112 protein-coding genes, 1 pseudogene and 2 riboswitches (1 of these 115 running past the window's edge) are annotated in these 115,343 nt (G+C 49.6%); of the genes and pseudogenes, 44 read left to right on the plus strand and 69 right to left on the minus strand.

The features are described 5' to 3' along the window. Positions 1-240: 240 nt before the first annotated feature. The 5 genes and pseudogenes from DP119_RS10210 to DP119_RS10225 form a co-directional block, all read right to left on the minus strand. Positions 241-2,121, minus strand: coding sequence for a copper-translocating P-type ATPase (locus DP119_RS10210; protein ID WP_276308712.1), 1,881 nt, complete (start codon positions 2,119-2,121; stop codon positions 241-243). A gap of 11 nt (positions 2,122-2,132) precedes the next feature. Next, positions 2,133-2,369: a hypothetical protein gene (locus tag DP119_RS16035; RefSeq protein WP_276308713.1), complete on the minus strand. Its 237-nt coding sequence runs from the start codon at positions 2,367-2,369 to the stop codon at positions 2,133-2,135. A gap of 348 nt (positions 2,370-2,717) precedes the next feature. Then, positions 2,718-3,218 (minus strand): annotated as a pseudogene (locus DP119_RS10215) (HAD-IC family P-type ATPase); the annotation flags it as partial. A gap of 333 nt (positions 3,219-3,551) precedes the next feature. After that, positions 3,552-4,256, minus strand: a complete 705-nt coding sequence (locus DP119_RS10220; protein ID WP_112233089.1) for a Crp/Fnr family transcriptional regulator — start codon at positions 4,254-4,256, stop codon at positions 3,552-3,554. Positions 4,257-4,270: 14 nt separating this feature from the next. Further along, complete coding sequence (locus DP119_RS10225) at positions 4,271-4,492, minus strand: heavy-metal-associated domain-containing protein (RefSeq protein ID WP_112233090.1); 222 nt, start codon at positions 4,490-4,492, stop codon at positions 4,271-4,273. Between the two features lie 460 nt (positions 4,493-4,952). Between DP119_RS10225 and DP119_RS10230 the strand changes: the two genes are divergently transcribed. The 3 genes from DP119_RS10230 to DP119_RS10240 are packed head-to-tail and all read left to right on the plus strand — an operon-like array spanning position 4,953 to position 7,324. Next, a complete protein-coding gene (locus DP119_RS10230) occupies positions 4,953-5,096 on the plus strand; it encodes a cytochrome c oxidase subunit 2A (protein ID WP_112233091.1) in 144 nt (47 codons plus the stop codon). Positions 5,097-5,138: 42 nt separating this feature from the next. Further along, positions 5,139-5,606: a cytochrome c oxidase subunit II gene (locus tag DP119_RS10235; protein ID WP_112233092.1), complete on the plus strand. Its 468-nt coding sequence runs from the start codon at positions 5,139-5,141 to the stop codon at positions 5,604-5,606. Between the two features lie 20 nt (positions 5,607-5,626). Beyond that, entirely contained in the window at positions 5,627-7,324 is a 1,698-nt protein-coding gene (locus tag DP119_RS10240) for a cbb3-type cytochrome c oxidase subunit I (protein WP_112233093.1), read from the plus strand. Between the two features lie 86 nt (positions 7,325-7,410). Here DP119_RS10240 and DP119_RS10245 read toward each other — a convergent pair whose 3' ends face one another. From DP119_RS10245 to DP119_RS10255, 3 genes are all read right to left on the minus strand, one after another. Then, a complete protein-coding gene (locus DP119_RS10245; protein WP_112233094.1) occupies positions 7,411-8,895 on the minus strand; it encodes a DASS family sodium-coupled anion symporter in 1,485 nt (494 codons plus the stop codon). Positions 8,896-9,095: 200 nt separating this feature from the next. Beyond that, the gene (locus tag DP119_RS10250; RefSeq protein ID WP_225218478.1) at positions 9,096-9,596 is read right to left on the minus strand and encodes a Dps family protein; all 501 of its coding nucleotides are present in this window, start codon (positions 9,594-9,596) and stop codon (positions 9,096-9,098) included. A gap of 115 nt (positions 9,597-9,711) precedes the next feature. Continuing rightward, complete coding sequence (locus tag DP119_RS10255; protein ID WP_112233095.1) at positions 9,712-11,610, minus strand: heavy metal translocating P-type ATPase; 1,899 nt, start codon at positions 11,608-11,610, stop codon at positions 9,712-9,714. A gap of 249 nt (positions 11,611-11,859) precedes the next feature. On the opposite strand from DP119_RS10255, the gene DP119_RS10260 reads away from it, so the two are divergent. From DP119_RS10260 to DP119_RS10270, 3 genes are all read left to right on the plus strand, one after another. Then, positions 11,860-12,069, plus strand: a complete 210-nt coding sequence (locus DP119_RS10260; RefSeq protein WP_112233096.1) for a heavy-metal-associated domain-containing protein — start codon at positions 11,860-11,862, stop codon at positions 12,067-12,069. A 444-nt stretch (positions 12,070-12,513) separates the two neighbouring features. Then, positions 12,514-12,693, plus strand: a riboswitch (cobalamin riboswitch). Between the two features lie 167 nt (positions 12,694-12,860). Further along, entirely contained in the window at positions 12,861-13,403 is a 543-nt protein-coding gene (locus DP119_RS10265; protein WP_112233097.1) for a hypothetical protein, read from the plus strand. Further along, complete coding sequence (locus DP119_RS10270) at positions 13,400-14,359, plus strand: ABC transporter substrate-binding protein (protein ID WP_112233098.1); 960 nt, start codon at positions 13,400-13,402, stop codon at positions 14,357-14,359. Before DP119_RS10265 ends, DP119_RS10270 begins: the two co-directional genes overlap by 4 nt. A gap of 179 nt (positions 14,360-14,538) precedes the next feature. Here the strand turns inward: DP119_RS10270 and DP119_RS10275 are convergent, their stop codons facing one another. The 3 genes from DP119_RS10275 to DP119_RS10285 are packed head-to-tail and all read right to left on the minus strand — an operon-like array spanning position 14,539 to position 17,012. Then, entirely contained in the window at positions 14,539-14,988 is a 450-nt protein-coding gene (locus DP119_RS10275) for a biotin/lipoyl-containing protein (protein WP_167399214.1), read from the minus strand. Positions 14,989-15,001: 13 nt separating this feature from the next. Continuing rightward, on the minus strand, positions 15,002-16,024 hold the full coding sequence (locus tag DP119_RS10280; protein WP_112233100.1) for an alpha-ketoacid dehydrogenase subunit beta: 1,023 nt from the start codon (positions 16,022-16,024) through the stop codon (positions 15,002-15,004). A 22-nt stretch (positions 16,025-16,046) separates the two neighbouring features. After that, positions 16,047-17,012, minus strand: a complete 966-nt coding sequence (locus DP119_RS10285) for a thiamine pyrophosphate-dependent dehydrogenase E1 component subunit alpha (protein WP_112233304.1) — start codon at positions 17,010-17,012, stop codon at positions 16,047-16,049. A gap of 351 nt (positions 17,013-17,363) precedes the next feature. On the opposite strand from DP119_RS10285, the gene DP119_RS10290 reads away from it, so the two are divergent. From DP119_RS10290 to DP119_RS10300, 3 genes are all read left to right on the plus strand, one after another. After that, a complete protein-coding gene (locus DP119_RS10290; protein WP_112233101.1) occupies positions 17,364-17,843 on the plus strand; it encodes a DUF2975 domain-containing protein in 480 nt (159 codons plus the stop codon). Between the two features lie 9 nt (positions 17,844-17,852). Next, entirely contained in the window at positions 17,853-18,062 is a 210-nt protein-coding gene (locus tag DP119_RS10295; RefSeq protein WP_101189751.1) for a helix-turn-helix domain-containing protein, read from the plus strand. 80 nt (positions 18,063-18,142) lie between these two features. Beyond that, positions 18,143-18,562, plus strand: a complete 420-nt coding sequence (locus DP119_RS10300; RefSeq protein WP_112233102.1) for a hypothetical protein — start codon at positions 18,143-18,145, stop codon at positions 18,560-18,562. A gap of 14 nt (positions 18,563-18,576) precedes the next feature. On the opposite strand, the gene DP119_RS10305 is transcribed toward DP119_RS10300, so the two are convergent. After that, positions 18,577-19,098, minus strand: coding sequence for a DinB family protein (locus tag DP119_RS10305; protein ID WP_112233103.1), 522 nt, complete (start codon positions 19,096-19,098; stop codon positions 18,577-18,579). Between the two features lie 93 nt (positions 19,099-19,191). Next, the gene (locus tag DP119_RS10310) at positions 19,192-19,545 is read right to left on the minus strand and encodes a helix-turn-helix domain-containing protein (RefSeq protein ID WP_101189748.1); all 354 of its coding nucleotides are present in this window, start codon (positions 19,543-19,545) and stop codon (positions 19,192-19,194) included. 212 nt (positions 19,546-19,757) lie between these two features. Here DP119_RS10310 and DP119_RS10315 point away from each other — a divergent pair, with 212 nt between their 5' ends. Next, a complete protein-coding gene (locus DP119_RS10315) occupies positions 19,758-20,423 on the plus strand; it encodes a GIY-YIG nuclease family protein (protein WP_240616415.1) in 666 nt (221 codons plus the stop codon). Positions 20,424-20,490: 67 nt separating this feature from the next. Here the strand turns inward: DP119_RS10315 and DP119_RS10320 are convergent, their stop codons facing one another. Together DP119_RS10320 and DP119_RS10325 are read right to left on the minus strand one after the other, a co-directional pair. Continuing rightward, on the minus strand, positions 20,491-21,135 hold the full coding sequence (locus DP119_RS10320; protein WP_112233105.1) for a DUF1643 domain-containing protein: 645 nt from the start codon (positions 21,133-21,135) through the stop codon (positions 20,491-20,493). A gap of 116 nt (positions 21,136-21,251) precedes the next feature. Continuing rightward, entirely contained in the window at positions 21,252-22,379 is a 1,128-nt protein-coding gene (locus DP119_RS10325) for an NADH-dependent flavin oxidoreductase (protein ID WP_112233106.1), read from the minus strand. A 154-nt stretch (positions 22,380-22,533) separates the two neighbouring features. Here DP119_RS10325 and DP119_RS10330 point away from each other — a divergent pair, with 154 nt between their 5' ends. Next, on the plus strand, positions 22,534-23,562 hold the full coding sequence (locus DP119_RS10330) for an NADP-dependent oxidoreductase (RefSeq protein ID WP_101189745.1): 1,029 nt from the start codon (positions 22,534-22,536) through the stop codon (positions 23,560-23,562). 76 nt (positions 23,563-23,638) lie between these two features. On the opposite strand, the gene DP119_RS10335 is transcribed toward DP119_RS10330, so the two are convergent. The 4 genes from DP119_RS10335 to nadB form a co-directional block, all read right to left on the minus strand. Next, the gene (locus DP119_RS10335) at positions 23,639-24,802 is read right to left on the minus strand and encodes an iron-containing alcohol dehydrogenase (RefSeq protein WP_420812305.1); all 1,164 of its coding nucleotides are present in this window, start codon (positions 24,800-24,802) and stop codon (positions 23,639-23,641) included. 197 nt (positions 24,803-24,999) lie between these two features. Beyond that, a complete protein-coding gene (gene nadA / locus DP119_RS10340) occupies positions 25,000-26,094 on the minus strand; it encodes a quinolinate synthase NadA (RefSeq protein WP_112233108.1) in 1,095 nt (364 codons plus the stop codon). Then, the gene (nadC, locus tag DP119_RS10345; RefSeq protein ID WP_112233109.1) at positions 26,094-26,945 is read right to left on the minus strand and encodes a carboxylating nicotinate-nucleotide diphosphorylase; all 852 of its coding nucleotides are present in this window, start codon (positions 26,943-26,945) and stop codon (positions 26,094-26,096) included. The genes nadA and nadC overlap by 1 nt, the downstream gene beginning before the upstream one ends. Then, entirely contained in the window at positions 26,942-28,501 is a 1,560-nt protein-coding gene (gene nadB, locus DP119_RS10350) for an L-aspartate oxidase (RefSeq protein ID WP_112233110.1), read from the minus strand. The genes nadC and nadB overlap by 4 nt, the downstream gene beginning before the upstream one ends. Positions 28,502-28,599: 98 nt before the next feature. Here nadB and DP119_RS10355 point away from each other — a divergent pair, with 98 nt between their 5' ends. Then, positions 28,600-29,739 (plus strand): IscS subfamily cysteine desulfurase, encoded by a 1,140-nt coding sequence (locus tag DP119_RS10355; RefSeq protein WP_338066448.1) that lies wholly within the window; start codon positions 28,600-28,602, stop codon positions 29,737-29,739. 52 nt (positions 29,740-29,791) lie between these two features. On the opposite strand, the gene DP119_RS10360 is transcribed toward DP119_RS10355, so the two are convergent. Further along, complete coding sequence (locus DP119_RS10360) at positions 29,792-30,484, minus strand: universal stress protein (RefSeq protein ID WP_112233111.1); 693 nt, start codon at positions 30,482-30,484, stop codon at positions 29,792-29,794. A 267-nt stretch (positions 30,485-30,751) separates the two neighbouring features. Between DP119_RS10360 and DP119_RS10365 the strand changes: the two genes are divergently transcribed. The 13 genes from DP119_RS10365 (at position 30,752) to DP119_RS10425 (ending at position 42,651) form a co-directional block, all read left to right on the plus strand. Next, positions 30,752-33,184, plus strand: a complete 2,433-nt coding sequence (locus tag DP119_RS10365; RefSeq protein ID WP_420812302.1) for a Na+/H+ antiporter subunit A — start codon at positions 30,752-30,754, stop codon at positions 33,182-33,184. Further along, complete coding sequence (locus DP119_RS10370) at positions 33,174-33,596, plus strand: Na(+)/H(+) antiporter subunit B (protein ID WP_112233113.1); 423 nt, start codon at positions 33,174-33,176, stop codon at positions 33,594-33,596. The genes DP119_RS10365 and DP119_RS10370 overlap by 11 nt, the downstream gene beginning before the upstream one ends. 3 nt (positions 33,597-33,599) lie before the next feature. Continuing rightward, positions 33,600-33,938: a Na(+)/H(+) antiporter subunit C gene (locus DP119_RS10375; protein WP_101189737.1), complete on the plus strand. Its 339-nt coding sequence runs from the start codon at positions 33,600-33,602 to the stop codon at positions 33,936-33,938. Continuing rightward, a complete protein-coding gene (locus DP119_RS10380; protein ID WP_101189736.1) occupies positions 33,931-35,418 on the plus strand; it encodes a Na+/H+ antiporter subunit D in 1,488 nt (495 codons plus the stop codon). Before DP119_RS10375 ends, DP119_RS10380 begins: the two co-directional genes overlap by 8 nt. Positions 35,419-35,447: 29 nt before the next feature. Then, positions 35,448-35,933 carry a Na+/H+ antiporter subunit E gene (locus tag DP119_RS10385; protein ID WP_101189735.1) on the plus strand — a complete coding sequence of 162 codons (486 nt, stop codon included), beginning with the start codon at positions 35,448-35,450 and terminating at the stop codon, positions 35,931-35,933. Then, the gene (locus DP119_RS10390) at positions 35,930-36,211 is read left to right on the plus strand and encodes a Na(+)/H(+) antiporter subunit F1 (RefSeq protein ID WP_112233114.1); all 282 of its coding nucleotides are present in this window, start codon (positions 35,930-35,932) and stop codon (positions 36,209-36,211) included. The genes DP119_RS10385 and DP119_RS10390 overlap by 4 nt, the downstream gene beginning before the upstream one ends. Further along, complete coding sequence (locus DP119_RS10395; RefSeq protein WP_112233115.1) at positions 36,192-36,569, plus strand: Na+/H+ antiporter subunit G; 378 nt, start codon at positions 36,192-36,194, stop codon at positions 36,567-36,569. The genes DP119_RS10390 and DP119_RS10395 overlap by 20 nt, the downstream gene beginning before the upstream one ends. Before the next feature lie 141 nt (positions 36,570-36,710). Next, positions 36,711-37,085 (plus strand): GntR family transcriptional regulator, encoded by a 375-nt coding sequence (locus DP119_RS10400; RefSeq protein ID WP_112233116.1) that lies wholly within the window; start codon positions 36,711-36,713, stop codon positions 37,083-37,085. Then, on the plus strand, positions 37,085-37,957 hold the full coding sequence (locus tag DP119_RS10405; protein ID WP_112233306.1) for an ATP-binding cassette domain-containing protein: 873 nt from the start codon (positions 37,085-37,087) through the stop codon (positions 37,955-37,957). The genes DP119_RS10400 and DP119_RS10405 overlap by 1 nt, the downstream gene beginning before the upstream one ends. Before the next feature lies 1 nt (position 37,958). Beyond that, complete coding sequence (locus tag DP119_RS10410) at positions 37,959-38,672, plus strand: hypothetical protein (protein WP_101189731.1); 714 nt, start codon at positions 37,959-37,961, stop codon at positions 38,670-38,672. 126 nt (positions 38,673-38,798) lie between these two features. Further along, positions 38,799-40,448, plus strand: a complete 1,650-nt coding sequence (locus tag DP119_RS10415; RefSeq protein WP_112233117.1) for an ATP-binding protein — start codon at positions 38,799-38,801, stop codon at positions 40,446-40,448. Then, positions 40,445-41,155, plus strand: coding sequence for a response regulator (locus DP119_RS10420; protein ID WP_112233118.1), 711 nt, complete (start codon positions 40,445-40,447; stop codon positions 41,153-41,155). The genes DP119_RS10415 and DP119_RS10420 overlap by 4 nt, the downstream gene beginning before the upstream one ends. Before the next feature lie 173 nt (positions 41,156-41,328). Next, positions 41,329-42,651 (plus strand): CitMHS family transporter, encoded by a 1,323-nt coding sequence (locus tag DP119_RS10425; RefSeq protein ID WP_101189728.1) that lies wholly within the window; start codon positions 41,329-41,331, stop codon positions 42,649-42,651. A gap of 52 nt (positions 42,652-42,703) precedes the next feature. Here the strand turns inward: DP119_RS10425 and DP119_RS10430 are convergent, their stop codons facing one another. The 11 genes from DP119_RS10430 to DP119_RS10475 all read right to left on the minus strand — a co-directional run bounded on the left by DP119_RS10430 (position 42,704) and on the right by DP119_RS10475 (position 52,261). Beyond that, complete coding sequence (locus tag DP119_RS10430) at positions 42,704-43,639, minus strand: acetamidase/formamidase family protein (protein WP_112233119.1); 936 nt, start codon at positions 43,637-43,639, stop codon at positions 42,704-42,706. 100 nt (positions 43,640-43,739) lie between these two features. Further along, complete coding sequence (locus tag DP119_RS15845) at positions 43,740-43,892, minus strand: hypothetical protein (RefSeq protein ID WP_167358024.1); 153 nt, start codon at positions 43,890-43,892, stop codon at positions 43,740-43,742. 37 nt (positions 43,893-43,929) lie between these two features. After that, positions 43,930-44,544, minus strand: coding sequence for a DUF998 domain-containing protein (locus tag DP119_RS10435; RefSeq protein WP_167399215.1), 615 nt, complete (start codon positions 44,542-44,544; stop codon positions 43,930-43,932). A 229-nt stretch (positions 44,545-44,773) separates the two neighbouring features. Beyond that, complete coding sequence (locus tag DP119_RS10440; protein ID WP_112233121.1) at positions 44,774-45,850, minus strand: YkvI family membrane protein; 1,077 nt, start codon at positions 45,848-45,850, stop codon at positions 44,774-44,776. Between the two features lie 37 nt (positions 45,851-45,887). Further along, on the minus strand, positions 45,888-47,015 hold the full coding sequence (gene menC / locus DP119_RS10445; protein ID WP_112233122.1) for an o-succinylbenzoate synthase: 1,128 nt from the start codon (positions 47,013-47,015) through the stop codon (positions 45,888-45,890). Beyond that, entirely contained in the window at positions 47,012-47,854 is an 843-nt protein-coding gene (locus DP119_RS10450) for a GNAT family N-acetyltransferase (protein ID WP_240616416.1), read from the minus strand. The genes menC and DP119_RS10450 overlap by 4 nt, the downstream gene beginning before the upstream one ends. A gap of 5 nt (positions 47,855-47,859) precedes the next feature. Next, positions 47,860-48,996 carry a M20 peptidase aminoacylase family protein gene (locus DP119_RS10455; protein ID WP_112233123.1) on the minus strand — a complete coding sequence of 379 codons (1,137 nt, stop codon included), beginning with the start codon at positions 48,994-48,996 and terminating at the stop codon, positions 47,860-47,862. Further along, the gene (locus DP119_RS10460) at positions 48,993-49,910 is read right to left on the minus strand and encodes a MurR/RpiR family transcriptional regulator (protein ID WP_240616417.1); all 918 of its coding nucleotides are present in this window, start codon (positions 49,908-49,910) and stop codon (positions 48,993-48,995) included. Before DP119_RS10460 ends, DP119_RS10455 begins: the two co-directional genes overlap by 4 nt. Before the next feature lie 128 nt (positions 49,911-50,038). Then, a complete protein-coding gene (locus DP119_RS10465; protein ID WP_112233125.1) occupies positions 50,039-50,872 on the minus strand; it encodes an NAD(P)-dependent oxidoreductase in 834 nt (277 codons plus the stop codon). A 68-nt stretch (positions 50,873-50,940) separates the two neighbouring features. Continuing rightward, on the minus strand, positions 50,941-51,777 hold the full coding sequence (locus DP119_RS10470) for a hypothetical protein (RefSeq protein WP_167399216.1): 837 nt from the start codon (positions 51,775-51,777) through the stop codon (positions 50,941-50,943). Further along, a complete protein-coding gene (locus DP119_RS10475) occupies positions 51,743-52,261 on the minus strand; it encodes a GntT/GntP/DsdX family permease (protein WP_112233127.1) in 519 nt (172 codons plus the stop codon). The genes DP119_RS10470 and DP119_RS10475 overlap by 35 nt, the downstream gene beginning before the upstream one ends. 134 nt (positions 52,262-52,395) lie before the next feature. On the opposite strand from DP119_RS10475, the gene DP119_RS10480 reads away from it, so the two are divergent. Beyond that, a complete protein-coding gene (locus DP119_RS10480; protein WP_112233128.1) occupies positions 52,396-53,277 on the plus strand; it encodes a LysR family transcriptional regulator in 882 nt (293 codons plus the stop codon). 66 nt (positions 53,278-53,343) lie between these two features. On the opposite strand, the gene ltaS is transcribed toward DP119_RS10480, so the two are convergent. From ltaS to DP119_RS10495, 3 genes are all read right to left on the minus strand, one after another. Further along, a complete protein-coding gene (ltaS, locus tag DP119_RS10485) occupies positions 53,344-55,281 on the minus strand; it encodes a lipoteichoic acid synthase (protein ID WP_112233129.1) in 1,938 nt (645 codons plus the stop codon). Positions 55,282-55,399: 118 nt separating this feature from the next. Further along, positions 55,400-56,149, minus strand: coding sequence for a hypothetical protein (locus DP119_RS10490; RefSeq protein WP_112233130.1), 750 nt, complete (start codon positions 56,147-56,149; stop codon positions 55,400-55,402). Positions 56,150-56,153: 4 nt separating this feature from the next. Next, a complete protein-coding gene (locus DP119_RS10495; protein WP_112233131.1) occupies positions 56,154-59,918 on the minus strand; it encodes an AAA domain-containing protein in 3,765 nt (1,254 codons plus the stop codon). A 229-nt stretch (positions 59,919-60,147) separates the two neighbouring features. Here DP119_RS10495 and DP119_RS10500 point away from each other — a divergent pair, with 229 nt between their 5' ends. Beyond that, entirely contained in the window at positions 60,148-60,336 is a 189-nt protein-coding gene (locus tag DP119_RS10500) for a hypothetical protein (RefSeq protein WP_112233132.1), read from the plus strand. A 123-nt stretch (positions 60,337-60,459) separates the two neighbouring features. Further along, positions 60,460-61,356 (plus strand): sulfurtransferase, encoded by an 897-nt coding sequence (locus tag DP119_RS10505; RefSeq protein ID WP_112233133.1) that lies wholly within the window; start codon positions 60,460-60,462, stop codon positions 61,354-61,356. A 48-nt stretch (positions 61,357-61,404) separates the two neighbouring features. On the opposite strand, the gene DP119_RS10510 is transcribed toward DP119_RS10505, so the two are convergent. The 3 genes from DP119_RS10510 to DP119_RS10520 all read right to left on the minus strand — a co-directional run bounded on the left by DP119_RS10510 (position 61,405) and on the right by DP119_RS10520 (position 63,462). Continuing rightward, positions 61,405-61,659, minus strand: coding sequence for a hypothetical protein (locus DP119_RS10510; RefSeq protein ID WP_112233134.1), 255 nt, complete (start codon positions 61,657-61,659; stop codon positions 61,405-61,407). Positions 61,660-61,788: 129 nt separating this feature from the next. Beyond that, entirely contained in the window at positions 61,789-62,292 is a 504-nt protein-coding gene (locus DP119_RS10515; protein WP_112233135.1) for a pyridoxamine 5'-phosphate oxidase family protein, read from the minus strand. A 144-nt stretch (positions 62,293-62,436) separates the two neighbouring features. Next, the gene (locus DP119_RS10520; protein ID WP_112233136.1) at positions 62,437-63,462 is read right to left on the minus strand and encodes an NAD-dependent epimerase/dehydratase family protein; all 1,026 of its coding nucleotides are present in this window, start codon (positions 63,460-63,462) and stop codon (positions 62,437-62,439) included. A gap of 382 nt (positions 63,463-63,844) precedes the next feature. Between DP119_RS10520 and DP119_RS10525 the strand changes: the two genes are divergently transcribed. Continuing rightward, positions 63,845-64,315: an SRPBCC family protein gene (locus DP119_RS10525; protein ID WP_112233137.1), complete on the plus strand. Its 471-nt coding sequence runs from the start codon at positions 63,845-63,847 to the stop codon at positions 64,313-64,315. A 9-nt stretch (positions 64,316-64,324) separates the two neighbouring features. On the opposite strand, the gene DP119_RS10530 is transcribed toward DP119_RS10525, so the two are convergent. Both DP119_RS10530 and DP119_RS10535 read right to left on the minus strand, forming a co-directional pair. Next, a complete protein-coding gene (locus DP119_RS10530) occupies positions 64,325-64,594 on the minus strand; it encodes a hypothetical protein (RefSeq protein ID WP_112233138.1) in 270 nt (89 codons plus the stop codon). Between the two features lie 28 nt (positions 64,595-64,622). Then, entirely contained in the window at positions 64,623-65,318 is a 696-nt protein-coding gene (locus DP119_RS10535; RefSeq protein WP_240616418.1) for an MgtC/SapB family protein, read from the minus strand. Positions 65,319-65,659: 341 nt separating this feature from the next. Between DP119_RS10535 and DP119_RS10540 the strand changes: the two genes are divergently transcribed. Next, entirely contained in the window at positions 65,660-66,025 is a 366-nt protein-coding gene (locus tag DP119_RS10540; RefSeq protein WP_112233140.1) for a PH domain-containing protein, read from the plus strand. Positions 66,026-66,149: 124 nt separating this feature from the next. Here the strand turns inward: DP119_RS10540 and DP119_RS10545 are convergent, their stop codons facing one another. From DP119_RS10545 to DP119_RS10595, 11 genes are all read right to left on the minus strand, one after another. Next, complete coding sequence (locus tag DP119_RS10545; RefSeq protein ID WP_112233141.1) at positions 66,150-67,994, minus strand: helix-turn-helix domain-containing protein; 1,845 nt, start codon at positions 67,992-67,994, stop codon at positions 66,150-66,152. A 15-nt stretch (positions 67,995-68,009) separates the two neighbouring features. Further along, on the minus strand, positions 68,010-69,482 hold the full coding sequence (locus DP119_RS10550; protein ID WP_112233142.1) for an aldehyde dehydrogenase: 1,473 nt from the start codon (positions 69,480-69,482) through the stop codon (positions 68,010-68,012). Further along, the gene (locus DP119_RS10555; protein WP_112233143.1) at positions 69,479-69,679 is read right to left on the minus strand and encodes a 4-oxalocrotonate tautomerase; all 201 of its coding nucleotides are present in this window, start codon (positions 69,677-69,679) and stop codon (positions 69,479-69,481) included. The genes DP119_RS10550 and DP119_RS10555 overlap by 4 nt, the downstream gene beginning before the upstream one ends. A gap of 5 nt (positions 69,680-69,684) precedes the next feature. Next, complete coding sequence (locus DP119_RS10560) at positions 69,685-70,479, minus strand: 2-keto-4-pentenoate hydratase (protein ID WP_112233144.1); 795 nt, start codon at positions 70,477-70,479, stop codon at positions 69,685-69,687. Continuing rightward, the gene (locus DP119_RS10565; RefSeq protein ID WP_112233145.1) at positions 70,476-71,270 is read right to left on the minus strand and encodes a 2-keto-4-pentenoate hydratase; all 795 of its coding nucleotides are present in this window, start codon (positions 71,268-71,270) and stop codon (positions 70,476-70,478) included. Before DP119_RS10565 ends, DP119_RS10560 begins: the two co-directional genes overlap by 4 nt. A gap of 58 nt (positions 71,271-71,328) precedes the next feature. Next, on the minus strand, positions 71,329-72,339 hold the full coding sequence (gene dmpG, locus DP119_RS10570) for a 4-hydroxy-2-oxovalerate aldolase (protein ID WP_112233146.1): 1,011 nt from the start codon (positions 72,337-72,339) through the stop codon (positions 71,329-71,331). Further along, positions 72,336-73,247 carry an acetaldehyde dehydrogenase (acetylating) gene (locus DP119_RS10575; RefSeq protein WP_112233147.1) on the minus strand — a complete coding sequence of 304 codons (912 nt, stop codon included), beginning with the start codon at positions 73,245-73,247 and terminating at the stop codon, positions 72,336-72,338. The genes dmpG and DP119_RS10575 overlap by 4 nt, the downstream gene beginning before the upstream one ends. A 12-nt stretch (positions 73,248-73,259) precedes the next feature. After that, positions 73,260-74,264, minus strand: a complete 1,005-nt coding sequence (locus DP119_RS10580) for a catechol 2,3-dioxygenase (RefSeq protein WP_240616419.1) — start codon at positions 74,262-74,264, stop codon at positions 73,260-73,262. An 18-nt stretch (positions 74,265-74,282) separates the two neighbouring features. Beyond that, positions 74,283-74,759 carry a flavin reductase family protein gene (locus DP119_RS10585; protein ID WP_112233148.1) on the minus strand — a complete coding sequence of 159 codons (477 nt, stop codon included), beginning with the start codon at positions 74,757-74,759 and terminating at the stop codon, positions 74,283-74,285. Positions 74,760-74,772: 13 nt separating this feature from the next. Continuing rightward, the gene (locus DP119_RS10590) at positions 74,773-76,272 is read right to left on the minus strand and encodes a 4-hydroxyphenylacetate 3-hydroxylase family protein (protein ID WP_112233149.1); all 1,500 of its coding nucleotides are present in this window, start codon (positions 76,270-76,272) and stop codon (positions 74,773-74,775) included. 244 nt (positions 76,273-76,516) lie between these two features. Next, on the minus strand, positions 76,517-76,945 hold the full coding sequence (locus DP119_RS10595) for a hypothetical protein (protein WP_146747869.1): 429 nt from the start codon (positions 76,943-76,945) through the stop codon (positions 76,517-76,519). A gap of 223 nt (positions 76,946-77,168) precedes the next feature. On the opposite strand from DP119_RS10595, the gene DP119_RS10600 reads away from it, so the two are divergent. The 4 genes from DP119_RS10600 (at position 77,169) to DP119_RS10615 (ending at position 82,305) form a co-directional block, all read left to right on the plus strand. Beyond that, positions 77,169-78,758: an ABC transporter substrate-binding protein gene (locus DP119_RS10600; RefSeq protein WP_112233151.1), complete on the plus strand. Its 1,590-nt coding sequence runs from the start codon at positions 77,169-77,171 to the stop codon at positions 78,756-78,758. A gap of 387 nt (positions 78,759-79,145) precedes the next feature. Next, a complete protein-coding gene (locus DP119_RS10605) occupies positions 79,146-79,469 on the plus strand; it encodes a PadR family transcriptional regulator (RefSeq protein ID WP_058381572.1) in 324 nt (107 codons plus the stop codon). Beyond that, positions 79,462-80,493 (plus strand): DUF4097 family beta strand repeat-containing protein, encoded by a 1,032-nt coding sequence (locus DP119_RS10610; RefSeq protein ID WP_112233152.1) that lies wholly within the window; start codon positions 79,462-79,464, stop codon positions 80,491-80,493. The genes DP119_RS10605 and DP119_RS10610 overlap by 8 nt, the downstream gene beginning before the upstream one ends. A gap of 138 nt (positions 80,494-80,631) precedes the next feature. Continuing rightward, on the plus strand, positions 80,632-82,305 hold the full coding sequence (locus DP119_RS10615; RefSeq protein ID WP_112233153.1) for a DUF2207 domain-containing protein: 1,674 nt from the start codon (positions 80,632-80,634) through the stop codon (positions 82,303-82,305). 216 nt (positions 82,306-82,521) lie between these two features. Here DP119_RS10615 and DP119_RS10620 read toward each other — a convergent pair whose 3' ends face one another. The 5 genes from DP119_RS10620 to nadX form a co-directional block, all read right to left on the minus strand. Continuing rightward, positions 82,522-84,594, minus strand: coding sequence for a GAF domain-containing sensor histidine kinase (locus DP119_RS10620; RefSeq protein WP_112233154.1), 2,073 nt, complete (start codon positions 84,592-84,594; stop codon positions 82,522-82,524). 309 nt (positions 84,595-84,903) lie between these two features. Next, positions 84,904-86,589 carry a peptide ABC transporter substrate-binding protein gene (locus DP119_RS10625; protein WP_240616420.1) on the minus strand — a complete coding sequence of 562 codons (1,686 nt, stop codon included), beginning with the start codon at positions 86,587-86,589 and terminating at the stop codon, positions 84,904-84,906. Positions 86,590-86,764: 175 nt separating this feature from the next. Continuing rightward, positions 86,765-87,445, minus strand: a complete 681-nt coding sequence (locus DP119_RS10630; RefSeq protein ID WP_112233155.1) for a protein kinase family protein — start codon at positions 87,443-87,445, stop codon at positions 86,765-86,767. 105 nt (positions 87,446-87,550) lie between these two features. Continuing rightward, on the minus strand, positions 87,551-88,435 hold the full coding sequence (locus tag DP119_RS10635) for a proline iminopeptidase-family hydrolase (RefSeq protein WP_112233156.1): 885 nt from the start codon (positions 88,433-88,435) through the stop codon (positions 87,551-87,553). Between the two features lie 80 nt (positions 88,436-88,515). Further along, positions 88,516-89,295, minus strand: coding sequence for an aspartate dehydrogenase (gene nadX / locus DP119_RS10640; protein ID WP_112233157.1), 780 nt, complete (start codon positions 89,293-89,295; stop codon positions 88,516-88,518). 150 nt (positions 89,296-89,445) lie between these two features. On the opposite strand from nadX, the gene DP119_RS10645 reads away from it, so the two are divergent. After that, positions 89,446-90,138, plus strand: coding sequence for an AIM24 family protein (locus tag DP119_RS10645; RefSeq protein WP_112233158.1), 693 nt, complete (start codon positions 89,446-89,448; stop codon positions 90,136-90,138). An 85-nt stretch (positions 90,139-90,223) separates the two neighbouring features. Here DP119_RS10645 and DP119_RS10650 read toward each other — a convergent pair whose 3' ends face one another. Further along, entirely contained in the window at positions 90,224-91,225 is a 1,002-nt protein-coding gene (locus DP119_RS10650) for an aldo/keto reductase (protein WP_112233159.1), read from the minus strand. A gap of 254 nt (positions 91,226-91,479) precedes the next feature. Between DP119_RS10650 and arr the strand changes: the two genes are divergently transcribed. Beyond that, positions 91,480-91,896 (plus strand): NAD(+)--rifampin ADP-ribosyltransferase, encoded by a 417-nt coding sequence (gene arr / locus DP119_RS10655; protein WP_112233160.1) that lies wholly within the window; start codon positions 91,480-91,482, stop codon positions 91,894-91,896. Positions 91,897-91,976: 80 nt separating this feature from the next. Here the strand turns inward: arr and DP119_RS10660 are convergent, their stop codons facing one another. The 4 genes from DP119_RS10660 to DP119_RS10675 all read right to left on the minus strand — a co-directional run bounded on the left by DP119_RS10660 (position 91,977) and on the right by DP119_RS10675 (position 93,973). Beyond that, positions 91,977-92,207: a hypothetical protein gene (locus DP119_RS10660; protein ID WP_240616421.1), complete on the minus strand. Its 231-nt coding sequence runs from the start codon at positions 92,205-92,207 to the stop codon at positions 91,977-91,979. A gap of 245 nt (positions 92,208-92,452) precedes the next feature. Next, positions 92,453-93,196, minus strand: coding sequence for an aquaporin (locus tag DP119_RS10665; RefSeq protein WP_112233161.1), 744 nt, complete (start codon positions 93,194-93,196; stop codon positions 92,453-92,455). A gap of 50 nt (positions 93,197-93,246) precedes the next feature. Further along, positions 93,247-93,432: a hypothetical protein gene (locus DP119_RS10670; RefSeq protein ID WP_068872342.1), complete on the minus strand. Its 186-nt coding sequence runs from the start codon at positions 93,430-93,432 to the stop codon at positions 93,247-93,249. 94 nt (positions 93,433-93,526) lie between these two features. After that, positions 93,527-93,973, minus strand: a complete 447-nt coding sequence (locus DP119_RS10675) for an SRPBCC family protein (protein ID WP_068872340.1) — start codon at positions 93,971-93,973, stop codon at positions 93,527-93,529. A 234-nt stretch (positions 93,974-94,207) separates the two neighbouring features. On the opposite strand from DP119_RS10675, the gene DP119_RS10680 reads away from it, so the two are divergent. Both DP119_RS10680 and DP119_RS10685 read left to right on the plus strand, forming a co-directional pair. Beyond that, on the plus strand, positions 94,208-94,672 hold the full coding sequence (locus tag DP119_RS10680; RefSeq protein ID WP_146747870.1) for a histidine kinase: 465 nt from the start codon (positions 94,208-94,210) through the stop codon (positions 94,670-94,672). Between the two features lie 192 nt (positions 94,673-94,864). Continuing rightward, complete coding sequence (locus DP119_RS10685) at positions 94,865-96,064, plus strand: cytochrome P450 family protein (RefSeq protein WP_112233163.1); 1,200 nt, start codon at positions 94,865-94,867, stop codon at positions 96,062-96,064. A 111-nt stretch (positions 96,065-96,175) separates the two neighbouring features. On the opposite strand, the gene DP119_RS10690 is transcribed toward DP119_RS10685, so the two are convergent. After that, the gene (locus DP119_RS10690; RefSeq protein WP_112233164.1) at positions 96,176-97,678 is read right to left on the minus strand and encodes a phytoene desaturase family protein; all 1,503 of its coding nucleotides are present in this window, start codon (positions 97,676-97,678) and stop codon (positions 96,176-96,178) included. A gap of 243 nt (positions 97,679-97,921) precedes the next feature. Between DP119_RS10690 and DP119_RS10695 the strand changes: the two genes are divergently transcribed. Continuing rightward, on the plus strand, positions 97,922-98,515 hold the full coding sequence (locus DP119_RS10695; protein ID WP_112233165.1) for a class I SAM-dependent methyltransferase: 594 nt from the start codon (positions 97,922-97,924) through the stop codon (positions 98,513-98,515). Between the two features lie 250 nt (positions 98,516-98,765). Next, positions 98,766-98,871, plus strand: a riboswitch (SAM riboswitch). A 97-nt stretch (positions 98,872-98,968) separates the two neighbouring features. Beyond that, complete coding sequence (locus DP119_RS10700) at positions 98,969-100,096, plus strand: 5-methyltetrahydropteroyltriglutamate--homocysteine S-methyltransferase (protein ID WP_112233166.1); 1,128 nt, start codon at positions 98,969-98,971, stop codon at positions 100,094-100,096. Between the two features lie 137 nt (positions 100,097-100,233). On the opposite strand, the gene DP119_RS10705 is transcribed toward DP119_RS10700, so the two are convergent. From DP119_RS10705 to DP119_RS10725, 5 genes are all read right to left on the minus strand, one after another. After that, positions 100,234-101,253: a TRAP transporter substrate-binding protein gene (locus tag DP119_RS10705; protein WP_112233167.1), complete on the minus strand. Its 1,020-nt coding sequence runs from the start codon at positions 101,251-101,253 to the stop codon at positions 100,234-100,236. 129 nt (positions 101,254-101,382) lie between these two features. Continuing rightward, positions 101,383-101,931 (minus strand): GbsR/MarR family transcriptional regulator, encoded by a 549-nt coding sequence (locus DP119_RS10710; protein WP_112233168.1) that lies wholly within the window; start codon positions 101,929-101,931, stop codon positions 101,383-101,385. A gap of 42 nt (positions 101,932-101,973) precedes the next feature. Then, complete coding sequence (locus DP119_RS10715; protein ID WP_338066449.1) at positions 101,974-103,140, minus strand: M20 family metallopeptidase; 1,167 nt, start codon at positions 103,138-103,140, stop codon at positions 101,974-101,976. Positions 103,141-103,213: 73 nt separating this feature from the next. Next, on the minus strand, positions 103,214-104,806 hold the full coding sequence (locus DP119_RS10720; RefSeq protein ID WP_112233170.1) for an ABC transporter substrate-binding protein: 1,593 nt from the start codon (positions 104,804-104,806) through the stop codon (positions 103,214-103,216). Positions 104,807-105,315: 509 nt separating this feature from the next. Further along, entirely contained in the window at positions 105,316-106,107 is a 792-nt protein-coding gene (locus DP119_RS10725; protein ID WP_240616422.1) for a plasmid pRiA4b ORF-3 family protein, read from the minus strand. A 448-nt stretch (positions 106,108-106,555) separates the two neighbouring features. On the opposite strand from DP119_RS10725, the gene glcT reads away from it, so the two are divergent. The 3 genes from glcT (at position 106,556) to DP119_RS10740 (ending at position 110,534) form a co-directional block, all read left to right on the plus strand. Then, positions 106,556-107,398 carry a glucose PTS transporter transcription antiterminator GlcT gene (glcT, locus tag DP119_RS10730; RefSeq protein ID WP_112233311.1) on the plus strand — a complete coding sequence of 281 codons (843 nt, stop codon included), beginning with the start codon at positions 106,556-106,558 and terminating at the stop codon, positions 107,396-107,398. A gap of 186 nt (positions 107,399-107,584) precedes the next feature. Further along, positions 107,585-109,642 carry a glucose-specific PTS transporter subunit IIBC gene (ptsG, locus tag DP119_RS10735; protein ID WP_112233171.1) on the plus strand — a complete coding sequence of 686 codons (2,058 nt, stop codon included), beginning with the start codon at positions 107,585-107,587 and terminating at the stop codon, positions 109,640-109,642. A gap of 97 nt (positions 109,643-109,739) precedes the next feature. Continuing rightward, on the plus strand, positions 109,740-110,534 hold the full coding sequence (locus tag DP119_RS10740; RefSeq protein WP_112233172.1) for an endonuclease/exonuclease/phosphatase family protein: 795 nt from the start codon (positions 109,740-109,742) through the stop codon (positions 110,532-110,534). 156 nt (positions 110,535-110,690) lie between these two features. Here the strand turns inward: DP119_RS10740 and DP119_RS10745 are convergent, their stop codons facing one another. Next, positions 110,691-111,629 (minus strand): Gfo/Idh/MocA family protein, encoded by a 939-nt coding sequence (locus DP119_RS10745; protein ID WP_112233173.1) that lies wholly within the window; start codon positions 111,627-111,629, stop codon positions 110,691-110,693. A 346-nt stretch (positions 111,630-111,975) separates the two neighbouring features. On the opposite strand from DP119_RS10745, the gene DP119_RS10750 reads away from it, so the two are divergent. Continuing rightward, positions 111,976-113,412, plus strand: coding sequence for a carbon starvation CstA family protein (locus DP119_RS10750; RefSeq protein ID WP_112233174.1), 1,437 nt, complete (start codon positions 111,976-111,978; stop codon positions 113,410-113,412). A gap of 87 nt (positions 113,413-113,499) precedes the next feature. Here DP119_RS10750 and DP119_RS10755 read toward each other — a convergent pair whose 3' ends face one another. Next, positions 113,500-114,009 carry a DUF1643 domain-containing protein gene (locus DP119_RS10755; protein WP_205853873.1) on the minus strand — a complete coding sequence of 170 codons (510 nt, stop codon included), beginning with the start codon at positions 114,007-114,009 and terminating at the stop codon, positions 113,500-113,502. Positions 114,010-114,019: 10 nt separating this feature from the next. Beyond that, positions 114,020-115,343, minus strand: partial view of a lysozyme inhibitor LprI family protein gene (locus DP119_RS10760; RefSeq protein ID WP_167399217.1) — the 3' portion only. The gene runs 386 nt beyond the window's last position; the window shows 1,324 of its 1,710 coding nt (coding positions 387-1,710); its start codon lies beyond the right edge, outside the window; its stop codon occupies positions 114,020-114,022.

Consider the following 115,343-nt stretch of genomic DNA (forward strand, 5'->3'; position numbering starts at 1 on the left):
TGACGAAAAAACTGGAGAAAAGAGACGCTTTGATTGGCCGCTTTTCTCCATTTTGTGTTCATACAACTTCCGATAAAACACATGATATGTAAACTATAAAACTATACTTAATTATTCAAAGTCTTCAAACCTCTGTTGACTTTAGCTCATTCAAAACGAAGCCCCCAAGGCAAAAGAAAATTCAACTTTTGGGAGGCAACACTTTTCATGTACGACTATTAAACACTATGTTGAACAGATTTAATTCTTTAGTTTTAATGTCATCGCATTGACGGCCACGATAACAGTGGACACGGACATCAGAACCGCTCCTGCTGCAGGAGCCAAGGTAATCCCGATGAAGGCTAAACCCCCTGCAGCTATAGGAATCGCAATAAAATTATAACCGGCTCCCCATACGAGGTTTTGATTCATTTTACTGGTTGTTTTATTAGCCAATTCGATAAAGGATTCTATATCTCCCGGATCCGACTGAGTCAAAATCACATCAGCGGAATCGATGGCGACTTGAGTTCCGGCACCGACTGCTATGCCAACATCTGCAATTGCAAGGGAAGGTGCATCGTTTACACCATCACCGACCATGATGACAGTTTGCTCTTTATTTTTTAATGATTCCACTAACTCATATTTATCTTGTGGGGATTGATTGGCTCTGTATTCAATACCCAGTTCTTCAGCCACCCCTTGTGCCGCCGTTTCATTGTCACCCGTCGCCATAATCGGTTGTATACCGTTACGTTTCAATGCTTGTATCAGCGTTTTACTCGTTTCTTTTAATTCATCGCCTAATGCGACCGTACCGATGGGTTTCCCGTCTTCAATCAGTATGCTTACTGTGGCCCCTTTCGGAATATCCACCGCCACATCTTTTCCAAATGCCTTTTGGCTGATCAATTCGTATTTGCGTCCATTGGCGTTTCCTTCCACGCCGGCACCCGACATGACATCAATCGAATCAAAGCGGACAGGCTGAATCCCTTGTTTCTCAGCGTGATGGACGATCGACTGGGCGATTGGGTGGCTGGATCCGCCTTCAATCCCTGCCATAAGGGCCGCGATTTCAGCTTCGTTATGCTGGCCATCCAGTGTTTCCATGCTCAATACTTTAAATTCCCCTGTAGTTAATGTGCCTGTTTTATCCAGTATCATTACATCTGCCTTGTTTGCCAGTTCCAACGCTTCCCGGTCTTTGACCAACAGCCCGCGGCTTGCTCCCAAACTGGTGCTTCGTGCAATTACTAAAGGAATGGCAAGACCAAGGGCATGCGGACAAGCGATGACTAATGTCGTAACCGTAAACAGAATGGCTGTTTGAATGTCTGAAATATATAGCCATACGACAAAAGCGATGACGGCCGCTGCAATTGCGATATAAAACAGCCAGCCAGCTACTTTTTGAGCCAGATTTTCAGCTCTGGAAGGCTGATCTTGAGCCTGTTTAATCAAGGTTTGAACTTGAGAAATGAAAGACCGGTCGCCTGTTTCCTGTACTTCCAGGTACAAAACCCCTTCTCCGTTTGTAGAACCGCCGATTACTTTGTCTCCAACTCCTTTTACAACAGGCTTAGATTCTCCTGTTAATAAGGCTTCATTGATACGGGAATCTCCTCGTTTGAGGATGCCATCAGCCGGAACGTTTTCGCCAGCCTGAACACGTACAAGATCTCCGACTTTTAAATCGGCTACCGGACGCGTCTCAATGGCATCGTCTTCCACTACTACATGTGCATCTTTCGGCATAAGTTCAGCGAGTGATTGTTGCGCATCTCCTGCGTCTCCCACCGCTTTCATTTCAATCCAGTGGCCAAGGAGCATGATCAGCAGCAAGGAAGCAAATTCAAAGAAAAAGTCCATAACGTGCTCACCTGTCACATAACGTGCCAGCACTGCATAAATGCTATATAAGTAAGAAACGGACAGTCCCAAAGAAATAAGGGCCATCATGCCTGGCGCTTTTTCCTTAAATTCAGCGATTGCCCCTTGATAGAAGGGTTTTCCGCCATAAATCAGCAATATAGTCGCTAACACCGCGACAACAATGTCCGAGTAAGGGAAGGTGAATTGAAAGGGAAGCCGAACGTCCATCATCGGCGATAATAACAAAATGACAATGCCCAAGGGCAGCGACTTCAGAAAATTTCTTTGAAGTTTCCGTGGTGGTGATGTTCATGTCCACTGTGATCATGGCTACTATGATTGTGATGGGCATGATCATCATGAATTTTGGAAGGATTGCTGTCGTTATGAATGCCTTCTTCCACTTGATCTTCATGGTAAGAATGCCCAACATGTTCAGAATGGTCCATCTTATGGTCATCTGCCTGTTCATCGTGATGATGGTGTTGGTCTTTTTCATTTTTAGTCATTAAGTACGCCTCCTTCAAAATAGTTACTTCCTTATGCCATTTATACTTTACTTCCGTTATTAATGACGAGAATAATCTGTCTGTTCAATGACCCCATTATAGCCGTTCTGCCCGTTTTTTGTTTGAACGTTTTAAGGTCCAACTGGAGACGACAATACTGACTTCAAACATAATGAAGAGCAAAATGATAGTTAGAATATCAAACATGAAATTTCGTTAAACTTTTAGTTTCTCTTCGCATTCCTTGAGCCGTCTCCCCCTTGTCTTCATTACTTTGAAAGAAAAAGGCCAAAAGCAATGCACCTTCGCTTTAGGCCTTCCTTTTATGATTTCCTTCTATATATACCTTTACTTTTCCAATTTCACTCGTTGCAGACGAAGCGAGTTCAAAACGACCGACACGGAACTGAAGGCCATTGCGGCCCCGGCAACCCAAGGCGCGAGCAGGCCGATGGCGGCAATCGGGATGCCCACTGTATTGTAAGCGAAAGCCCAGAACAGGTTCTGTTTGATGTTGCGCATCGTTTTGCGGCTCATGATGATTGCATCCGCAATGCTGTTCAAGTCGCCGCGGATCAGTGTAATATCCGCTGCTTCCATCGCCACATCTGTACCCGTGCCGATCGCCATGCCGATATCGGATACGGCCAATGCCGGTGCGTCGTTGATGCCGTCACCGACCATCGCCACTTTCTTGCCTTGCTGCTGCAGTTTCTTCACTTCATCCGCTTTGCCTTCCGGTAGCACTTCCGAAATCACCGCATCGACACCGACTTCTTTGCCGATCGCCTGCGCGGCCCGCTCGTTGTCGCCCGTCATCATGATGACTTTAATGCTCAGCTGATGTAGACTATCTACAGCCTATCTTGAGACGTGTGACTAGATGTTTTGCACATGCAAAACCACCTCCGATTTCAGTGCTTATTTCGAGTGCACCCTTTCGAAGGTTTTTTATATTTGCCTATTACTTCAGGCAGTCTAATCTTTAATGAACTATTTTCAGTTATTTTCGTCCGTCCCACTTACTTCGACAGATATAATGAGAGTCAGAATCGCGGTAACGATAAGAACAAGAGACATAACCAATAACATAGGAATCTCCTCCAAAATGATTTATTATCTTACTTAATTTTGAAATCTTTTCACATTGCACATAGTTACCGTCAAATATCGTACCGATTACTAGATGAGCAGCAAAGCATCCAGGTCCAGTACACGGATTCGGCGCTGGTCTTCCTGCTCGATCCATCCCTCGTCTTCGAACTTGGCAAGTTTCCGGCTGATGGTTTCAGGAGTCGTTCCGAGAAAAGAAGCAAGATCTTTTCTGGACATCGGCAAATGGTACTCCGTTGATTTGTTCTCTTCCACCTGCTGAGCCAGATAAAGCCCAATCCGTGTTTCCACGTCTTCTGTCGCAAAGCTGGTCATCTGGCTTTCCGCCTGGCCAAGCCGGTTGGAAAATTCACTTAGGATTTTCAATGAAATATTTGGATACCGCTGCAGAAATTCCTGAAGATCGCCGCGCTGGATGCTGCAAATGTCGGTCTTTTCCATCGCTTCCGCATAATCATCATGAATCGATTCCTTAAACAAGGCGAGTTCACCGGTGAAATCGCCTGGCTGCAGAATCCGGATCAATTGCTCTTTGCCGTTTTCCGACAGACGGTAAACTTTCACTTTCCCTTGATGGACGATATACAGGGAATCCGAGGCATCGCCGGCACTGTGCAGCAGCTCCCCTTTCTTCAAGGAGATAGAACGCGTCGTTTTGGCGACTTCCTCCATTTCTTCGTTTTGAAGATGATTAAAGATCGGAACGATGGAAACACATAATTGATGTGCTCCCTTGTTTCCTTTTGTATGCCGGCATGCTTCCTGATACTTCATACTTTCCCTCCTAGTTAGGCAACTTTCCTTGAATACACAGAATAACCCAGTTTCACAATCAGTTCTTCGATCTGCTGATCCGAAATTTGCGCTTCATCAAACTCGACTCTTACTTTTCCGGAATGGAACAGAACTTTGCCATCCTTTACACCAGCCTGTCTCCCCAAAGCATTCTCGATTTTTTTGATGCAGGACGGACAACTGAATGGCTCCATTTGAAATACCGCTTTTCTCATATTGCTCTCCTCCTTATATTCATCTTCATTATAAGGGGTGCCTGTTTCTTTAACCTTGATGGCCGTCAAGGATGATAGTAGTTTAAAGAAATTAACCCTTAAAAGGATTAAAAAATAAAATTTAGTGAATAATACAAAAGAGGATATAGTCTAATTAGACTAAAAACTTATACGATATGCAAGCATACCCAAATCATCTATTCGTAAAAGTGAATGAGAAATGTTCCATATTGGTTTTGCATTGACAGGCATCAAGGAATCCAATTTTTTATTCGCGTATACTGTCTTAACAGATTTATTTTCAATATTCCTGCAATTCCATTCTATTGGTATTTTGCGGCATTATCCAATTTTGAGTTTTACTCGAAAAATTTAAGTTGGTTTCATTCCTTAATGAAGCAACTTGAATAGAACTGAAGCTGCTCTCTGCTTCATCCGGAAAAGAAAGGAGGAAATCAAAATGAAGGAAGCTTCCAAAAAGAAAGACCGCGAAGACGCTCAGGAAACTTCATTGCGAGGCACTTTTACTTCCGTTCTGATCATCGCGGTATTCATGCTTGTGTCCTGGTTCAGCGTTTTCTTTTTATTCCTGGAGCGCAACTGAAACGGGGCAACTATTATAGAAATTTGAGAGGAGATTCGACGTATGCATATCCATCGTTATGAAAAACTCTGGCTGATTATCGGTTCACTCATTTTAGCCGTTTTCCTCGGGATTTTAGCATTTCAAACTTTTTTCCTGGAAATGGGGCCGCCGAGCCATGCGGAAATGATCGATCCGCAAACGGTCCGCGAGTCTGAGATTTTTGCGGACACTGAGCTGAAGGAAATCGGCGATAACGAATACGAAATTGCCATTATCGCGGAAATGTTTGCGTTCCAGCCGGGTGATTTGGAAATTCCGGCAGGCGCGACAGTCCATTTCACTTTGGCATCACCTGACGTCACCCACGGCTTTAAAATTACAGACACGAACGTCAATGTCATGGTCGTTCCCGGCCATATTTCGAAAGTCAGCCATACATTCGACGAGCCAGGGGAATACCTGATCCTATGCAATGAATATTGCGGCCTCGGGCACGAGTTCATGGCAAACACCATCACCGTCAAATAAAGAAGAAAGAAGGGGAAGAAATGGCTCACATCAATGAAACACCGATTCTGCATAAAGGGACGGCCGTTAACGAAGATGCCGCTGCCGGCATTACGGGACGGGATATCCGACTATCGGCCGCGAATTTATTCATCGCATTTATTGCATTATTAATCGGCGGATTTGCCGGTCTATTGCAGGGCCTGGTCCGCAGCGGTTTTTTTGAACTCCCTTCGTGGATCAGTTATTATGCACTGCTGACTGCCCACGGCGTCATGTTCATCCTGGTATTAAGTTCTTTTTTCAGCATCGGCTACCTGTATGCCGGAACTTCACGGGTGCTTGGCGGACTGGCCAATAAAACCATCGCTTTCGGATGGGCAGGCTTTGCTCTCATGACAACCGGCACGCTGATCGCTGCGTTTCTTATTGTTACCGGAAACGCCAATGTGCTTTATACGTTTTACACTCCGATGCAGGCTCATCCCTGGTTTTATATCGGGCTTGCGCTTATTGTCGTCGGCATCCTGTTAAATTGCATCGGCATGTTCATCACCTATCAGAGCTGGCGCAAACGAAATCCCGGAAAACTAACGCCGCTTTTCGCCTTTTTCGCAAATGCCGTTTTCGTCCTTTGGGTTTTCGCTTCCCTGTTCATCGCTGTTTTTGTCATAGCGATGGTCATTCCGTGGGCATTCGGATGGGTTGCAACCATTGATCCGATGATGGGCCGCACCTTATTTTGGGCTTTCGGCCATACGCTCGTGAATATTTGGATGCTGACATCCATTTCAGCCTGGTATGTGGCGATGCCAAAAATCATCGGCGGAAAAGTATTCAGTGATTCACTGGCGCGTGTCGCTGTGGTCATTCTTGTGGTGGCCAATGTACCCGGCGGCTTCCACCACCAGATCCTTGATCCGGGCTTGTCCGTCAATGTGAAATTTCTGCACGTGATTCAAACATTCATGATCATTTTCCCTTCCCTCATGACCGCCTTTGCGATGCTCGCCACTATGGAACGGACCGGAAGAGCAAAAGGCGTTACGAGTTTGCTCGGCTGGTGGAAAACGCTGCCTTGGTCTGATGCCCGTTTCTTCGCATTGATTGTCGCCATGTTTGCCTATATCCCAGCGGGGCTCGGCGGAATTATCAACGCCAGCAACCAAATTAACCAGGTTGTCCATAATTCCATCTGGGTCACCGGCCATTTGCATTTAACCGTTGGCACTACGGTCATCCTGACATTTTTTGGGATTTCCTATTGGCTGATCCCTTATTTATCCGGCAGAAAAATGACGCCGACAATCAACCGGTTGGCCGTTGCCCAAACGGTCATTTGGGCGAGCGGCATGCTGCTCATGTCGGGTGCCATGCACATTAACGGGCTGCTCGGAAGCCCCCGCCGGACGGCCAATACGTCCTACAATGGCCACAGCGCCGCTGCGGACTGGGCGATGTACGAAATGTTGATGGCGATGGGCGGAGTGATCCTGGTCGTCGGCATCATTCTGCTGGTTTATATCTGGGCACAGCTCGCCTTTTTCGCGCCAAAAGGAAAGACAGACTTTCCGATCGGAGAAGATTACAGCCCTTCAGATGCATCACCGCTGTTCATGGACCGCTGGTCGATTTGGGTGGCACTGGCGACAGTATCAGTGGCCATTGCTTATATCATCCCGCTGATCGACTTTGCTTCGGGCCATAATCCGGGATCGCCGCCGTTCTTGATGCCTTAGCTCAGCAGAAAAGTTACAGATATAGATAAAAGAGGATGTTCCCAAGTCAGTTCTTCAGCAGACTCGGGGCATCCTCTTTTTCTTTCTTACAATAATCCGATCCATTTCCAGTAGGTCGCGCTGAAAAGCAATATCAGCAAGTAACCGATGATGGTCAGCGGCACACCTGATTTCAAAAAGTCCTTCACTGTGAAAGCCCCTGTTCCGTAGGCCAGCATGTTTTGCGGCGCACTGACCGGAAGCAGGAATCCAAACGAAATGACGAATTGCTGGATTAAGACAAAACCGATTTCATTGCTATCGAGCTGCAGAGTCGTGGCCAAAGCGATAAAGATAGGGATCAACGCAGATGACAAGCTCGTTGCACTCGCAAAACCAAGGTGAATGAGAATATTAAATAAAGAAAGCAAGGCGATCGTCGCAAGAAGCGGCATATTTTCCAATCCCATCGCCCCAAATACTTTATCGGACAACCATTGGGCCGCTTCCGTACTCAACAAAGTGGAGCCGAGCGCAATTCCGACAGCGAAAACGATAATCGTACCCCATGGAATCATTTTTTCTACCGTCTTCCAGTCAAAGACACCCACTTTTGGAGCCAGTAAAATAGCGATTGCTACGATGGTGACCGTTGTTGTATCAAAGGGATGCAAGATTTCTTCTGTCGACCACAAAAGCAATAATGCCAAAGATACGACAATCAACCGGATTTCAGCCGGCTTAAGAGGCCCCAATTCATTCAAGTCTTTCTGAATCAACTCGGTGCCGCCTTCCACTACTTTCGTCTCTGGCTTGATCAGTTTAATCATGACAAAATACAGCACAACCGACATGATGATGGACCATGGCGCCGCATAAAGGAACCAGGCGCTCCATGACACAGTCTCTCCAAACTCATTTTCCATGAAACCAAGCGCTACCAGGTTCTGTGCAGCACCTGTTTTGATGCCGACATTCCAGATGGATACCGATTGGACCGCAGTGATGACCAATAGCGCTGCGAGTCGGCTGTTGACAGGCAATCCGAATGCCGCGACCATACCAAGCAGAATCGGTACGACTGCGCCGGCACGGGCTGTGGCACTCGGCACAAAGAATGCAAGTACAATTGAAACAATGATGGCACCAAAAACGATAGCGCCCGTTTTTGTACCGACTTTCGATAAAATCCACAACGCCAAGCGCTTATGCAAATTCGTCGCTTGCATGGCAGCTGCCAAGAACAAGGCTGCAGCGACAAGCGCCACTGCCGAATTACTGAAACCCGCCAATGCCAGACTGAGTGCATCTCCCGTACCGAGTAGCTCCCCTGGATTTTCGGGATTTGGGGAAAGACCCAACAACAGAGCCATAAGCCCGATAATCATGGCGGCACTGACTGGATACGAAACCGCTTCTGTCATCCATAAAACGACCGCAAATGCTAAAATGGCAAGTGTTCTTTGCCCCACCACTGATAAATCTCCCGGCGTTGGCAATAAAACAATGATAATTAAAATGGCAAAAGCCAAAAAAATATAGACCGGTCTTAAATTGCGTTTCGGTTTTTCTTCCGCTGTTTTTTCCACCATGAAAACCACCCTTTCTTGAAGTATATTCACAACCATTGCTTACCCTGTCGAGATCAGAGTGAGACGGTGATGACTCTTGTTCAGAGCTTCAGATAAATACATTAAAAAAACCATCGTACAATAGAAACGAATGTGTCTCTATCGTATGATGGTTTACTGATTTAGAGAGACTATATTTCTGCAACGCGTTTTATTTTCTCCTACTCTTCATCTTCCCCTTCTAAAGCATCGTTGCCCAGATAAGCCTGCAGCATCCAAATGTTTTTATCGAGGCTGGCTTTGTATCCGGTCAGCATATCCACCGTTACATCGTCTTTCTCTTTCGCCGCAAGATGGATGGCTTTGACTGTTACATCCCGAATGACCCGGTAATCATCCACTAATATGCCAAGCATATCTTGGGAAGAAAGCGGCTCAATATAAGGTGTTTCACTAATAAATGCATGTTCCAGATATTCACCGAGAGTCGAATACGGTTTCTCGCCAATGGCAATCAAGCGTTCTCCGAAAGCATCATAGTATTCGTTGGCTTCGTCATAAAGTTCATTGAATTTCTCATGCAGCGGAAAGAATTCTGGTCCTTTCAAGTACCAATGGAATTGGTGAAGTTTCACGAATAAGACATTTTGATTGGCGATTAAATGATTGACCATAAAAGCTGCAGTTGCATGATGGTGTTCGTGGTTAGTATGTTCAGTCATGATAAGATTCCTCCTAAATGTTTTGGTTTTAACTCCGGATTTTACGCAATAGCTGTAGAAAGGAAAGGGAGAAAGTAGCGGATTCCTCCCTTCTCTTCATTTTCACCTATATTTTTTACACTTGAACGGGTTCCAATTCTTTTTCCCGCTGCTGCATCTGTTTCCGGTTGAAGCCCATCAGTCTCATGGCGTTCAGGATGACGATCAGGACGCTGGCTTCGTGGATGAACATGCCGGACGCCAGATGAACGGAACCCATTAGCACACCGACAAGCAGGACAGCGACGATGCCGACAGCGAAGAATGTATTTTGTTTCATGTTGCGGATGGTCGCTTTGGACAGGGAGTAAGCGTGTGAGAATTGCATCAGCTTATCGGCCATCAGGACGACATCCGCCGTTTCCATCGAAATGTCCGTGCCGCCTTCACCCATCGCGAGTCCGATATCGGCTGTGGCAATCGCCGGCGCATCGTTGACACCGTCCCCTGCCATCGCCACGACATGGCCTTGTTGTTTCAATTGTTTCACGAAAGCCACTTTGTCTTCCGGCAACAGTTCGGCATGGAATTCGTCCAGCCCTAATTTTGTCGCGACGAGTTCCGCTGTGTGCTGGTTGTCGCCCGTCAGCATGACGATGTTCTTGACGCCATTTTTTCTCATTTGAGCGAGTGCGGGAGCCGCGTCTTCGCGAATCTGGTCGGCAATCGAGAAGATGCCGGCGACTTCCCCGTCCACCGCCGCGAAGATCGCTGTGTTTCCGGCTTTCTCGCGATTTACCGCATACGCTTCCACTTCCGCCGGGATGACGATGTTTTGCGTGTTCATGAGCTTGCGGTTCCCGATCGCCAAAACCCGTCCTTCCACTGTAGCCGTTAAACCGTTGCCTTTGATCACGTCGACGGCTTCCGGTTCCTGATCAAGAGCCATGTCACGACTCTTCGCTTCTTTGACGATCGTTTGGCCAAGGTGGTGTTCAGACACCGTTTCCGCCTGTGCCACCAATCGAAGCAAGTCCTGTTCCCCGTGCGAATGAAAGACCTTGATATCCGTCACTTCTGGTCTCCCTTTTGTCAATGTACCGGTTTTGTCAAAGACCAGTGTGTCGACTTTCGCGAAGCGGTCCATCACTTCGCCGCCTTTGACCAGCACGCCATTTTTTGCACCATTGCCGATGCCCGCTACACTCGATACCGGTGCACCGATGATCAACGCCCCTGGGCACGCGATGACGAGAAACGTAATGGCGAGATGAAGATCTCTTGTAAGGGCATAAACCACAACCGACAGGACGACGACTGCGGGGGTATAGATATTGGCGAATTTGTTCAGGAATTTTTCCGTTTTCGATTTCGATTCCTGCGCTTCTTCCACCAGCTCTATGATTTTCGCGAATGTTGTATCATCGCCGACTTTTTCAGCGATGATTTCGATATAGCCCGTGTCCATGACCGTACTGCTGAACACGTTGTCTCCCAATTTTTTGGACGCCGGGACCGATTCCCCTGTGATGGCCGCTTCGTTCAACGACGCTTGCCCCGTGACGATTTTGCCGTCCACCGGCACTTTTCCGCCCGTCCGGATGATGACACGATCCCCTTCGACGACTTCTTCCACCGGCACGGTCACACTGACGCCATCACGGATGATGGTCGCTTCCTGCGGTGCCATATCCACCAGGCTTTTTAGAGAAGAACGTGTTTTTTCCAGTGTGCGGGCTTCCAGATAATCCCCGAACAAGAACAGGAACGTTACGACTGCTGATTCCACGTATTCCCCGATAAAAAGCGCACCGATGACGGCGATTGTTACCAGCATTTCAATACTGAACGCTTTCATCATTAACGCCTGGAACGCTTTGACCGCGATCGGAATCCCGGCAATGACCGTCGCGGTGATCAATGTGAACTGCCGCAGGTCATGGTGACCCGTGAAGTTCAAGACCAGCGCCAGGACCAGTAAGAAACCGGCTAGAAAAGTGATGCTTTTTTTGTGTTTATGAATGAACCCAATCATTTTGTTCCACTCCTCTTTCTTTCGACTGTTATTTTCTTTACACCCTTATCTTAAGTGGTTTCGAGACAGAATAACTTGACCTTCATCAAGCCCTGAAGCTTTTTTGCGTTTTCTTTTTCTGTTTGTTTTCTTTCTTCCATTTCTATAACTACCGCGAAGCTTACTCCGTTCAAAAAATTGATGGCCGTCAAGGAACTGGATGGATGGGCGTCCTATACTTAAGGTAGAAAAAACAAAGGAGAGATTGACATGACCACAGTAAAATTCCAATTGGAACCGCTCACTTGCCCTTCCTGCATCAAAAAAATTGAAGGAAAAGTAGGGAAAATAGATGGTGTCGAGGAAGTGAAAGTGCTGTTCAACTCCAGTAAAGTGAAAGCTGTCTACGACGCGGACAAAGTAGCGCCGGAAGAATTGAGAACAGTCATTGAGAAATTGGGTTATCCGGTAGTTGCTTAACGACGGCTGCCGACAGCTGCAGATTTGATGGCGAAATAAAAAAATACGAGCTCCTTTGGCAAAGGAAGCTCGTATTTTTGTATTTGGCAAAGATATAAAAATGTATTTGCTGAATATTACATATTTATTAAACCTTAGGGCAATTTGCTATTAAAATCCGTTCGTAAAAGTACACTTTTCCGAACGCTCTCAAAACAGCTTAATAAAGCGCAAAAAATGTTCGTAAACATACCAAAACACTTTACGAACGTTCGCTGGTTCTCGATGACTTTTACGAACGTTTTTCAACTCCTAGTGAAATACTGATTATGATCCATTCGCCTATGTACGGAGCCATGCCCAAAGCGGCCTCCACGACAGTTTCTCCATTATTATTCAAGTTTTAAACATTTTCATTCCCCTCTCCTAAACTCATGCCAAAAATGCTACACTGAAACTAAGTAAATAATCATGCAGGGAAAAGGTGCTGATTCGTCAGCGTAACAGGGAATCCGGTGAAAATCCGGAGCTGTTTCCGCAACTGTAAGTGCGTATGAAATAAGAGATGCCACTGGGGAGACCCGGGAAGGCCTTAGAGTAAAGCGATGCACAAGCCAGGAGACCTACCTTTTTCTGAACGTATTTTTGCTCTTCGGAAGATAAGAGGATCTACGGCAACTTTTTCCTATGGACAGCCTTGTGCTGGATATTCGCAATCGTGCCACTCTCTTCGTTGAGAGTGGCTTTTTTTGTCTCTTTTTGAAAGCGATACGTCTGCTGATATTTACGGATTCTATCCAGGAGGTGAACAAATGAAAAAAGACATGCGCTACCTGTGCTACCCGTTCATGCGGGAAAGCGCTTCGACGGTCGATTTCGAGATCCGCACCGATTCCTTGACGACACGGATCGGCGAAGCCATCGCGGTCAACGATGTCCCGCAAATCATCGATGATTTGCGCTGCCTGCAGCCGATGGTTTATCACTTGAACGGCTCGGTGCGCGGGAAACTCGCGATTACCGAACAAGACCTCGCCGAGCTCAGCGACTTGTACGACCGCTACGTGGCGGAAGTGAAAGAGGAAATCGGCCAGTTCGTCCTGCCGCAAGGAACCCACGCTGCGTGCATTCTTCACGTCTGCCGCAGCGAAGCGAAAAAGTCCGTCCGCGCCCTGCACCATGTGATGCTTGAGCGCGAAGTGCCGGAGCATTTGATGGACTATGCCAACCTGCTCGCCAATGTCTTTTTTGTCATGGCCGTGTATGCCAATAAGCAGCACGGCGTCGATGAAATCCCATTCGTCAGCAAATCCTATCCAACAAAACGCATGAAGAAAAAGGAGACTCACTCGTGAAAATCAAATCATTTCTCTTACTCAGCATTCCACTCTCTTTAACACTCGGTGCTTGCCAAGATGATACTGCCGAAGTACCGGCAACAGACGAAACAACAGAAGAAACGCCAACTGAAACTGCAAGCGACGCACCGTACACGGTCACCGATGACCGCGGCGAAGAACTCGAATTCGAGCAAGCGCCTGAAACGATCGTGTCGCTCATCCCGAGCAACACCGAGATCGTCTTTGCACTCGATTCCGGCGATCAATTGGTCGGCGTTACCGACTATGACAACTACCCGGAAGCGGCACAGGACATCGAACGCGTCAGTGATTCCGTGGAATTCAATGCCGAGAAAATCATCCAGCTCGACCCGGATGTCGTTTTGGCTTATTCAACCGGCGAGGCACCGCCTGCCCTTTCCCAACTTGAAGATGCCGACATTCCGGTATTCGTTATCGAATCGGCTACTTCATTCGATGAAGTATACGGCGATATCGAACAAATCGCCTCTGTTCTTGCCAAGGAAGAAAAAGGCGCTGAAGTGATCGAAGGCATCCAAACGCAAATCGAAGATGTCCAAGAACGCCTTGCAGCGGTCGAAGAGCAAAAAGAAGTGTACGTGGAAATCAGCCCGTCCCCTGAAATTTACACAACCGGTAAATCGACGTTCATGCAGGAAATCCTTGACCACGCCCAAGTAACCAATGCCTTTGAAGATCTCGAAGGATGGCCGAATATTTCCGAAGAAGAAGTCATCACCCGCGATCCGGAAGTCATCTTGACGACCGTTTCTTATGTGGAAGATGCGGCCGGTGATATCGAAGCCCGCGACAGCTGGTCGGATGTAGACGCCATCCAAGACGGCGACGTCCATTTCATCGATTCCGACATTACTTCCCGCCCTGGTCCGCGCATCGGCGAAGCGGTGCAGTTAGTTGCGGAAACGGTGTATCCTGAATTGATGGAATAAGTTTATTCATTTGCGCTTCACTCAACAAGCACAGACATTCCCTAAGCTATTTCACTGTTTATAAAGTCCTGCATCATAACGGCGCAAGTCCTGCTCTCACTCTGTTTCAGAGGGAATGAATAGTCTATTCATCAATAAAAAAGGCGCAACCGATTAAGTCGGTTACGCCTTTTTTCTATTCATAATCCCGCTTCATCGCGGATGTCCTGCTCGGTTATCGCCCCGCCCTTTCCAGTCCCATTGACGTCTTCAAGTTTAACGTCCAGTTCTTTCGCGAGATGGCGAAGTCTTGGCGACACGCGGGTAAAGCTCGCTGTCTCCTGTGCCGCTTCGCTTTCTTCTGCCTGCTCAAGGTGGACCTTTTCAGGAGCCCCCGTGTTCTCGGCAGCTTGTCCTTTCGGGTCGATGACCGCCAGCAATGTGCCGGCTTTGGCGGAATCTCCGCGCTTCACGTGGATTTTCTTCACCGTCCCACCCGTTTCGGCACGGATTTCAGACACCGCTTTTTCCGTCTGCACTTCACACAGCACGGCGCCTTCTTCGACGTAATCGCCTTCATCAACGAACCACAGGACAATCAAGCTCTCATCGGTATCTTCAGACAGCTTCGGCAAAGTCACATCATGCATCCAATCGCCTCCTTTACGCTTCATCCATCATCTGCTTGACTGTCTCGACGATTTTATCCGGCCCCGGCAAGACGAAATCTTCCAGCACATGGCTATACGGAATCGGCACATCCGGAATCGCCAGGCGCTTGATCGGCGATTCAAGTTCATAGAGCGCTTCTTCCGAGACGATGGCCGCGATTTCAGCTGTCATGCCATACGAGCGGTAATCCTCATCGACGACGACCAGCCGATGCGTTTTCTTCACTGAATTGAGGATGGTATCTTTATCGATCGGCGCCAAGGATCGCAGGTCGATGACTTCCGCTTCGATGCCATCTTGTGCCAATCGCTCTGCCGCTTCCATCGCATAATGCGTCATCATCTGGATGCCGACGATGGTTACGTCTTTGCCTTCCCGCATGACATTCGCTTTGTCGAGCGGCACGGTATACGATTCTTCCGGCACATGGCCGACTGCATAATCGAGCTGGTCCATCCAACCTAGGCCCTGCAAGGATTTATGGAACATGAAAACAACCGGATTGTCATCACGGATCGCAGATGTCATCATGCCTTTTAAATCATACGGCGTGCTTGGTGCGACCACTTTCATCCCCGGCATATGGGCGAACGTTGCATATAAAGTCTGGGAATGCTGCGCGGCATCGCTATAGCCGCCGCCGACTGCGGTCATGAGCACCATCGGCAAGCGTACATTGCCGCCGGACATATATGGAATCTTCGCCATGTGGTTGTAGATCTGGTCCATACAGACGCCAAAGAAATCGACGAACATCAATTCGGCAACGGGCCGCATGCCTTCTGCAGCTGCACCGATTGCCGCGCCGATGAACGCCGTTTCGGAAATCGGCGTATCGAGCACGCGCTCCGGCCCGAATTTTTCCATCAAGCCTTGCGTTGAACCGAAAATGCCGCCGTATTTTCCGATATCTTCACCGAGCACGAATACGTTTTTGTCGTTCTCCATCTCCTGGGCAATCGCTTCCGCCATCGCTTTATTGCCCGTCAGCATTCTTTTTTTCGCTGTCTCCATTTCGGAATCTCTCCTTTTCGGATTAAGATGTAAAGACGTCATCCAATGCGGCTTCAGGTTTCGGATAATCGCTGTCGCGTGCAAATTGGTACGCGTCATCGACTTCTTTTTTGGCGCGTGTTTCGATTTCTTCCAGTTCCGGTTCATTCACATGTTCCGCATCCAAGAGCTGCTGGCGCAGTTTCATGATCGGGTCGCGCGCCCGCAGTCCCGGCACTTCTTCCTTGTCCCGGTATAACTCGGGATCGCCCTGGAAATGGCCGAGGAAACGGAAAGTTTCAATTTCGATGATTGTCGGGCCCTGTCCGTTGCGTGCCCGGTTGACCGCTTCTTCGGACGCTTTATACATTGCGACAGGGTCGTTGTCTTTTACGTAAGCACCTGCCACGCCATATGCCGACGCGCGCAGGTCGTTCGATTCGACCGAAGTCGATGCCGTTTTCGGTACCGAGATGCCGTACGAATTGTCTTCGACGACGATGATGAGCGGTAAATTCCACAGCGCCGCCAAGTTGAGCGATTCATGAAACGCTCCGGCATTCGCCGCTCCTTCACCGATGAATGCCACGGCGACCCAGTCTTTTCCTTTCATTTTATTGGCCATAGCCGCACCGACCGCATGCGGAATGCCGGCTGCCACGATGCCGCCACATGAGAATTTCACTTCCGGATCGAACAAATGCATATGCCCGCCTTTGCCTTTTCCGAGACCTGATTCTTTTCCGAAAATCTCCGCCGTCATTTTCTTCAAGTCGACACCTTTGGCGATGGCGTGATGATGCGGACGGTGCGGCGCGGTTACCGTATCGTCTTTCGTCAAATGCACCATCATGCCGGCGGCGGCTGGTTCCTGCCCGGTCGCGAGATGCATTTCACCCGGCACGGGGCCTTCACCGATATTGAACACCGGTGACTTGCCTTCCGTATACGCCTCCACCATCTGGTCTTCATAATAGCGGATCTTGACCATTTGCTCGTACATCCACATCAGCTTGTCGACAGATACAGAAGGCTGTTTTTCTTCGAACTTAGTCACTGCTACTCCTCCTTTTTTACTCCATAAATTCGGATGGCGTGCGACAAATTCCATAGGCCTAAACACTCTCAGTGTACTGCGTTTCATTAAATATTTCAATATTCTGATAATAAAAGAATAGAGAATTTACAATTATGATGAACTTCTTTAATTAACAGGCGCAACTTGTTAGAAACTGCTTAGAAATGCACCTATTCATCCTTTACTTTCAAAATTGTAATATCGCTAAACAACAATTATTTATTGATAAACGATAAATAGTTCGCTATACTTTGATTATTAACAAGTAAAGAGGTGTGTTTTATGAAACGGGAGACTTTGTTTTTGAAAGTGGTGCTGTTTCTCATGGCGCTGCCGGTCATCGCGTTGTGCATCTTCGTGGTGCCACCGCTTTCGGGCATTATCCAGGACGGGCCGGAGCAGCTGGCGTTTTTGCAATATGTGTTTGTCACCTTGCTTTATGCAACAGCGGTTGCGTATTTCGTCGCGCTGTACCAGACTTATAAATTATTGAGCTTTATCGATGACAATATCGCCTTCTCTGTGCGCTCAGTGACGGCGATCAAAAACATCAAACGGTGTGCGCTGGTGATCACCGGCATTTACGTTCTCGCAATGCCGTTGTTTTACATCATCGCAGAAATTGATGATGCCCCGGGACTGATCCTCATGGGCGCGGCGATTGGCTTCGGCGCACTTGTCATCGCCGTTTTCGCAGCGGTTTTGCAGAAGCTGCTTACGCACGCCATCGACATCAAATCAGAAAACGATCTTACGGTCTGAGGTGATACCATGCCAATCATCATAAATCTCGACGTCATGCTCGCCAAGCGCAAAATGAGCATGACCGAGCTATCCGAAAAAGTCGGCGTCACCATGCCCAATTTGTCTATCCTGAAAAACGGCAAAGCGAAAGCGATCCGCTTCTCGACTCTTGAAGCCATCTGCAAAGTGCTCGACTGCCAGCCAGGCGATGTATTGGAATACCAGGAAGAAGAATAGTCCTGACTTCCTTCGCTTTTTGAAAACAGTAAATTTCAGAGCAACTTGCCCATTCTTCGAAACCAAAGGAGGAAAAGATCTTGCTGACAAAACTGGTCGCTGCATTTAATCTAGCAATGTCGTTAGGCGCATTTTATATGGGCATTTCCATGCTGCCGTTCATGGGGGTGTTCGTGGAATTTCCATCCGAGTGGGCCGGCGTCATGCCCTTCAGTAGTTGGTCCGCTTTAGCTATGTATGGAATGATTGTCTTCGGAATCGGGAATGCCGTGGTTGCGGTTTATGGGTTCATGAAGAAAACGCGGGTGTTTTTTGTGGCGAATCTTGGTTTAGGAATCCTGCTATCGCTAAGTGCTGCATTGCCGATCGTGTTGCTCGGGGAATGGTATTTGCCTCTCGTGTTCTTTTTCTTCCTCAGTTTCACGCAAATGACTCTCAGTATAGTCGGATTTACTGCTAGAGGCATCCATAGGAATACAGAAAAAACTCAAGGCGTATGAAAGCCTTGAGTTTTTTAATGTTTATTATTTTGGCAAATACGTTTGGTCATGCAGATCTGCCCCCGGTGGCTTGTTTCATCTTCCACGACATGGAACCAGAGAAAGTACTTATTGTAGACAACTCCGTGATCATACTGCCCTTCTTCGTACAACCAGCTATCATTGACACTTTCCAATAGCGACAGCGTATGATCCCTGACCTTCTTTAATTCATCTAGGTAATAATCAAGCGGATGGTTGCGGATCGCGCTTCTCGCTTTGTCCCCAAGTTCAAGCGGCACGAGCCATTGCTCCAGCTCCTGTTGTGTCAAGTCACGGTTTTCGAACGTGATGACCTGGTGCACAAATTCAATCGCCGCCATGTGCATCAAGAGCGCCCCGATCGAATTCGATTGCCCATCAGCCAAATAATCGAGCGCTTCGATAGACAAACCTTCTACATCCGCCAATGTAACCGCGCGCGTATAGTCGAGCATCGACACGAGTTCGCCGATCTTCGGCGAGAATCCTGCTTGTTCCTTGATCCGGTAATCCATACTGCTCCCCCCTTCCAGCTTACAAGCCATTATTAGCAATGAAAAAGACTGGAGCGCTCCAGTCTTTTTTTGTGTATTGCTTCTATATGAATGCTACGCCAAGCTGAACTTCTTTTGGATCCGCTTTACAATATCCGCTTCCTTGCTTTGGATGAATTCATTAGCGATTTGCTTTACCATCGCATTGATCTCCCTATTCATTTCCGTTTTCATCCTTACTTGATCAATGACTACACCATTCGGAGTAAACTGCCGGCCTGAAAGTTCATCGAGCGAGACATTATAGAGGTCTGCCATTTTCACCAGCAATTTGAGATTCGGCTCACCTTTCCCGGTTTCGAAATTACTATAAGTTGCACGTGTTATTATTAGATGATCCGCAACCACTTGCATCGACAATTTGTTCTGTACTCTGAGCGCCTTTAGGTTTTCTGCTAACTTTGCCATAGATAGACCCCTTCACACAATCAATTTACTTACTTTATTCACTTGTTGGTTGGTTGAAATAATCGCTTCATTTACATGAACTGGTATTGATACTAGTTAAGAATTATACATAATAATTAAATAGTAACATATTCATAATTAAGTTATAATCACAATATCACGTAAATTTGGAAATAAATATAGAAAGGGTTTTGATTATGCTAAAAAACCTATTGAATAAATGGTTATCCTCATCTACTGAAACAGTAACTCATGACCCTAATGCTACTCCGATTTCGAAAGTCTATCTATATGAACCAAACCAAGCCGCTCTGAAGCAGGTCATGGAATCCCCTGACATTTCCGGAGAAGCGCCAGGTTATGTCTATTTCGTGCAAGAGCACTTGAATGGTTCTTTCAAAATCGGCAAAACCAAGCATGTGGAACGGTATATGAACCTCTTTGTCGTGAAGCTTCCTTTCGAAAACAAATTGATCCATTTGATTAAATCCGGCAACCACCATCAGACAAAAGCTGCCTTTCATCAGCATTTCAAAGACAAACGGCTCGAAGGTGAATGGTTTGCTTTGAATCAGGACGATGTGGCCTGGCTAAAAGCTGGCGGATACCCTGATACTATCCAGCAGACGATTTCGGGCGGGCAAACAATTGAAGGCTCCCCATCATCGAAGGCGGAAAAAGATGACAAACCGCTGACGCCCAAGCAGGCGGCATTCGCCAAAACCCTACTAAACAAGCTTGAAGGCCGCTACGAACTGGCTGTCGATTTTTCGCAGCTGACCCATAAAGACTTGAATCGCCTGAGCGGCTATTTCCGCTTTAAAAATCAAGGTGCATTGAATAATTTGGTTTCAGCTGGAGTGCTTAAAGAAAAATAATGGACAGTAAAAAGGCGCCTTCGAATGAAGACGCCTTTTTATGTTCTCTCTCTATTCTTAGTGCCTACTAAAGCAAAGCTTCCATCTTATCTAACCAGACGATCCGGTCCGCAACCGTCGCGGGTTTCGGATGGCGCGGAAATCCATTTTCACCTGCCACCCATGCTTTCGCATAATCATACGGCTTTTCTGCACAGCCATTTTGGAACAAGCCGAACTGGGCAGCGAGCCTCTTGGCGACAGTCGACGAACCCCATGCAAAAATGAGATGTACTGAAGTTCCCAGCAATTCTTCGCGTTGTTGGGTGTTTTGTTCCTGGAACAAGGAATGAGGGATCACTGCTTCATTGAACTTGTTTTCAATGCTTTTGAAGTTCATGATATTTCCTTCACAAATATCCGATAAATTGATGAGCGTGATCAAATCCCATGCTTGGCGCTCCATCAAATTCATCAGCTGGTATTGTGTCGGATTCGGTTTGGTGGGGATCCACTCTGCCTCCCGCGGGCTCTTTACGGTTTTCCCGGCTTGTGCACAATTGGACGGATTGATCATGACGATCACTGCATCCGTTCGAGTGGTAAAGGCACCGTTTCGCCTGATGCGCGCTTCGCGGCGCATCAGAAATGTCTCTTCCTCTATTTCAGTATGGTAAAACTTCGCCTCGACCGAGAAGATATGCTTCAAGTCTTCAGCTGGAATCAGTGACACATAATCCCTCCCCGTATCTTATTCTTCATTTTCAGTCTATCAAATATAACAGATCCGCGTTTTCAGCCGGATCAAAAAGCTCCCAAGCCATATCCGGTTTGGGAGCTTGCTGTTCTTTATACTTTCGCGTCCACTTTGACCATGCCGTAAGAGGTGATGGCGTTCCACATCGTTTCCGGGATGTCGAGTTTGCCGACCAGTTCTTGCGGGATCGTTTCGTTGATGTCCGCTTCGTTTCCTTGCTTCACTTTCTCGGTCCATTCCGGGTCGACCAATGCTTGGCGGCCCATGACGACGATATCCGCTCCTTCTTCAAGCGCAGCTACCGCGTGGCCGGGACGCGTGACGCCGCCGACTACGACAAACGGCACACGGCCATTGATCTGTTTCGACAGGATTTGGACGATGCTGTCTCCCTCTTCCATGCCACGCGGCGCTTTTTTGAATTCCATAAGCGATACGTGGATATAATGGATGCCGCCTTCGATCAAGCGCTCAACCAATTGTTGCGTTTCTTTGATCGTATAGCCAACGGAATCTGCATTGTTTTCTTCCGGAGACAAACGGTAGCCGATGATGAAGCTATCGTCCGCATGTTTTGCAGCCACTTGTTTCACTTCATCCAAGACCGCCAAACCGAATTTCAAACGGTTCTCCAAGCTGCCGCCCCACTCGTCTTCACGCTGGTTGTAAGTAGCTGAGACGAATTGCTGGATCAAATACGTATTGGCGCCATGGATTTCCACGCCGTCAAATCCGGCTTCGATTGCGCGGCGCGTGGTTTCGCCGAAATCGCGGATAATGGCGGTGATCTCTTCTCCCGTCAAAGCGCGCGGCGTCGGCTTGTCGGCCGATTCTGCGATAGCGCTCGGTGCGACCGTTTCACCCGCTTCGATCAAATCCGGTTGGCCTTGGCGGCCGCCGTGCTGCATTTGCAGGATAGCTTTGCTGCCTTGTGACTTCATTTCAGTTGCGAGTTGCTTTAAGCGCGGCATGACGTCGTCTTTGAACGCGACAAACTGGTTCGGGAAGGCGATGCCATTTTCCGAAACCGCGATGCATGCGGACACGAACAGGCTGCCGAGGCCTGCGCGGCGCTGGTAATAGGCAAGTTCTGCATCTGAGACAGTACCGTCCGGATTTCCTGAATATGTAGTCATCGGTGCGACGCCTAAACGGTCAGACAGGACGACGCCGTTCGGCAAAGTGATTTCTTCGAATAATGGTTTGTATTGGGGATTCATCGTTTGGCCTCTTTTCTCTTTAGCTTAGGTATATCAAAATATCATAGGACTAGGACAACTACAAGAATACGCGCTCGATAAGCCGGAACTTTTGTTTCCTTTCTTTGGTAATGGTACGCTCTTCTATGCAAACTTATTCCAAGGAGGAATTCATATGACACCAAACACATACAAAGAAATCCATTTGGCGAACCGCCCAGAAGGCACGCCCACTGATAAGGACTTTAATTTTATCGAAAAAGAGATTCCATCCATCGGAAAAGATGAAGTATTGCTAAGAACTTTATATCTTTCCGTTGACCCGTATATGCGCGGGCGCATGAAAGACGTGAAATCTTACGTTGAGCCGTTCAAATTGAACGAAGCGATCACCGGAGGCATTCTCGCGGAAGTCGTCGAGTCGAATTCCGATAAGTTCCAGCAAGGGGATGTCGTCAACGGCACGCTTAACTGGGCGGAGTATAATGTCGCGAATGCCCAGTCGGTCCAGAAAGTGGATCCATCACTTGCCCCGATCACGACGCGCCTCGGCATACTCGGCTTGACTGGATTGACGGCGTATTTCGGACTGCTCGATATCGGCAAGCCGCAACAAGGCGAAACAGTCGTCGTCTCAGGCGCAGCGGGAGCGGTCGGATCGGTCGTCGGACAGATCGCCAAACTGAAAGGCGCACATGTCGTCGGCATCGCCGGCTCGCAGGAAAAGATCGATTACCTCATCAACGAACTCGGATTCGACGCCGCAGTGAACTACAAATCCGATAGCTTCAAAGAAGATTTCAAGAAAGCCATCCCGAACGGCGTCGATGTCTATTTCGATAATGTCGGCGGCGAAGTGTCCGATGCAGTCATTTTCGAGATCAACCGCAATGCGCGCATCGTCCTGTGTGGCACGATTTCTTCCTATAACAATCCGGAAGCGGACCTTGGCCCGCGCATCCAGTGGAAATTCATCACGACGAGCTCGATGATGAAAGGCTTCACGCTCGGCGATTACGCGCATGATTTCAAGACAGGCGCACAAGCACTCGCCGGATGGCTGCAGGAAGGCAAACTGAAATATGAGGAAACGATCACAGAAGGCTTCGAGAAAACACCGGAAGCATTCCTTGGCCTATTCGAAGGCAGCAACCTCGGCAAGCAATTAGTGAAAGTCGCTGACCCTGAGTTTGCTAAACTATAAATCTCACTTTCTTCTATAGAAACACAAAAGCTGAAGCGGGAACCTGAATGGGTTCCTGCTTCAGCTTTTTTTCATATCACACCGTTTTCTTCTCAGCGACTTCCCCTGAATAGGCAGCATGATAGATTGCGTAAATATCTTCTCTCTCAAGCGGCATCGGGCTTCTCGCCAAGATTCTTGTTTGCTTGATGCCGTCGTCCGCCAAGCTGTCCAAGGCGTCTTCCCCAATATCGAAGCCTTTCAGCGACACGGGAATATTCACGTCGGCGACGAGTTTTTTCAACTCCTCGACGCATGTATAGGAAGCTTCTTGTTCAGCTAATTGCGTGACGTTGACGCCCATCGCCTCGACGATGTCCTTCATTCTCTTCTCACAGCTCGGGCGGATATAGCCCATGACATACGGCAGCAAGACGGCATTGGATTCACCGTGCGATATATGGAATTGGCCGCCAAGCGGATAGGCCAAGGCGTGTACACCGGCAACACCGGCATTGAAGAAGGCCAATCCTGCCAGATAACTGCCGTAGCTCATATTCGTACGCGCTTCCTTGTTTTCCCCGTCCTCTACAGCCGTGCGGATCGACCCGCTGATCAAGCGGATTGCCTGCAAAGCCAGGCCGTCTGTCACCGGGTTGGCGTTTTTCGATACGTAAGCCTCTACCGCATGCGTCAACGCGTCGATGCCCGTTGCCGCTGTCACTTTCGGCGGCAAGGAGACCGTCAAGGCCGGGTCGACGATCGCGACGTCGGGCAATAAGTAATCATGCGTCACGACATCTTTGGTCGATTCCAATGACAATACGGCAATATTCGTCACTTCGGAACCGGTTCCGGACGTGGTCGGAATCAAGATCTTCGGTATGCCTTTATCAACAAGCTCACGTTCGCCCGTCAGATTCAGGTAGTCGGCCACTTTTCCTTCATGCGTCGCTAGGACACCCGCTAATTTCGCAAGGTCAAGTGCACTGCCGCCGCCAAGGCCGATGACCAAGTCAAACTTATGCTCCTTCGTGTAAGTGACCAATCTTTCGCCGACTTCGAGCGGCGGCTCCGGCACGACTTCCGTGTAGATGCTCGTCTTCCATCCTTTCGCTTCCAGCGGTTCGACGATTTTTTTCGTCATCCCCAGCTCGTCCAGAAACGGATCGGTGACAATAAGGATATTGCTGGCGTTCAGGCGTTCCGCTTCGCCCGCCAATTGTTCCAATGCCCCCCAGCCGGTATGGCTGATCGGCATGAATGTAAGTTTGCTCGACACATCATTCACTCCTTTTCTGCTTGTCTCGTCAGGAATTATCCACTTCAACCCGTGAAATGGGAATGTTTCAACATATATTTTCTCGCCACTCAATTGTAAATATAAAAGTCATAACATTCAATCTATTAAAGAATGACAAAACCCGCTGTCCTTTTCCAGGACAGCGGGTTTTCTTTCTACAGCATCTTCGCTAGAGCCAGTTTCGCTTCACTCGCCGTTTTCCCATCCACTTGGATGCGGTTGAGGACGCGGCCTTCCACCAGTTCTTCCAGAATCCAGGTGAAATGCGGCAAGTCGATGCGGTTCATCGTCAAGCATGGGCACATATATGGATTCAAGGAAACGATGTCGCGGTCCGGGAAATCCTGGATGAGCCGGTTGACGAGATTCATCTCCGTGCCGATCGCCCATTTCGAGCCGGGTTCGGACGCTTCGATCATATCGATGATGTATTTCGTCGAGCCGGCGAAATCGGAGGCGCTGACGACTTCATGCGTGCATTCGGGATGTACAAGGATATTGCGGTCCGGTTCTTTTTCGCGCAAATTGTCGACGTGTTTCGGCAGGAAGTTCATATGTACTGAGCAATGCCCTTTCCAGAGAATCACTTGCACGTCTTCTATCGCACAAGCACGTTCAAGCTTTTGCTTGATCGGGTCCCAAACCGCCATGTGCTCGAGCGGGATGCCGAGCTTTACGGCGGTATTGCGCCCGAGATGCTGGTCTGGCAAAAACAGCATGCGCTGCTTTTGGGATAATGCCCATTCGACCATTTCCTGTGCATTCGAGGAAGTCACCGTCGCCCCCCCGTTGCGGCCGACAAACGCCTTGATGGCCGCTGTCGAATTGACGTAAGTGAGCGGGATGATCGTGTCGCCGAAAAGTTCCTGCAGCTCTGCCCAGGCGCGTTCGGTTTGGTCGATATTGGCCATATCCGCCATCGAACAGCCCGCACGCATATCCGGCAAGATGACCGCTTGATGCGGTTCGGTCAGGATATCCGCGGTCTCCGCCATGAAATGGACGCCGCAGAACAAGATGTAGTCCGCCGTCTGCCTCCCTGCGATTTGCGACAATTGCAGCGAGTCGCCGGTCACATCGGCATATTTGATCACTTCGTCTTTCTGGTAATGATGGCCGAGAATGTATAAACGGTCGCCGAGCGCTGCCCGTGCACGTTTCGCGCGCTCATGCAATTCTTCCGTGGACGCTGTTAAATAACTTTTTGGCATGGCATCCGCCATTTGCAGTTCTTCGAGCAATGAAGCCATTAGGCAAGTACCTCCTTAGGGGATATGGATAGATTCATGCTGATGTCGAGATTCGATACGCTATGCGTCAAAGCACCGATGGAAATGACGTCGACGCCGGTGTCGCGGTAATTGGCAAGTTGATTGAGATCGATGCCGCCGGAAGCTTCCGTGCGGATCGTCTCCGGAACGAGCTGCACCCAGCGCTTGATCGTTTCCGGTGTCTGGTTGTCGAACATGATCGTGTCGGGGCGTGCGTCGATCGCTTCTTTCAATTGCTGTTCCGTCTCGACTTCCACTTCGATCATCGTCATATGGCCGAGCGAGCCGCGTACTTTTTTCACTGCTTCCGTAATCGATCCGGCCGCCGCGATGTGATTGTCTTTCAGCATGACGGCATCGTATAGGCCAATCCGGTGATTGAAACCGCCGCCTGCGCGGACCGCGTATTTTTCGAACATGCGCAGCCCCGGCGTCGTTTTTCGGGTATCGACGATGCGCGTATGGCCCGAACCGAGCGCTGCCACGCAATCCGCAGTCAAGGTGGCCACCGCGCTCATGCGCTGGACCAGGTTCAACAGTACCCGCTCCCCAGCCAGAAGAGCTGCCACAGGCCCCGTGATTTTCACGATTGCCTCGCCTGCCTCCACCCGCTCGCCGTCTTGTTTCAATAACTCCACTTGCACTGACTCGTCAAGCAGGCGATAGCCCCATTTGTAGCACTCAAGCCCGGCTACGACGCCGCTTTCTTTCATGCGGACAATTGCTTCGCCTGTATCCGTTCGATCAAATAACACGGAGGACACGTCGCGGTCCCCGATATCTTCGAGCAGGAATTGTTTTAATGCTTGTTCTGCTTTTAAGCGATTCATAACATAATCTCCTTAATCATCGTTTTTCGTCTAGACAGATGGGTGCCGCTCTTTGAAATGCCGATGACTTTTCCGGCCCATTCGGCTTTCGGTTCTGGCGCGTCCACCCGGTAATGGCCGCCCCTGCTTTCTTGCCGCAGCAATGCAGCTACAGCAATGAGGCTGCTTGCCGTCTGGCGGTGGATTTGGGCAATTACATGATCCGGGTAATCCTTCAATGCATAGGCCTTTAAAGGATAAGCCTGCAAGAAATTCGCCAAGGCTTCCGGTGCCCTCAAGATTCCCGCCGTTTCCGTCATGTTTCGTTTCAGTTGATTTTCATCAACGCCTTGAAAATATGTAGTAGATGATGCCATCTTACCTGCTTGTGGTGAACTTGTATTAATCCCAGGCCGTCCAGGCTCCCGGCCGATCCACTCGGCAAGCCTTGCCGCGAACACCAAGCCTTCCAGCAAGGAATTGCTCGCCAGGCGATTTGCGCCATGGACACCGGTGCATGCAACTTCCCCGACGGCATAAAGTCCCGGAATGGACGTCTGGCCGTAACTGTCCGTCCTCACGCCGCCCATGTGGAAATGCGCACCCGGACGCACCGGCAGCAATTCTTCTGTCGGTTCGATGGCGTGGTTCCGGCAATTTTCATAAATCGATGGAAAGCGTTCCTTGAAATTGGAGATTTTCCTGGCATCAAGATACACCGGCCCTTCATTTTGCCAATGGCGTTCAATCGCCCTTGCGACGACATCACGCGGCGCGAGTTCCAGGAGCGGGTGTATGGCTTCCATGATGCGCTTGCCGTCTTTATTTACCAATAAAGCGCCTTCTCCCCGTACCGCTTCAGAGATGAGCCCGCACGACTTTCCGCCAAGCGTCAGGACGGTCGGATGGAACTGGACGAACTCAAGGTCCTCCAATACGGCGCCTGCGTGATACGCCAATGACAAGCCGTCGCCGGCTGCAACCGATGAGTTGGATGTTTCCCTGTACAACTGGCCGATCCCGCCCGTCGCGAGGACCGTGTGGCGCGCTTTGATGACCGAGCGCTTTCCGGACCGATCCGAGACGAGCACGCCGGTGCAACGGCCGTTTCCAATCATTAATTCGAGTGCCTGGTGAAAAACGAAGCGCGTGATTTTCGCTGAGGTTTCTTCCCGTAAATACTGCATGAGCAGCTTGCCGCTCTGGTCGCCTCCTGCATGGACGATCCGGCGCTTGCTATGGGCGCCTTCCATCCCGAGCTTTGGCAGCCCGAACTCATCAGCATCGAAAGGCAGCCCTTGTGCCATCAGATGCTTGAGGATGGCAGAGCCTTCAGTGGCTAGAATTTCTACACGCTCAGCATCGGCATGATCTGCCGAGGCGAGCAACGTGTCCGTGGCATGGGATTCCGGGCGGTCATCGAAACTTAAGCTCGCGGCGATCCCACCTTGCGCAAGGCTTGTATTTCCCGTCCCGGCATGTTCTTTCGTGACGACTGCGATGGAATAATGATCAGGGAGCGAACGCGCGAGCATGAGCCCGGCGACGCCTCCCCCGATGATGCAAACATCGAACAAACTTTACACCTTCTTTACAAGTGTCTTGACACTATTAATGACATAAAGATACAGTGATTACAAGAAGAAACTCGGCTAGGGAAAGAAGTTGATGGAAAATGGTGATTTACTTGGATTCGGCAGCGACCGTCCCGATGAGAAAAGAAGCGATCGACGCTTATGTGGAAACGGCTAACAACGCATTCGGCAATACACAAAGTTTGCATGACGCAGGATCTCTCGCAGCAGACTATCTCGCATCGTGCAAGAAATTATGGGGGCAGTTCCTGAACGTGCGGCAAGACGGAATTTATTTCACCGGCAACGCCTCAGAGGCGAACCAGCTCGCCATCCGCTCGTTATTGAAAGGACGTCCCGAACATTACCGGTCTATCGTATCGACACAACTCGAACACGCTTCCGTCTTATCGGTGCTTCATGAACTCGAACGCGAAGGCTATGAAATTACATACGTTCCGGTCGACTGCTTCGGACGGGTCGATTTGGATGCTTACGAACGACTGGTTGACGAAGAAACAGCGCTCGTCGTCATGCAGCTTGTCAACTCAGAGATGGGGGCTGTCCAGCCGGTCGAGCAATGCACAAAAATCGCCTTGCAATTCGGCGTGCCGCTTCATTCGGATATCGTCCAGGGCTTTGGGAAGCTGCCGGTCGACATTGGTTTATGGGGCGTCGCTTCCGCTGTTTGTTCAGCACATAAAGTCGGCGGCCCCAAAGGCGTTGGCATCGCCTATCTCGATCCATCCGTCCACTGGGAATCGGTGTACGAGGGGACGACACATCAAAACGGATTCCGCGCCGGAACGATCGATGTTCCGGCAATCGTCTCCGCGACCATCGCCGCAAAACACGCTGTCATGGAACAGCCTGAAAGCTATGAACATGCAAGAAAACTTCAGTGCTATTTGATTGAACAATTGCCGGCAGGTGTCATCGTGACCGGCGACATAAAGTCGAAATCCCCGTTTATCCAAGGACTAGTTTTGCCGCATGTCGAAGGGCAATGGATGATGCTTGCCTGCAACCGTGCGCAGATCGCCATCTCCACCGGCACCGCCTGCAAGATCGGCTACGGCGAAGCGATGTCTGCCATGCTTGCGATGGGAACGGAAAGCGATACCGCGAAAAAGTTCATCCGGATTTCATTCACGAAACATACATCAAGCAACGAACTGGATGCATTTATCCATGTGCTGAACGAAAACCAATCGACACAAAAAAACCGCTTGCCCATTTGAGGCAAGCGGTTTTCATTGATTATGGGTGCTATATGCGGTTCGTGAAGTTTGTTTACGAGAGTTTGGCCAGTTCTTTCTTGATGCAGCCTTCAATTTCATCCGTATCTTGAATGTAATTATCCAATACTTCAACTTGATGAAGCTTGTTATTTTCCATGAACTTGAAAATACCGTTGTTAAAATCCGTTCCAATTTCCTTGAAGAATATGCCTTCAATCTGGCAGTCCTTTGTTTGAGAGAAATGGATTTTGTATTTTTCGCCTTCTTGGACTAAGTAGCAGCGGACGCCTTTTTCAAAATCATCTCCGTCATTGCCTTTGACTGTGCGCGCTACTGACACGACATGGAAATCGACAAACGGGATTTCACGCAGCAAGACGTTCATAAATGAACCTTTTGTAATCTCTTCCCAGCGGCTTCTTGCCGTTTGGCCAATGATGATCTGGGTGATATTGAATTGGTTCGCCACTTCCGCAATCACTTTAGCCGGCGGGCGCTTTTCATTATCACGGATAACAAATTCTTCTGCCCCAAGCTCCTCAGCAAGTTCGCCCCATTTTTCAACATAAGCTGACTTTTCAGTATCAAACTCGTCATATGGCAAAGCATCGACAGTTAAAATATACAACGGACAGTCAAGCATGTTTGCCAACTTGATTCCTCTTTTTATGAGACGCTCGCCATTCGGGCCATAAAACACACACACCAATATGCTTTCGTCCATGCGTCCTCTGATTTTTTTCATTTTAAAACCCTCCTGGGAGTATATTCTGTCACATCCGAAATCTAAAACTATGAAATTATACTGCGGATTCACGGAAAAATCAAGGAAGGAATCGTCTTCCGTTTTTCATTAAATCTACAATTCCTTTCAATATTTCTCATTTATGTATGCGTCTCAAGTGAAAGACACCCTGATTTCCTGTAAACTTTATAGTATATATTGCATTTTTGATTTTCCAATAAACTTTGCAAAGCCTTATTGTATTAGAAAATTCGTCCACTTGCCCAAATGTATCGATTTCAGTTTAGGAGGTTCACCGTGCAATTACTTATTTTTTCCATTTTATTACCATTTTTAACTGCAGCACTCATTCCACTCATCCGTAGGCGAATTGGCAACTTTAATATCGGCTGGCTTGTGCTATTCATCCCCGTGCTGTTGTTTGGATTCTTCGCATCTCAAATCCCTATGGTTTCATCCAGGGAAACGCTCTTGTCCTCAATAGAGTGGATTCCTTCGCTCGGCATCAATTTCACCGCTTATTTGGACGGCCTCAGCTTGATCATGGCCTTATTGATTACCGGCGTCGGCAGCTTAGTCGTCCTCTATTCCATCTACTATTTATCCCCAACTGATTCATTCCCGCATTTTTACGCTTACCTGCTGCTCTTTATGGGAGCTATGCTAGGGGTCGTGTTATCGGACAATTTAATGGTGCTATATGTGTTTTGGGAACTGACCAGTATGTCGTCTTTCCTATTGATCGCATTTTGGTACCACCGGAAAAATTCACGTTATGGTGCCCAAAAATCGCTATTGATCACGGTATTTGGCGGCTTTGCCATGTTTGCAGGATTCCTTATGCTGTATGCGATGACCGGCACTTTGAGCATCCAGGAAACTGCGGCTGTCATGGGACAACTCACAGAGCATGCGCTTTTTTATCCGGCGATGTTCCTGATCTTGCTCGGCGCATTTACCAAATCAGCGCAATTCCCTTTTCACATCTGGCTCCCAGATGCTATGGAAGCCCCTACTCCTGTAAGTGCCTACTTGCATTCGGCGACCATGGTAAAAGCGGGTATGTATTTGGTCGCTCGCTTCACTCCCATCTTCGGCGGCACTTCCGCTTGGTTCTGGACGATTACCATTGTCGGGCTCATTACGCTGTTCTGGGGTGCTTTTTGTGCCATCCGACAGACCGACTTGAAAGCGCTCCTCGCTTACTCGACCATTAGCCAACTCGGCTTGATCATGAGTTTACTCGGCATGGGTTCAGCCGCCCTTCGTTATGGCAATACGGAAGCGGGCGCATTGTACGGGCTGGCGATTTTTGCAGCCTTGTTCCACCTAGTGAATCATTCAACTTTCAAAGGAGCCCTTTTCATGGTGGTCGGCATTATTGACCATCAAGTCGGAACGCGGGATATTCGCCGGCTTGGCGGCTTGATGGCCTTGCTCCCTGTGACGTTCACATTTGCTGTCATTGGCAGCTTTTCGATGGCGGGCTTGCCATTATTAAACGGATTTTTAAGCAAGGAAATGTTTTTCACTGCTTCGTTAAACGCAGCTTCAATGCCTGGCCTTTTTTCAACTTCATGGGGCTGGTTGATTCCGGTCATCGCTTGGCTTGCAAGCGTATTGACGTTTATTTACGCCATGATAATCGTATTCCGCACGTTTCTTGGCAACCGCGATTCTAAAGCGGTCGAAAAACGTCCTGTCGAACCCCCGATTGGCATGCTGATTTCACCGGCCATTCTCTCTATACTGATTGTCGGGTTGTTCTTTGCACCGAATTTGCTAGGCGATCACTTATTAAAGCCTGCCTTGGAGCAGTTATTGCCTGGTATTTCAGGTGCTTCGCCAGACAGTATTTATGCATGGCACGGCGTTAACACCGAACTGCTGATGACCATCGGCATCGTTTTGATCGGCTCTGTCTTATTTATTACCTTCGACCGGTGGAAAGGCATTTTCAAAATCCAACCGGCCGGCTGGACGTTCAACGCGCTGTACAATTATGCGTTGGCTTCGTCTGAAAATGCAGCTTCTTTTGTTACCCGTTCTTATATGACCGGCCGTTTGCATCAATACTTCTTTTATATCTTGCTGTTTTTCATCGTTTCTACAGGCGGCACCTTGCTGTTGTCAGATGCGCTATCCATTTCTTTCGTACAAGATGCGCCTGTCAGCATATATGAATTGATGCTGGTCCTGGTCATGATCATTACGGCTATTTCGATCCTATTCACCCGTTCCCGCCTATCGGCCATTTTGATGAACGGCGTGCTCGGCTATTCGATTTCCATTTTTTTCGTGTTGTTCCGCGCACCTGATTTGGCGTTGACGCAATTGGTCATCGAAACAGTCACCACCGCGTTGTTTTTGCTTTGCTTCAATTATTTGCCCGAGTGGAAACGGGAGCCCCTGCCAAAACGGAAAAAGGCGCGCAATGCCGTTCTCGCCATTGCAGGCGGCCTGGTCATCACGTTAACCGGACTATCCGTCAATAGCGCTGACTTGTTTGAAACGATCTCTAGTTATTTTCAAAATTCCTACGAACTTGCCGGTGGACAAAATATCGTCAACTCCATTTTGGGAGATTTCCGTGCCCTCGACACGATGCTTGAAGGACTGGTGCTGTTCATAGCCGGAATTGGCGTTTATACGCTTATCCGCCTGAAGCTGAAAAAGGAGGCTGGAACCGATGGGGATTAATGATGTGATATTGAAGACCGTTGCCAAAGCGGTTGTGTTGATTATTTTCACCTTCGGCATCTACCTATTTTTGTCCGGGCACAATAGTCCGGGAGGCGGTTTTGTCGGCGGGCTGGTCTTGGCATCGGCTTTTGTATTGATGTTTTTATCGTATGATACCGAAACCGTCAAAGATGCAATCCCGATCGACTTTAAAAAGTTATCGGCTTTTGGCGTGTTGCTTGCAGTTCTTAGCGGACTTGGCCCACTTTTATTCGGCCAGAATTTTCTCGAGCAGTCTTTTGACTATTTCAACCTCCCCATCTTCGGTAAAACGGAAATTGCCACTGTGTTGATTTTCGAGGCAGGCATCGCGTTGACTGTAGTCGGAGTGGTCGTGAACATAATTCTAAGTATAAGTGAGGATGAATAGCGAATGGAATCTTTGATCATCATCCTAGTCGGTGTGCTTAGCACTGTCGCTTTCTATCTTCTGTTATCCCGGAACATCGTCCGTGTTATTTTGGGCACGGCGATTCTGTCACACGCAGCACATCTAATGATTTTGGCGATGGGCGGCTTGAAGATCGGCTCTGCGCCTCTGCTCGGCGAAGAAGCAGAAACTTACGTCGATGCCTTGCCACAGGCTTTGATACTTACCGCCATTGTCATTAGCTTTGCTGTTACCGCCTTTATCCTGGTGCTTGCTTACCGGGCCTATCAAGAACTCGGGACAGACGATCTGGAAGAGATGAGAGGTACCGACAATGAATAATATTATTTTAATTCCCATGATCCTGCCCATTTTGGCGGGAGTTTTGTTGATATTTTTGCGCACATACGGAAGGCTCCAGGCGTGGACAAGCATCGCAGTGATGGCTGTCGTTGCAGCTGCTGCCGTTTATCTTTTGAATGCCATTCAAACTGACGGCATCTTGCGGATTGATTTTGGCGGATGGACGCCGCCTTTTGGCATCTCTTTTGTAGCAGATTCGTTTGCTGTCCTGCTCGTTTTGACATCATCTGTGGTGACGGTCATTTGCCTGCTTCATGCTCTCGTTTCGACGGATAAGGAATTGGTGACGATGTATTTCTATCCGACCGTCCTGTTTTTGATTGCCGGCATCAACGGCTCGTTTTTGAGCGGCGATATCTTCAATTTGTTCGTTTGTTTTGAAGTCATGCTTTTGTCGTCATATATTTTGCTCACTTTAGGCGGTTCCAAACGCCAGCTGCGGGAAGCCATTAAGTATGTTTCGATCAATATCGTTTCTTCCTGGTTCTTTCTCATCGCCATTGCTTATTTATATGGTGCAGTTGGAACTTTAAACTTTGCCCATTTGTCGGTTCGTGTTGCCGAAAATGGCCAAGAGCCTTTGTTGACGACGATCAGCATTGTGTTCTTGATCGTTTTTAGTTTAAAAGCCGGGCTGTTGCTGTACTTTTGGTTACCCGGTTCTTATAGCAGCCCGCCTGTTGTGACTTCGGCATTATTTGGCGCTCTCCTGACCAAAGTCGGTATTTACGCCATGTTCCGCATGTTCACGCTGGTGTTCTATCATGAACCTGAGACGACCCATAACATCATTGCCGTTATGGCAGTGCTGACCTTAATTGGCGGCAGCATCGGCGCCATCGCCCATAACGACATCCGGCAAATTGCCGCCTATAACGTAGTCATAGCGGTCGGCTTTATTTTGACGGGGCTTGCCATCGCCACCCCGGATGCTATCGAAGGGGCCATCTTCTATCTACTGCACGATATGGTAGTAAAAGCGCTGTTGTTCTTGCTGATCGGCACGATTATTTTATTGACAGGCACCGCCCAAATCGGCAAAATGAGCGGCATTATCCAAAACTATCCGATTCTCGGCTGGTCGTTTTTCATTGCCATGCTCTCGCTTGCCGGGATTCCGCCGCTCAGCGGATTTGTCGGCAAAGTCCTTCTTTCTCAGGGCGCAATCGATTCGGGCTCCTATATCCTATTGGCCATAGCGCTCGGCTCAAGCCTGTTCGTACTTTACTCCTTGCTAAAGATTTTTAAAAATTGCTTTTGGGGCGAGACAATTGTCAGCAAAGACGATCAAGTCCCGCTGCGCCGCGGTTTTTTAGTTCCTTGCTTATTGCTTGTTGCCCTCACTATCGGTATTGGCCTCGGCGCGGAAGGTCTGTCGGATTATGTATCTGATGCTGCCGATACGCTCCTCAATCCGCAGGTTTACATCGATGCCGTGCTAACCGAGGATTTCCAATAAATCCGGACGCTTGAAAGGAGTGATTGATTTTGCCCGCCCAGTTTCTGTTGAATATAATGATCGGCTTATTATGGACCTTGTTAATGGACGAGACTGCATTTTATTTCTCGACCTTTTTAACAGGCTATTTAATTGGCCTCGGCATTATCTTTTTAATGCACCGCTTTTTTGGCACCAAGTTCTACTTAATCCGTGTCTATTCCACACTTAAACTGCTACTGATTTTCATTCGTGAACTGTTCCAGTCAAGCATCTCCATCATGAAACAAATCCTTAGCCCAAAATTGGATATTAAGCCTGGGATTTTCACTTATGAACATAATATGGAAGGCGATTACGAACTGACGACCTTGGCTTTGTTGCTGACTCTCACGCCTGGTTCCGTGATTCTCGAAGTCTCGCCGGACAATAAAGTATTTTATATCCATGCGATGGATGTGGAAAAATCACGTGAATCCCTGCTCAGTTCCATCAAAACTTTCGAAACAGCCATTATGGAGGTGACGCGAAATTGATCGATATTATCTTGACCATCGCCCTTAGCCTATTCGTGCTTGCCATCTTGTTGGCGCTCTACCGCATCATACGCGGCCCTTCAATGCCAGACCGGGTTGTCGCACTTGATATGATTGGCGTTAACTTGATATCCGCCGTCGCCGTGTTTTCGGTGTTATTGAAAACACATGTTTTCTTGGAAGTCATCCTGGTCGTTGGCATTTTGGCATTCATCAGCACAATTGCCTTAGCCCGATTTGTAGAAAGGGGCGATATCGTTGAACATAAGCACGATTAGTGAATATATAGGCGTTTTACTTATTTTGGCGGGCAGCGTGATGGCCGTCATTAGCGCCATCGGCATTTTGCGTTTTCCAGACGCTTATACCCGTTCGCATGCCGCGACGAAAAGTGCTACGCTGGCCGTTCTCCTATCGCTCATTGGCGCATTCATTTTCTTTTGGGCAAGCGAGAACTTCATTAGCGTGCGTTTGCTCCTCGGAATCATTTTCGTCTTTTTGACTGCCCCTGTCTCTGGCCACTTGATCATGCGGGCGGCCTATCGTTCGAATGTGAAATTGACAAGTCTCTCGACAGAAGACGCCCTAGCCGAAGCGCTCGATAAAAAGAATACGATTGAACAAAAAGAAGGGTGAAACTGCCTTTCTTTTTTTTATTGAAACTTAAAGTTTTGGAACTGTTTTGAAATATTACAGTTGACTTTTATAATTTAAAGTTATATGGTTATACACATAAGTATATAACCATATTACCTAATCACCCAAGGAGGTGTTTTCATGGTCAACCCAACTGATTCAGCGAAACCTTTATTTTTGCAGATCCGAGAATTGATCGAAGACCAAATCGTCAACGATCAATTGAAAGAAGGCGACCAAGCCCCATCAACGAATCAATTGGTCAATTTCTACAAGATCAACCACGCAACCGTCTCCAAAGGCATCACCCAGCTTGTCGACGAAGGCATACTATTTAAAAAGCGAGGGATTGGCATGTTTGTAGCAGAAGGCGCAAAGAAAACCTTAGTCCAGCAGCGGAAAAAAGCGTTTGTCGAAAATTACGTCACTGGGCTCGTGCAAGAAGCGGAAAAACTCGGCATTACGGAAACAGAAATCATCGAATTGATCAAATCCACGAAAGGGCGTGATGCATGATGGCAGCTTCAGTCCAGCTCAATCACGTAACATTGAAATTCAAAAAATTTGAAGCCTTGAAAGATGTGACACTAACATTGGAAGCAGGCAAGATCCATGGCCTCATCGGCCGAAACGGCGCCGGCAAGACCTCTTTGCTGTCGTTGATCGCCGCTTTCCGTGAACCGACAGCTGGCGAAGTGTTCGTCGATGGTTCCCCGGTATTTGAGAATCCCGAGAAGATGGAGCAAGTGGCGTTCGTCTACGATAAAGACTATAAGGAAGAAACCGAAAAAGCGAAGAAGTTAATTGCACTCGCCTCCCACTACCGCCCCCATTTTGACATGGGCTATGCAGAACAATTGATCGAGCGTTTCAAACTTCCGGTCAATAAACCCGTCAATAAGTTATCGAAAGGCATGCAGTCTGCGTTGAATGTTGTTATCGGCCTTGCCAGCCGCGCGCCAATCACTATATTCGATGAAGCCTATCTTGGCATGGACGCGCCGTCACGTGAAATCTTCTATAAAGAAATCTTACAGGACCAAGAAGATCATCCGCGAACCTTTATCCTCTCGACCCATTTAGTATCGGAGATGGATTATTTGTTCGACAACGTCGTTATCATCGATCAAGGCACCGTATTATTGCATGAACCGTATGAAACCATCGAAGCACACGGGGTATCTGTTACCGGTGCCGCACAGGAAGTCGATATCTTTACTGCAGGCATGAAACAGTTGAACGAACAGCAATTAGGCGGCACGAAATCCGTTATGATTTATGGAAATCTCGGTGACGCTAAACGCCAAGAAGCGCGTGCGCAAGGACTCGAGATTGGCCCAGTATCACTTCAAGATCTATTTATCCATTTAACCGAGGAGGCGAATTAATATGACATCCCCGCGCTATAGAAGAGTTGCAGCCGCTGTCTTTTCCGATATGTTCAAATGGAGTTTGTGGTTTTTCTCTATCCTTTTTGTGATTCATTTAGTAAGAGTATTTTGGCTGAATGGCGACACCAATCAAATTGAAGGTTTCTTCGTCTTTTCCCAGTATTCCGTGAATATTTTCATGTTGGTGGTCGGCATTATGTCCGCTTATGTATTCATGAGCCGCCACATCCAGCAAGGCGTCAGCCGCAAAGATTCATACCTCGGCACTGCCCTGGCAGCACTCGCGTTGTCTGCATTTGCTACCTTGGTTCCGCTCGCCGTCAACGGTCTTCAACATTTGCTTGCTGAAACGATTTCATTGCCTGTCGAGTTGGATACGGTCTCTGCTTTCGAGACGACAGGCGGCTGGTTTGCCGCTGCGATTGCGTTATTCCTGAACACCTTGACTTTCTTTTTAGCCGGCTGGGTCATCAGCATCGGCTATTACCGCTTTGGCTGGATCGCCGGCTTCGGCTTTATCGCCTTATCGTTCGTCATCTTCGGCCTAAATGATTATCTATGGAAGCCTAACACGGCCGATGCCATGGAATGGTTGCCATATAATCCGCTCGAAGCGAATTTTTGGCTGACAGCACTCGGATCGTCCGTCCTGATTCTGCTTCTTTTCTCGCTGATGCGGTTGCTGACCAAACGCGTCACAATCAAAATGTAAATTCCACCGAAGCCCTGCCCTCCATGCGGCAAGGCTTTTGCATGCCCGGTTAATGGCACGGCACCATATACGCCTTCTTCGCTATGGTATGATGTCTACAGAAATTATCCACAAGGAGACTGCCACATGTTTCTACAAAAGACACCCGAGAAACGCCGCTGGAACGATGAACCGGGCCGTGCGCTTTCATTAAAAACCAAAATGGTCGCCTTGATTGCGCTGTTGATCGCAGCGGTCCTCTTGGTGATCGGCTTGTTTTCGAATTATTTTGTGCGCACCGTGACAGAAGACCAGCTCGGGGAACAAGCGCTCAGTGTCGCGGAAGCCATCGCCCTCAACTCTGATATCATCGAGGCATTCGATGCACCGGACCCGGCAGCCGTCATCCAGCCGCTCGTCGCCCCCGTACAGCAAGCAACCGAAGCGGAATTCATCGTGGTGGGGAACCGCGAAGAAATTCGCTATTCCCATCCGAATCCCGAACAGATCGGCGGGCGGATGGTCGGTGAAGACAACGAACGGGCTCTTAATGAAGGACAATCCTATGTCTCGAAAGCGGCCGGCACACTTGGCGATTCGCTGCGCGCGAAAGTGCCCATCTATTCCGACGGGCAAATCATCGGCGTCGTCTCGGTCGGCTTTCTTTCGACCGACGTCCAAAGCTTGATCGGCGATTATACGCAAGAAGTCTGGCTTATGCTGCTCACCATTGGAGCTGTCGCTTTCTTGATGGCAATCGCCATTGCTTCCTATATCAAGCGCAAGCTTCACGGCCTTGAGCCCGAAGAGATTGCCCATCTGCTATTCCAAAAAGAAACCATTCTGCAATCAACCCACGAAGGCATCATCGCGGTCAATCGCCTGGGGCACATCACATTGCTCAATCACCAGGCCAAGCAATTATTGTTCGGCAATGAGAAAGACGAACAGTCATTGATCGGCCAACCGGTCACCGAAGTGCTGCCTTCTTCCGATCTGCCTGAAATTTTGGCGCATGGCACCAGCCATTTCGACCAGGAACGGCTTTACGGCGAGCATCCGGTCTATGTCAACTCAAGCCCGATCCATTTTGAAGGGGCGCTGGTCGGGGCGGTTTCGACTTTCCGCTACAAAACGGAAATCGACCAGCTGGCAAAAGAACTTGCCCAAGTAAGGCAATACGCCAATGCGCTGCGCGCCCAAACTCATGAATTTTCGAATAAACTGTACACGATTTCCGGATTGCTCCATTTGGACAAAAGAAAAGACGCCCTGGAATTCATCCGGACCGAACACCATATCCAGCTCGAATGGTCGCGTCAATTGATAGGCAAAGTGAAAGATCCGCTCATCAGCGGCTTATTGCTCGGCAAGATCCATCAAGCACGTGAACAGCAAGTGCAGCTATCGATTGGCGAGGACAGCAGCCTCCAGCAAGCTGTCCCCGAACCGCAGCGTCAAGCCCTCTTGACCGCGATCGGCAACTTGCTCGACAATGCTTTTGAAGCCGTCAAACAACAGCCGGTATCGGAGCGGCTCGTTTCACTGACATTTACCGATATCGGGGATGACATCATTTTTGAAATCGACGATTCCGGTCCCGGGATTTCCGAGGCAATTACAAGTGACATCTTTAATGAAGGCATTTCGTCAAAAAGTACTGCTGGACGCGGTTTCGGCTTAAGTACGACGAATCGCCTCGCCAAAGCGGCGGGCGGCGAAGTGCTGATCGAAGAAAGTGAACTCGGAGGCGCTTGTTTTGTGCTGACTCTACCGAAAGAAGGAATTCAACCATGAACGCAACTCTTCACATCCTGATTATCGAAGACGATTTCCGCGTGGCGGGCATCAACGCCGAACTGGCCGGACAAGTCACTGGCTATGAAGCTGCTTCGATCGCCAAAACAGGCGACGAAGCCATGGCTTTTTTAGAGAAGGCATCTCCACTTCCCGATGTAATCCTGCTTGATGTTTTTATTCCGGACCGCTCGGGGCTGGAACTGTTTTGGGATATCCGCCGACAGTATCCTCAAATCGCCATCATCATGGTGACTGCCGCCAATGAAATTGAAACGATTGCAGCAACCGTTCGCGGCGGGGCGTTCGATTATTTATTGAAACCTGTCGACTTCGAGCGGTTCGCGCAAGCCTTGGAACGCTTCCGCGATCAGCGGCTGGTCCTCTCTGCCTCATTGGACTGGCAGCAAAGCGACCTGGATCGCCTGTTCGGCGTGACCGCTGCACAAATGGCCCAAACAGAAGACAATGGCGAAGAGCTTCCGAAAGGCATCGATCAATTGACTTTGGACGGCGTCCGCGACTTTTTGAACGCTTCTTCACCTGAAGGGGCCAATGCCATGGAGGCCGGCAAGGCGGTCGGCATTAGCCGCTCCACCGCCAGGCGTTACCTGGAGCATCTGGTCGCGAGCAATGAAGCGAAAGCGCAATTGAACTACGGGGAAATCGGCCGTCCTGAACGGCGCTACGTCCCATGGACAAAATGAACAAAACCCCCAAAACGCTCTTTAGTCGCCTTAAGTGAATAATCTTATTTTTCAAATCCCTCTGTGATAAGTTGTTATTTATAACTTGAACCGGGGGATTTATTTTTTGCGCCAATATGTATGCGTTTACAAAATGATCCTCCGCGCTATTTTGCACCTAGGGGGAATCCAGTATGTTAAGCATTATTGCCTTATTTACAATCATCATCATTGTGGCACTTCTTATCAGCAATAAAATCACGCCGATCGTCGCACTTGTGCTCGTGCCGATTGTGGCTGCCTTTGTCGCGGGCTTCAGCTTTGCGGAAATCGGCGACTTCTTCAATAGCGGCGTCGAATCGGTCATCAGCGTCGTCATCATGTTCATCTTCGCCATTCTTTTCTTCGGCATCATGCAAGATGTCGGTTTGTTCGACCCGTTGATCAATAAAATGATCGCAGTCTCTAAAGGAAACGTCATCGCTGTCGCAGTCGGCACCGTCGTCATCGCAGCAGTCGCACAACTCGACGGATCCGGCGCTTCCACTTTCCTGATCACCATACCAGCACTGCTTCCGCTTTATAAACGCTTGAAAATGAATCCTTATCTCCTGCTATTGCTGGTCGGGACCTCGGCGAGCATCATGAATATGCTGCCGTGGGCTGGACCGCTCGGCCGCACCGCTGCTGTTCTTGGCATGGACGTAACTGAATTATGGCGCCCGCTGATCAAAGTCCAAGTGATCGGGCTCATCCTGTTGATCGCCCTGGCCGTCTTGCTCGCGATGCGCGAAAAGCGCCTCATCGCAAGACGCGGTGATTTCAATAAAGAAATCTTCGAAGAAGCAGACCCACTCGATGTGACGGCTCAAGATGAAAAGTCACAAAAAGCTGCAGCCCTGCGCCGGCCGAAGCTCTTATGGGCAAATACCATCTTGGCGCTGGCCGTCATCGGCGTGCTCGTATGGGGCGTCATTCCAGCAGGCCTCGCCTTCATGATCGGCGTCAGCATCGCCTTGCCGCTCAACTACCCGGACATGAAAGACCAAATGGACCGTATCAAAGACCATGCGCCGAACGCGCTTCTCATGGCTGCGATCATTTTGGCTGCCGGTTCGTTCCTCGGCATCCTGGAAGGCACTTTGATGCTCGACTCTATCGCCAGTGATCTGGTCACTATCCTGCCGGCATTCGTCATTCCTTACCTGCACTTGATCATCGGATTCTTCGGCGTGCCGTTCGATCTATTGCTCAGCACCGACGCCTATTATTTCGCCTTGTTCCCGATTGTCGAGCAAGTCGTCACAGGTGCAGGCGTGTCTTCGCTGACGGCTGCTTACGCCATGATCATCGGCAATATCATCGGCACGTTCGTCAGCCCGTTCTCTCCCGCCCTCTGGCTCGCACTTGGCCTGGCGGGGCTCGAGATGGGCCGCCATATCCGCTACTCCCTTCCGATTATGTGGGGCTTCAGCATCGTCTTGCTCGCCGTCTCCGTATTGGTCGGCGTCGTCTAATAAAAAAATGCCAGGAAAGAGGGGACTCTCTTTCCTGGCATTTTTTCATTGTTTAACGAATCGCACCGTGCGGCAAAATGGCGTGCACCCCTTTGACGCCGTTGACAATCTGTGTGACGTGCAGGTCGACTGCAACGCTTGCAAGCGCCGTCGCTTCTGTTTTTGATAACGAATGAAACTGCTGGATCAAGCCGACCATTTCGTCGAGAGCCGTTGCTGCGGCTTCGTTCAAGTCTTCATCAAAACCGAATGTCACCCAGCCGGCGGGCGTTTTAGCTTTCGGCATGGCAAGTTCCATTTCTTCATGGAGCACGACCGTCAAATTGACGAGATCCATCGGGCATTCGATCGCCGTTCCCGAATTCTCACCGTCGCCTTGCACAGCATGGCCATCGCCGAACGACAACAGCGCCCCTTCCACTTCGACCGGCAAAAATAGCGAGCTGCCTGCGACCAGTTCCTTGCAATCGATATTGCCGCCCGTCCGGTACGGCGGCGAGGTGCGGTGCGTTCCCGCCTCTCCAGGCGCCAGGCCGATGAGCCCGAGAAACGGCGACAGGGCGACGCTAAATTCCTTGCCGGACAATGTGCCTGTGCCGGTCATTAATTCTGCATCGAGTGTCCAGTTCACTTGGAGGCGTTCGCTGTCGGCGATGCCGAGCTTTTCGTTTTGCCAAGCCGGCGTGCCGCCTGCCCAATTGCGCCCATACCAGCCAGGCACATTTTGGTTGATGCGCACTTCGAGCACCATTCCGGGCTTCGCGCCTTCGATGGCAAACGGGCCGATGAGCGGATGGCCAAGCCGTTCTTCGTTTTCGCGCGAATGGTAAATGACCCGCTCTTCGCCCTTATGTGACGAATAGCCCCATTGGATATCCGGCGTCCTCGTTTCGATCGTATCACCTGATTGGATTGTCAAAATCGGTTTGTATTCTTTATTGAACGAAGAGTGGAGATTTTCGGATTTAAGTTCAATTTTATGGTTCATGAGTGTCCCTTTCTGTATACACGGTTTCTTTTGATTATAACGGAAAATATAACTCCTTTTATATAGAAAAAACCTGCCGATGACCCGGCAGGCTTTCCGTTTAGGCACTGCGTTTCCGGAACGCGCGCCGTTCGGCGTATATGGCGCATTGCGCACAGACGACGACCGCTTCATCACAATCGTTATAGTATTTCCGTGGCTCCCGCGCTTTTTGTTTGCACACCGCGCATTTCTTCTTGAAAAACGAGAACATATCCTGTCGCTCCTTTGATTTTAGATTCCAGATTCCTTTATTGTTTCATAGTAAAAAGCAGAAGGGAACTAACGAGCATCCACAGCTGCAGCGCACCAATATTGAGCCGTTCAACCAGCCCGAAATACGGCCAGCCCTGGGCGAAAAAGATTGCGGTCGTTCCCCCGGCAATCAAGATGAACAATCCTGTTGCGATGGAATACTGTCCGTATACTTTGAAATCACGGTCTTTTCTCAACCCAATCCCGATCAGCAGCGGTGCCAGAATCGTCAGCGGGACGATCAATGCCGTTACCGCCAAATGCATCACGCCGGTAAAGCTCAACGGTGCTCCCGGGGCATCTTGAGGAAACAAGCCATACGTAATCGACACGATATGCATCGCCAGAAAAACCAGCATGCCTGCGCGTGAAATTTTCGGCGCAAAGCGTTTAAAGACTAGATAGCCACTCGCCGCGAACACAATCGAACAGATACCGTACAAAAACGTAATGGCCGTCAACATCCCGCGGTCCGGCGCCCCTTGAGCCGTCAAATCGCTGATCGGCTGATGCAGATGGCGGTAACCTTCCCACAGCCATCCGCCAAGCAAGACGTGGAAAACGTAGAAAAACACAGCGATTGCTCCGAAAATCGTCAGTTTCTGTGCCATGTGCATCCTCCTTTAATAGAAACGCAACTCTGCTTTCCCCATTATCCCTCCTGCGATAAGATTTGGGTAATTTTTTCGCAATCAAGCTATCCCATGCTTTTATTCCATCATCACTGCCAGCTGAAAACAGCTTTAAAAAGCCAGAATGGATATCACTGGAAAGTGATGTCCATTCTGGCTTTGACGTCCTTGCTAAGGCAAAACTTGCTTGTCATGCAGATGGCTTATGTTAAAAACTCAATACTTTTGCTGCCTTTTTCTGTTTTGCTGCTTTTTTTGTCCGGAACCAAGCAAAAACGATTGCCGCGATTAATACAAAGCCGAGATAACCCATTACTGGATAGACGGTGCCAACCAGGGTTACAAAGCCGACAAAGCTGGAAGCAAATGCTACCACTCCAAAAATCCCGACAGATGCTTTGAACTTTTGAGTACCTGGTTTCACCAATCTCGCCGTGAAAGCATACAGCATTCCGACTGCTGTATTGTAAATCATGCCCAAGAGGATGACTGACATGATGCCGCCCATCACCGGGCTGATATTGTTCGCCAGGAACAATGTCGGCATAGGAACCGCTGCGATTGCTTTTAATTGCGTTAGCATAGTGACATTAATCAAAAGAATCAATAGCCCAAGCCCGAGTCCGCCGATCAGGCCGCCCCAGCCTGCAACTTTTTCATCTTTTACCGTCCCCCCCATAACCGTCATCATTGCCGCCCCTGCAGCTAAGTTATAGGAAACGTATAGGCAAGCGCCAAGCAACCAATGCGGCGCTGCCTGGCTTCCGGCCGCTGCACCGAAATCAGCCGTCGAAAAGTCGAACATCGCCAGCGAATAAATCGTCAATGCGATGACGGCCAAAAGCAAGATCGGCGTAAACATACTGATGAGTGAAATCACTTTGTTCACATTCAGCAAAACCGTACCGATGACCAAAACAGCCATTAGAATATTGCCGACAAGGCTTGGAATGCCGAATTGCTGTTCAAAAATTGCGCCTGAACCTGAGAACATGACCACGGTTACGCCAAACAGGAAGAATGTAATGATAAAGTCGACTGCAGTCCCAAAATACTTTCCGCAAATATGATAAACCACACTTTCATGGGATTTCGTCTGCAGCCGGCTTCCGAGTTGAGTCAAATTCATGCCCAGAAATGCGAACAATCCGGCTGCAATGACTGACCCTATAATTCCCCATGCCCCAAAACTAGTGAAAAATTGCAATACTTCCTGGCCAGATGCAAATCCCGCTCCCACAATAACGCCGATGAACGCAGCACCAATCTGAAAACTCTTCTTCATAATTCTTCCCCCGCTTTTTCATGTTTTTATGATCGCTTTATTGGACCGGTGCTTCCTGATTCGAAAAATGCCATTTGTCTACCGTGTAGCGCTCCAATGCCTGTCGGTCGACTTCGTAGCCGATGCCATTTCCTTCCGGCACTGTAATATAACCGTCTTCAACCGTCACTTCGGGCAAGATGATATCTTGCTCCCAATACCTTGAAGACCCTGCAGTATCCCCGGGCAATACAAAGTTCGGCAAGGTCGTCAACGCGACATTATGTGCGCGCCCGATTCCCGACTCCAGCATGCCGCCGCACCAAACGGGTATATTTTTTTCAAGGCAATAATCGTGGATCTTCTTCGCTTCCGTCAAGCCGCCGACACGGCCGATTTTAATATTGATGATTTTAGTACTGCCTAATTCAATGGCTTTTCTTGTATCTTCGAGTGAGTGGATGCTCTCATCCAGGCAAATCGGTGTCTTCAATTGGGATTGCAGCTTTGCGTGATCGATGATGTCGTCTGAAGCGAGCGGCTGCTCAATCATGGTTAAGCCGAATTCATCAAGTTCTTTCAGCAATTCCGTGTCATCAAGACGATATGCTGAATTTGCATCAGCCATCATCGGAACATCGGGAAATTGTTTGCGCAATTCCCGCATCACGTCGACATCAAAGCCAGGCTTGATTTTGACTTTAATGCGCTTATAGCCTTCTTCTACGAATCCGCGGACTGTTTCAATCAGCTCCTGCATGTTTTCATTAATGCCAATACTGATGCCGACTTCGATTTTCTCAAGCTGGCCACCCAATGCCCGGGCGAGTGTAACCTGTTCCCGTTTCGCATACAAATCCCAGACTGCCCCCTCCACTGCCGATTTTGCCATATTGTTTTTCCGCAGATGCGCAAACAGCCCATTCACTTCTTCAGGATGTCCGATATCATTCTCCAATACGATCGGCACAAGGAAATCACGGATGATATGGAGATTGGTCTCGACCGTTTCCTCGCTATACCAAGGAGAATGGAATGCAACCGATTCCCCCCATCCTGAATTGCCTTTTTCATCTTTCACTTCGACAACAAGGAATTCTTTTTCTTGAAACGTTCCGAAACTTGTGGTGAAAGGTTGTTTTAGCACCATTTTCAATTTACGCACGTTCACTTCCATGATTTTCATAAGGCTTCTCCTCTTTCTGCTTTTTCTAATGAAACCATCTCTTTCGGGATGAACCGATAATATTGGACAACATCTTCAATTTTCCGGACTCCTATAAGAACATAACCTCTGCCGAATAGCGCCTGGAAAATCCCCCTGATTTTCAAACGCCAGTCCAGTGCTAGTTCGGGTTCTTCTTTCTTGATTGTTTGAAAAGCTTTAGGGATCGGCACTTCATATGCTTCCATATCCCCTTCCAATTCATCTCCATTCACTTCCAAAACCGGATGCCCAAATTCCGACCGGTGCGTACGAAAAGGGGTTACAAAACGCATGCCTTCAGGGTGCCATTTATTTTCGACATGGGCACTTGAAATCCACCATTCGATTTGGAGGCGATCAGTCGGCAGCCCCCTGTTCAGCCCGTCGTCCATTTCCCCGTAGCAATTCTCCAAATACGTTGAACATATCCCGTTAAGCCGGGTCGTATTTAAATAGGCGTTGCGGCTTTCCAGCGGATCGAACGTCCATTGAATCAGATCATATCCGATGTCCTTGGCTGCTTTCCGCTGCTCTTCCTTCAGCATTCTGCCGATTCCGCTAGATTGGAAATCAGGATGGATGCCCATCATATGAGAGCATAAATAGGATTTTCCGTCTTTGAATCCTGCAAAGCCGTAACTATAGCCAACTAACTTCCCTTCATGGAATGCGCCGACGAGAATGCCGCCATTTTTGGAAGCTGTAAAGGTTTGGTGAGTGGGAACCGGATCCATATCCCAAACTTCACGTTCTAGAATTTGGATAAGCCGCATATCATCATTTGTTTCCAATTTCCGTATCGTGAATTTCTTTTCCACCTTGATCACCCCTTTTGTTCCAAGCGCTCGAAAGTATGCTGAAGAGCCCGCGCGAGAATTTCAATTCCGTCTAATAAACTCTCTTTGTTAAACGTCATAGCCGGATGATGCAGGCCTGGCGTCAAGCCACAGCCTAAACCTAGCATCGTCGCCTTCACTGCAGGCCTCTTTAATGTATAGAAGTGGAAGTCTTCACCGCCTGGCGTGACGATCGGAGGTTCTAAATATTCTGCACCTAAAGTCTCCTCAATCGCCCGGGACATGATAGCGACCGCCGTATCATCCACTTCCGCAGCCGCTATTTCCGCTTTGACTTCGATTGGAATCTCTACACCCGCCAGTTCTGCAATCGACCTAATCGCCTGTTTCACTTTCACGAATAATTGATCCATTACTTCATTTGTCTGGGCACGGATATCAATACTGAACATAGCTGTTCCTGGAATGACATTGGCTGATTCCCCGCCTGCTTGAAACATCGTCATTTTTGCTGAGTGCGGGACCATCGGATCTACATGGATGGAACGAATCGCTTGGACCAGCAGTGCCATCACTTCAATAGCATTCTGCCCTTCGTGAGGACGGGCACCATGTGCATCCGTTCCGAGGATCCGGCCAGACAACATTTTAGCCGATCCATGCAAAATCGCCGGTGCGGCATAGCCGTCCTGAACTTCCTGGGCAGGACGCAAATGTACCCCGTATAAATAATCCACATCATCGACAATTCCTTTATCAACGAAAGACAAAGCACCCGTTCCTTTTTCTTCAGCCGGCTGGAAAATCAATTTCAGGCGCCCTTGTTTCGGTACGCCAACTTTTTTCAGTACCAGGAAGGTACCGATGGCCAATGTCATATGGGCATCATGGCCGCAGGAATGATTGGCTTTATATTCACCATCGACTTCCTGCCAAAGCGCATCAATGTCCGCACGCAGCCCAATGCAAGGATTTCCTTCCCCTACTACAGCAACCAGCCCGGTCGAATCTTCAAAAGTTTCCACTGCAATTCCTTCCTGTTCCAGCAAACCCTTCAAATACTTGGTTGTCTCCACCTCTTTCCAGCTGATTTCCGGATGGCTATGAAGATGGTCGAATACTTCTTTTACTTTAGGTTTTATTTCATCGATGACTTCTTTCATTTCATTTTCGCCCCTTCTGTAAATAAGAAATCGCTATTCAATTCACGGTAGCGTTCCTGCCTTTTTTCGAATCCGTCTTTTTCTTCTACGATTAAGCCGGCAATTATTGCATTCATGAAGGAAAACAAAGAAGCTGTCGCATCCAAAGTGGATTTATTAGGCGAATAAATTGGAAATAACACATTAGCTACTGCATGAATCGGTGCTATTTGCGAATCGCTGATGCCGATGATAAAGCTTTGCCGCTTTTTTGCCAGCTCCGCAATTTGAATAGGTTCTTTCAAGTAACGGTGAAACGAAATAACGATCACTACCGTGTCTTCATCCATTCCGCTGATTGTCTGGATCACGTCTTCCGACTCTGGACGTATCAGCCGAACATCCGGCCTGACAAGTGTCAATGCATAAGACAACCAACTGGCAGCAGCGAAAGAAGAACGCATGCCCAATACATAAATCGCCTTTGCTGCAGAGAGGCGTTCGATAGCCTTGTCATAATCCTCTTCTTGAATTCCATCCATTGTCTGCGCAATCATTTGCCTGTCCTGTTCCATTACCTGCGAAAGAAAATGCGGCCCTTCTTGAAGTTTCACCTTCGACTTCCGGTAAACAGCCAAACTGCTTTCCTGGTTCAATAACTGTTCACGGATTATTTTCTGCAACTCTGTATACCCGCCCAGCTTCAGGCTATAGCAGAAGCGGATAACCGTCGTTTCGCTGACATTTATCCCTGCCCCTAGTTCCTGTGCTGATTTCAATGCCGCTTCCCTGGGATGATCCAGCACATGGGCTGCCACCTTTTTTTGTGATTTCGATAACTCATTGAAATGGACATTGATTAATTCTTTTATATTCATGGACTCACCCTTAAAGTTTAGGCATCTTTTCGAAATATTTTGAAGTTTCAACTTCATTTATAATTTCACTAAATTTATCATACTATTCTGACGTATACAATATATTGTTGAAAAAAATAAAAAAAAGATCCGCATTTAAGCGAATCTTTTTCGTTTGGAAGACTTGGAGACCGTCTCCTCCATCCTTATGCTTCCGGTTTTTCCTCTTCCATCGAATTGAACAATTGCGTGGAAGAAAGTGCATTGAACGGCATCGGGATGTCGTGCTTGATGCCTTGGTTGTACGCAGCGATCAAGTCTTTTTGAAGAACGGCAAGAGCAGTTTCTGCAGTCCATTCAGAAACATCGCCCCAATTGCGGACAACCCAGCTGTCGCCTGTGCTCACTTTCAGCAAGTTCAACAATTCTTCCTGCGGCAAGTCATAATGATTGCCGAGTTTCATCCCTTCCGCAACGGCATTCATATTGATGCCGAGGATTAGGTTATTGACCAATTTCGCGGCTTGGCTGTTTCCGACATCCTTGCCGTAGTAGAACGTGTTCGAGCCGACAGCGTCGAAATACGGCTGGAACGATTTGACGGTTGCTTCATCGCCGGAAGTCATGATCGACAAAGTGCCGGCTTCTGCACCCGAAGCCCCGCCGCTGACCGCCGCATCGATCAAGCGCAAATCGCTTTCTTCTTCGACTTTTTTGCTGAGCGCGTTCATCGTGTCCGGATCGAGCGTGCTCATGACGATGATCGTCTTATTTTTTGGCTGGGCCGCGAGCAACCCGTCTTCACTGAAGAGGATATCCACGTTCTGCGCGTAATCACGGACCATCGAGATGACCGCTTCGTCCGCTCGTTCCGCGACTTCCTTCAAAGTTTTGACCATTGTGATGCCTGCTTCTTCCGCTTTCGGGTAAACTGCCGGGAATGCATCATAGCCGATTACGTCAAAACCGGCTTTTTTCAAATTGACTGCCATCGGGAAGCCCATCGTTCCAAGTCCTACAAATCCAATTTTCTTGCTCATTTCAAATTCCTCCTAAAATTTTTTATTGCATCGCATTTTGCATCCATTTCTTTTTCTGAAATCCTGCCTTATGCCAAACCAAGTAAAGTCATAGCCACAATCACCGCCAGCGCGAGCCAGTGCGTGACATTGATGCTGATGAATGCATTTTTGAATGTCTCTTTCATCGACAAGCCAGCAAGACTATTGAAGATGATCAGGAAGCCTGAATATGGGACAATCGCCAATGCGCCGGATGAAATCGCAATCGTCCGGTGAACCGTTTCGGGATCGAGCCCCATATCCAGATAGATCGGCGCGAAATTCTGGACCGAGATGCCGATCGCGCCTACTGCAGAAGCGGTGATTCCCGAGATCAAGCCCGTTCCGATCATCAAGGGCAAAATCGGCGGCCCTGGAATCGACTGGATCATTTTGAAGACACTGGTGAATGCAGGGACGCTTGTCGTGATGCTTCCGAAAGCGATGGTACTCCCTGTCGTGATGGTGGATGACAAGGAATCCGTCGCCCCTTCGTTCAGCACTTCCTTCTGGTACGCAATTTGCTTGTGGAACAGGATGGCACTCAAAATAATCGCAACAATCAAAGCGACGATGATGATATTATCGACCGAACTGAATGCCAGGATGATGCCCAGCAATACAACGATCGGAAGCAAACTGATAAGAAACGGAGGAAGGTCATCTTCAGGAATTGCCTGTGCCTTTTCTGTCCCTTCTTTTACTTGGAAAGTCTCATTCTTGCGCAAGCTTTTCGCAAGTGAATACTTCATGAAGGCCAGAATGAAGATGATTGCCGCAACCGAAGTCAAAATCCCGATCAGCGGCGCTGCGGTGAGCGGTGTCCCAAGACCCGTCGATGGCACGATATTATGCAAGGATGGCGCACCTGGAAGCATCGTCATCGTGAACGTCGATGTCCCCCCCGAATATCGGGATGATGACCAGTTTCCAGGAAATGTTGAGCTCCCTGAAAATCGGTTTCGACATCGGGATCAACGCGAAGATGATAACAAAGACGTTGATGCCGCCATAAGTCAAAATGGCGGAAATGATGAATAAGGCGACCAATGCATTGTACGGGTTTTTCGTACCGACGACCGATAGCACTTTATCGGCAATGGAGACCGTCGCCCCACTTTTATCCATGTATTTCGCGAGAATCGAACCGAGCAGGAAAATCGCGAAATTCGCTGCGATAAATCCAGCAAGTGCTGCCATATAGGAATTTTCCTTGCCGAAGACAGTTTCCAATATCGGCACGCCGCTGAACAACAAGACGACAATGGTCGCGATCGGCGCCGCGACGATGATGCTGAACTTCTTCACAATGAATAATACGATGGTGACAATGCCTAGCAAAATACCGATCAAACCTAAAATATCCATTAACTTTACCTCTTACTCTCTTGTTGATTTCCTTAAGCTATTACCACCCGCTAGTATACGCCCGCTATTTACATGAGTAAAATTCATGTTTAGAATTGAAACAATCTATATTATTCATGGAAGGGGAACAGGCTGTGGACATCCGCCATCTCAATTATTTTATTGAAGTCGCCAAACATAAAAGTTTCACCAAAGCGTCCAAAGCGATGCATTTGTCCCAATCGACGTTGAGCAAGGTCGTGAAGGATCTCGAAGAGGAATTGAATGTCGAATTGATCGATAGGTCCAATAAGAACATCGAACTGACCGAAGCCGGGGAGATCGTCTTTGCCGAAGGAAAGGCAATCATCGAATCGCTCAACGATTTATCGGTGAATTTGTATGACTTGATGAATTTGAAAAAAGGCAAAATCAAAATCGGCATTCCGCCCATCATCGGATTTTTATTCTTTCCGAAAATCATCAAAGGCTTCAACGACTTATATCCGGACATCACCTTGAAGATTTCGGAGGACGACTCAAAGAAAGTCAAGCAGGAAGTGAAAGAAGGAAAACTCGACCTAGGCGTCGTCATCTTGCCGGTCGACGAAAAGGATTTTGATGTTGTCCCTCTTGTCGATGAAGAGCTGGCGTTGTTTGTCCATCATTCACATCCTTTGGCGAACAGCCAACAAATCGAAATGAGCGAGCTGGAGCACGAAGATTTTATCTTATTCAAACAAAAGCTCATCAACGACTTGATTCTTCAGGAATGCGCAAGAGCGGGTTTCCAGCCGAAAATCGCCTATGAAATTTCCGAATGGGGATTTATCAGCGAAATGATCAGTGAAAACTTGGGCATCTCCATTTGCCCGAAACCGATTGCCAAAAAATTCGACCAGGAACTGATCAAAGCCGTCTCCATCGTCAATCCGAAATTCCCATGGAAACTTGGCCTCATTTCGAAAAAGCAAAAACACCCATCTCCTGCCGTACGCGAATTCATCCAATACGTATCCGCCAATGCGCCGTTCTGATTATCCGGAACGAAAGCAAAAAGATGCCCGCCAACCGAAAATCCGGTTGGCGGGCATCTTTTCATATCATTCAGTTAAGTTTGGGGCTTGCTGGTAATAATAATCCGCCGGGTCGACCGGCGTGAAGCCGGCCGGCGTATAGAATCTCAACAAATCACCGTTGACGACCTGGTCCGACAGCTGCAATTCATATCTGCCGTGCCGCTTCAAATCCTCGGCTTGCTCGAGCTGCCGCTTATCTTCGAGCGGCAAGCCGGTTTCTGGATCGTAGAACGCTTCATTGATGGAATAGACTTCGGGGCTCGCGTAATCGCCATTGCGGAACATGACGAGTTCCTCGTGTTCTTCCGACAATAGGTCGGTGCCGAAATGCACGTAATTCTGTGTTTCCACACCGAGCAGATGCATCACGGTCGGCAACAGGTCGATCTGGCCGCCGTAGGTGTGGTTGATGCCGCCTTCCATGCCCGGTACGTGGATAAACAAAGGAACGCGCTGAAGCTTGGCGTTTTCCACTGGCGTAATGTCTTTTGACAGTATTTCAGACATCGCCTCGTTGTGGTTGTCGGAAATGCCGTAATGGTCGCCGTACATGACGATCATCGTATTGTCTGCAAGGCCCGACGCTTCGAGCTGTGCGAAGAATTGTTCAATTGCTTCGTCTGCATAGCGTGCCGTCTGGAAATAATTATCGACGCTTGCATCGCCTGTCGCCCCTTTTTCGATAGTCGCCAGTTGCTGGTCCATTTTATAAGGGAAATGATGCGCCACGGTGATGAATTTCGTATAGAACGGCTCCGGCAGCGATTCCAGGATCGGTGCCGACTGCTCAAAGAACGGCTTGTCCATGAGGCCATATTCCGCCATATCGGATTCTGTCGTGTTCGGATACGACTCGATGTCGAAGAAATGGTCATAGCCGAAAGCTTTGTAGATTTCGGAGCGGTTCCAGAACGTCCCGTTATTGCCGTGGAATACAGCTGACGTATAGCCTTCATCTTTCAAGATGGCTGGCGCCGCGTGATACGTGTTCTGCCCTTTCGTAATGAAGGCAGACCCTTTCGGCAAGCCGAACAGGGAGTTTTCCAACATGAATTCCGCATCCGAAGTTTTGCCTTGCGCTGTCTGGTGGAAGAAATTATCGAAGTACAATGTATTCGGGTCATCCTTCATCGAATTCAAGAACGGCGTTACTTCTTCCCCGTGCAATTCATAATCCATCAGGAAAGTCTGGAACGATTCCAGATGCAGGTAAACGACATTCATGCCTTCCGCTGCACCGAAATATTCTTCGCTCGGGCTCGCGTAATTGGATTTCGTATAGTTCAACACTTCCGTATTATCGTCGCTGTCCGCCATGACCCGCTGGGAGGAAGCTTTCAAGGTTTCCACTGTGTCATAAAGCGCGTAATTGTACATCCCCAGATACTTGACGATGTACGTGCGGTCAAAGCCGCGCGTCAATAAATCGGGGCGGTCCGATTCGGCAAGCGACAAATTAAAGAACGAAATGGCCAGCGCCGCAACAACCACGGGCAGCGCCACTCTCTTTTTGAAATTCCGGGCATCTTTTTCCACCCGTTTGGAAAGCACCAGTGCACCCAGCAGCAGCACGTCCACGAAAAACAGGATATCCAGCGGGCGGATCAAGCTGAGCACGCTGCCGCCCAAGTCCCCGAAGTTCTGCGTCTGGAACATCGTCGGGAGCGTGATGAAATCACTGAAGAACCGGTAATAGACGATATTGGCGTACAGCATGATGGACATGCCGAGGTAAACCGCCAACAGCGCCCAATATTTCCGTGCTCCTTTGAAAAACAGCGATAAGCTGAGCAATAGCAGTGCAGATCCTAAAGGATTGATGAACAGCAGGAATTCCTGCGTCGTTCCTTCCACCCCCAGGGTGAATTGTGTTTTTTGCGAAATATAGGTTTTCATCCACAGTACGGCTACAGCCAGCAGCAATACGGGGATGAATTTATTTGTGTTCATTTTCTTTTTCATTGTGCATTACACCTTTTCATCATCGATAGTCTGAAAGCAGGGCCTGCATGCCCGCCTTTGAAGAAACAAACTCTATTGTACTCCCATTTTCTGGAAGTTCAAAGTTTGAAGCGGATTTTCAGGAAGGTTCACCTTGTTCCATCGCTTCGCGCCATTCGACAAGTTCCTTTTCCTCGATCTGCTTTTCGAGCACCCCGTCCCATGCGCCGAGCCGGGTATTCCATACCCGCGCAAAAAAGAGGTCCTGTTTTTGGTCGTATAATTGAAACTCGAGACACGGGCTGTAGACGGTCCTGAGTTCATCACATCCCGTGATATCCGTAACGATGGCCTGATAGCCTTCTTCCGAACTGTTCAGTTCTGCTGCCAGCAACTCATGGACGCGCCTGCTATCCGCTTTTTGTTCCAGCGCGTAACGATAGACAGGCAATTCCTCTTCCGCGGGTTCCGGAATGTCTTCTATCAGCCGGTACTCATCGTGTACCGCGCTGTATGAGATGTACGCTTCCCCGCCTTCCATCGCCTCCTCGAAAATGCCTTTCTCCAACTGGCCAAGGCCTTTCTCGGTCAGCCGGTAGCCTTTCGCGTCCAGGCGGATCAGCTGCGTGCTGTGCATTTTATCGATCAAATCGCGGATGAACAGCTCTTCGACAAACAGCATCTCAGCGAGCGCTGCAGGGCGGCGGATGTCTGCTTCCTGAAACGCCAGCAGCAGCATCTTCATCAAAATGTCCATTTTGAGCCGCTTGACGCGGGCAAACGACACGTCATGGGAAACCAGCGGCACATGCCACGAAAGTTCTTTAATGATCGTCACGTCCTTGTTCGACGCCACTTCCGCGCGCAGCCTGTTATTCAGTTTGTCCACTTGCTCACCCCTTCTGCAGCACTTTTACGCCTTGTTTTTGTTCGGCCACATCGAGCACGTGCTGATACATCCGTTTCGTCTGTTCTTTTTTTGCACGCTGCGTGAACATCGCGGAACTGCCGACCATCATGAGTAATTGCTTGGCGCGCGACAACGCCACATTCAATCGGCGGTAATCTTTCGCGAAGCCGATATCGCCGCGTTCATTCCGGTTATTGCGCACCATGCTTAACAGGATGATTTCCATTTCGCTGCCCTGGAATCGGTCGACCGTGCCGGTGCGGAGCAGGAGATGCGGCAAGCGCAATTCCTGGTCGATCATGCGCTGCAGCCGCTTCACTTGTTCGCCGTAGAACGAAATGACGCCGACGGTTTTCAGCTCATCCACCGGAATCCGCCCGGCCGCTTTCGCTTCGGCCACCGCATCGTTCAGTTCCATCAGCAGGCGGCTGATTTCCGCAAGCTCCGACGGATTGTACAAGCTTTTCCCGCCGTTCATGCGCTCTTCGAAATACGCCGGTTCGTTCGGCAAATCGAGCCACATGAGATGGTTGCCTCGTTTGATCGATTCCGACTCCAGGAAATGGTCGCGTTCGGTGTCCGAATCAGCCAAGCCGCATTGCAATTGGACATTCTCGTCTTTGTAGAACGGCGAGATGGTTTCCATGATATCTTCATGCATGCGGTACTGGATGGCGAGCATCGTCTTGTTAGTGTCCGGCAAGTTCTTGTACAAGCGTTCGAACAGCGATTCTTCGAGCAGTTTCTCGAGTTCGCGCTTTTCTTCAAAACCGCTGCCCTCTTTGATCATTTCTTCTAAGGTCTCTTCCAAGGTGTCGTTGCCGAGCAATGGCGGCAATTGGTGGTGATCCCCGACCAATATGACCTTTTTGCCTTTGAGCATCGGCAATAATAGTTCAGGAGGCGTCGCTTTCGACACTTCATCGACGATAACGACATCGAATACCGGATAATTGTCCTGGAAGTCCTTGCGCGCAGATGCCACGCAAGTCGTCCCGATGACATTGGCGTGTTTGATGTACAGCTTGCGGATTTCATCCAAATCGTGCTCATTCGCCGACTCCAATAATCCGATCCACTGCTTCTGCACTGATTGCAGCAAAGGGAAGTTCTTCTGCTCTTGTTTGAGCGATTCCACATCGAATGACAAACTGGCGAGTTGTTTCGCAGTTTCTTCGTAGGCCGCTTCCGGATCCGCCAGAAGAATGGTTTCCAAAGATTGCAGTTCCTGCTCTTTCTCTGTTAGACGCCGCATCGCTCCGGCAAGTTCCGCAGCAATATCCACGATTCGCTGTTCGGCTTTCTCAAATGCTGTTTGTTCAGCAAGCAAACGGGCTTGCTGCTGCTCCAAATCCGCTGCCGCCCGTGCGGAATCCGCTTGGCCTTTCCGGAGCTGTTCCAATTGTGCCTGCCGGTCGGCAATCGCCTGTGCGATATCTTCCGGCACGTCGATCGAAACGGCCAAACCGGCCACTCGCCGTTCGATGCGCGAAACTTCTTCCCGCTTCCGTTCGAACTGCTCAAGCCCCCGTTCGTCCAAGTCCAGGTAGCGCTGCCTATGCTTTTCGAGTTCCGTGCACAGCGCTTTTTTCAATTGGCCGAATGCACGTTGTGATTCTTCCATATAAACATCGGCGGCTTTTAGCATCGCGCCTCTCCGCCAGATATCGTTCTGCCGTTTATATAAGCCGCTCAGCGCTTTTGCGAGCACGCCCGGATCGATGTGCTGTGAATTTTTCAGCACATCGCGCAGCTTTTCAAGAAACTCATCGATATTGGCTGAAGTAAACGATTCCGCTTGCGACAAGGCGTGTTGTTTCACTTGCGCCGCATCGATCCCGGAACCCCCCAGCAATTTCTCGACATAGCCGATCGCTGAAGTGACGCTCGTATTATAGGCTTCGAGTTTCTTGCGCTCTGCCATCTTGTCGCGGATCATGTCGAGTTTGCTGAGTGAGAAAGTGATCGCCGGCACTTCTTCGACCTGTTGTTCACTCATCACTTCAAGCAAACTGCCCACTTTCTTCATGCCTTCGACTGCTTCAAGTACGGCTTGCTGTTCCTGAGCTCTCGCCATCACTTCGTCCCGTTTTTCTTCAATCAACCCCATCTCGCGACGGAGTGCTGACAATTGTTCGCTCAGCTGATTCGCCTCGCGTGCGCGTTCGAGCTGCTCGATCATTTCGGTTATTTCCTGTTGCTGTTGTTCGAACCACTCGGGCCCATGCCCGTTATCGAGCAAACTTTGCGCTTGATCGATTGCCGTTTGCAGGGCGTCCATGTTCTCTTGGATGCTATGCTTTTGGCTTATTTCTTGCCGCTGTTCGAGCTCGAATGCCCGTGTTTTGTTTTGCAATGGCTCGATGGATGACTGCAATTCGCGTTGTTTCGCTTGGGCTGTCTTTTTATCTTCTACGGCTTGCTTCCATTTTTCAAAAACCGGCTGCAATTCCGCGTAGGCCTGTTGTGTTTCTTTAAGCTTGTGGGCGACTTCTTGTTCGCGAATTTCACGCGCCTCGAATTGCGCCGTGATTTCTTTTAAGGTGTGGTCTTTCCAATACTGGCCGACGTTTTCTTCGATGAATTTCTGTCCGTCTTCTTCGATGCTTTCGGTACGCCCGACGCGCAAGATGCGGATGTCTTTATGTGCAAGCAAGCGCCCGAGCGCATTGTCGACTGCCAGATTCGACTGGGAAGCGACGAGCGTGCGCAAGCCTTTCTTTGCATTTTGCAAGCAGATTTCCGAAATGACCGTCGTCTTGCCGGTTCCGGGAGGCCCTTGGATGACGTAGAGGTCTTCCGCTGACATCGCCCCTGTCACCGCTTGCTGCTGGAATTCATTCAAGCGGTTGTGGAACTCGAGCTGCGGCAATTCTGTTAGCGGCGCCACGTTCGGCCGTTCCTCGAATAACAGGCGGTCGAGTTGCGGATTGACCGCGAGGCCCTTCTCGAGATTGGTGAAGCCCTGGCGCAATCTCCGGATTTGGCTGAGTGCGGCGAAATTGCTGAACACGACTTCCTTCTTATGAAGCGCATGTGCTTTTTCACGCAGCTGCTTGACGATGTATGGGTTCAATTCGACCTCGATGGCTCGGTTTTTCGTCTTGAGGACACTGCCGACATCGCCGTCGATGCCGGTCAGACGGACGCTCAAATTGCGCAGGTTTTTCCATTCTTTGTCGCCCATGCGGCAGCCCGTCAAGGTGATGCGGCTGAAATCATGGCTGAACGCCAGATTCGAATAGCCTGTCTTGATATCCGGAATGTCCATGCCCTGTTCCTGGATCTTCAAATAGCCTTCCCAGCTCGAGATGCGTTTTTTCACATAATCCGAACGCTCTTTCGCCGGCGTCATCCGGTTGATCAAATTCATGAACACGACCGGTACCGGATCGCGCGAATTGTTGAACTGAATCGATTCCTCGCGCTGCCAATTGGTGCCGAGCGCCTGGTATGCTTTCCGCAAAGTCACATTGGTCACCAATAGCTGATGATTAGCAAACACGCAGTGAAGGACGGCCAATTGCCCATTTGCCCGATCCGTCAGCCGCGCTGTCTCTTCTGCACTGAACAGCAGCGCTACCGAAAGAGAGCCATCCGCTGTGGACGGATAGCGTTCAAGAAATACCTGAAACGGTTTGTCCGCCATAAAAAATGAGCGTTCGCTGATGCCGAACCCTCTCATCTTTTCCGATGCGGTTTTAGTTAGACGTATGGACGTCTGATATGTTTTTGTCTGGGTTGCCATTGTGTCATCACCTGTTCCGCCAAACTGAAAGAGCCGGATAGCCTAGCTGTTTCTTCGGGTTTTCGCTGTAGATCGTATCTTCTAATCATATCACCTGCAGGCCCCTTATGTTTTCTGAACTTATGTATTTTATCGGAAAGCCTTCTTTTGGCTTACATAATTTCGCCCGTTGAAGAACTTGAAACTTTCGTGCATCAACAGCGTAAACCAGATAAAGGAGATGAAAAATATGGAGCATACAGAAAAGCAATGCCCAGATTGCGGAGGGAATTCGTTTGTCCAAGCGGCGGATTTCGTCAACTTGCGGCCATTGAATAAGAAAATGTCTTTCGGTTCGGAGCGAGTCTTCACGGTTTGCCTCGATTGCGGTGAAGTCGTTTCCATCAAAGTGAAAGAGCCCGAAAAGCTGTTGCCCTGATTTTTATGAAGTGGGCCGGTAATGATTGTATTCTATCCGCATCATAACTTATAATCCTTATAGGAATACATGTTTTAATGGATGCGTGATTCACTAGCTTCTATAGTTGAAGGAGGAATTCAAATGAAAGACATGCCTTTGATCGTTACCACTGACTGGCTCGCGGAACATGCGGAAGATCCGGGTTTACGGATTATCGATGCGACCGTCTTCATGAGCTTCCCCGAAGCCGGCGGCCCGCCTAATGTTGAATCCGGAAAACAGGCGTTTACAGAAGGCCATATCCCGGGGGCGGCCTTTGCCGATTTGGCCGGTGAATTATCCGATACGGCGAGCGAATTGCCGTTCATGGTCCCGCCGCGTGAAGTGTTCATCGAAAAGCTGGCGGAACTCGGCATCGGCGACGGTACGTTTACGGTCATTTACGACCGCAACGCTCTCGCCGGCGAAGATGTGGCCGCTTCCTACTGGGCATCCCGCCTTGCCTGGCAGATGCGCTACGAGGGATTCAGCCAGGTCGCGGTACTCGAAGGCGGCCTGCAAAAATGGCTGGCAGAAGGCCGTGAACTTTCTACGGATACCGTGACTTACCCGAAAGCCAAATTTACGGGACAGCGCCGTCCGGAACTCATCGCGACAAAAGAAGACGTGCGGCGGGCGATTGAAGACGGACAGACGATCCTCATCAACAGCCTGTCTGCAGAAGAATTCCATGGCAGCCGGTCCGACGACCCGCGCAGCGGCCATATCCCAAGCAGTGAACATGTTTTTTTCGGCGACCACGCCGACGAGCAGACCAAAGCGCTTCATCCAGACGACCAGCTTCGCGCCGCTTTCGAAAAAACCGGCGCGCTCGATCCCGCTAACAAAGTCATCACTTATTGCGGAGGCGGCATCGCTGCCACATGGAACGCCCTTTTGCTGAACAAACTCGGCCAGGAAAACGTCGCAGTCTATGACGGCTCGATGGCCGAATGGGCAAGCGACCCGTCCTGCCCTGTCGTGAAAAGCGGAAATTGACATAGCGAAAGGCTCCCCAGGCAAACCTGGGGAGCCTTTTTGTGTGGCTTAATCTTTACTGGAATATACCAATTCGTTCTCGACGAATGCTTTGCATTGGATCGTGAAGAATCCGCCGACTGTGGCTTTCAAGTCTTTTGCGCCTTGTGCGGTTTTCAGTTTGCCGTTCAATTCACCGCTGAAACTGATTCCCAGGTTCTCGTCCTGGAGCTGTCCATCGACAAACAATTTTTCGCCTTCGAACCAGCGATTCTCGATCAGTATATGGCGTCCCTCATAGGTGAATTCAAAGCTTTTCTTCATCCAATCTCCCCTTCTGCATCTACTTTCCACTATCATCCATTTCCATTATTAGTGTATCACATTATTTTCCCCATAAAAAAGGGCATCCGGCCCGAAAGCGGATGCCCTTATGAATGGCTATTGCAGATATCAATTCGGCTTTTTGAAATCCACCGTGTCGTTCAGTTCGCTATCGTTGTCATCGACCGACTCTTTACTTGTCAGCTTTTGCGCAAAGTTCTTCACGGTTTTCAGCATATTGCCCGACTCCCAGTATTCCGCGGTTTCAGGCGTCACTTTGATCAGCACGACATTCGGGTCATCGTAGCTGGTCTCCAGCATTTTGTCGAATATCGGGTTCCAGTATTTTTTCTTGCGTTCCAAATCCTCCATAAATTCAGCACGTCCGCTGATGGACACATAGGATTTTCCCGCATACGCCAAATTGACCGTCGGGTTCGACGCAATCTCCTCGTATTTATCCGTGTCTTTCAAGGTGACAAACCATAAATCCCCATCGAATTCAGTCTCCTGCGTTTGCATCGGGCGCGAAACAGGTTTGCCGTCCACGACCGTAGTCATCATCGCAACTTTGATGTCCTTGATGAGATCCTTGACGGTTTCCACTGCCTCTTCGTGTGTATGCTCTGCCATCTTGTATCTCCTCCTTCAATTTAATAGCCTGTGATAAATCATTACAGTGTCTTAGTTTCCCGCACTGAATTGCCGTTAAACTTTGTAAGAAATCCCGGAAAACGTATAGCGGCCCCTAGCAGCCCGATGCAAACTAGCCGGCACTCAATTATCCGGTTCCCTTGAACGCCATTTGTCCAGCACGCCCTGCTCTTTGTCACGGGCAAGCCCTGCCTTTAGTTCCCTGGGTTCTTGCGCGAGCTCCCATTCACGCGTATCGCGGATGGTTTCGGAAAGCGGGCGGAACGTGAGCCCCGCCTCTTGCGCCTTATGGATATCAAGAGACAGAAAGCCTTCCATCTGCTCGCTGTCCGGTATCCATAAAGGCAGCTCCATACAAAAGCCGACTTCACTTTCCAGGAGAAACGCTTCATTCACCCAGGCGAATTCCGCATCGCTCTTCAACTCTCTTTTGCATTCGCCTAAAAATGCTTCCATCGTCAAAGCCGATCCTGGCCCGGCCGCATTGAAAACGCCGCTGTTCTGTTGTTCGGCCATGTGGATGACCCACTCCGCCAAATCCCGTACGTCGATAAATTGGATTTGTTTGCCTTTCCGGCCCGGTGCAAGTACTTCCCCGCCGTTTGCGATACGGTTGACCCAATAGCTGAAGCGGCCCGTGAAATCGTATGGCTCGACGATCAGCCCAGGGCGGACAATGAGGCTATGCCCGGGAAATTGCTGCTCCACTTCCTGCTCGCATAGAAATTTCAGTTCGCCATAGTATTCATTATTCGGCGGGGCCGTCTTGCCTTTTGTCATCTCCTCCGCATCGGGCAGCGCCAGCCGGCTGACAGGATGCTCCTCGCTGATGCCCGGGCTTTCCAATTCATCGTAGACGGAAGCGCTGGAGATGAAAATATACTGCCCGGCCCGCCCTGCAAGAAGCTTGGCCGACTCACGGGCCACTCGCGGCACAAAACCGCACGTGTCGATGACCGCATCCCATTCGCCCTCCTCAAGCGCAGACAAATCGCTTCCCCGGTCACCGGCCAATTTCCCCACATCCGGAAAAAGTCCCGGGTTTTCTTTTCCGCGGTTGAACAGCGTGACTTCGTGCCCGCGCTTTATCGCCGACTCGGTAAGAAAGCGCCCCAGAAACCGGGTCCCGCCGAGAATCAGTATTTTCATTGCGATTCCTCCTGTCGTGATTTTCATTGACCGCATGCGCAGAATCTATTCCGCCGAGCGTATTCGCTAAGAAACTTTCAATGGCCTTCCTGCCCGCAGCTGATATTAATTAGTGTAACTCCTTTTAATTTGAATATTCTAATAATTAATTGCAATTCAGCCTCATTTCCTATATAATAGCAGTGCCTAATTTATCGAAAACGAATCCATTCTATTTCCTGTCCTGTTGCATTCACTTCATCCAGTTTGGAGAATTGGCGATTGTTTTAGCATCAGTTGTGATCGGCAAAAAGAGTTCCCACATCGTTTTAACACCCATGAGGCGAAGAACGATTCGAACCTCACTTCCCATACACGGAGCATGGACGAGGAGGAACATGGTATGTGGAATATCAAAAAAAGCGTTTATATTGACCGGCCGATTGATGAAGTTTACCATTACGCAATCAACCCGAGCGATTGGTTCCAATGGTACGTCGGCCTTTCGGAACCCGAAAGCCTGGTTGGCCAAGGAGAGACCGGCACGACCATGGACATGAAATACACGATGCTCGGAATGCATTTGCCGATTGAAGTTGAAGTCGTGGAAACAGGCAAAGACGGCGATGGCTATTCATGGAGAGGTACCGTCAAGGGCGCGATCACATCCGACCAGTTCTGGACCTATGTCCCGGAAGGAAAAGGCGTCGAAATTTCCTTGGACATGAACTATGAACTGCCGGGTAAATTGGTTGGCAAAGTCGCCAATAAACTCATCATCAAGAAACTGATGGACAATTCCATGGAGCAAACCTTGAATAATTTAAAAGCTGTCTGCGAAACGTCCGACACCTACAGCATGAATGCAGACTGAAAACCGGATTTACGTGACTACCGGTTTCGGCAATCGCCAATTTGAAATAGCTGCCCATTGCGATGGAGAATCCATCCGGGCAGCTGTTTTTTCATGTATATAAGATTTCCTGCTGTAATTGAATACGAAATCATGCTCCGACTGGACACCGTCCGCTGATTGTTCCCAGGAACCGTCGATAAAGTCTCGGGCTCCGTTCACTTTGCCGATGAACCACTGGCGGAAATCGAGCGGCGAGAAACCAGGCCCGGCCCGCCACAATTTCCAGATCCCGCTCATCTTTTCGCAAGTTTATTCAAGCTCGCTTTTAAATGTTCACTTTTATAACAGCTTGTGATTTCTGCAATTCTTTCACTAGTTCTATTTCTTGGTCTGTCTGCCCGGCTTCTATCGAAAAAATGTATTTCGAAATTTTATTGCTGCCGTATAAGGCTCCATCTTCAATACGGAAGTCGATGACCGCCAGTTGATGCTCTTCAAAAGAACTGCTTATTTCCGAGAATATTCCCTCATGATCTTCGGCTATTATTGTTATCTGCCTTTGCTTGGAACTTGGGATATACTTTTTTTCCAGTTCCCCAAGCACAAATAGGACCGCAAGTACGATGACAGTAGTCAGCACTGCTACATAATACATTCCAATGCCGATCACCAAACCAAGCCCTGCAGCCACCCAAATCGAAGCAGCTGTCGCCAGTCCTTTTACGGATTTCCCGTGGACGATGATGGTCCCTGCGCCAAGAAAACCGATCCCGCTAATGACATAGGACGGAATACGGCTTGGATCGAATTGGATAGGGCCTTCCGCAGTTTTAATGAAAGAATCAAATCCAGTGATGGAAAGAAGCATCATCAAACAAGCTCCGATACCCACCAGCAGATGCGTACGGAGTCCGGCAGGCTGTTTTTTCATTTCTCTTTCCAGCCCGATCAGCCCGCTTAACAAAGCAGCCATCAGAAGCCGTAACGTGATGACCATATAATCATCTGGAAAAAAGTCCATATTCATTCCTCCGATACGATGGCATCCTTTATCCCTACATACCCTCTTGATAGGCTCCCCATTCTTTCTAGCCAAAGTAAATCCGCAGAAAACCATAAAATGAACCGTATGGAACCGTTCTCCCTCCAGCCGGTTAACCCATTGGCATTTTTTGCCCCAGTCCTGCACGGTGTGGCAGCTGCGGGCAGCTTGTTGCGGAACTTGCTGAAGGATGCGATTTCGCCGAGCCAAACAAGGAGTTGATTGCATGGATCGGCATTCGAATGGCCTATCCCATTTTCATAGCCCCGCTTTCTTCCATATGCCATACTGGTATCAATAACGGATTAGGGGGAATTCAAATGGCAGAACTGAATGCAATGATGGGCTGGACCTTCGTCCAGGAAATCGATGTGCCGAAATCGGTAAAGGAATTGCTGATAGACGGCGAGGAGGCGAAAGTCGCTTACAAAACATTGCGCGATACCGCTGTCGTGACGAACAAGCGCATCATCATTTCCGACAAGCAAGGCTTGACCGGGAAAAAAGTCGAAGTCTACACCATCCCGTTCACATCGGTCAATATGTACTCGACCGAAAACGCCGGCACTTTCGATGCCAATGCGGAAATCCAGCTGTGGACGAAAGCCGGCACCTTCAAATTGAACTTGAATAAGAAAGTCGATATCCGCAAACTGGATAAGATTATTGCGAAAGCGATTCTTTAATCTCAGTAAATCAGCCTCTTCCTTCAAGAAAGGGGCTGTTTTACTATTCTTTCATATCTCCGATACATTGCTTCTTCAACAATAAGCAAAAGAAAAAAGTCTAGAAGAAAATTCCCCCAGACCCTTAAAATTCCCCTATGACTTTCAGCGCTTTCAATGCCAACAGCAAATCGAATTGCGTTTTGGAATCGCGCAGGTCCAGATCGGCGATTTCGCTGATTTTGTTGACTCGGTACCGGAGGCCGCTGACGGACAATTGCAGCTTGCTTGATGTCAATTCCAGGTTGCCGCCGTTCATCAAAAACTCATATAGCGTATGCATATAATCTTTCTGCTGTTCGGATTTTCCATACAATTGCCCTAATTGCAGTTCTGCAATTTTGCGGATGGCCTGCTCTTCCTGGGAATGGATGAGGATGCCGAGAATGCCGAGCTCCCTGAAATTCATTGTCGGTTCACGTTCGGTCGTGAAGCGTGCAGCGGTCATCGCTTCGCTCATCCGGTCGCTTACCTGATCGAGGTCACGACTTGTCGAACTGACACCGACCTGGCATTTGATTTTCGGATGCGCTTTATGCAGCCGCTTCAGAAACTGCTGCGGCCCGCTGTGCATGAGCGTATGTTCAGCCGATTCCGGGATAAAGCATAAGATGCCATTCGCACGTTGGACTTGGAGCACTTCATAATCGCGCTCCTGGAAAAACTGGATCACTTCTTCGTAAATATTCGTGAACATCGACAAATTGCCTTGTTCGTTGAATTCGTTATAGCCGAGCGCCAAATACGCGACATGGTAATCGCCGGACACGTCGATATTGAGCAGGTTCATCTCGCGGACGATCTGTTCTTTCGATTCAAACCCGTCCATCAGCATCTTCTCGAACAAGATCCCCTTGGTCCTCACATTCGCTTCCATGATGTTTTTATTATTCAGATGCACCAAAGCGCAAATCGACGCAAATCGGCCCAGCAGCATCCGGTCGATTTCGGGCGGTGCTGACCTTTCGTGCCCATAGACGAATGAGCAATAACCGATAACGTGGTTCTGTATATAGATGGGAGCCGAAAGCCGGCTCGAATGTTCAAATTGAAGAAACTCGGTTTTTTGGATCGGCCATTCGTTCAGCCGTTTATGGAACGGGGCTTGTAAATGCGTTAATGCCCCCATGTCAATATTTTCGAACTCGATGATCTGCCCTTTTGTATTCTCGACAATCATCGGTTCTGTTATGTGTTTTTTGAGTATGCCCAAAATGTTTTTTAATTGGTTCGACCGGATCAATTCATCCGTTAATTCATTATGGATATCGATGACCATCTGCAGGCGGTTGCGTTCTTCCTCCACCTGGGAAAACGGAACAATCTCCTCCGTTGGCCCGATTTCCATGAAATGCTCGTATTCTGCCGGAGCCCATTCTTCGAGCAATTTGCCTTCCCATTCGCAAAATTCATCCCTGCAAGCTTCGCAAGCCGATTCTTTGAAAAAGACATCCTTGCCGATCAAGGTTGAAATATATCCACTGGCAAAGCCACATAATGTATAGCATACCGGTTTGACGGTTGTCAGCTGTTCATCCCGATAAGTTTCCGCCTCAAAAGAATGATGCCATCTCCCTTTCAGCAAAATGGATGCCACTTGATCTCCCGAAATCTCCACTTGCTTGACGTCTACATTGACATTCGCCTGTCCCCAGGCTTCATGGATAGCAGGACCATGAAAAATGAGCCCCAGAATGTCCATATCCTGTTGTTCTTTAGCGGCAAGTGCCGCATCGCGCCCTTGCGACCAGCCAAACTGGAAAAAGCTTTTTTTCACTTTTTCCAATCCCAGCATCTTGATCAATTGCAGCTGCCAACTGGCAAAAGACGCCCGTGGAAATTCCACGGGGCGGTCTTCAGGAAATTTACGGGACTGCTTTTTGTCCATGCTGCCCCACATCATTTGCATAGGAGTCATGTTGTGTACCATTCACTTCGCCACCCTTCAGTTCAAGGCAATGCAGATGTTCTTCGCTTCCGTAAAGAATTCGAGGCTATGGTGTCCGCCTTCACGGCCGATTCCGCTTTTCTTGAATCCGCCGAACGGTGCTCGCAGATCACGGACAAACCAGCAATTGACCCAAATCGTGCCGGCCCGTACGCCGTGTGAAATGCGGTGCGCCCGCTTCAAATTCTCCGTCCAGACAACTCCATTAAGCCCATAATCCGTGTCATTGGCAATTTGCAAAGCTTCTTCTTCCGTATCAAAAGGTATGATCGTCACGACCGGCCCGAAAATCTCTTCCTGGCAGATTCGCGCTTTCGGATTGTCGTGCACGTAAACTGTCGGCTGCAGGTAATAGCCGTTTTGGATGTGTGCAGCAAGGTCCGGCGTACTGCCTCCTGTAACCAGCTGGGCGCCTTCTTCTTTCGCAATGTCCAAATAGGATTTCACTTTATTGAAATGCTCTTCGCTGACGAGTGGCCCCATTTTCGTCTCTTCTGCCTGGGGATCGCCGACCACAAGTGCTTCCGCTGCAGCTTTGAATTTCTCGATGAATGTATCCAAGATCGACCGCTGGACGAGGATTCTTGAACCGGCGAGGCATACTTGCCCGGAGTTCAGGAATGCCGCTTGGATCGAAACCGGAATGGCTTTTTCCAAATCAGCGTCTTCAAATACTATATTAGCCGCTTTGCCCCCAAGTTCAAAGGAGAACTTTTTCAAGCTGTCGGCCCCGTTGCGCATAATCGCTTTCCCCGTTGCAGTTGACCCTGTGAAAGAAATCAAATCGACGTCGGTATTTTTCGTCACGGCTGTGCCCACTACGCTGCCTTTGCCGTGTACGACATTGACGACACCATCCGGAATACCGGCTTCTTTCGCGATTTCACCGAGCAGCGAAACAGACAAAGGCGTCATTTCCGCCGGTTTGATCACAATCGTGTTGCCAGCTGCAAGGGCAGGGCCCAGTTTCCAAGTCGTCAGCATGAACGGCGCGTTCCACGGCGTAATAAGCCCTGCCACACCTACCGGCTCATAGCGCGTATAGTTCAAGAAAGCGTCTTCCATCGGATAGGTTTCGCCGCCCCGTTGTTCGACGAAATCCGCGAAGAACTTCAAGTTATGCGCTGCCCGCGGCACTTCAGCCGTAAACGCGTGGCTGTATGGCTTCCCGACATCCAAAGCTTCAAGGCGCGCGATTTCTTCTTTGCGCTCCAAAATGATGTCTGCCATGCGGCGGATTTTAGCACAGCGCTCCGCAACCGTCATCGTACGCCACGGCCCGCTATCAAACGCAAGACGTGCAGCTTTGCACACTTTTTCGACGTCTTCCTCGGTCGCTTCGGCTACAACAGCGATTACTTCCTGAGTTGCCGGATTCTTTACCTCGAAGGTCTGGTTGTCTGAAGAGGCTGCATATCCTCCATCGATGAAATGCTGGACTTCTTTTACGTTCGCTTCTACCGTCGTCATTTGGATTCCTCTTTTCTTTTTGAAATCGATTGTCCTGCAATGCCCCAGTGCGTCGTCGGCACTTCGGTCAACAGGATGCGGATATTCTCTTTCGGTGCGCCGAGCACATCGGAAACGGTCGCTGTCACTTCGCTGATCAGCTGCTCCTTTTTCTCCGGCTCTCGCCCTTCTGCGATCGTGATTTGTACGAATGGCATGCTGTTCACTCTCCTGTCATGAAACTGGCGTGGATTGTCCCGAACCCGTCGAATGAAGCGGTGAAATGATCTCCCGGTTCGATATGGACTGCTTGCGTGATGGCTCCGCTTAATACGACTTGCCCTTTGCGGATGAACTGCCCGCGTTTCGCGAGCTTGTTGGCCATCCAGGCGATAGCGTTCGCTGGATTGCCCATGACAGCCGCAAGCGTGCTCGTTGCGACCACTTCCCCGTTCTTGCGGAATACAACACCGCCCAGGCGCATCTCCACCTGTGCTGGGTCAAGCAATTGGTTGCCGAGGATATACCGGCAGGAAGAGGAATTGTCCGCCACGGCATCGAGCAATGTGAACTTGAATGCTTCGAAACGGCTGTCGATCACTTCGAACGCCGGCAGCACGTAGGCAGTCGATTGGATGATTTGAGCTGGGGTGATGTACTCCCCCTTCACATCTTCTTTAAAGACGAACGCCAATTCCGGCTCGAGCTTGCCATGGATGAAGCGCTCGATCGAGTGGCTCTGGCCTTCCTCTAGGCTCATGTTTTTCAGCAGCACCCCGTAGGATGGCTCATGTACGCCCATCATCTGCTGTTTCGCTTTACTCGTCAGCCCAAGCTTCCACCCCGACACGCTCGTCCCTTCTTCGCGGCATTGCTTCTCGACCAGTAACTCCTGGACATCATAGGCTTTGTCTTCATCAAACCCTGGAATGTCTTTGGCGAATTGCGGCAGAGTCTGGACTTTATGCTGTGCCTCGAATAAGTCTTCGACAATTTGCTCGGTCGTTATGGTTTTCATTCAACGTTCCTCCCATCCGTAAAGCTTGCCGTCACTGAACCAAGATGCGCGAACTCGGCTGTGAACGTATCCCCATCCTGGATCGGCAAAGCTTTCGTAAATGCCCCCGACAGGACGATTTCGCCAGCTAACAGCGGCACATCGTAAGCTGACAAGGCATTCGCGAGCCACGCAATCGCATAAAGCGGATTGCCAAGCACTGCAGCGCCTGTCGCCGACTCCAGAAATTCACCGTTATGGGAAACGTTCATCCCGAGACAGCTCAAGTCGAGTCCTTCGAGCTTCGTCGGTTTCGAACCCATGACGACGAGCGCGGACGAGCCGTTGTCGGATACGGTATCTTCAAAGCGGATGTTCCAGTCTTCGATCCGGCTGTCGATAATTTCAATGGCCGGTACGATATAATCCGTCGCTTCGATAACATCCAGCGGGGTCACAGTCGGCCCTGTCAGGTCTTTTTTCAGGACGAAGGCAATTTCACATTCCACTTTCGGCTGCAGCAGGCGCTCGAGCGGCACTTTGTCGCCGTCCGAATACATCATCGTGTCGAACAGATGGCCATAATCCGGCTGGCCGACGCCGAACATTTCCTGTATTGCTTTGCTGGTCGCACCGATTTTCTTGCCGATGATGCGGGCCCCTTGCGCCCTTTTTTCTGCAACGTATTGCAATTGGATTTGGTAAGCGTCATCCAAAGTAATGTTCGGAAAACGCTCGCTCAAGGGCGCAATCGGCTTTCTCGTTTTTTCTGCTTCGATCAATTCATTCGCAAGCTGTTGGATCACAACCATGGGAGCAGTCCTTTCTTCTAAAGGAAAAGGCCGTTAAATTCACTCAACGGCCGCCTTTTTATTTCACTAATTCTTTCGCTTTAAGATCCTGTGCCACATCGATGATCCAGTCTTCCTGGCCGGCTACCGCATGGCGGCGCCCGAGTTCTTCGATAATGGCGACAGGGTTCAGGTTGAATTTCTCTGCCGCTTCCCGAACATGCAACAGGAAGCTATTATAGACACCCGCATAGCCGGTAGCGATGTTATCGCGGTCGAGTATTTGCGGGTATTTGAAGACAGGAGCGACAATCTCTTCTGCTGTATCCATCAATACCGTCAAGTCGATGCCGGTTTCGATATTCATTTTATTCAATACAGCGACCAAGACTTCTGTCGGTGCATTGCCGGCGCCTGCCCCAAGGCCGCGTAATGTGCCGTCAACCTGGTCGGCTCCTGCTTCGATAGCAGCGATTGTATTCCCGATGGAAAGCCCCAAGTTATTATGGGCATGGAAGCCGACATTGACTGAAATGCTGTCTTTCACGCGTGCGACCCGCTCCCGGACACTTTCGGGAACAAGTGCCCCGGCAGAGTCGACGACATAGACGCAGTCTGCCCCGTAGCTTTCCATGAGTTTCGCTTGCTCTGCAAGGACACGGGCCGGTTGGGTATGGCTCATCATGAGAAAACCGACTGTGCCAAGCCCGCTGTTTTTCGCTTGTTCGAAGTATTGTTGGGTGACGTCCGCTTCTGTACAATGCACGGCCACGCGGAGGATGTCGATCCCGAATTCTGCCGCTTTGACGATTTCCGGTCTTGTGCCAAGCCCCGGGACGAATAGCGAAGCGATTTTCGAACCACCCTTATTCGCCACGGCCTGTTCGATCAGCGACCATTCGTCATGAGTGGAGAAGCCTTGCTGGATGGTCGAACCGCCAAGCCCCGAACCATGGCTCACTTCGATTACCGGCATGCGCGCTTCCGCTAGACGGCTGACGACAGAGGCGACAAATTCAGGTGAAAAGGAATGGCTGACTGCATGGGAACCGTCCCGCAATGTCGTATCGGTAATGATCGGAGCTTTCATACAATCACGCCTCCCTTTTTCAATAAATGGCTGGCGAATTGTTCGCCGACCTGCTGTGCCGCTGCTGTCATGATATCGAGGTTCCCCGCGTAATTCGGGAAGAAATCCCCAGCGCCTTCAACTTCGTTCAAAATGATCACTGTCGGCAATTCGCCCCAAGGTGTATGCCGGACATCGATGTACGGCTTCGCTTTCAGGCGGTAACCCGGCACATATCGCTGCACGTCCGCGACCACTTTTTCGATGGATTCAAGGACTGCCGCCTCGTCCGCCTCTTCATGCAAGACTGCGTATACCGTGTTGTTCATCATGATCGGCGGCTCTGCCGAGTTGATGATCGGCACGGCGCGGGCTGTGTCCGCACCCCCGATTTTTTGGCAGGCATTCGCTGTCGTCATCGTGAATTCATCCAGATTTTGCCGTGTTCCGGGCCCTACCGACACACTGGAAATCGTCGCGATGATCTCGCTGTATTTCACGGGCGCGATGCGGTTCACCGCATAGACGAGCGGCGTCGTCGCCTGGCCGCTGCAGGAAATCATATTGACGTTATCCACTTCAAGGTGGTCGCCGAGATTGATCGCCGGCACAACGTACGGACCAACCGCAGCGGGGGTCAGGTCAATCGCGATGATTCCTGCCTCTTTCAGGCGCGGCGCATGCGCCATATGCGCTTTTGCACTGGTCGCATCGAAGACAATGCGGATTTCCTCCGCATCCAGCACCCCATCGATGCCGCGATCCGTTGTAGGAATCCCTAATTCCGCTGCGCGTTTCAAGCCTTCGGATTCCGGGTCGATTCCAGCCATCAAGGCCAGTTCCATCGCCCCGTCTGTCTTCAGGATTTTATACATTAAGTCAGTTCCGATGTTTCCCGAACCGAGAATTGCTGCTTTGACTTTTCCCATGGGATCCTCCTTTTATTCAGCGGCTACTTTTAACGGGACAGTTGCAGGAGCTGGCGTGCCATAAGTCCAGAACGAATCCGGGAAGACCGCGCCGATCCAGGTATCGCCATTGCCCGGTACGTCTTTCATTTGCCAAGTAATCGTTTTCCAGTCGGGGTCCATGATCAAGTATCCGGCATCCCCGAACAATTCGACACGGTTGCCGCCCGGCTCGTAAGCATACATGCAAAATGCTTGGCTGACGCCGTGCTTGTTCGGCGGGATTTCGATGAAATGGCCGTAATCCTTCAGGATATCCGCTGCATCATATAAATTTTGTGGAATGCCGTACCAATAGCAAACGTGGTGAAGTTTTCCTTTAACACCGTTCGGCTCCTGCATAAAGGCGATTTCATGCACCAGGTTGGAAACACTGTTCCAAGTGCCGATGACATGGTCATTGTCTTTGATCTGTTCACGGATTTTGAAACCGAGCGTTTCCACGAGGAAGTTCGTATCCGCTTCAGGATTGCTCGACATCAAATTGATGTGGTCGAGGCGCCGGACCGGCACTCCTTTCAATGGACGCTTTTGGCTGCGCGATAATAATTTCGAGCGTTTATCTTCGTCGCATTCATAATATTCCACTTCCCAAAGCACTTCCATTTTGTGGCCGTCCGGCGTCGTAAACTGATATGCCGGGCCTTGGCCATATTCTTCTTCCGACCAGCCGAGGCCGTATCCGCTCTGTTCGAGCGCTTTTACGCGACGTTCCAAAGCTTGCGGTGAAGTCGTACGCCAGGCGACATGGCCAAGCCCGGCCTCTTCCGCTTCCGTTACGATCAGGGAGTACTTATAGCTGTCTTCATAAGCCCGCAAATAAGTTTTTTCTTCGACTTGGTCAACGATCTCCATCCCAAGCATGTCCGTGTAGAATGCCACTGTTTCTTTCGGCGTTGGCGACAATACTTCCACGTGGACGATTTGGGCGACATCAAAAATCGGTTCTTCGGATTGGCGTGTCATTTCGTTTGTCATGTTCAGTTCCTCCCTTTATTAAAGGACCGCATATTGCGGATCCAGTTCTGCATATTTGCCGCATGAGAACAACAGCGGATCGCCGTCTTTCACGAGCATTTTTTCAACCCGCCCGATGAAAATCGTATGATCTCCGGCGAGCACTTCCTGTTCGACTGTACAAATGACTTGGACGAGTGAACCTTTGACAAGCGGAAACCCATTCTCTTCACAAAAACTGAATGTGCCATCACTCGGAATCTGCCCCGCGAATTGCTTCGAGACATTCACTTGTTCTTTTGACAAGACGCTGACGCCGAAACGCCCGCTTGCTTTAATCAATTGCAGCGTTTGGGCGCGTTCACCGATCGACACGGCAACCAGCGCCGGATCGAGCGAGATGGACATAAAGCCATTCGCAGTCATGCCATGGTATTCACCTTCGACATCTGTAGAGATTACCGTTACCCCCGTGGCGAACTTACCCATTGCGTTGCGGAATTCACGACTATCCATAAATGAGCCCTCCTTAGATTGTTGGGATTTTTTCTTTCCATACTTCGTTTGTCCAGCCATTCAAGTCATAGTCACTCATCGCTTCATCTACCAATGATTTAAATGATTCTGCATTGCCCGAGCCGATTGAATGATACATCGCTTCGAGGCGGATATTTTCATGGTTTCCGGCATAGTTCACTTCATACAACTCGTGGCGGCCGCCGAACTCGGTGCCGATTGCATCCCATACCATTTTCAGCAACTTGACGCGTTCTTCTGCAGTGACGCCTGTCCCTTTGTAATATTGATCCAAATACGGGCGGATTTCCGGGTTCAGGAAATCTGCAGAGCTCGACGGCAGCTGGATCAATCCGCCGGCAACAACCTGTTCGAAGATTTTCTTTACCTTGACCCAGACTTCCGGTGCCAGTACGCGGTAAGCAGCTGCCGCGACTCCGTTCGGGATCGGCGTGCCGTTGCGCCCGATATCCGGATTCATCGCCATCGTATCCGACAAGCTCCAGATCATGTTGCGAAGTGCGACCACTTCACCGATATTTGCCTGTACCCCGCGGAACTGATGGGTTCCCGACGCTTCCGTCGCTTTCATCAAAAGGCCCGTCATGAAATCGAGCTTGACCCCAAGGCGTGCACAGCCGTGGAAGCTGAAACGGTTAACGAAATGTGTTTCAGGCACGAAACCATTGGAGATTTCCACATTGTTGTATGCCAGCACGTTTTCCCAAGGAATAAAGACATTATCAAGAACGATGACGGCATCGTTTTCATCAAAGCGGCTGGACAACGGATAATCAAACGGCGATCCATTCGTCTTCGCATTCATTTCGTACGACTGGCGGCTGATCATTTTCAAGCCCGGTGCATTCATCGGCACGAGGAAGATCAATGCATGGCTTGTGTCCCCTTCGCCCAGTTCTTTCGGGCCGTAGTTGGCGACGAAATTATAATTCGTAAGCGCCGCAGCCGTTCCGACCATTTTCGCCCCGCTGACGACTATACCGTCTTCCCGCTCCTCAACAGCCCGCACGAACACTTCCTTGTTTTCATGGAGCGATTTCGAGCGGTCCATCTGCGGATTGATCACTGTGTGATTGACGAAAGGCAAATCGCGCCCAGCTTTTCTGTACCAGGCTTTCGCGTTTTCTTCAAAGCCTACATAATAATCCGAATACGCCTCGAGATGCCCAAGGAATGAGGCTTTATAGTCAGGCGTTCTGCCCATGAACCCGTAGTTCAGCTTCGACCATTCGACGATGGCATCCCGCGCGCCAAGGAGATCTTCTGCGTTACGCGGAGTGCTGAAGAACCTGTGGGTCCGGTCACCGTATTCGTTGATCGTCGTCAGTACGTCCTGCTTTTCCGGGTCGTGCAGCGCATCGTACATCCGTGCATAAGACAAAGCTGAATTCCGGTAAGCTGGATGCGTCGTCACATCATCGATTTTTTCACCATTCAGGTACACCACTCGGCCGTCCCGTAAACTCTCCAGATATTGTTCTCCAGTAAACATGAAATCACTCCGTTTCGTTAAGTTTGATAATGTAGGCCATACATTTGATTCAAACTATATAGCGTAATGAAAACGCTAACAATAACAGCAACTGTCGAGAAAATTCATTGCAACTGACACAAGGTGTTCAAAAAATACTGAATATTTAATTTATAAATGATGTGTGTAAACAAGAAAAAAGCATCGAGCAATGGATTGCCCGGTGCTAAATAAATCATTCAGAAATTATTGTTCTTATCCATGATTACTTTCTTATTTTCTTGTATAATTTCCAGCCGGCAAGCGCAAGGGGCGTGGCGCCGAGGATAAAGAAAAAGAACGGCAGGAAAATAGCCGTCACCGACAATAGCGAAGTGACTGCCAGCAAATTCCGCGGCGCGTTCTTGACTTCCGCCAACCCCATGAAGCCGAGCGCCATCAAACTGAAGAAAAAGATGAACGCGAGCGGCAGCCCTAACGATAAGCCGATCGTGTGTTCAAAGCTTTCATTCGGATAGACTACATCATAGGCAGCGTGTGCCATATACATGACAGCTGCGAATAGCAGCGTGGCGCTGGTCTGGAACAGCGCTTTGTTTTCGATGGTCGTGCTTTTCCTGAAGGATACGATCAAGGCGATATTTCCTGCAATGAGCGTCCCCCAGCTGATCAATAGAAATGGCCATGGATTCAAAAGTCCCCTACTTTCCCTTATCCTGTCGATAAGCGTGGTGTTTACCAGTCTAGTATAAAATGACTAAATATTTATAATAATCACATAACCAAACTTTCTTCTATTATACTAAAACACATGCACTTCATTACGCTAAACTAATACGTCAATTCCAGAAAGGAGGCCCTGCACAATTACATAGCGTTCTCGATATCTACCCAATCCCACCACAAGGAGTGTTTCAATGATTAAACGATCCACGAAATTGCTTGCCCTGTTGGCCATGTCCCCCTTTCTCTTGATGGCGTGTTCCGGCGATGACTCCGGAAGCGAAGAATCCACTGAACAAGATACGCTCATTTTCGCGCGCGGCGGCGATGCCGTCTCGCTCGACCCTTCCGAAGTGACGGATAATGAATCCGAAAACGTCGCGCAAAGCGTACTCGAAACATTGACGACTTTCGCGGAAGGCGAAACGACCGTCGAACCGATGCTTGCAGCCGAATGGCAGGAATCGGATGATGGGCTGACCCATACCTTTACGCTTCGTGAAGGCGTGAAGTTCCACGACGGGACAGATTTCAATGCAGACGCTGTCGCCTTTAACTTCGACCGCTGGATGAATGGCAGCGGGGATCAATTCCCGATGTACGGGACCGTGTTCGGCGGCTATGCAGGCGATGAAGCCCATAACGTCGAATCCGTCACGGCCGTCGACGAATTCACAGTCGAAATCCGATTGAACCGGCCGCAGCCGACACTCTTGAAAGACTTGGCGCTGACGCCGCTGTCGATTTCGAGCCCTGCAGCCATCGAAGAGTTCGGGGAGGACTATAGAAGCAACCCGGTCGGCACCGGCCCGTTCGTTTTCCAGGAGTGGCAGCCGAACGAACGGATCGCCCTCGAGAAAAACGACGATTATTGGGTCGACGGGCTTCCGAAGCTCGAAGAAGTCATTTTCCGCACGATTCCGGACAATTCTTCCCGCCTTAACGCCTTGCTGAGCGGCGAAGTGGATTTGGTCGCTGGCCTGGATTCTGAGTCCCATGAACAGATCGAAGAAGAAGCCGGGCTCGAGCTTTATTCCCGCCCGCCGCTCAATCTGGGGTATCTCGGCATGACCTTGACCCATGAACCGTTCGATGACCCGCTCGTCCGACAGGCGCTCAGCCATGCGGTGAATAAAGAAGCGATGGTCGAAGCGTTCTTCGGTGAAGGGGCAATTCCTGCGAAAAACGTCATCCCGCCTGCCGTTGAAGGCTATAACGACGATATCGAACCATACGCCTACGATCCGGAACGGGCGAAAGAACTGCTCGCCGAAGCTGGGTTGCCCGACGGATTCAGCATGGAACTGTACGCCATGCCGGTCTCGCGCCCGTATATGCCGGACGGCGCCAAGGTCGCTGAATATCTCCAGTCCAATTTTGCCGAGATCGGTGTCGATGCAGAAATCGTCACCTTTGAATGGGCCACGTACATCGAAAAAGCGATCAATGGCGAAGCGGACACCTTCCTGCTCGGCTGGACCGGCATGAACGGCGATGCCGATAATTTCATCTATACGCTATTGCATGGTGATAATGTCGGTTCGACCAACTCGACGCAATACGATAATCCTGAGCTCAACGCATTATTGGATCAGGCGCGGATCATCACCGACCAGGAAGAGCGCAACGACTTATACCGCGAAGCGCAAGTCATCCTGCATGACGACCCGCCGATCATCCCGCTTGTCCATACGTCACCGTCGCTTGCCGGCAAAGACAATATCACCGGCTTTGACCCGCACCCGACAGGACGCGTCATGACCTCGGAAATCGACTTTGAATAATCAAGAGATCTTAAAACCTCTGTGAAACCGATATTCCACAAAACAACTACGCTTTCCTGCGGGCGAGCGCTAAGCCTCCTCAGTCGCTTCGCTTCTTGCGGGGTCTCAGCTGTCTCGCTTTCCCGCGGGAGTCTCCGTTGTTTTGCTCCATATCTTTTCATTACTGCTAAAATTGTAATTCCATAGAAGTAATTTCACATGGTTGGTTCTCATTTTTATAATGAATGGGAGCCAGCTTTTTTATGTTTATAGACAGCGATTCGAGGAAAGAAAAAATAATTTTCAATTAATTCTTGTCAGTACCTTGCATTGAACAATACTAGATGATATATTATTCATTAATCACTACTGTTTATACAACACTAGCTGAGAAAGGAGGAAATCCCATTGAACATCCAGTTTAAAAAAGGCGTGTTGAATTTATGTGTCCTGGTGTTGTTGGATAAACAAGACCGCTACGGCTATGAACTCGTCCAGAAAATCTCGAGCCGCATCGCCATCTCGGAAGGCGCCGTCTATCCCCTGCTCCGGCGGCTCACCAAGGAAGGTTATTTCACCACTTACTTGCAGGAATCAAGCGAAGGCCCGCCGCGGAAATATTACTCGCTCACCGAACTCGGCCGTACGTATTTACAGGAACAGCTCGAAGAATGGAAAAGTTTCACGGATGGGGTCAACCAACTAATTGAAGAGGGTGTGCAAAATGACTGAAAACCAATTTTTGCAAGAACTTGAAACAGCGTTGAAACGATTGCCGAAAGAAGAACAAAACGACATTCTCCAGGACATTCGCGAGTATTTCGCGAACGGCCAGGCAGATGGCAAGACCGATAGCGAAATCGCTGCTGAACTCGGATCGCCGCAGGAAATCGCCGATGAACTGATCGAGTCGTTTGACTTCAACCAAAGCGATATCAGCGCGGCGGCGAATGAACTGACAGAAGACAAATTCGATCAAGTCGATATCCAGATCGATAATGGCATGCTGACGATCGCCCCTTCAGAAGACGGCAAGATGCATGCCGACATCACCGACAAAAGCTACCGCCAGCAGCTGAACGTCGATATCCTCAACCGGACGCTCGTCATCACCTTGAAAGAAGAGCCGAGAAAATGGGGCATCTTCAGCTTCACCGGCAGCATGAAATCGCCGAAGCTAGACGTCCGCTTGCCGAAGAAAATGTATGAAAAAATCCAAATCGATTCCGGCCACGGCATGATCACTGGCGAGCGACTCGACAGCCGCCAGTTGTCCATCGAAACCGATAACGGACGGATTGAACTTACGCACTTGACGGCGGACCAAGCAAGCGTCGAATCGGACAACGGCGATATCGAATTGGCACATGTACAGGCAAAGAAACTGAAAGTCGGCACCGACAACGGACAGCTCCAACTGCGGGACATCCAGGCAGACGAACTCCACGCGTCGACGGATAACGGCGCCATCTACTTGAAAGACATCGAAGGCAATGTCCGCGCGAAAACCGACAATGGGCGCATTCGCTTGTCGACTGTGGACCTTGACCGCACGATCAGCCTCGAAACCGACAACGGCGCCATCTCGGTCGAGACCCAGGCGCAGCCAAAAAATGCGACGATCCGCGCGAATGTCGATTGGGGAACCGTTTCCGTATTCGGTGTGAAAAACCGCCACAGCGTCTTCGGCAGCGGCGAGAATGCGGTGGATTTGCAGTCGGATAATGGCAGCATCACGGTTGAATTGATAAATTGAATAAGCGATTGATGCACGAATGGAAACCAGGCAGGGAACTTCTTCCCCGTCTGGTTTTTCATTTCATCCAACCGGCTGCGTCCTGATTTGAAACCTTCCCCCTCCTCATCCGTACTCCTATACAAGAGGTGATGAATCGTGAAGAACAAAAAAGGCTTGGCATTCGTTTTGTTCATTTTCATGCTGCTCGTCCCGGCCCAGGCGTTTGCCATTGATTTCGATATTACGGATGTGGAGATCGAGGCCCAGTTGAATGAAGACGGTACGGTAGATGTGACCGAACAGTTCACGTATGAATTCGAGGATGATTTCGAGGGCATCACGAGAAGCCTGAATCCGAAAGAAGGCACGTCGATCGAGGAGTTTACCGCGAGCGACAGCCGACGGGACTTGGAAGTGGAAGTTGAAGATGGCCTGTACAAAATCTATCGCTCCGGCAATGACGGCGATACAACCCAAGTCGAACTGAACTACCGGATCGTCGGGGCTGTCGAGAAATTCGAAGATGGCGCCGAATTCTACTGGCCGTTCTTTGATGCCAGTAACGAAAGCGACTACGGCGATATGACGATTACGGTCATCCCGCCTGCCCCGTCCAGTGAATCCGAAGCGCTCGGATACGGCGAGGCGTTCGATACCACAGACATTCGAGAAGACGGTACTATAGTGTTCGACTTAGGCGATGTGCCATCCGGGGAAAATGCGGACATCCGCGCGATTTTTGAACCGGGGTTGTTCCCAGGCGTTATAGCCCAGGACGGCACGGTGCGCGACGAACTCGCGAATGGCCGCGAAGAGCTCGAAAACGAGGCAGCGGTGTTCGCCCGCAACCAGCAACGCGCAAAAGCCATCGGGATTCCCGCCATCGCGATACTGGGCGCACTCCTCATCGGGCTCGTATCATTCGCTTGGATCGAGGCATCCCGGCGCAAGCGGGAGGCCCGGAGCGGAACTTATAAATTTTTCGTGCCGGAAGATTCGATGAGCATTCCCGCGCTGCTCCATTTCACCCACCCGAATTATGTAGCGGCGAACGGCATGTCGGCGGCGATTTTGGATTTGATGCGAAAAGGCAAGATCCGCCAACTGTCGGACGACCATTTTGAACTGCTTGACCGCAGTACCGACCACCCGCACGAAGCGGTGCTGATCGGGCTATTGTTCGATACGATCGGAGACGGCCAGGCGTTCACGCTTGAACAAGTTGAGGCCTATACGAAAAATGAACTCAACCATGAAGACTATAACGCAGCGACCACCGAGTGGAATAAAGAAGTGAAAGCCGAAGTGACGGCCCACGACTTTTATGAAAAACATATCGGCCTGCGCTGGGGAACCGGCGTGTTGAGCGCTGTCTTTATCGGCCTCGCCATCGTGTCAGGTATTTACGGGCTCTTGCCTTGGATGGCCATTTCCATTGCGCTTGCGATGCTCGCTTTCGTGTTTGCGGTCGGCTACTCGCCGATCACGCGCGAAGGCCACCGAGTGCGCTATGAATGGCGCAGCATGAAAACCGCGATGGAACAATTGCCGGCCGGGCAATGGGAACAGCTGACGATGGATGAAAAGCAGCGCGCTTATGCGTATCTGCTCGGCAGCGATCTGAAAACGGCCGAGCGAAAAGCGAAGGCCTTCACCCCGGCAGAACCGGCAAACGATGTCTCCGGCTTCGCCATGAACCCCATCCTCATGACGGCCGTGTTCGTTTCGGCAAGCACCACAACAAGTGCAACTGCCAGCGCAAGCGGCGGCGGGATGGCCGGGACTGGAGGCGGAGTCGGCGGCGGTGGCGGCGGTTCGGGCGCGTTCTAACCTAAATACACAAAATAAAAGGAGGAGGGCAATCGCCCTCCTCCTTTTATGCTTATCCAGAAACCCTAGCCATGCCCGATATCTAGAAGGGCGGCGAAACGGATACGGCTGGAACGGAATACCAATAGCTGCCGGGCTTTCCCGGCAGCCTGAAACGCCTCTTGCTTTGTGAAAGGCGTTTTCTTTATGGAATCGCCCAGTTCCGCCATGAAGAGATCAATGCGTGCCTTGTGGCTCCGGTTCGATTGGAAACTTCGTGAAAAAGATGGTGCCTCCGGGTCCTGTTTCGATGTCGATCGTCGCATTATGGCGTGCCGCCACTGCGTAACAGATTCCCAGTCCGAGGCCCGTGCCTTGTTCTTTTGTCGTATAAAAAGGCGTGCCGATTTTATCGATGATGGCGGGATCAATGCCGCTGCCCTGATCCTGCACTGCCAGCACCACGCAATTTCCGTTTTCCGGATAGGTGCCGATGGTCAATATCTGCCCTTCCTCCATCGCTTCAAGCCCATTCCGGTATAAATTGATGATCAATTGCCGGATTTCATTATGGTTCAGCAATAATTCCGGCACTTCTTGCGTGTAAATACGGATTTGTTTGTTCTGGTTGGAGGTATCGACTTTGATCAATGGCGAAATATCCTCGAGAATCGTATTCAGGTTCATCATTTTCATATCGGAAGTCCGCGTATTGCCGACCGATAGAAATTCAGTGATGATGGCATTCGCCCGGTCCAATTCATCGATCATCAAATTGAAATGCGCAGCGTGCGGCTCCAATTGCTCATTGGCCACCATCAATTGCAGAAAGCCCCGCACCGTCGTCATCGGATTGCGAATCTCGTGGCTGATCCCGGCCGCCATCTGGCCGATCAGGTCCAGATTGGCGAGCCTTTTCAGTTCGTTTTCGTATTTCTTCTTTTCTTTGATATTTTTCATCATACAGCAGATGCCGTCATCGAAAGGATAGGCGGTTATTTCAAACCAGAAATCTTCCACATCGGATCGGGTTTCAAAACGGACGGTCACCCGGTCGTCCATGGCGCGATGGAACTCGGTATAGATGATGGTATCGACAGTTTGAGGAAACACATCCCAGATCTTTTTGCCGAGCACCTCCTCCGCCGTGTGGCCTCCCGGCAGGAAATGATGCTGGTTGATATAGGTATATTCCCAGTCTTTATTGAGCACGAAAAAACCGTCCGTGATGCTTTCGACCACGCTATTGACCCGCTTGTTCGCGGCATACAGTGCACTTGTCCGCTCTTCGACCATGCCTTCCAATCGGTCTTTATGAAGCAAATTCGAAAACACCGGAGCAATGGCCTCGATAATGGATTGCACGAAAGGAATCTGCGTATCCATGCCCGTCTGATCCGCCATGCCGCCGCATGCCGTGGAAATCACGCCATGGACTTCCCCCATCGATATCATCGGCAGCAGCAACAGTTCCCCGCGAGCGCCCAGATCGATCCGGATCGGCTCTTTTTGTGAAATGGCCCGGCTGACCAATTCCGCATAACTTTCGGTTAAGCCCGTTGTATCGAGATACGCCTCCCAGCCCTGTTCAGACATTCCTTCGGCGGCGTGAAACGGAACCGCCGTGCCGCCTTTAGCGCCCGGCGGTTTTACGACATGCGCGGCAAAATACCCGCCGCCAAATGCCCGTTTCAAATAGGCGAAGCAAACCTCCAAGCTTTCCCGGATCGTCGAACAGAAAGACAGTTCGCGGGTAAGGTCAAGCAATACTTGCTTTTCCGCCAACAGCTTTTCCTTTTGATGGAGGGTTTTGGCGTTTTGGATTGCGACCGCTGCCATGTTTACGTAAGCTTCAACGCTTTCAATCTCTGTTTGTGTCAAATTCATCGGTGTGCCGTGATCGAACAGGAAAACCATCCCGATAAATTCCTGTTCATAGGAAATCGGCAGCGCCAATAAGGACTTGATTCGAAAAGCTCCTACGGGCCTCAAGTCCGGACGCTTATCTTTTGACGTGTCCGCTATATAAATGGTTTTCCTTGTCTTTATCAATTCCGCTGCCAAAGGGTCCGTTTCCGGATCGATAATTTGCGATTGCAGCGTCACGCCGCTCATCAATTCCGGCTTTCCCGCAAACCCGCGGAAAGTGCCGTCGCCTTGCGGCAAAAAGATCCCGACAGAGTCGCATCGCATAATTTCCTCGGAAATTGCCGTCGTGACCTGCTGCAGCACTTCATGCAAATCCAGTTTCATATTGACAATCCGTGTGATGTTCGCAAGCCTCGAATACCGCGTTTGATCATTCACCATACCATATCTCCATTCCTGCCAACTGATCGTTGGTGTCCATAGGCAAATACCTTAAACTAATTTTTTCCGATCACTCTATTCATCTGTCTACAATATTACTATATCCGTTTCGTGACAACCCCCTTATTTGTTAAAAAATGTTTATATTAACCACCTGTTGGTTGGATAATGAATGGCTTTCCCCGATACCGAGACTCCGGTCCGCTTCCATTCCAGTGGAAATCGGCCGGATTGGATGGGAGCCGGCAAGGGGCGGAAGCTTTCCGGCAGTTGAAAAAGGAGGATGGCCGCCGCCATCCCCCCTTTTAGTTATTCCCTTCCCGAAATATAAGCCCATTTATAGCTGAAGTCACCGGTGAACGGGTGCGCGATGACATCGTGCACATACGGTTTTTGGAGCGCCATGCTGCCGAACTGGTACATGTTTGCAATAGCTGCATCCTCTTCGACGATGATTTTCTCCGCTTCCGCTAACGCCTGCCAGCGCTCTTCGGGCTTCAAGGCGAGTTCGCCGTCCGCCTGTTCCAGCAGTGCATCCAATTTTTCATTGGAATACGACATCGTGTTTTGAGGTGATTCGGTCGCAAACATATCAAGGAAAGTGATCGGATCCTGGAAATCAGGGCCCCAGCCGGTGCTTTGGATATCGTAATCCTGCGCTTCGTTTTTATCGAGCAGGACGTTGAACGGAACTTGGCTCATCTTGAGCGTCAAGCCTTCCAGATTGCCTTCCATCTGGTCTTTCATATAGGCGTCGATTTTTTTCGACAGTTCCGTATCGCCGCTCAAATATTCAAGTGTCACTTCGGTCAAACCTTGTTCTTCCAAGCCTTCAGCCCACAAGGCTTTTGCTTGTTCCGCATTGAATTCCATCATATCGCCATTCACCTTGCGGAAATCTTCATTATTCACATCAAAGGTAAATTCCGTCGGCACCAGGAAATCTGCCGGGATCGATCCGTTGGCGAGGACGACGTCGGCCAGATCCTGTTTGTTGAACGACAGTGCCAAGGCTTTGCGCAATTTCGGATTCGCAAGCGGCGTCGGCTCGCCTTCGCGTTCCTGGTTGAATTGCAAATAATAGACAGATGGCTTCAGTACGCGCACGACTTCTTCATCTTCCGCGTACTGCATGGCAAATTCGCCAGCCAGCCCGGCACGGTCCGCTTCCCCTGTCTCGTATAAATTGACGCCGGTCCCTGGATCCGGGACGATATTGAATTCGACTTTATCCAATTTCACATTTTCTGCATCCCAATATTCGGGGTTTTTCTCCAGCTCCCACGACATCGCAGCAGCTTCCCAATTCGCCAATACGAAGGGCCCGTTCGATAGCAGCTTGCCCGAATCCATGGCGTACTGGTCCCCGTGCTCCGCTACGTACGCTTCTTTTTGCGGGTAAAACGTGCCGAATGCCATCAACGACAGGAAATAGGGAATCGGGCGTTCGAGTGACACGGCCAAGGTCTTATCGTCTTGTGCGGAAATGCCGAGCTCCGATTTATCCAATTCGCCTTGTGCGATCGCATCGGCGTTCTTGATCGTGCCTGCCATCATATACGGCCCGTATGTGGATCCTGTTTCCGAGTCGGCGGCGCGCTGCCATGCAAAGACAAAATCATGCGCCGTCACGGGCGATCCGTCCGACCAATTCGCATCGCGCAACGTAAATGTGTAAGTCAATCCGTCTTCACTGATTTCAGGTTCGCCGGACGCCATCGCTGGGATGGGGGTGTTCTGCTGATCCAGCCGGTAGAGGCCTTCACCGGCATTGTTCAACATGGTGAACGATACTGCATCATCCGCCAATACGGAATCCATGGACGGGATCCCGGATCCTGTCGTCAAGCGCAGTTCCTGGACGCTATCCAATTGGCCGTTTCCTGCAGTGCTGTCCGTATCGGAAGCTGGTTGCTCTTCGCCGCCGCATGCAGCCAGCGCCATGGCCAAACTGGCAGCCAGCGCCAAAGACCAAGCTTTATTTCGTTTGATCATTTACAAATCCCCCTAAGTCTATTGCTCTAGTTCGTTCCTCCCCTCATTATATACAAATACGAATTTTCTTGAAGAATATATAAAATTTTGAATTCAACTATATTTAGTTGACTCCTGATTTCATTCACAGAGGGAAAAAAGGCTTTTCATACCGGAAAGCCTTTCATTACAACTATTATTTCCTGTAATTCAATTGCTTGGACACAATGCGCATGAATTCTTCAAACGAAGCGGAATAACGGTTCCAATGGTGGTACCATTTGCGGATCGTGTCGAGCAGCCAGAATGGCACCGGTTTGCCATCGATGATCGAATAATACTCCTCATAGGCTTTTTTCAGGTGTTCCCAGCGAAAATCATTGCCGGGCTTGATGTATTCGGACACATCGAGCAATTTGGCGCGCCCGTTTTGCAAGATGATGTTTTTCAAATGGATATCCCGAGGATTCAAGCCGATTTCACGGATGTAATCGCGCGCTTTTTCCACATCCATCATTACTTGTTCCGGTACATAAATGCCTTGCAGCAGACAGTCGAATAAAGTCGGGCCTTCCTCGAATTTCAGTGCCAGCATGCGTTCGTCCCTTCCGTAGCAAGCCGAAAAATAAGGAGACTGGCCGATGTGTTCATATACCTTCGCTTCAGCTTCAAGCTTGTCCTTTTTGCCTTCTGCGTATACTTTGAACGCATATTCCGGGAAGTTCCCGGAACGGAACACGGCGGCGTCCGTACCGACACCGATGCAATGAAAGCCTTCTGCAATTCCTAAGATTATCACCGGTTCATTATCGGGCTGTGCTGTTACTGTTACCGCGGATAAGGCTTTTGTCGCAAGTTGCCATTGATCTTGGTTCATGGCCATCTCTCCTCTGGTTATTGCCGATTTATCCCCATTAAAATAACGAACCGCTTGTGCTTGCGGTTCGTCTTTATCATAGCATCCGTTTGGCAATTAATCGCTTTACGCACCCGGCTTCATTTCCTGGCGATTGACCCACTCGCGCACGGTTTCAAGGTACGCTTCGGGTTCTTCGATTGCGGGCATATGTGAACTGTTCTCGAAGACATGGAATTCCGCATCCGGGACGAGGCTTGCATAATATTCCGTCGCTTCGGGTGTGGCTTCGTCGTAACGGCCGCAAGTAAACAAGGCCGGGATACCGATTTCATGCAGGCGCTCCGTCGCATCGAAATGCTTCAAGGTGCCGGTGACGGTAAATTCCGACGCTCCCCACATATAATTATAGACATTCGGGTTCAGTTGATCGAGATCTTCCGACAGCTCTTCTGGCCAAGGGTCGACGCGGCACATATGGGTTTTGTAATACTGCATCATCGCTTCCTGGTAGTGGCCTGAATCGGTCGTCCCCCGGCTTTCATTCTCCTCGATCGTCTTTTGCACCTGTTCCGGAAATTGCTTCAAATAAGCGCGCTGGTCCCGCTCCCAGCGCTGGGCGTCCAGGGCAGGACCCGAGAAGATGACGCTGCGCACGCCGCCCGGTTTCGTAAACAGATAGGAAGCGGCGAGCATCGTCCCCCAGGAATGGCCGAGCAGATGGACTTCTTCCAGTTCGAGCGCCTGGATCACTTGCCCAAGCTCTTCGACGTAGCGCTCCACGGCCCAAAGCGAATCATCGTCCGGCCGCTCCGATTTTCCGCAGCCGAGCTGGTCGTACTGGATGACCGGCCGCTCTGTCCCTAATTGCCGCAGCGGGTCGCTGTCGCTGCTTTTCATGCCCGGCCCTCCGTGCAACAGCAACAGCGGGATGCCGGGCCCTTTGCCGGTGATGCGGTACCACACCTTGCCCCCGGTCACGGAAATGAATCCTTCTTTTACGTTTTCCATTTCTTCGTACCCCTTTCCTTGATCACTGGCTATTTACTTCATTACTCGCTTTATAAATCCTTTTTTTCCACTGGCATGTATTAATTCCCAATCTTCAATGACTTGCCTTTATTCTGCAGCACCGACAGAATGCTCAAGGCCGCCAGCAAACTGGTTTTCGGGTTCGCTGCCATCGGGTTGTTTTCGACCTGCAGCTGCATCTTGCCGAAATCCCCTTGCGCTTCGATCGTGTGCGTATTGCGTTCCACGGTCGGGTCGACGATGATGCGCACTTTCGTCTCGTGCACCCCGATGCCCGCAATCGCAAGCACTAAAGCCACATTGATGTTCTTCGGGAATTCGCCCACCGCATCAAATGCCGTCCCGTCGAACAGAACTTGTTCACGATCCGTCTCCATCCCGAGCGACATGGGCGATTTTCGTGTCGTAAGACGGACAGATTCCAATCCGCCCAGCGCCCTTGCCGATTGCAGAACGTCCAATCCGCCGATCGCGCCGGACGGCAGATAGACGTGTGTGCCGTTCGTTTCCGCAAGTTTCGCCAGTTCATCCAGGAACGCGAAGTCCTTGAACACGCCGATGCTGCTGACGATGAGGTCTTTTTTATGGCCCACCACTTCTTCCAAAAACAGCCTTGCCGCATCCACTGTCACTGCTTCCACGACCGTATCGACCGGGGTCGACAGGAATTCGCCTAGATCGGTGTAAAACTCCATGCCGAAGCGTTCTTTCAAACGCGTCCCCGCTTCCATATTGCGCCCGAACACGGCGGTGATCTGCCCATCCGCCATATGGTTTTCATTCACTTGTTCGAGTAAATACGTGGCGATATTGCCGGTTCCGATGACGCCGATGTTCATGAATATCCCTCCCTCCTCAAAACTGCCCATGCTGTTCTTTACCCGTAAATGAACAAACATTCCCCGCGCAGCCGATTAATTTCACCTATACCGGAACCCTCCAACATTTGGCACGTATTACGTACTAGCCACTAAAAGGGGGGATCATCCATGTCGAAGTATTCCATCAAGCAATTTGTCCAGCAAACGAAACAGGAAGAAAGCGCGCGTGACTTTTTCGAACTCGAAACGGACCGCCTGCTCGAAGTGAATTTGAACGGCCAGGTGTGGGCCAAGGCGGGCTCGATGATATCCTATGAAGGCAATATCCGATTCGAGCGCGAAGGCATGCTCGAGCACGGCCTCGGGAAATTCGTCAAAAAAGCGCTCAGCGGAGAAGGCGCCCAATTGATGAAAGCGAACGGCCAAGGCAAACTCTACGTCGCGGACAGCGGCAAGAAAATCACCATCCTCGACCTTGAAGGCGAAAGCATCTTCATCAACGGCAACGATTTGCTGGCGTTTCAGGACGGGCTCGACTGGGACATCAAATTGATGCGCCGCGTCGCCGGGATGATGGCCGGCGGATTGTTCAATGTCCGGTTGGAAGGGCACGGCCTTGTCGCGTTCACGTCCCATTACGAGCCGCTCACTTTGCTCGTCACGCCGGATACGCCGGTATTCACCGACCCGAATGCGACTGTCGCGTGGTCAGGCAATTTGGAACCGGATTTCGTCACCGATGTGCAGTTGAAAAGCTTTTTCGGCAGAGGCAGCGGGGAATCCGTGCAGATGAAATTCTCCGGCAACGGCTTCGTCGTCGTCCAGCCATATGAGGAAATCTACCATGCGCCGCAGGGCTGATGTCACTTCATAACGGCTTCCCCTGGCGATTCGGGAAAGCTGTTATATCCATGACAAAAGGTTCCGGCCAGCTGGCCGGAACCTTTTATTGTTCTTCATTATCATTTTTCGGCAAAGGCGCTTTCGGGGAGACGAGGCCCTTGTCGACGATTTCGTCCCAGAAAGCGGGCGGGATGTCGGCTGTCATCGCAGCCAAGTCTTCCTTGATATGGCCTGGGCGAGTGGACCCCGTGACGACCGCCTTGACTGCTGGATGCGCAGTTGAAAATTGCAGTGCGGCATCTTTCAACTGCACGCCGTGATTTTGGGCGGCTTCATTGAAACGCGCCACCCGCTCTTTGATTTCCGGCGTGATTTCCGCATAATCGAAATGATCGCCGCCGAGCAAAGCGCCGGAGTTGAACGCCGAACCGATGACAAGGCCGCCATCCGTTTTTTCGGCAAGCGGCATCATGCGTTCCAATGCGCGTTCATGCTGCAGCAAGGTATACTGCGTCGCGGACAAGCTCAAATCAGGATGCGCTTCTTCGAGCTCGAGTGCGACTTCGATCGGCGTGGTCATATTGACGCCAAGGCCCCACGCCTTGATGACGCCTTCGTCTCTCAGGCGGTCGAGCACTTTGAAGGCGCCGTGGCGTGCCTCATCGAATTTCGTGATCCATTCATCACCGAGAAAGTCCGGGGAGATATCATGCACATAGACCATATCCAAGCGGTCCGTCTTCAGGCGCTTCAAGCTGTCTTCAATCGAACGCAGCGTGCCCGATTCCGTGTAGTCGGTGTGGATTTTATTTTTGCGGCCGAATTCGAACAACCCTTCTTTTTCCTCTTCCTCGTCCAATACGATGCGGCCGACTTTCGAGCTCAGCAAATAGTCGTCGCGATCGTAAGAAGATAACGCTTCACCGAGCCGCAGTTCCGCGAGCCCTGCCCCGTAAAACGGCGCCGTGTCAAAATAACGGATGCCTTCGTTCCAGGCCGACTCGATCGTCGCCATCGCTTCGTCTTCCGGCACGTCCCGGAACATATTCCCGAGCGGCGCTGTGCCGAGGCCGAGTTTATGTTTGATAGTCACATTATGTTTCATTCGTGGACACCTCTTCTTTTATAGTTAAAACGTATATCCATATCTACCCGCTGAAGAAGCCGTTAAACGAATGGACTCCCAGCTACCCGCAGGCATAAAAATAGCCCGATTTCTCATTGCGATAATGAAAATCGGGCTGCCGAGCTTACTCTCTACTCTTATTATACCTGAATGAAAAAATTAGTTGCAGCCTACTTTTTCAGCAGCTTCTGCCCTATAATCAGGATACCGAACTGAGATTGGAGGCTAAAATGATGAATGAATCGACAGAAGTGTTGGACCTTGGCCCTTTCTTCCACGGGACAAAAGCGCAACTGGCAATAGGAGATTTGCTGGAGGCCCAGAACCCATCCAACTTCCAGGACAAGAAATCCAACTATATCTATTTCACCGCCACGCTCGAAGCAGCCAAATGGGGCGCGGAACTCGCTGCGACGGATTCGCCGGAACGGATCTACATTGTCGAACCGACAGGCGAATTCGAAAACGACCCGAATTTGACCGACAAGCGCTTTCCCGGAAACCCGACACGTTCCTACCGCTCCAAAGAACCATTGAAAATCGTGGCGGAACTCGCTTCCTGGGAACGCCATAGCGAAGAGCAGATCAACCATATGCTCGACTCATTGAAATCGCTTCGCGAACAGGGAAAAGCAATCATTATTGATTGAACTTGTTCCAGAACGCTTGCCGGTAAAAGCCCGACGATTCCCGGAATGGCACAGGCCCAGCGACTAATGGCTGCTGGGCTTTAGCACATATGGCCGGCAATCTGGTAGAGCGCCACGGCCAGCCCGAGCACACTGGCTTTCATTTTAGCGGGATGGTATCGTTCTTTCCGGAAAATGTAAAAGAACGCGAGCACGAAGCCCGCTGGCACCCAAAGCTCGAAATCGTATTCCAAGGTGCTGTAGGAAAGAACCGGCATGACATAGGCGGCGACCAGAAAATAGATGAAGATTTTGATGCGCCCGCTTTCCACTTCCTTGCTCCATTTGGACAGCAAATTAAATGATGAGGATTGCCATTACCACGATATGAAGTTCCAGCAACATCAGTGTGCCGTTTCCCAATTTGAATTCCACAATGTCTCACTCACTTTTTGGTTGATGAACTTTCATCTGGTAAAATTCACCACTTGGGCTTTGTTCTCCTTTATCATCAAAAAACCACCCAAATTCCGGGTGGTTTTCGCATATGAAGCTTCATTTCAAATTGAGGTGTCTCTTATTTGATCAATTCCTCGCCATCCGAATCGCCGGCTACTTCAATTCCCGTTTCTTCCTTGACGAAGAAGAACGATTTGAATACCATTGCCGCAATCGCTGCCCCTATCAAAGGCGCCGCGATGAACACCCACACTTGTGCAAGCGCATCGCCTCCGGCAAAAACAGCCGGCGACAAGCTTCTCGCCGGGTTGACCGACGTCCCCGTGAGCGGAATGCCGATCAAGTGGACGAGCGTCAGCGTCAAGCCGATGACGAGCCCGCCCATATGGGATGTTGCCTTGCTCGAGGTGACACCGAGAATCGCCAACACGAAGATGAAGGTCAGCGCCACTTCAACGGCAAATGCCCCGCCCAGGTTTAAGCCGACCGCACTCAAACCGCCATAGCCGTTTGCCCCGAATCCTTCTAGGCTGGTGGAACTCGCGACCAGGAAGGCCAAAAACGCAGTGCCGGCAAAAGCCCCGACAATTTGTGCGACGACATAGCCGCCGAATTCCTTGGCGCTTAAATTGCCCGATATCCAGACGGCAAGCGAAACAGCCGGATTCACATGGCAACCTGAGATATGGCCGATTGCGTACGCCGCTGCCACGATTGACAGCCCGAACGCGAACGCAATGGCGGTCACCCCAAGATAACCAGTTTCCGTCCCCCCTGTATAGCCGCCCAACACGACGGCTGTCCCTGTCCCTAAAAACACTAAAATGAAAGTCCCGATAAATTCCGCCAAATACTTATTCATGTCAATCTCCTCTTTTCCGCAACAGATTTTCATTTCCAGCATCATAAACCTTATTTGCGCTTTTTCATGCCATCGATCGCTGCGCCGAGAACGAGCCCCACGCCTGTCCCTGCCCCGGCCCAGATGATATCCCCTGTCAGGATAAGGGCGACAATGGCACCGATCGCCGTCCCGAATATCAAACCCAAACCGGTAAAGGGAATCTGGGAATAATCGCGTTTTTGATTTTGCTCCACTGCATAACCCTCCTCCAGCTATTCGGCTTACCTTTTTCGAGCGCAAAGGCACGCCGGAAACTTTCCATCCGACTTCTTAGACCACCTTGGCAGCTCAATCGCTTTCACTGATGTCCTTCAAGTTTTGCAAGGTCAGTTCGATTGAGTTGTTCATCAGTTTTTTGATGTAAAGCGTATTGGCCATTTTCCCGAAGATGCTGCCCGGAAGATCGTAATCCATTTCAAACTGGACTTCCGTGCCGTTTTCCACTGGTAAATACCGCCACGTCTGGTTGCCGTCAAAAGCCCCGCTGATCAAGCAACGCCAAACATATCCATCTCCTACCGGAGCATTTTCCACGACCAGTACATGCATTTCCAAGCCCCTCCCGAAAAAGAAATACATCAGATCCATGCTCGTGCCCTTGCCGCCTTTGCCTTTCAGGTTTTCAGCTTCCGATAAGCCCGCATACCATTGATACCAGTGCTTCGGATTCGTAGCGAATTGATGGACCTCCCCCACCCGTCGATCGATGAAAACCCGCTTTTTTATGTTCCACATATTGGCATCCTCCCTTGCCTAAGAATTTCCGGTTTGACCGGCTGGCGGCGAATCTTCTTCCACCATCTTCCTATATTTATTAATATAGCATGTTTCCAATAAAATAAACTGACTTTTCTGATATTTATAGTAAAATAAAGACATCTTTTTATTCCTGTTCAAGCACTAGAACCTGATTCGCCAACAAATCAAATGAATTTCAAGCTGAAAGGAAATGGTTACATGGGAGCTTTCTTGAGGATTTTGATTATCATCGCGAGCGTGTTCCTTGTGGGTGTCGGCATCGTCATATACCTTGTCTACAATTCGAGCCCGGCGCAGCAGAAAGTGCTCGAGGAAAAAAGCTTCACCGAAGACATCGAGGCAATGGAAATCATGGTTGACAATTCCCGCGTGGAAACGATGCCAAGCGATGGTGCAAGTTCCCGCATCATGCTGTTGGGCAATGGCGATGGCTTCAGCTTAAACACCAAAGCGGCAGGCGGGCGCCTAGCGATTGAAGTCGAAGACCGCCCCCCCCCGTTCTTCAATTTCGACTTTAACCGCTCCTATACGCTGCAAGTTTATGTGCCTGTGAGCGGGCTCGGACTCGCCATTTCGAAGGAAATCATCGAGCTCCATAAAGGCACCATCGGCTTGCACCTCACAGACGGCCGCTACGTGTTCTGGTTTACGATACCTCTTGAAAAATCATCTTGAACAGGCAACGCCCTATAAGCACCGCCACCGATGGGAAATGCGGTGGCGGTGCTTTTTCATGGCCATTCACCTCGAGATGAATGGCCAGCGGCGTTTCAGCTTATTACGCCATGAAGAAGGGAAAAAATGGGTGGAAGGAACGAGACAGGAAATGCGCGCTCCAGGGTATAGACTAAAAAAGGAGGCATTTCAATGAATTTGCATGATAACGACGAAACGAAATTGTTCAGCCCCGAATTCACCCGGAACCCTTATCCCGCTTACAAGCGGCTGCGCGAGGAAGATCCCGTGCACCAGGTGCGTTTCCCGGATGGCCAGCTCGGTTGGCTCGTGACACGCTATGCCGACGCGGAAGCCGTATTGAAAGACCCGCGTTTCATCAAGGATTTCTCGAAACTGTTCGGCGGCAGCATGGACGAGATGAGCGTATTCACCCAGAACATGCTGTTTTCCGACCCGCCCGACCATAAACGGCTGCGGGGCCTCGCCCAAAAAGCGTTCACCCCGAAAATGATTGACGGCATGAAGCCACGCATACAGGAAATCACCGACGACTTGCTCGATGGGTTCGAAGGCAAATCGAGCGTCAACTTAATTGATGAATTCGCCTTCCCGCTCCCCATCATCGTCATTTGCGAAATCTTGGGCGTGCCCTCACAGGACCGCGATAAATTCCGGACCTGGTCGAACTCGCTCATCGAAGGCACGAGTGGCGAAGCAGGCGTTAGCGTTTATGAGCATATGAATGAATTTGTCCGCTATCTCGGTGAATGGTTCCAAAAAGTGCGCCAACAACCGGGAGACGACTTAATTAGCCGATTGATCGAAGCTGAAGAAGCAGGCGACCGGCTGACGGAAAAAGAACTGTACGGCCTCGTGTCCCTGCTGATCATCGCGGGGCATGAGACGACCGTGAACTTGATCGGCAATACCGTACTTACGCTTCTGAATCATCCCGAACAGCAGCAGGAATTATGCATCCAGCCTGAACTGATCGGCCAGGCCATCGAAGAGTCGCTGCGCTTGAACGGGCCGGTCGAATTCAGCACGTCAAGATGGGCCTCGGAAGACCTGGAATTCGGCGGAAAAACCATCCACCGGGGCGATTTGGTCATCGTTGCGCTGAACGCGGCGAACCATGACCCCGAGCAGTTCGATAACCCGGAACTGTTCGACATCCACCGCGAAAAAAGTGCCCATCTGGCATTCGGAAAAGGCATCCATTTCTGCCTTGGCGCCCCGCTCGCACGGCTTGAGGGCCAAATCGCGATCGATGGGCTATTGAAACGCTTTCCCGGCATGGCGCTCGCCGTTCCGGAAAACGAACTCGACTGGCGTCCCGGCATGATCGTCCGGGGCGTCCGTGAACTGCCGGTAACACTCGGAAAATGAACATGCAAAAAGGCGGTGCCGACGACTTGTTAAAGTCATTGGCATCGCCTTTTGAATTGTAAGTAGCATAAGCCGTAAGAACGGAAAAAACCGTCTCAGGATTGTAGATTTTTAATTGTTTTGATTATCGCGCTTGACGATCTTATCGCTCACTTGCTGGCCGCTCAAGGTCACCATCGGCATGCCGCCGCCCGGGTTGACGGTGCCGCCGACAAAATACAGGTTGTCGTATAGTTCGCTTTGCTTCTTGTGCTTGAAGCCGCCATTCTTGTTCTTGTCGGAGACGGTTCCGTAGATCGCGCCGCGGTCCGAACCGTAGATGCGCTCGATATCATGCGGTGTCCAGACGTCGCGCACGACGATATTGTCGCGCAGGCCGTCGAGCCCCATGCGTTCGAGCTTATCGATGACACGCTCTTCGAATTCCTTGTACTGCTCCGGTGTGAACGGATTGTCCTGGATATACGGGATATGCGGCAGGATTTTAATATTTTCATGCCCTTCTGGCGCCTGGCTCGGGTCGGTCTTATTGACGTTGACGAGATAGATTGTCGGGTCGTCCGGCAGCTCGTGGCGCTCGAATACTTTGTCCATCTGCTCTTTTAAATTGTCCGAGAAGAAGAAATTATGGTGGTTCAATTGTGGATAGGTCTTCTTGACGCCGAGATGCAAGACCAGCCCCGAACTTGCCGGTTCGTATTTCTTCTCCAGTTTGTCGACAAACTCATGTTCCGCCTTGACCATTTTTTGATAGAACGGGATGACTTCCATATTCGATACGTAATAATCAGCGGTTTGGAAGCTTCCGTCTTCGAGTTCGACACCGGTGATCTTGCCTTCCGCACTCGTCAAGGCGCGGATGACGCCCATCCCGGTATGGATCTGGACGCCTTCTTCCCGCGCCAATCTTTCCATGCCGCCTGCCAGGTTGTGCATGCCGCCTGGCACATACCAGCAGCCTTGCGCGTGCTGCATGTAAATCATCATATTGAGCACAGCCGGCGCGCTATACGGAGAGGAACCGACATATTTCACGTAATAAGCGAGCATGTCGCGCAGGTGCGGATTGCTGATGCGCTTTGATATCGCGCTGTACATCGTCGAAGTCAAATCGAATCCGGTCAAAGTCGCGAGGATGCCGTTTTGTGCGACGGCCTCTTTCGGCGACTCGAACCCTTCCTTCAAATAGCTGCGTTCGGTCGTCTCGTAAATCCGCTTGGCGTACTTGAGCAGCGCATAGTATTCCTTCATGTCCTGTTTCGACAAAGCCGGATTCGCCCGCTCCATCAAATGAAGGTCGTGATACAAATCGATCACCGTGCCATCCGGGAAAAACGAGCGCCACTCACGCTCCAATCGCTGCATCGGCACATAATCCGCCATCTTCTTGCCGCTGCCCTGGAACAGGCGGTCGAAAATATGCGGCATCGTCAAAATCGACGGGCCGAGGTCAAAACCGAAGCCGTCCCGCTCCAAGCGATTCACTTTCCCGCCGATATGCCCGTTCTTTTCATATAGCGAAACCTCATAGCCTTGTTGCTGCAATGAAATCGCCGCCGACAAGCCCCCAAGGCCGCCCCCGATCACGATTACGGATTTCTTCGCCTTCCCCATACATGTACCGCCCCTTTTTAATGAAATATGTATTCCTGTTCACTTTGAAACCGCCTATACAGAGATTTCTTCAACACCTTGCCATTGTCCTTGTTATTCCCTTCATAATAAGCTTAAAAACGCTTAATGTATAGTTTTTGTATAATCTCCAGCGAACTGTTCATTTGCGGTGTAAACAGGCCATCAAACGGGAAAAGTGGAAGGGATAGAAACAGGCAAGCCAAAAGACAGGAGTTGATCGCTATGGCCGGATTCCTTCCCCGCATTTATGATGCGGCCATGAAACCGCTCGAGAAAACCCGCTTCGAGAAGATACGCAAAAATCTCGTCCAGCAAGCCACTGGGCGCGTGCTCGAGATCGGCTTCGGGACTGGCGCGAACTTCCGCTATTACCAAAATGCCGAACGGGTCGACGCCATCGAACCGAATCCCGAGATGAGCAAACAGGCAGGCAAGCGCATCCGGAAATCAAAAACGCCGATCCACACCTACGAAGCCGTGGCGGAACAATTGCCCTTCGCCGATAACAGCTTCGACACCGTCGTCGCGACATTGGTCTTCTGCACAATCCCGGACCCCGTCAAAGCGCTCGCAGAAATCCACCGCGTCAGCAAACCCAGCGCCCGGATCCTCATGTTCGAGCACGTCAAAATGGACCAGCCACTCATGGGCAAAACCCAGGAATCCTTGACACCCGTCTGGAAAAGGCTATGCGACGGCTGCCATTTGAACCGCGACACACTCGAATTGGTGAACCGTTCGCCTCTCGAAATCGTGAGCGTGGAGTCCTATTACGGCGGGCTGTTTTTGACCATTGAAAGCCGGAAACCGCTGTGAATTGCAGCTGCTTCGTGTGTTGAATTGTAGCTGTCCCTGTGCACGGCGCAATTATGACTATTTATCGGGAAGCATGAAAATGCACAAAAAAATTCAAAAACTCCTATCCTACGGCATTCACCATTCATTCGCCCTGTATACAGGACTTCCTGAATTGTGTGGTGCACAGGGACAAAAAAAATATCTTGCAATTATCCGAAGATTGCTTTAATGTGAACACCATCACCCAACAACTAACTTAATAATCGATTTCTTATCAAGAGAGACGGAGGGATTTGGCCCTGTGAAGTCTCAGCAACCGCCCTGATTCAGGACAAGGTGCTAATTCCAATAGGTGCAAGCCTAGAAGATAAGAAGAATGCATTTTCCATAAACGGGGCTTTCTTCTTTTCGAAGAAAGCCCCGTTTTTTATTTCCACCACTCACACTAAAAACAGAAAGAAGGAATTTCACATGACCCATTCAACTATTCAAACAAGCCCTAAACTAACTACAGCACCATTCAAGGCGGATCACGTTGGGAGCTTATTGCGCCCCGACAGCATTCACGAAGCCCGCAAACAGTTCAAAGAAGGTGCCATCACAGCGGAACAGCTGCGGGAAGTCGAGACGACGGAAATCAAGCGCATCGTCGACAAGCAAATCGAAGTCGGCCTCAAAGCGGTGACGGACGGCGAGTTCCGCCGCACGTTCTGGCACACCGATTTCATGGCGCATATCAATGGCTTCGAAGGTTACACGCCGGAAAAAGGCTACCAGTTCAAAAACGTGGAAACCGAAGCTTACGACGTCCGCAATACCGGCAAGATTTCATTCAATGAAAACCATCCCTTCCTCAGCGATTTCATTGAATTCAAGGAAATCGTCGGCGGCCGCGCGGTTCCGAAACTGACGATTCCAAGCCCGAACCAATTTTTCAATCAAGGCATCCGCGATGAAGAGATTTACCCGGACCTGGAAGACTACGCGAAAGACGTCATCCAAGCTTACCGCGACGCCTTCAAAGCGTTCTATGACGCCGGCGCGCGCTATATCCAGATCGACGATGTTTACATTGCTGGATTGTCTTCTCCCGACATCCCGTTCAACGACGGCAAATACAATCGCGACTATTTGATCGACTTGGCGCTTCGCGTCGCAAACGGCGTGCTCGAAGGAAAACCGGAAGACCTCGCCGTAACGACTCACTTGTGCCGCGGCAATTACCAATCCGACTGGGCATTCGAAGGCAGCTACGCATTGATCGCGCCTACCTTGTTCGCCAAAGAAAAAGTCGACGGCTTCTTCCTTGAATACGACGACGACCGCTCCGGCAGCTTCCAGCCACTCGAGCACATCCCGAACGGCGGACCGAAAGTCGTGCTCGGCGTCTTCACCTCGAAAAACGGCGAACTCGAAGACAAAGAAGCGATCAAAGCACGCGTCGCAGAAGCCGCAAAATACGTGCCGCTCGAGCAGCTATGCATCAGCCCGCAATGCGGATTCGCATCGACCCACCACGGCAATATCCTCACCGAAGAGCAGCAATGGGACAAACTCCGCTACATCGTGGAAGTTTCTGAAGAGATTTTCGGAGAATGAATGAGAAAAGGCAAGCGCTAATTTGCGCTTGCCTTTTTCCTTGGAATAATTGTGTGGTGCACAGGGACGTTTTCATACCCGAAGCCCCTCACACCGCGGTTTCGGCTGTCCGAATTGTGTGGTGCACAGGGACAGCACTAATTCGCCGACAAGGCACGGTCAATTAAATCCTTGCCGATCTGTTCCTCGTACTTTTCATAGACAGGCTGAGCCGCCTGGCGGAATTCATCTCGTTGCTCAGTGGTCAGATCGTTTATTTGCATGCCTTCCGCTTCCAGCTGTTCCATGAATTCCACATCCTGCTCCTGGGCAAGTTCGCGCTGCTTGTCCCGGAATTCCTCGGATGCTTCCATCACCAGCGTTTGGAGATCATCCGGCAAACTATTAAAGAAGTCGTTGTTCGCAAGCAATATCGCCGCTGCATAGACATGTCCAGTCAAGGTGAGGTAGTCCTGCACTTCGTAGAATTTATTCGTGTAGTACAAGGAAATCGGACATTCCATCGCATCATAAGTACCTTGCTGCAGCGCCGTGTACAATTCCCCAAAAGCAAACGGCGAAGCATTGGCCCCAAATGCTTCGAACGTATCGGTATGGAGCGGGTTTTCAAGCGTCCGCATTTTCAAGCCTTCCATATCTTCCGGGGATTCGATCGGGCCTTCATTATTGGACACATGACGGAAGCCGTTTTCACCAAATGCCAGCCCTTTCAAATCGTTTTCTTCCAGGCTGGCCAGTAGCTCTTGCCCCAAATCCCCGTCCAGCGCATTATAGGCAGCGTCGTAATCATCAAACAGAAACGGCAAATCGAACACGAGAAATTTTTCATTGAATGAAGCCAGCGGTGCCACTGCCGGGATCGTCATTTCCAAATTCCCTAACTGGACGGCTTCGATCGCTTCACGGTCCGATCCATACAATTGGCCGTTTGGATACAGCTCGACATTCAGCCGGCCATCCGACTCGGTTTCCAGTTTTTCTTTGAACTCAAGTGCCTGGATATGGGCAGAATGTTCTTCGGGAACCAAATAGCCGATTCTAATGGTGTACGTGTCTTCTCCGCTTTCTTGTTGCGAGCTTGAATCACTTGGCCTGCCGCAGGCTGACAGCATCAATATGATGAGGACAATCAACGCAGATCCGAATGTTTTTTTCATTAGACGCCTCCCGTTTAGATTTTTTTATCTTATACCCCTTCGGAAAGCCAAAATAACCTATCGTGCGAAGAACAGGGTCACCGCAAAAAACCTTCTTCCAACCGTTTAAGTTAGAAGAAGGTTTTCTGTTTATTTCCCTGATTTCTGCTGCTTTGGCGATTTCGGGACCAAGTCAAAAATTTCATGTGATTCAAATGTGCCGATGAGGCGATTCAGCCAATCGTAGTAGGCCAAGCCATCATGCAGTTTTTCCAGATCTTTTTGGATTAGCGCAGTGGTCTCTTCATCGATGTCTTCACTTTTAAGCAACTGATTCAATTCATCAATGGACTTTTTCATGGAAACCGTTTTAGGGTTGATAACTTTGCGCCAGTGATAGGAAAAGAATTTGAAGAAGCTTTCGTAATTGTCTTCTTCGACTTTGTATAGATCTTTCCGTTCGCCTTTTCGCCAGACTTTCTCTACCAGCCCGATCTCATCAAGTTCCCTGACCGCATTGCTCATGCTCGCCTTGCTCATGCCGAGCAATTCCATCATGTCCTCCAGTGTCATCGGTTTTTCGTAATAATACATGACCGACATGAGCCGTTTCACAGTTGCCGGCATGCCAAGCAATGTTTGGCTGTCCGAATTCTGGTCGATGATCCGCTCTCTCGCTTCCTGGAATTTATCGTTCATAAAAAGCCCACCTTTTGAGATGTTTATATCTCCTATCATACACTACTGATTCTTGAAAACGGCAGCGATAAAGATTTTCCCCGTAATCAGCATCGACTTTTCGTCTACATCGAATTTCGGATGATGATGCGGGTAAATGGCGTCGATGGCCGGATTGCCTCCGCCTACCCAGAAGAAAGACCCCGGTATGGCATCCACATAATAAGCAAAGTCCTCCCCGCCCATATCGGCAGGTTTGCGGACGACATTCTCTTCCCCGACAATTTCCTGCGCCAGCTCCTTGATGTACTGCGTTTCTTTCGGATGGTTATATAGCGAGATGAACCCTTTTGAATATTCCACATCTATGGAAGCTCTGTACTTTTCTGCGGTTTTCTGCGCAATCAGCTTCAATTCATTTTCCATCTGGACCCGGACCTCTTTGTCATATGTCCGGACGGTACCTTTGATATACGCTTTGTCCGGAATGACATTATGGGCATCACCGCTGTTGAAAGCCCCTACTGTCAGCAAGGCGGGCTGAAGCGGGTCGATGCGCCGGCTGACGATATGTTGCAGATCGACGACCAGATGGCTGCCGATCACCAGCGGATCCACACACCAATGCGGTTCTGCCGCATGTCCCCCTTTACCGTTAATAGTAATGTCAAACGCGTCCGATGCCGCCTGCACGTAACCATCGTTCACCGCTACTTGGCCAACAGGGTAATTGACTTCCACATGGGCGCCGTATACTTCATCCACCCCATCGAGACAACCGTCTTCCACCATCGCGACAGCGCCGCCCGGGGCCAATTCTTCGGCATGCTGATGGATGAACACGACATTTCCGGGAATTTGGTCTTTTACAGAACTCAGCGCTTTTGCCGTCCCGAGTAAAGCGGCCGTATGGATATCGTGGCCGCAGGCATGCATGACGCCTGGAACTTTCGATTTATAATCCACGTCTTTTTCATCTTCAATCGGCAGCGCATCAAAATCTGCCCGCAGCGCAATGGTCTTGCCCGGCTTCCCGCCTCTCAACAAGCCGACCACGCCATTTCCGCCTACCTTCGTTCTCACTTCTATTCCCAGCTTGTTCAAATAATCGGCGATAAAAGCCGGAGTGCGCTCTTCTTTAAATGACAGCTCGGGATTCATGTGTAAATCCCGGCGAATCTCCACCATTTCCTGATAAATTTTCTCCAAGTGTTCAAATGCCTTTTCCATCAAAATCAAACTCCTCTCTGATTCCACCTCATAGAAAGAAAGGCGGTATTTTCCCCGCCTTTCAATAATTCTGTTATTCAAATTCAATTTTCGTCGTCATCAGTCGGCCAGTCGGATGCGGGTCGAACCCGGTAATATCGGATTTGGCTGCCAATAATGGCGTCGGATGAACCAACGGGATGATCGGCGGGTCTTCATGCATAATTTCCTGCGCTTCCCTGTACAACTCGTTGCGCCGCTCTTGGTCTGTAATAGTGCGCGCTTCCTCCAATACCTGGTTCAATTCTTCATTGGCATACTGCGTCGAATTCAAATCACCGATATTGTCTTCATGCCATAGCGAATAGATGAAGTCATCCGCATCCCCATTCGTTCCGGTCCACCCAAGAATAAAGGCATCCGCTTCACCTTTTTTCGCCCGATCGAGGTAAGTGGCCCATTCATAAGTAACAATATTAGCCGTAACCCCGATATCAGCAAAACTCGATTGTAAGAATTCGGCTACTTTATTGGCATCCGGCATATAAGGCCGCGGAACGGGCATGGCCCACAGTTCCATTTCAAATCCGTCCGGATATCCGGCTTCCGCCAGCAACTCTTTCGCTTTCTCCGGGTCGTATTCGTAAGTGCCCACGTCTTCGTTATAACCTTCCACGCTTGGCGGGATCGGGTTTTTCGCCGGCTCCGCCTGCCCTGCAAAGAGGCCATCGACCATTGCTTGTTTATCGACCGCATGGCTGAGCGCTTGGCGGACCAATTTGTCATCGAACGGCTCGCGGGTCACTGTCATTCCCAAATATCCGATGTTCAGCGGTGGCCTTTTCAAGACCTTCAAGTCTTCCGAGTTTTCTATTTGCTCAACATTATCAGGGTCAACACCATCAATCATGTCCACTTCACCGCTCAACAAAGCATTCAAGCGGGCTGAGTTATCCGGAATTGCCCGGATGATGACAGAATCCAGCTTTGGATAGCCTTCCAGCCAGTAGTCCTCGTTTTTATTCATCACGACACGGTCATTGCGCAGCCATTCATCAAAGACGAAGGGGCCGGTTCCAACCGGGTTGGCGCTGTATTCTTCACCATGTTCCTCAATGGCAGCAGGACTGGAAATGGAAAATGGCGTCAAAGCCAAGTCTTTCAGGAAAGTCGGCTTGACTTGGTTCAAGGTGACCTTAACGGTATCTTCACCTTCCGCTTCCACCGAGTCGATGATATGGGTTTCATCTCCTTCATACCCTCCGAATACAGAACCGTACATAGGGAATTGGTCCGCTCCCCCATTCATCCAACGTTCAAAATTGGAAACGACTGCTTCGGCATTAAACTCCGTGCCGTCATGGAACTGAACGCCTTCTTTCAAGGTGAAAGTATACGCCAATCCATCCTCCGCTTCTTCCCATTCCTCAGCAAGCATAGGAGCGACTGTCGTTTCACCTTCTTCAAATGTCACCAGTGTTTCCAATATACTTTGCGCCACGTTCTCCGATTCACTGTCGGTCACTTCTGCAGGATCCAGTGAGACTGAATCCGCGCCCCGCGCAAAAATAAATACCTGCTCTTCCGAATCAGCATTCTCCCCATTGTCTGCATTATCACCAGAACACGCTGCCATAATCAAGACCAACGCGATCCATAACGCGAATATCAAATACCTTTTCCCCATTGTGCTTCCCCCTCATTAATTAAAGTCATCGCAACTCACCGTTTCTTCACGACAAACTCTAAATGACTTGCTGCAAGGTCCAAAAACAAGTGTCAGGTAGATATACAAATCGTTTAAAACGTTTAATTTTTATTAAACGTTAATTATTTATACTATAAAATACAGAAAGGTATTTGTAAATATTTTTTCGAAATTTCTAAATTTTTAATTTGAGGACAAGCAAAACTGGAAAAGCTGGGAGCTATATTCCTCATACTGGCAACTCGCAAACTACATCGAATAACACTCAATTTTTGAAGTATTATATATTGAAATTGTAAGTTAGGACATATATATGGAACATGAAATGTTAAAGGTACAGGATGAAGAAGATTCCATTTGAAAACACCTCTTCGAACAATTAAAACAAGAATATAAAAAATGCATGAAGAAGCTCTCCATTCGGGAACATTCTTCACGCATTTTCACTCAAATTGCGTCTTTCACAGGGATACTATCTAAAGGACCCCTCAAGCCTTCCGATATTTATCTTCAATAACGTCGTAATTTTCATGACGGATTTTATCCCATTCTGTCTTTTTATACATCCGGCTTTTTAGAAACTCATTAATTCTTTCCGGATCATATTCCTTGAAATACATACCGGCTGCCCATACTTTTATTTCTTCGTGTTCCGGATGCTGTTCGTCTCGGTAGATTTTTAGAAATTCATAAAACCCTGGAAGGCCTCCTACATCTTCAGGCGGCGCTGTCTCAGCTCCGGCAAGCAGCGTGGGAAAACCGAAATGGTAGTCATTGACGATTTCTTCAAGAACAACGCGAAACTTCCAGTCATCCCCGAAATCGTAGCGGTAGATAAGTTGTCCATGTTTTTCGATGTATTCATCTATTTTAATGCGTGTCGGCTGGCGTACGATTGTCGCTAGACGTTTTTGGTAGTTCTCTTCAAAGCGCTTGTGTTTTGGATCAGCTTTTTTCAACCGCTCCACAAACAGCTTTTTATTCTTCTTATAATACTGATGTTCTTCGTAAGCCTGTTCATCGTTCGTCACTCGAATGCCCTCTTCCGGCAAATCGAACTCAAACAAATGGTATGGCTCATAAGGATAGCCGCTTTGGAAATTGCTGGTCTGCTGGATAATATCATGCAGCATATTGAACGTGGCACCAGCCGGCATGACTACCTTTCGCCAAATAAGCGGTTCGGAAGTTTCTAATTCGATTCGAATAATATACGATTTCATGTTTTGCCCACCTGGCTTTCTCTTCAAGATATTTTCTTTTGTGTTTAAAACATTCATTTTGTTCATCCTACCGTCGCTCGAATATATTAACAAGGACTGGAGCTAATATGGGTTTCCTTTACTCTTAACAATTATACTTCTTCAGCTGAAAAAACAAGCCATTCTCCAATGGAATTGTGTCACGCACAGGGACGCAACCGACTACGCATAAGTGACAAATCCAGCCATAGCAACATTCTGGCCTCCTACTCATCGTTCAAATTGTGTGGTGCACAGGGACAAACGAACAAAACTCGCTCCATTACCCGTACATTTCCTGCCCAAATTGTGTCGTGCACAGGGGCGATTCCACACCCAAATCCACTCCCCCCGCCATTCTCCCCGCCCGAATTGTGCCGTGCACAGGGACAACCCCAAAATCTCGAGCTTGTTTTTCCACACCCATTTCCTGTATAACTTGAATTATGCTTAACACATCGAGGCGTGTTTTTGAATGGAGGAAATCATGGAACAGCTATTGACCATCGAGAAAGTATTGAATAACAATGTCGTGATCGCCCGCCATGATACCTATAAGGAAGTCGTCTTGATCGGAAATGGCCTCGGCTTCAACCGGAAAAAAGGCGATGTCATTTCGTTTGGCCATGCCGATAAGACCTTCCTGTTAAAAGACGAGGCGGAAAAGGAACAATACGTCAATTTGATCCCGCATATCGCTGAAGACCTGATCGCGTTTATCAACGACCAGCTCTTATACATCGAAGAACAGATGGGTACCGAGTTGAATGAACACATCCATGTAGCGCTGACGGATCATTTGTCTTTCGCCATCAAGCGCATCCAGCAGAACATGCAGTTCTCGAACTCCTTCCTGTTTGAAATCGAGTCTTTGTATCCGAAAGAATACCAGGTGGCAAAAGGCGTCGTGAAGGCGTTCCAAAACCGCATGGGCATCGTGTTCCCGGAAGGCGAGATCGGCTTTATCGCGCTCCACATCCACAGCGCCGTGACCGATAAATCCTTGCGTGACATCAACCGCGACCATGCGCTCATCTCGCGCCTGACGCAATTGATCGAAGACGGGCTGAAAGTCGATTTGAGCAAAGACACCGTCAATCACCACCGGCTGATCCAGCACCTGCACCGGGCGATTGACCGCATCCATCACGGCGAGTCGCTGGGCGATGAGAATAAACTCCAGGAGCTATTGAAAGCCGAATATCCCGTGTGCTATAATTTGGCTTGGAAGCTGATCAAAGTCATGCAAAACCAATTAAAAAAGCCTGTCGACGAAGCGGAAGTGCTTTATCTGACGATTCATCTGCAGCGCTTGACCCATACAAACTGATTCATACGTGTTACTGATTCGATCAGGCATGAGTATGAAAAGGTACAACGGTTAATCCAGGGGGCTTCTCCCCTTTTTTACCGATGCCTTTTCCGCTCATGCCTTTTTTGTATGCTTCAACTTCCGCCAAACACGCTCAAGCCATTTGCATTCGCACTTCGTTTTACCAATAAAGGAGGAAACTTTATGTCTACTAACGTATTCGGTACTTTGCAAAAAGTCGGGAAGGCATTGATGCTGCCGGTCGCGCTCTTGCCCGCAGCCGGAATTTTGCTGGCATTCGGCACAAGCTTTTCACAAGACACATTTGTGGAAGCGGTACCATTCTTTGGCACCCCGTGGGTCCAGTCCTTGCTCCACGTCATGGCGGAAGCCGGCGGTGTCGTCTTTGATAACCTGCCACTGCTGTTTGCGGTCGGCGTCGCGATCGGCTTAGCCGGCGGCGACGGGGTCGCGGGCCTCGCCGCGATCATCGGCTATTTGATCATGAACGTCACGATGAAAGCCGTCGGCGGCATCACGGAAGACATGGCCACGTCAGACCCGGCCTACGCCATGGTCCTCGGGATCCCGACCTTGCAGACCGGCGTCTTCGGCGGGATCATCGTCGGGATACTGGCCGCAACCATGTACAATAAATTCTTCAATATCAACTTGCCGCAATTTCTCGGCTTTTTTGCCGGAAAGCGCTTTGTCCCGATCATCACCGCTTTCTCGGCATTGTTTCTCGGCATCGCCATGTTCCTTGTCTGGCCTTTCGCACAGAACGGCTTGAATGCGTTGTCACATTTCATGCTCGAAACGAACCGCACACTCGCTGCCTTTGTATTCGGTCTGGTGGAACGCTCGTTGATTCCTTTCGGGCTGCACCATATTTTCTATTCGCCGTTCTGGTTTGAGTTCGGCACGTATACGAATGCGGCTGGCGAAATCATCCGCGGCGACCAGCGCATCTTCTTTGAACAGCTGCAGGACGGCGTCGACTTCACGGCCGGCACGTTCATGACAGGGAAATTCCCGTTCATGATGTTCGGCCTTCCAGCGGCAGCACTCGCGATCTTCCACTGCGCACGCCCTGAACGCAAGAAAGTTGTCGGCGGCATCATGGCATCAGCTGCCCTTACTTCATTCCTGACAGGGATCACTGAACCGCTTGAATTCGCATTCCTTTTCGTCGCTCCCGTGTTGTTCGGGATCCACGCAGTATTCGCGGGGCTATCGTTCATGATCATGCACATCCTCGACGTCAAAATCGGCATGACCTTCTCCGGCGGCTTGATTGACTTCCTGCTGTTCGGCGTCATGCCGGGCAGAACGGAATGGTTCTGGGTCATCGTCGTCGGCCTGTTCTTCGCAGTCATTTACTATTTCGGCTTCCGTTTCGCCATCCAAAAATTCAATTTGATGACTCCGGGACGTGAAGACGAAGAAGAAAACGAAGACGGCGACGAAGCTGTCGGCGAACTGCCTTATGAAATCCTGCAAGCGATGGGCGGGCAACAGAACATCACCCACCTGGATGCCTGCATCACCCGCCTGCGCGTCAGTGTAGAAGACAAAAGTGTAGTCGATAAGAATAAATTGAAAAAACTCGGGGCTTCCGGCGTCATGGAAGTCGGCAATAACATCCAAGCGATCTTCGGGCCCGTCTCCGACAATCTGCGCGGGCAAATGCAAGACATCATCAACGGCAAGACGCCGCGCACGAAACAAGACGTCTCCCAGATCATCGACCAGGCGAAAGACGGCGGAGACGCGCCAGTCCGTTTGGGCGCAATCGATTTCGGCATCCCGATCACGGGCGACATCCTGCCGATCACCGATGTACCGGACCAAGTCTTTTCGGGCAGAATGGTCGGCGACGGCTTTGCGATCAAACCGTCTGAAGGCAAAGTGTTCTCGCCAGTGAACGGTGAAGTCGTCACCTTGTTCCCGACGAAACACGCCATCGGTTTGAAAGCAGATGACGGCACCGAAATGCTCATCCACATCGGCATCGATACCGTCCACCTGAAAGGCGAAGGCTTCACGGCGCACGTCGAGCAAGGCGACCTCGTCGAACAAGGGCAGTTATTGATGGAAATGGACCTCGCCTATATTAGCGAACACGCTCCCTCCATCATCACGCCGGTCGTGTTCACGAGCCTTCAGGAAGGCCAGCAAGTGAACATCAAAACCTCCGGCCACGTCGAGTCGAATACGAAAGACCTGATCGAAATCACTGGCGGGAACGAAGAAGTCTAAAAAGCTTTCCTTGCCAGCTTCACACCCGGACCCGCGTGAATTGCTTCGCTTAGGTCCGGGTTTTCTGTAAAATAGCTATTCTTGGAGGAATGAACCGATGAAACTACTGACTTTGAATTGCCACGCTTGGCACGAAGAAAACCAGCTGGAGAAAATCCGCCACTTGGCACAAGCCATTGCCGAAAAGGAGTATGACGTCATCGCCTTGCAGGAAGTCAACCAGTCGATCGACGATGAACCAGAACATGTCGTCAAGCACGACAATTACGCACGGGTCCTGCTTCAGGAGCTGGAGCAACTCGGCGTGACAGGCTATTCGATGGTATGGGATTTCTCCCACCTCGTCTACGGACGCTACGAAGAAGGGCTGGTGATCTTGACGCGCCACCCGGTCATCGATGAACATAGCTTTTTCGTCAGCCAAAGCACCGACAAGCATTCCCCGAAAACGCGGAAGATTGTCGGCGCAATGATCCATTACAAAGGCCAGCCCTTCACGTTCTATTCCTGCCACACCGGCTGGTGGCACGATGCGGAAGAGCCGTTCCAATTCCAGGCCGACCAGCTGCTTGGGCAAATGAAAACAGATGCCCCTGCTTTTTTGATGGGCGACTTCAATAACGACGCCTCGCTCGAACAACAAGGCTATGCCTACTTATTGGAAAATGGGCTGCACGACACCTACACACTGGCCGAGGAAAAAGATGCCGGCATCACCGTCCAAGGCAAAATCACCGGCTGGAGTGACAACAAGCAAGACTTGCGCATCGATTTGATCCTGTCCACCGAACCCTTCAAGGTCAAATCGTCGAAAGTCATCTTCAATGGCGACCACAAGCCGCTCGTATCGGACCATTTCGGGGTGGAAGTTCAGTTGATAATGGATTATTGAAGAGTCAGCTGAGCGAATTCATGTGCGACGCATTTACGCAGTAAATGTGGAAGCAATGGTTTGATGTGATGCTCTTAAATAACTGGACAAATAAAACCGCCTTTCCCCCACACATGCTGGACGGGAAAAGCGGTTTTTTTCGTTGGCTGTTTTTCATCAAAGCAATAGCTTCGTCACTTGCCGGGAGATTTCATGCGTGTTGATGGCAGACTCTATTTGGCCCTCGCGTACGCAACGGATGAACTCGGCGACTTCGTAATACATCGTATCGAATTCGTGCATAACGGAAATGTCTTCGGTTGTGCCGTCGCGGTATTTGATCAGCACATGCTGCGGGTCGCTGATCTTGTCGATTTCGATGACGCCTTCTTCGCCTTGGATTTCACTCGGCAAATGCGAATCCGAAATCTTCGAGTACATGACGACCGCTTCGCATTCGCCGTAATCGAGGATCATGCTGCCTTGCCCTTCCGCACCGGTCGACAACAGGTAGCGGTTGCGCAATACAGCGTCCGGTTCGCCTGCGAGATGGACGAGCGGCGCCAGGCCGTAAACGCCGAGATCCGTTTTCGCGCCGTTTCCGAGTTCCGGCTTGAATGCGTTTTCGATAGTGCCTTCTTTGTATTTATCGTAGCGGGACGAATACTGGTTGTAATGGAACACGTAGCGGCGGATCGGCCCGATCTTGTGCAGTTCTTCTTTCAGGCGCAGGAAAGCCGGCGTCACGGTCGACTTCATCGCTTCCATATAAGTCATGCCGGTTTCCTGTGAAGCCGCAATCACCCGGTCCATCTCGTCCAGGCTGACAACGGCCGGCTTTTCGCATAGCACATGCACGCCGCTTTGCATCGCGAGCAGGCTCTGTTCGGCGTGGAACGCATTCGGCGAAGCGATATAGACCGCGTCGATCCCGCCTTCCTCGAACATTTTTTTCATGTCGGTATAGACCGCATCCACCCCGTATTTATCCGCAAACGCGTGTCCCGTCTCCTCGCTTCTCGAATATACGGCACCGATATCGAAATCAGGGTGCTGCTTCGCTGCCTTGATGAATCGATCGGTAATCCAATTCGTGCCAATGATTCCGAATTTCATGTCAGTTCCCTCTTCTCTATATGTACTTGATTTCAAGCATAATGTAAACCGGCCCCTGTGTCACACACTTCACTTTTCCTGAAAGCATGTCCTCTCCCAGACTTTTATCTTTATCTTAGGATAATTAAATTCAAGATTTCTTATCCTAGTTTAAAAGTTGTTAAAATCCTCTTAGTCCTCCGAACCCATTGGATACGCTTTCAATTTCACTATTCTTATCAACTATCTATCGGTTTGCTATAAATAAATAGAAATATTAGTTTTTTCGAAATATTAACTTTAATTTTCAATAAAAGATGCTATTATGTGTATACGATATATCACTGACATCAGGAGGACGACGCATATGATTACTTTTTTCGCAGCACTTGCACTATTGATATTGGGATACATGTTTTATTCGAAATTCATCGAAAAGGTATTCGGCGTCGACGACAAAACGCCAACGCCCGCCTATGCGCAGGCCGATAGCATGGACTACGTGCCGATGAGCTGGTGGAAAGGCAATTTGATCCAACTGTTGAACATCGCTGGCCTTGGCCCGATCTACGGCGCTGTAGCTGGCGCATTGTACGGGCCCGTCGCTTTCATCTGGATCGTCGTCGGCTGCATCTTCGCTGGCGGCGTCCACGATTACTTTTCGGGCATGATGTCCATGCGCCACGGCGGAGCGCAATTCCCGACACTTGTCGGGCGTTACCTCGGAAAGAACGCAAAAGTCTTCATCAACGGCTTGTCGCTCGTGTTGATGCTGCTCGTCGCGGCGGCCTTCACGGCTGGCCCAGCTCAATTGATCGCCCAAATCACGCCGATCTCGTTTATCTGGGCGCTTGCACTTATTTTCGCTTATTTCGTCCTCGCAACGATCTTGCCGATCAACCGCATCATCGGCCGCATTTACCCGCTGCTTGGCGGCATCCTGTTGTTCATGGCCGTCGCGGTGGCCGTGGCACTCGTGTTCTCAGGCAAACCGATGCCAAACCTGACCTTCAGCAATTTACATCCAGGCGAATTGCCGATCTGGCCGCTGCTCATGGTCACCGTTTCTTGCGGTGCGATTTCCGGTTTCCATAGCACGCAAAGCCCGATCATTGCCCGCACCATGAAAAAAGAAACCGACGGCCGCAAAATCTTCTACGGCGCCATGGTCATCGAAGGCATCATCGCCTTGATCTGGGCCGCTGCTGGCATGACCTTCTTCAACGGAACTGAAGGACTCGGCGTAGCACTTGCAGCTGGCGGGCCATCTGGCGTCGTCAATGAAATCTCGATCTCGCTCCTTGGCACGCTCGGCGGCATCCTCGCGATCTTTGGCGTCATCATCTTGCCGATCACAACGGGCGATACCGCGCTGCGCTCGTCGCGCATGATCTTGGCTGATTTATTGTCGAAGTTCACCAAGACTGACGGCACCTTGCGAATCCTATTGATCACCATCCCGCTCGCGATTCCGACGTTCTACATGGCAACGATCGACTACACGTTCTTGTGGCGCTATGTCGGCTGGACCAACCAAGTGGTCGCGACATTTATGCTGTGGACAGCGACGATGTATTTGCTCAAGAACTACAAACTGCACTGGATCAGCGGTGTGCCCGCCATGTTCATGACAGGCGTCGTCTCCATGTACATCTTCTATGCACCGGAAGGCTTGAACATGGAATACCACATCGCCGCCATGATCGGCTCGGTCATCACGCTGGCTGTCGCATTATGGTATATCGCGCAGATCATGAAGTACCGCGCTGCGAAGCAGGTGGATTCGGAAGTTGAAACGGTTTAAATGAAAAAAGATGAGCTCTAGCATGTTTGCTTGGGCTCATCTTTTTTCATTTAAATTTTATATGTCAGATGCTCAACTCGCTTTGTTTTAATAAGAAATCGGGGTTAAATCTTTACTTAAATATAGGGGATGCGATGGATCACCATCTTTTGTTTTCTTGAGACAGTGTGGCTTATAGGTCTTTAATAAAGCAACAACTTTCCGATTACGATTATTTAGCTTTCCATACTCTGTTCCCCAAGCAAAAACTACAAGTTTCGAATCTTCTACGGCTTCGATAATATATTTATCATTCAGTTTTCCAACTGGATCGGTTTTTTTCTTCAACTGTTTAGGGTCCGTAGAAATGTAAGCAAATAAATTCACAGCATTAATTCCTCCGTACCCCCACTTCTTAGCATAATTTATGCACCTACTTAAAGTTGGGTCACATATATCTGTATCAGCTACACTAGGATTCAGCATAACAAAAGTCACTTTGGGCAAACTAATATCCCAATCACATTTCAAAAGATACCGATATTTGCAATCCAACTCACTTGAACTATCGAAAATCGCTTCGACCTTTTCATTGCACTTCCAGTTTCTGTTTGCCACATCCATCTCCTCATTTCATAAAATTTTCTACCAAGCTATAGCAACGATCGCGTGTTATTTGATGCTTTACTGACACGAGTGTCACCTCTTCAAAAGTGCCTCCCTCGAATGCTTGGGAAGCAAGCTCCGCTTCATAATCTCTGTATACTATCCATTCTCTCTGCGCAACTCTTAATCTATCCATCTCCCCAAGACTTAAGGTAGTTTTTAACACCCCGTATATTTCATTTAAAGCATCATCCCATCTTTTCAAAGTTTCATATTCCGCTTCTAAAATATTTGAAGTGACGCCAGCTTGGTATAAGTAATTCAAATCTGCCAATCCAGCTTCAATTCCCCCTAATTTATCCATATAGACACTTTTATTACTTAGCCCTTCTGTTTTTATCGGATTTTTTAAAATTTCAGATTCAGCGGCTACCTCTTGTTTCCTTAACAATTCTTTTTGCCCCTGTTCAATTTGTTCAGCTAGGGCAAGAAGTTTGATTTCTTTTTCATCCAACTCTTCTTTCGTTAATTGATCTGTCTTCAAGTTATCTAGTGAAGATTGAGCTTGATCAAACTTCTGACTAGCAACGAGAATTCCAATCTCCTCTATTCCTTCTTTTACTTTGTTTTCGTGCTCCTGCTTTTCGACACTTACTGTATACAACTCCTGATAATGCCTTTCTAAATGGTCTGGTATTTTATCTGTCTCTCTTAATTTATCAATTTTTTCTATGACCTTATCTTGATCTCCATTTTCAGCTATTAAAGTTAATTCGTTCAATAAACGTAAAGACCAATACAAAAACTTTGTCTCATGGTCATCTGGTTTTTCATTCACAGCCAGTTCATATAAACCCAAAGCTTTTTGGTATTCCCCATTCGCCATAGCGAATTTAGCATCTTCAACCGCCTTATCGTAGCTTTCATTACTATCAGCACCGAGAGTGATAATAAGGAACATAAGTAGAGAAAAAATCGCTAAAGCAGACAATGAATAGGTCAGCTTTCTTACTTTTTTAGTGACCTTATTTTCATGCCTCCTTATAAATTTTTGATTTGCAACTCCATTCTCAGAGTACCTACTCTGAACTTTTTTCATTTCAAATTCTTCATCATCATGTCCCAGTGAATCGGCAATATATCTCAATTCTCCAATGGTAAAATCCTGAGTGACACTTTTATTGAACTTCTTTGATGATTGTAATTTACGAAATGCAGCGTATTCAAAGTCCTCTAAAAACAGATGTTTTTTATAATAGTTTTGAAAGTCTTCCTCTTTCCAACTTTTCACTTCTATTCTTTTTTCAAATTCTTCTTTCGAAAAGCCAGTATAAACTACCAAAGAA

It is taken from the genome of Planococcus maitriensis (assembly GCF_003289925.1).
Lineage (GTDB): Bacteria > Bacillota > Bacilli > Bacillales_A > Planococcaceae > Planococcus > Planococcus maitriensis.

Coding starts and splice junctions, on each gene's coding strand:
- DP119_RS10380 (WP_101189736.1), top strand. CDS start 33,931: ATGAATAATATTATTTTAATTCCCATGATCCTGCCCATTTTGGCGGGA.
- DP119_RS10745 (WP_112233173.1), bottom strand. CDS start 111,629: ATGAAATTCGGAATCATTGGCACGAATTGGATTACCGATCGATTCATC.
- DP119_RS10220 (WP_112233089.1), bottom strand. CDS start 4,256: ATGAAGTATCAGGAAGCATGCCGGCATACAAAAGGAAACAAGGGAGCA.
- DP119_RS10740 (WP_112233172.1), top strand. CDS start 109,740: ATGAAACTACTGACTTTGAATTGCCACGCTTGGCACGAAGAAAACCAG.
- DP119_RS10600 (WP_112233151.1), top strand. CDS start 77,169: ATGATTAAACGATCCACGAAATTGCTTGCCCTGTTGGCCATGTCCCCC.
- DP119_RS10235 (WP_112233092.1), top strand. CDS start 5,139: ATGCATATCCATCGTTATGAAAAACTCTGGCTGATTATCGGTTCACTC.
- DP119_RS10375 (WP_101189737.1), top strand. CDS start 33,600: ATGGAATCTTTGATCATCATCCTAGTCGGTGTGCTTAGCACTGTCGCT.
- DP119_RS10575 (WP_112233147.1), bottom strand. CDS start 73,247: ATGGGAAAAGTCAAAGCAGCAATTCTCGGTTCGGGAAACATCGGAACT.
- DP119_RS10410 (WP_101189731.1), top strand. CDS start 37,959: ATGACATCCCCGCGCTATAGAAGAGTTGCAGCCGCTGTCTTTTCCGAT.
- DP119_RS10630 (WP_112233155.1), bottom strand. CDS start 87,445: ATGAACCAAGATCAATGGCAACTTGCGACAAAAGCCTTATCCGCGGTA.
- DP119_RS10415 (WP_112233117.1), top strand. CDS start 38,799: ATGTTTCTACAAAAGACACCCGAGAAACGCCGCTGGAACGATGAACCG.
- glcT (WP_112233311.1), top strand. CDS start 106,556: ATGGAACAGCTATTGACCATCGAGAAAGTATTGAATAACAATGTCGTG.
- DP119_RS10720 (WP_112233170.1), bottom strand. CDS start 104,806: ATGGGGAAAAGGTATTTGATATTCGCGTTATGGATCGCGTTGGTCTTG.
- DP119_RS10520 (WP_112233136.1), bottom strand. CDS start 63,462: ATGAAAATACTGATTCTCGGCGGGACCCGGTTTCTGGGGCGCTTTCTT.
- DP119_RS10750 (WP_112233174.1), top strand. CDS start 111,976: ATGATTACTTTTTTCGCAGCACTTGCACTATTGATATTGGGATACATG.
- DP119_RS10230 (WP_112233091.1), top strand. CDS start 4,953: ATGAAGGAAGCTTCCAAAAAGAAAGACCGCGAAGACGCTCAGGAAACT.
- DP119_RS10440 (WP_112233121.1), bottom strand. CDS start 45,850: ATGAAGAAGAGTTTTCAGATTGGTGCTGCGTTCATCGGCGTTATTGTG.
- DP119_RS10530 (WP_112233138.1), bottom strand. CDS start 64,594: ATGAGCGGGATCTGGAAATTGTGGCGGGCCGGGCCTGGTTTCTCGCCG.
- DP119_RS10240 (WP_112233093.1), top strand. CDS start 5,627: ATGGCTCACATCAATGAAACACCGATTCTGCATAAAGGGACGGCCGTT.
- DP119_RS10330 (WP_101189745.1), top strand. CDS start 22,534: ATGACACCAAACACATACAAAGAAATCCATTTGGCGAACCGCCCAGAA.
- DP119_RS10400 (WP_112233116.1), top strand. CDS start 36,711: ATGGTCAACCCAACTGATTCAGCGAAACCTTTATTTTTGCAGATCCGA.
- DP119_RS10255 (WP_112233095.1), bottom strand. CDS start 11,610: ATGATTGGGTTCATTCATAAACACAAAAAAAGCATCACTTTTCTAGCC.
- DP119_RS10420 (WP_112233118.1), top strand. CDS start 40,445: ATGAACGCAACTCTTCACATCCTGATTATCGAAGACGATTTCCGCGTG.
- DP119_RS10685 (WP_112233163.1), top strand. CDS start 94,865: ATGAATTTGCATGATAACGACGAAACGAAATTGTTCAGCCCCGAATTC.
- DP119_RS10635 (WP_112233156.1), bottom strand. CDS start 88,435: ATGGAAAACGTAAAAGAAGGATTCATTTCCGTGACCGGGGGCAAGGTG.
- DP119_RS10500 (WP_112233132.1), top strand. CDS start 60,148: ATGGAGCATACAGAAAAGCAATGCCCAGATTGCGGAGGGAATTCGTTT.
- DP119_RS10460 (WP_240616417.1), bottom strand. CDS start 49,910: ATGAAGTTGAAACTTCAAAATATTTCGAAAAGATGCCTAAACTTTAAG.
- nadC (WP_112233109.1), bottom strand. CDS start 26,945: ATGAATCGCTTAAAAGCAGAACAAGCATTAAAACAATTCCTGCTCGAA.
- DP119_RS10360 (WP_112233111.1), bottom strand. CDS start 30,484: ATGAAAAAAATCAGAGGACGCATGGACGAAAGCATATTGGTGTGTGTG.
- DP119_RS10225 (WP_112233090.1), bottom strand. CDS start 4,492: ATGAGAAAAGCGGTATTTCAAATGGAGCCATTCAGTTGTCCGTCCTGC.
- DP119_RS10555 (WP_112233143.1), bottom strand. CDS start 69,679: ATGCCATTCGTACAAATCACGATCGCAGAAGGGCGAGAGCCGGAGAAA.
- DP119_RS10265 (WP_112233097.1), top strand. CDS start 12,861: ATGAAAAAAGACATGCGCTACCTGTGCTACCCGTTCATGCGGGAAAGC.
- ptsG (WP_112233171.1), top strand. CDS start 107,585: ATGTCTACTAACGTATTCGGTACTTTGCAAAAAGTCGGGAAGGCATTG.
- DP119_RS10515 (WP_112233135.1), bottom strand. CDS start 62,292: ATGGCAGAGCATACACACGAAGAGGCAGTGGAAACCGTCAAGGATCTC.
- DP119_RS10725 (WP_240616422.1), bottom strand. CDS start 106,107: ATGAATGTTTTAAACACAAAAGAAAATATCTTGAAGAGAAAGCCAGGT.
- arr (WP_112233160.1), top strand. CDS start 91,480: ATGAATGAATCGACAGAAGTGTTGGACCTTGGCCCTTTCTTCCACGGG.
- DP119_RS10665 (WP_112233161.1), bottom strand. CDS start 93,196: ATGAATAAGTATTTGGCGGAATTTATCGGGACTTTCATTTTAGTGTTT.
- DP119_RS10695 (WP_112233165.1), top strand. CDS start 97,922: ATGGCCGGATTCCTTCCCCGCATTTATGATGCGGCCATGAAACCGCTC.
- DP119_RS10505 (WP_112233133.1), top strand. CDS start 60,460: ATGAAAGACATGCCTTTGATCGTTACCACTGACTGGCTCGCGGAACAT.
- DP119_RS10610 (WP_112233152.1), top strand. CDS start 79,462: ATGACTGAAAACCAATTTTTGCAAGAACTTGAAACAGCGTTGAAACGA.
- DP119_RS10535 (WP_240616418.1), bottom strand. CDS start 65,318: ATGGACTTTTTTCCAGATGATTATATGGTCATCACGTTACGGCTTCTG.
- DP119_RS10650 (WP_112233159.1), bottom strand. CDS start 91,225: ATGAAACATAATGTGACTATCAAACATAAACTCGGCCTCGGCACAGCG.
- DP119_RS10325 (WP_112233106.1), bottom strand. CDS start 22,379: ATGAATCCCCAATACAAACCATTATTCGAAGAAATCACTTTGCCGAAC.
- DP119_RS10245 (WP_112233094.1), bottom strand. CDS start 8,895: ATGGTGGAAAAAACAGCGGAAGAAAAACCGAAACGCAATTTAAGACCG.
- menC (WP_112233122.1), bottom strand. CDS start 47,015: ATGAAAATCATGGAAGTGAACGTGCGTAAATTGAAAATGGTGCTAAAA.
- DP119_RS16035 (WP_276308713.1), bottom strand. CDS start 2,369: ATGACTAAAAATGAAAAAGACCAACACCATCATCACGATGAACAGGCA.
- DP119_RS10690 (WP_112233164.1), bottom strand. CDS start 97,678: ATGGGGAAGGCGAAGAAATCCGTAATCGTGATCGGGGGCGGCCTTGGG.
- DP119_RS10715 (WP_338066449.1), bottom strand. CDS start 103,140: ATGGAAAAGGCATTTGAACACTTGGAGAAAATTTATCAGGAAATGGTG.
- DP119_RS10585 (WP_112233148.1), bottom strand. CDS start 74,759: ATGGATAGTCGTGAATTCCGCAACGCAATGGGTAAGTTCGCCACGGGG.
- DP119_RS10710 (WP_112233168.1), bottom strand. CDS start 101,931: ATGAACGATAAATTCCAGGAAGCGAGAGAGCGGATCATCGACCAGAAT.
- DP119_RS10430 (WP_112233119.1), bottom strand. CDS start 43,639: ATGAACCATAAAATTGAACTTAAATCCGAAAATCTCCACTCTTCGTTC.
- DP119_RS10465 (WP_112233125.1), bottom strand. CDS start 50,872: ATGAGCAAGAAAATTGGATTTGTAGGACTTGGAACGATGGGCTTCCCG.
- DP119_RS10560 (WP_112233144.1), bottom strand. CDS start 70,479: ATGAAAACCATAACGACCGAGCAAATTGTCGAAGACTTATTCGAGGCA.
- DP119_RS10550 (WP_112233142.1), bottom strand. CDS start 69,482: ATGACGACGGTAGAAGCGAACGTAAAAGAAGTCCAGCATTTCATCGAT.
- DP119_RS10625 (WP_240616420.1), bottom strand. CDS start 86,589: ATGATCAAACGAAATAAAGCTTGGTCTTTGGCGCTGGCTGCCAGTTTG.
- ltaS (WP_112233129.1), bottom strand. CDS start 55,281: ATGAAAAAGAAAATGAACACAAATAAATTCATCCCCGTATTGCTGCTG.
- DP119_RS10495 (WP_112233131.1), bottom strand. CDS start 59,918: ATGGCAACCCAGACAAAAACATATCAGACGTCCATACGTCTAACTAAA.
- DP119_RS10580 (WP_240616419.1), bottom strand. CDS start 74,264: ATGACAAACGAAATGACACGCCAATCCGAAGAACCGATTTTTGATGTC.
- DP119_RS10565 (WP_112233145.1), bottom strand. CDS start 71,270: ATGGTTGTGATCCAACAGCTTGCGAATGAATTGATCGAAGCAGAAAAA.
- DP119_RS10590 (WP_112233149.1), bottom strand. CDS start 76,272: ATGTTTACTGGAGAACAATATCTGGAGAGTTTACGGGACGGCCGAGTG.
- DP119_RS10620 (WP_112233154.1), bottom strand. CDS start 84,594: ATGGTGAATGATCAAACGCGGTATTCGAGGCTTGCGAACATCACACGG.
- DP119_RS10305 (WP_112233103.1), bottom strand. CDS start 19,098: ATGGATTACCGGATCAAGGAACAAGCAGGATTCTCGCCGAAGATCGGC.
- DP119_RS10705 (WP_112233167.1), bottom strand. CDS start 101,253: ATGAAAAAAACATTCGGATCTGCGTTGATTGTCCTCATCATATTGATG.
- DP119_RS10275 (WP_167399214.1), bottom strand. CDS start 14,988: ATGCATGATGTGACTTTGCCGAAGCTGTCTGAAGATACCGATGAGAGC.
- DP119_RS10285 (WP_112233304.1), bottom strand. CDS start 17,012: ATGTGGATGTACGAGCAAATGGTCAAGATCCGCTATTATGAAGACCAG.
- DP119_RS10335 (WP_420812305.1), bottom strand. CDS start 24,802: ATGCCGATCAGCCATACCGGCTGGGGGGCATTGGAACAATTGGCGGGC.
- nadA (WP_112233108.1), bottom strand. CDS start 26,094: ATGGCTTCATTGCTCGAAGAACTGCAAATGGCGGATGCCATGCCAAAA.
- DP119_RS10455 (WP_112233123.1), bottom strand. CDS start 48,996: ATGAAAGAAGTCATCGATGAAATAAAACCTAAAGTAAAAGAAGTATTC.
- DP119_RS10365 (WP_420812302.1), top strand. CDS start 30,752: ATGTATCGATTTCAGTTTAGGAGGTTCACCGTGCAATTACTTATTTTT.
- DP119_RS10295 (WP_101189751.1), top strand. CDS start 17,853: ATGCCAATCATCATAAATCTCGACGTCATGCTCGCCAAGCGCAAAATG.
- DP119_RS10355 (WP_338066448.1), top strand. CDS start 28,600: ATGGTGATTTACTTGGATTCGGCAGCGACCGTCCCGATGAGAAAAGAA.
- DP119_RS10475 (WP_112233127.1), bottom strand. CDS start 52,261: ATGGATATTTTAGGTTTGATCGGTATTTTGCTAGGCATTGTCACCATC.
- DP119_RS10510 (WP_112233134.1), bottom strand. CDS start 61,659: ATGAAGAAAAGCTTTGAATTCACCTATGAGGGACGCCATATACTGATC.
- DP119_RS10280 (WP_112233100.1), bottom strand. CDS start 16,024: ATGGAGACAGCGAAAAAAAGAATGCTGACGGGCAATAAAGCGATGGCG.
- DP119_RS10545 (WP_112233141.1), bottom strand. CDS start 67,994: ATGGTACACAACATGACTCCTATGCAAATGATGTGGGGCAGCATGGAC.
- DP119_RS10260 (WP_112233096.1), top strand. CDS start 11,860: ATGACCACAGTAAAATTCCAATTGGAACCGCTCACTTGCCCTTCCTGC.
- DP119_RS10250 (WP_225218478.1), bottom strand. CDS start 9,596: ATGACTGAACATACTAACCACGAACACCATCATGCAACTGCAGCTTTT.
- DP119_RS10405 (WP_112233306.1), top strand. CDS start 37,085: ATGGCAGCTTCAGTCCAGCTCAATCACGTAACATTGAAATTCAAAAAA.
- DP119_RS10310 (WP_101189748.1), bottom strand. CDS start 19,545: ATGGCAAAGTTAGCAGAAAACCTAAAGGCGCTCAGAGTACAGAACAAA.
- DP119_RS10425 (WP_101189728.1), top strand. CDS start 41,329: ATGTTAAGCATTATTGCCTTATTTACAATCATCATCATTGTGGCACTT.
- DP119_RS10435 (WP_167399215.1), bottom strand. CDS start 44,544: ATGGCACAGAAACTGACGATTTTCGGAGCAATCGCTGTGTTTTTCTAC.
- DP119_RS10370 (WP_112233113.1), top strand. CDS start 33,174: ATGGGGATTAATGATGTGATATTGAAGACCGTTGCCAAAGCGGTTGTG.
- dmpG (WP_112233146.1), bottom strand. CDS start 72,339: ATGAAAGCTCCGATCATTACCGATACGACATTGCGGGACGGTTCCCAT.
- nadX (WP_112233157.1), bottom strand. CDS start 89,295: ATGAACATCGGCGTCATCGGAACCGGCAATATCGCCACGTATTTACTC.
- DP119_RS10525 (WP_112233137.1), top strand. CDS start 63,845: ATGTGGAATATCAAAAAAAGCGTTTATATTGACCGGCCGATTGATGAA.
- DP119_RS10470 (WP_167399216.1), bottom strand. CDS start 51,777: ATGACGATGCTTCCAGGTGCGCCATCCTTGCATAATATCGTGCCATCG.
- DP119_RS10645 (WP_112233158.1), top strand. CDS start 89,446: ATGTCGAAGTATTCCATCAAGCAATTTGTCCAGCAAACGAAACAGGAA.
- DP119_RS15845 (WP_167358024.1), bottom strand. CDS start 43,892: ATGTTCTCGTTTTTCAAGAAGAAATGCGCGGTGTGCAAACAAAAAGCG.
- DP119_RS10290 (WP_112233101.1), top strand. CDS start 17,364: ATGAAACGGGAGACTTTGTTTTTGAAAGTGGTGCTGTTTCTCATGGCG.
- DP119_RS10700 (WP_112233166.1), top strand. CDS start 98,969: ATGACCCATTCAACTATTCAAACAAGCCCTAAACTAACTACAGCACCA.
- DP119_RS10540 (WP_112233140.1), top strand. CDS start 65,660: ATGGCAGAACTGAATGCAATGATGGGCTGGACCTTCGTCCAGGAAATC.
- DP119_RS10675 (WP_068872340.1), bottom strand. CDS start 93,973: ATGTGGAACATAAAAAAGCGGGTTTTCATCGATCGACGGGTGGGGGAG.